Consider the following 114,112-nt stretch of genomic DNA (forward strand, 5'->3'; position numbering starts at 1 on the left):
AGGATCATCAACATTTCCAGTGTGCACGGACTCCGGGCGTCCGCGTTCAAGAGCGCCTACGTCAGCGCCAAACATGCCCTGGAAGGGCTGTCCAAGGTTGCCGCCCTGGAAGGCGGCCCCCACGGCGTCACCTCCAACTGCATCAGCCCCGCCTACGTGCGGACCCCGCTGGTCGAAGCGCAGATTGCGGACCAGGCCCGGATCCATTCCATCCCGGAGGATGAGGTTGTGGCCTCGGTGATGCTCACTGAGTCCGCCGTCAAGCGCCTGGTGGAACCCGGGGAAGTTGCGTCGCTTGCCGCCTGGCTTGCGGGGCCCGACGCCGGGATGGTCACCGGTGCTTCCTACCCCATGGACGGCGGGTGGAGCGCCGGATGACCACGGAGCCATTGGATGGCGCTTCCGACACACCGGCCGGAATCTGTAAGTTCGGGTAGAACCGCCGATATAGTCGAACAGCCGGCGCCCTTATCCCAAACCAAGGCCCGTCTTCCGGCCGCACTGATGGGCGCTAAGCAGACATGATCACTTTCGACAACGTCACCAAGGTCTATGACCGCAACTCCAGGCCTGCCCTGAACTCCGTGAACCTCGAGGTGGACCGCGGCGAGTTCGTATTCCTCGTCGGAGCTTCCGGATCGGGTAAATCCACTTTCATCCGGCTGATCCTCAAGGAGGAGCACGCGTCCCGCGGGACCGTGTACGTTGCCGGGTCGAACGTCGCCAAGATCCCGAGCTGGCGCGTGCCGCGCCTGCGCCGCGGCATCGGCGTCGTGTTCCAGGATTTCCGCCTGTTGCCAAACAAGACCGTCTTTGCCAACGTGGCGTTCGCCATGCAGGTGATCGGCCGCAGCCGCGCCGTCATCCGCGACTCAGTGCCCGAAGTCCTCAAGACCGTGGGGCTGGAGGGCAAGGACAACCGGCTGCCCCATGAGCTTTCCGGCGGTGAGCAGCAGCGCGTCGCAATTGCGCGCGCCATCGTCAACAAGCCGGGGATCCTCCTCGCCGACGAGCCCACCGGAAACCTGGACCCCACCACATCGCTTGGCATCATGAAGGTCCTGGACCGGATCAACCAGAACGGCACCACCGTGGTCATGGCCACGCACGACGACGACATCGTCAACGCGATGCGCAAGCGGGTGGTGGAGCTGCACCACGGCAAGATCGTGCGTGATGAACGCGAAGGCATCTACCTTGGCGCACCGCAGACCCAGCAGGGGAGCATTGTCCAGGCGGACACCGGGTCGGTGAACGGCGGCGCTGAAGCTGCCGGACCCAACGGCTCCGCGGGATCGGAGGCCTCGAAATGAGGCTGGCATTTGTTCTTGGCGAGATCGGGTCAGGCATCCGCAGGAACCTGTCCATGGTGGTCTCGGTCATTCTTGTGACGTTCGTGTCTTTGACCTTCGTTGGCGCGGCCGGGTTGCTCCAGCTGCAGATCGGCCAGATGAAGGGGTACTGGTATGACAAGGTGCAGGTTGCCGTCTTCCTGTGCGTTGATTCCTCCACCACTCCGTCCTGCGCTTCCGGCCCGGTAACTGATGAACAGCGCACGGCCATCGAAGAGCAGCTCGAATCACCGGCCTTTTCGCAGTATGTCGCCTCAGTGGCGTACGAAGACCAGACGACTGCGCTGAGCCACTTCCGGGATCAGTTCGCCAATTCGCCGCTGGTGGACTCGGTGACGGCCGACCAGCTGCCGGAGTCCTTCCGCGTTTCCCTGGTGGATCCGGAAAAATACGAGGTCATTAACGAAGCGTTTTCCTCGATGCCCGGAGTGGAAACCGTGAGTGACCAGCGCGAACTCCTGGAGAAGGTCTTCTCCTTTATGAACATGGCTTCATTGATTGCGCTGATAATTGCCGGCGTGATGCTGGTGTGCGCCATTCTGCTGATTGCCACCACTATCCGGCTGTCCGCCTTTAGCCGGCGCCGGGAAACAGGCATCATGCGCCTGGTCGGAGCGTCCAAGGCGGTGATCCAGCTGCCGTTCGTCCTGGAAGGCGTGATAGCCGCAGTCATCGGTGCCGTACTGGCATCGGGTACGCTGTGGGCAGTGGCTCACTTTTTCATCGGGGCCCTGGCCAAGGCCTATCCCGCAACCGCGTTTATCAGCGCCCAGCAGGTACTGGTGCTGAGCCCGGTCCTCTTGGTAGTTGGTGCCCTTTTGGCAGGCATTTCGTCTCTGCTGACCCTGCGCAGGTACCTAAAGGTTTAGAGTGTTGCAAAATCGTAAAAGAAAGCTGACAAACTCAATGGACGGTTCCATCAATGCTTAGCGCACCTTCACGGCAGCCGCTGAAGCCTGCCCTGCGCAAGACGACGATTGGCGTGGTTGCTTCGGCGATGCTCACGCTGACCCTTGCGTTCAGTGGAACCGCCGCCGCTGACGAACTCGACGACCGCAAAGCGGCCATCGAGAGCGAGCAGCAGAAGGTGCAGGAAACGTACGAGTACCTCGACGCTGAAACGAGCCGGAAAGTCGCTGAGCTGGCGATCTACCAGCAGCAGCTTCCCGGGGCGCAGCAGGCCCTGACCGATGCCGAGGGGCGGGTCTCCGCCGCTGCCGGAAAGGTCGCGGCACTGACCGACCGGGTGGCGCTGGCGCAGGAAACGCGCAACACCATCACGGCTCAGATTGAGCAGGACCAGGCTGCCATGGATGACACGCAGGCGGTGATCGGACAAATCGCTGCACAGGCCTACAAGAGCGGCGGAGTGCCCTCAAGTTTCTCGCTGATCCTGGGCGCCGAGGGAGCGGAAAGCCTCACCGACTCCATGGGATTGGCGGAGCAGGTCCTCCGGGGCCAGAACGCCGCCATGCAGGAGCTGTCCCAGCAAAGCGCCACCAACGTCAACTCCGAAGCCCGGCTTGCGGCCGTGGAGGAAGAGATTGCCAGCCTCAAGGAGCAGGCCGAGGCGGCCCTGATGCTGGAACAGGAGGCCCGCGACGCCGCGGCCGCTGAAAAAGCCAAGGTTGATTCCCTGATCGAGCAGACCGCCGCCGCCAACGCGGCGCTGGAAGCACGCAAGCCCGTCATCCAGGCACAGCTTGCATCGCTGGAAACAGCGAAAGCCAAGGCAACGGCCGATATTGCTGAACGCCAGCGCGCCCTCCTGGAGAAGGCACGCAAGGAAGAGGAAGCCCGGATCGCCGAGGCGAACCGCCGCGCCGCCGAAGAAGCGGCACGCAACAACCGGCCCACTCCGCCGCCGGAAGTGCCGGAAACAAAACCCACCAACCCCTCCGCTTTTGGCCTGAGCCTCCCCGTGCAGGCTCCCATCTCCTCCGGCTTCGGCTGGCGCGCCACCCCTCCGGGAAGCATCGACTTCTTCGGCACCGGCGGATACCTGCACTCGGGCATCGACTTCGCAGCCAGCTGTGGAACTCCCGTCTACGCTCCAACAGCGGGCGAGGTCTATCGCGCCGATCAGGGCCAGCCAGACGGCATGATCGGCACCGGCAACCGCGTGGTGCTCGACCACGGCGTCGTCGGCAACGCTGCCCTTGCGACCAACTACTATCACCTGACCAGCTTTGTGGTCTCCGTTGGCCAGTGGGTCAATGCGGGCCAGCTCATCGGTTACGTCGGGACCACCGGCAACTCCACCGGATGCCACCTCCACTTTGAGACGGTGCTGAACGGTGCCCTGGTTGACCCGATGGGCCTGCTGTAGGCCTACAATAGAGTTTTCCGTTCATCGAAAAGGAGTTGCACCGTGCCTAAAGAAAGTGGCCGTAAGGTAGTGGCCACCAACCGCAAGGCCCGGCACAATTACGAAATCCTCGACACCTATGAAGCCGGGATGGTTTTGATGGGCACCGAGGTGAAGTCGCTGCGTGAGGGCCGGGCGTCCCTGGTGGATGGTTTCGGCACGTTCTACAACGATGAACTCTGGCTCGAGGCGGCGTACATTCCCGAGTACCTCAACGGCAGCTGGACCAACCATTCCGCCCGCCGGCGCCGGAAGCTGCTGCTGCACCGGGAGCAGCTGGACAAGATCATGCAGAAGACCCGGGAATCCGGTTTCACCATTGTCCCCCTTCAGCTGTATTTCCTGGACGGACGGGCCAAAGTGGAGATCGCGGTGGCCCGGGGCAAGCGCGACTACGACAAGCGCCAGACCCTTCGGGAGAAGCAGGACAACCGGGAAGCCCTGCGGGACATGCGGGAGAAAAACCGGGGCGCCTGATGAGCGGCACCTTCTGGGCACTGCAGTCCGAGGAAGAAACCCCCGAGCATAAGGTCCGGACCCCGTTGTGGGCCTGGATTGTCACCATCATTGATGTGCTGATTGTGCTGTCGGTAATTCCTGTCGTCATCCTGGTGATTGTTCCTTTTTTCTTCGTTTATTACGTTTACCTGGCCTCCCTGCTGGTGTGGATTGCCCCGGCGCTGATTGCGGCCAACGTGGCCCTCTTTATCTGGGCCCTCCGGCGCAGGGCGGCAGGGAACGCGGCACTGAGCATCCTTGGAGTGTTCTTTGCCGTGATCTCCTGGGTGGTCCTGAAGCTGTGGGAAATGCCGATCATCATCTTCGGCATCCCTTTCTAACGGTCTGCCATGGCCCCGGCGCCGCGTCAGCTGCGCTCCTCCTTCCGGTGCCGGCGCGGCAGCCGGAGAGATGGGCTACAATTAATCAACCGGTCTGCGGATCGGCTGCGGTGTTTGAGCGGCTAAGGTGTCCGTGATGACAGCGGGTTTTGATAACTCAACAGGTAGAAGTACCAAGGGGATGACAGGTTTCGACGGTGTTAGTCGAGACAGGTGAAGCGGGCCGAGGATGCAGGGTTATCTCGTAAACGCTCCTTGCAAAACAATAAGTGCCGATTCAAAGCGCACTGACTTCGCTCTCGCTGCCTAAGCAGCGGGCATAGTCCGTCAGCCCGGGAATGCTCTCGTCCCGGATCCTGGCGTCATTTAGAGGGCCACTGCTGAACATGCTCGCCGTTGGCGTGTTCGGGACTCTTAAACGGCTGGGCCCGGATCAGCTGCTTGTCTGCATGACAGCTGGGGCCGAGAAAATCCACCGCAGACTGCGCCCGGAGAAGCCCTGACAACACGACATCGGACGGGGGTTCAATTCCCCCCATCTCCACACCTGAAGTAGGTTCCACCATGAAAAGCGGGAAAGTGTCCATGGACACTTTCCCGCTTTTTCTTTGCCCACCATGGGGTGCCCGGGAGTCCTTGGTCACACGCCCCCGGTTTTCGGCGCCAGCCCCCCGGGAGCGGGGGAGGACGGCCGGCAGGAATTGCTAGACTGGCAGAAGTCGGAAAACTGTTCGCAAGGCAGTGCATTCGGCTTCCGCTGTCGGCGGGTCCGTGGATACCGCCGCTCAGGCGCTGCGGCTCGGCAGCATCCGCCCGTACGCACTCCGTCCGGGCAAATGAGCTATAACCGGTCGAAAAGACCCTGTAGGAGACGCACCACTTTATGCAAAGCCTGGACCATGGAACACAATCCGAAGAACTCTGGAACCGCCGCTATGACGACAACGTCGCTGAAGTCAACCAGCTCTGTGACTCGCTCAAGGCGCTGAAGCCCGGCACCGAGGTACCCTACGTCGATCCGATGCATGACGTGGGAGACACCCGCATTGTGAGTCTGTTCTCCAACATTGGCACCGCCCACAAGTCCGGTTTCATCACGGCCGGCGACGACGACGCCATCGCCCGGCTTCTCGGCGTGCACTGGCAGGTGGGCCTGCGCCCGGAGTACGTCATGCCGTGGAACACTTACCCCTGGTTTGTCCCGGGCGAGCCCAACGGCAAGCTGACCAAGGAACAGATCCAGGAAGGCCTCAAGCCGCTGCTGCGCTTCCTTGCGCTGGTGCCGCGGGCCTCTGCGATCGTGGCCCACGGCACGGAAGCCCAGCGGTTGTGCGCTGCCTTCCTGAAGACGGAAAACCGGATGATCTACCGCCGCAGCTTCAAGATCTACAAGGCGCGTTCCGTTGACGGCCGGGCCTTTGGTGCCACTGCTGAGCGGCAGGAAGACGGACTGGCCACCATGCGCATCGCCTACAAGGACGCCATGGCCCGCACCGGACTGGCGCTTCCGGGTAACTAAGCACTTTCAAAAAAAGCAGGCGCCCCGCGGGATATGCGGGGCGCCTGCTTTTTTGGACCTGTGTTCAGCCCTCAGCGCTGGTTGAGCCGGACGGACGGTCAGCGGCGGGAACGTCCACGTAGCCGATGAAGCGGGTGCCGATGCCGTCGTATTCGCCGCGGATCAACCCGTCGGCCAGATCCGGCAGATCCGATACCGGATGGTCGGCGCAGGCCAGGAACGCGAACTCAGGCCACCACTTCTTGGGGCGGGCATTCTCGCGGTAACCGCAGACAACGCACTCCAGCTCCACCCAAACGGGCCGCTTTCCGGTGCGGTTGGCACGCGACTGGAGAAGCCACTGCGGCGGATTGGACTGCAAATCCGCAAGTTCCTCTTCGGTCAGTCGGGCAGGAATTCCGTGGCGGGAGGCCATTTCAACGGGGATATCTAGGGCAAGTGCAGCCTGGCGTCTGGTAATCATCCCCATCAACGATACGGGACCGGACGGATCCGCGGCGCCTCGCTGACGGGCCGGTGCTCCCAAGACCCGGTGCTCCCATGATGAAGGCCGGACCACCGTGGTGGCCCGGCCTTCACTGGAGTGCAACTGTCCCGGCGGAAACCGGAACGCCGCCGACCCATGGCGCTGAGAATTAGTCGGCGAATGCCTGGCGCAGGTTAGCTTCCTGCTCCTTGGAGAGATTGGTCGCGATGAGCTTGGCATCGGGGAAGCTGCTGCGGAAGGAGTCCAGGACCCGGTCCTCCACAGCGTCCGTGGACAGGACAAACAAGGCCGATGTTCCCGGAGTAACCTCAGCACGCACCTGCTTGATGAAGTTATCGTCAATGCCCACATCAACCATGGAAGCTGACAGGGCGCCCACCGCAGCACCCACCACCAGGCCGATCAGAGGGACAAAGAAGATCAGGCCGAACAACAGACCCCAGAACCCGCCGCCCAGGGCTCCGGCACCCACGAGATGATGCTCCTGGATGGTGCGCGGCTTCTTCTTATCCTGCGGCCAGGTGACTATGGCCGAATCCTGCACATTGATGAGGCCCTGCGACTGCAGGCTGGAGAGGGTTTCAGTTGCCTGCTCAGCGGCACCCGAATCCGGGAATTTCCATACGGTCAATGTTGCCATGGCATGTCTCCAAACGGTCGGGATCCAGAAAACGTCCACGCGGTGGGACCGATCTGGGAAAGTAGCGCCCACACTAATGACCGCTGGAAGTTCGTGACAAGGAAACGGCGGCACCGCGGCAGGACTGGCAGCGGCGCGGCCGGTGGCCCTGTCCGCCGGCAGGAAATCGACGTAAAATGCTCGGACCTGCGTGGGCAGGCAGCCGCGGCATGAGCCCGGTGGCCGGCGGGCTGAGCGAGAGGCGTGACCATGAGGGATCCCGATCGGCCGGCATGGTGGACCAACGCCGTTGTCTATCAAATCTATCCCCGCAGCTTCGCCGACAGCACCGGCAACGGCAGCGGGGACCTGGCCGGGATCTCGGCGAAGCTGGACTACCTCGCAGAGCTGGGGGTGGACGTGATCTGGCTGTCGCCGGTCCACGAGTCGCCGCAGTTCGACAACGGATACGACATCAGCAATTACCGCCGGATTGATTCCATGTACGGTTCCGAGGCTGACTTCGACACAATGCTCGACGGCATCCATGCCCGGGGCATGAAATTGATCATGGATTTGGTGGTGAACCACACCTCCAGCGAGCATGAGGGTTTCCGCAGGTCCGCTGCCAGCCGGGACAGCGAGGAACGGGATTCCTATTGGTGGCGGGATCCCCGCTCCGGGTTTGAGCCCGGGGAGCCTGGCGCCGAGCCCAATAACTGGGGTTCGCACTTTGGCGGCCCCGCATGGACCTACGATCCGGTGACGGAACAGTACTACCTGCACCTGTTCACTCCGCAGCAGCCGGACCTGAACTGGGAGAACCCGCGGGTCCGGTCCAGGGTTTACGCCATGATGAACTGGTGGTTGGACCGGGGAGTGGATGGATTCCGGATGGACGTCATCAACTTCATCTCCAAGGACCCGGCGCTGCCCGACGGCGTGGTGGAGCCCGGCGGCGTCTGGGGCGACGGTGCGCCGCACTTTACCTCCGGGCCGCGCATCCACGAGTTCCTGCAGGAGATGAGGCAGGCAGTGTTCGGGCACCGCAGAGGAGATTACCTGACGGTGGGGGAGACTCCGGGGGCCACCGTGGACCAGGCGGTGCTGTTCACGGATCCGCACCGCGGTGAACTGGACATGGTTTTCCAGTTCGAACACGTCAGCCTGGACCAGCGGCCCGGGAACAAGTGGGACCACCACAGCTTGGACCTGCGGGACCTGAAGACCAGCTGGAACCGCTGGCAGCGGGGGCTGGCGGAAACAGGATGGAACAGCCTGTACCTGGGCAACCACGACCAGCCGCGGCACGTGTCGCGGTTCGGCGACGACGGCGCGTACCGGTACGAATCCGCAACGCTGTGGGCCACCCTGCTGCACCTGCACCGTGGTACCCCCTACATTTTCCAGGGCGAGGAACTGGGGATGACCAACGCCGGTTTCACCTCGATTGAGGAGTACCGCGATGTGGAATCCCGCAACTTTTATGCGGACGCCCTCAACCGGGGAATCGACCCGGCGGCGGCGCTGAGTGCCCTGGCAGCCATGAGCCGGGACAACGCCCGGACACCCATGCAGTGGACTAACGGTCCCTACGCCGGTTTCACCTCCGGGACTCCCTGGATACCGGTGAACTCCAATTACCCCCACATCAACGCGGAAACGGACCGTGCTTCCGACCGTTCCATCTACCGCTACTACCAGGAACTGATTCGCCTCCGGCATGAATCGGCGGTCGTGGCACTCGGCGACTTCCATCTGCTCGACCCCGGGCATCCGGTGCTCTATGCGTTCCGCCGCAGCCGCGGGGACCAGCAGTTCCTCGTGAGCGCTAATGTGTCCGGCGAGGAGCTGGAACTTCCCGCGAATCTGGGGTCGGGGGACCTCATCCTGGGCAATTACGCCAATCCCGGAAGTCCGCATTGGCTGCGCCCCTGGGAAGCGCGGATCCTGGATATATCGACGTACGAGAACGGGTAGGCGGTTTCAGCGCCGGTTTCAGTACCCCGGGGGCTAATGTTGCTGCTGTGACAGAAGAAGATTACGCCCCGGCCCGCAACCACGCGCCGGCTGTTACCGGCGCTCCACGCAGGAAAGGGCCGGCCATCGCACGCCAGATACTGGCCTTTGCCCTGGAAACGGCGCTCCTTTTTGCGGTCGCCTACGGGGCGGTCACTGCCTTCCCGGGGTATGGAGTGCTTGCGGCGGCGGCGGCGCTGGCCGCCGGCGTGCTGCTCTGGGGAATGCTGATGGCACCCCGGGCCAGGAACCGGCTGCCCTGGCCCGCGCTGCCCCTGGTTGCAGCGGGTGCCTTCCTGGCCGGAGCAGGAACGCTGATGCTGAGCGGTCTGCCCTTGCCTGCGGTTCTCATGACTGTGGCCGCCGTCATCAACCTGGTGTGGGATCTGGCGTCCGGACACCCCGCCGTCGCTGCCCCGGCCCGGACCACAGGGCGGCGCTCAGCCAGGCGCTGAGGTACCAACTCCCTTACCGGGCGGTGAGCGACTGGGCAAACAGCGGACCCAACCCGGCAAAACCTGCCCGGCGGACAGCCTCCCGCTGCCGCTGCGCGCCGGTGCCGGCATCCAGGACATGCGCTACGCCGGCTCGGACATACCGGTAATCGCCGGAGTCCTCCAATGCGGGACGAATGTAGTCCAGCAGCGCATTGAGCTGGTTGGCCGCGGTGCGGCCCTGGTGTCCGCCCGCGGGGCCATGGTCCAGCAGGTTCCCTCCCAACCCGAACCGTGCAGCCTGCCACAGCCCGGCATCTAGAATCTCCGGATCGTCGAGGGCACCGGGGCTGTCCTCGGGATCGCTTCCTTCCTCAGCCAGCAGGGTTGTGACCAGTCCGCGGATCATCAGGGCCAGCAGGACGGTGTCCCTGGCTTCCAGCTGGGCGTCCGCCACCCGCACTTCCACCGTGGGGAAGGTGTTGGACAGACGGGCGATCCAGCCGATGTGCCCCGGGTCCAGCACCACATCGGTGGCTGTCAGGCGTGCGATCCTGGCGTCGTAGTCGGCGGCACTGCGGAAGTACGGGGCAAATCCCTGGACCGTCCAACGCCGGTAGTGGATGATCCGCCAGCTCGCGAACCGGCTGTCCCGTCCGTGCCAGTAGGGCGAGTTGGTGCTGAGGGCTCCCAGGGTGGACAGCCAGGGGCGCAGCCTGTTCAGCACCTGTACGCCCTGGTCCCGGCTGGGAACCGCGACGTGGACATGGGTTCCGTTCACATACTGTTCGTCGCCGACACCACCGGCCATTTCACCCATTTGGCGGTACCGCACGGTTTCGCTGACCACCGCCGGACCCTGCTCCGCCAGGGGAGCGGCGCCGGTCGGTGCGGCGGCCAGCCCGATATCCGCAGCCGCAGCAGCGAGGCGTTCGCGGAAGTCGAGCAGGGACGCCAGCGCTTCTTCCGGTTCGCTGCAGATGGGAGTGGTGCTCTCCACCTGACAGGCCAGGAACTCCGCATTGCTCGTGAAACTTTTGCCGTCTCCGGGGGTCATCGCGGCGATGACTTCTGCGGCGCGGGTGACGGGCGCCGCAGTCCGCGGATCCGTGAGCAGGAATTCTTCTTCGATACCGAAAGTGACCACGTAGTACCCCTGTTCCACAGCAGAGAGTCGGTTGGACCGGACCGGGAGCCCTTCAGGCCGGAGCCCCAGATTACATGCGCGGGGGCGGTGGGCGACAGGTAGCGGCCCAGGGGATGCGTACGGTGGCCGCCGCAGGAGTTATGGCCGTTGGACGCCCTCAGCACCTGCGTTTGCGCGAAGCATGCGCCAGGAGAGCGTGAGGTAAGGCAGTTCCAACGGTTCGCCGGGATGGTGTCCGAGGTGGTCAAAGAGATACCACGTCAGGTTGGCCAGTACCTTCCGGCGCACCGGTTCAGAGGCGGAGAGGTAATAGGACCGGGACTTCGCAAGCTCCATGAGGTCCTCCGGGGTCATGGGCTGCGACCAATGCGCGGTGTGCGGGGCATCGGGCACGAACTCCGGACCGACCACCGGACGGAAACCGGGCCGCAGGACATCGCCGGCGTGAATAATGCGCGAATATCGGTGCACCCAGGGAACACTGACATCGAGCTGGTTCCAAATGAGTCCGAGGATGCCGCCCGGCCGCAGGATCCGGGCGAGTTCGGTGCTCGCGGCGAGGGGATCGCACCAGTGCCACGCCTGTGCCACTGTGACGGCGTCCATGGACGATGACGGCAGTCCGGTGCTTTCGGCCGTTCCCACTACGGTTTCCACGCCGGGCAGCGACTGCTGCAGCTGGCGGAGCATGTCGGCGGAGGGATCGACGGCGGTGGCCCGGTATCCGGCGGAAACCAGTGGCCGGGTGTATTTGCCGGTGCCGGCTCCGACGTCGGCCACTTCCGCTCCGGGGGCCCCGGCAGGGCCCTCGATGCCGGTGAAGAGCCAGCGGACCGCCTCCTGCGGGTAACCGGGGCGGATGCGGTCATAGTGCTCCCCGCCTGCCTCGTAGCTGCGCGCCAGCTCGCGCCGCCGCACAGCCTCAAGCCGCGGGCCCGGTGTCGCTCCAGTCATTTTTAGAGCAGGTCGTCCAGGCCCGGGTTCAAACGGTTCAGCACCTCGCTGTGGAGAGCGCCGTTGGTGGCGAGGGCATTGCCGCCGAACGGTCCGTCCTCGCCTTCCAGCGATGTGAAGCGGCCGCCCGCTTCGGTGATGATCGGCACCAGGGCAGCCATGTCGTAGAGGTTCAGCTCAGGCTCGCAGGCAATGTCCACAGCGCCTTCGGCCACCATGCAGTAGGACCAAAAGTCGCCAAAGGCACGCGTGCGCCACACCGATTCGGTCAGGCCGATGAACTCGTCAAAGTTCCCGCGGTCCTTCCAGCCGCCAAGGCTGGAATAGGACAGTGAAGCATCGGACAGGTTGGAGACGTTGGAGACTTTCAACCGGGTGGCAGCGGCCAGGGAGCGCCCCATGTAGGCACCCGTGCCGGTGGCTGCCCACCAGCGCTTACCCAGGGCGGGTGCGCTGACGACGCCGAGGACGGGGACGCCGTCGTCCACCAGGGAAATCAGCGTGGCCCACACGGGAACGCCGCGGATGAAGTTCTTGGTGCCGTCGATGGGATCGATGACCCACCGGCGGGGACCGGAACCGGTGGAGCCGAATTCCTCGCCGAGGACGGCGTCGCGCGGCCGGGCGCGGGACAGCTGCCCGCGGATGGCGTCTTCCGCTGCCTTGTCCGCGTCGGTGACGGGGGTCAGGTCCGGCTTTGTTTCGACTTTCAGGTCCAGGGCCTTGAAGCGGGACATGGTCTGGTCGTCCACGGAGTCGGCCATGACATGGGCGAGTCGCAGGTCATCGTTGTAGTTCTGAGCGAACGGCATACTGTTCAACTTATCCTTATTCGGCGGACGCTGCCTGCGATTGGCCGGTTCAGGCCCCGGTGCGGCGTTGATTGGATGGGCCCGGAGGACTGCATCAGGGGAGCCGCGCGCCTCACTGCGCGCCCAGCTCCTTTGCCGAAGCGCGGTTCTCGGTGCGGGTGCCGGAGCCCAGCAGCCGGCGCAGCGACGCAAGCCGCGCAGGCCCCGCAGCGCCTGCCTGCCCGGACTCCACCCAGGGATCCAATCCGCAGTCCCGCGCCTGGTCATCGTGGCGGCAGCCCCGTTCGCAGGTTTCAGTGCCGGGCGCCAGATCGGGGAAGGCCTGCAGGATGCGGTCGGGGTCCACATGGGCCAGGCCAAAGGAGCGGATGCCCGGGGTATCGATGATCCAGCTCCCGGCCGGGGCGTCCAGGACCTTCAGTGCCAGCGCCGAGGATGAGGTGTGCCGGCCGCGGCCCGTAACGGCGTTGACGCCGCCGGTGGCCCGGTCGGAACCGGTCAGAGCATTCACCAGCGTGGACTTGCCAACGCCGGAGTGGCCCACCAGGACCGAGACCTTGCCCTCGAGATGGCCGTGCAGCTGCTCAACGGCGTCGCCCTGCAGCCGGGCCGACAGTCCGTCGTCGGAGCGGGCGTCGATGCCGGACGCATCGTCGGCCGCGGTGCGGCTGATGATGACGTCCAGATCCAGATGCTCATAGTTCGCCAGCAGCTCGGCGGGGTCCTTGATGTCGGCTTTGGTGATGCACAGCAGCGGAGAGATGCCGGCGTCGTAGGCGGCAACGAGCGCGCGGTCAATAAAACCGGTGCGCGGCTCCGGATTAGCGGCAGCCACCACAATGACCAGCTGGTCCGCATTGGCGACGACGGCGCGTTCCACCGGGTCGGTGTCATCGGCGCTGCGGCGCAGCAGCGTGCGGCGGTCCTGGATGCGGACCAGGCGGGCGAGAGTGTCGGGTCCGCCGGAGACGTCTCCGACGAGGGACACCAAGTCGCCCGCAACCACGGGGTTCCGCCGCAGCTCACGGGCCCGTGCGGCCGTCACGATACGCTCGGTGGGCGTGTCCTCGTCGACAACGGCCGTGTACCGGCCGCGGTCAACGGTGATGATGCGGCCGGTGACTGCCTCGTCATAGGCGGGCCGGTCCTTGGTGCGGGGGCGGGAGCCTTTTTTGTTGGGACGGATCCGAACATCCGATTCGTCCCAGCTGCCGGTGGAGCGCGGCATCAGCGAAGACTCCCTTCAGGCGAATCCCCTTCAGGAGCTGCGGGTGCCGGCTCCCCGGAACCGGCCGAGGCGGCCAGATCCTGCCACAGCTGCGGGAATTCGGGCAGCGTCTTGGCGGTGGTGCCAACGTCCTGGACCCGTACCCCCGGGACGGCCAGCCCAATCAGGGCACCGGCAGTTGCCATCCGGTGGTCAGCATAGGTTTCGAAGACACCGCCGTGCAGCGGCGCGGGGCGGATCACCAGGCCGTCGGACGTCTCTTCAGTGTCACCACCGAGCCGGTTGATTTCTGTTGTCAGCGCGGCAAGCCGGTCGGTTTCATGGCCGCGGAGGTGAGCGATGCCGGTGAGGGTGGAGGGGGAGTCCGCCAAGGCGCACAATGCGGCAACGGTGGGAGCGAGTTCGCTGGCGTCAGCCACCTCGGCTCCGGTGATGCGGCCGGTTCCGGTGACGGTCAGGGTCCCCCCGCTCAGGTCAACGCGGCCGCCGAGCTGCGGCAGGATCTGCCGCCAGCGGTCACCCACCTGCGCGGTGTGCTCCGGCCATCCGCTCATCCGCACCGTTCCACCTGCCACGAGTGCTGCGGCCAGGAAAGGGCCGGCGTTGGAGAGGTCCGGTTCGATGGTGACGTCAAAGGCCCGGATGGGGCCCGGTGCCACTTTCCACTCGTTGGGTACCGAGTCGTCCACGTGAACACCGGTTTCGCGCAGGACCTGCACCGTCATGGCGATGTGCTCGCGGCTTGGCACGCTGGAACCCACATGGACCAGGTGGAGGCCGTTGCGGAACCGTGCTCCCACCAGCAGCAGGGCTGAGACGAACTGGGAGGAGGCGCCTGCATCGATTTCCAGCCGTCCGCCCGGGACGTCTCCGGTGCCGCTCACGGTGAACGGAAGCGAGCCGGTGCCGTCGTCGTGCACTGTGACGCCCAGGCCCCGGAGCGCCGAGACGGTCGCGGACATGGGACGAAGGCGGGCGTGGGGATCGCCGTCGAAAGCTGTGGCCCCGTTCTTCAGGGCGGCCAGGGGCGGCACGAACCGCATGACAGTCCCCGCCAAACCGCAGTCAACCCTGGCCTCGGACGCACTCCCTGTTTCCATGGGGTGCACCTCCAGGTCAGGTCCGAAGGCGCCGTCGCCCTCGATCTCCCGAACATCCGCACCCAGCGCCCGCAGGGACGCGGTCATCAGGGCGGTGTCACGCGAATGAAGCGGTGCCCGCAGCCGGCTGGGTCCGTCGGCCAGCGCCGCGAGAACCAAATACCTGTTGGTGAGGGATTTGGAACCCGGGATGCGGACATCGGCGTTCAGGGGAGCGGAGGCCCGGGGAGCGGGCCAAAGGGCGGTTGCTGTCTGCGGTTCGGCGGGGAAAGACATCTGGCTAGGAACCCACAATGCCGGCGGCGGTGGTGCGGACGGTGCGGTTGGCCTTCTTCAGCTGCTTCGCTGCGTCCTTCTTGACGGCCCGGGACTTGCGTCCGGCGTCCTTGCCGAGCGAGGAAACACTGCGGCGTGTGTCATCGGCCAGGTGGCCGGCACGCCAGGCAAGCCCCGGGCGGCCGTTGGTGTCCACGGCGACCAGCAGGACAGCACCGATCAGCGAGAGGTTCTTCAACAGGGCCGCGCGGCGGGCCTTGCGCTCGTCCGGGGTGTCGGTATCGGCGTTCTTGTACTCAACAACCGCGTTCAGCACCGCGGTTCCCGCCAGCAGCGCACCGGATAGGCGGGGGAGCTTGCCCAGGGCCAGCAGTGCGCCGGCGCCCACCTGAGTGGCGCCGAGGACCTTGGCAACCAGCTGGGGGTTGCCGGTGACGGAAGACGCGGACGGAACCATGCCGCCAACACGGTTCAGGGTGGGACGCAGCTTCTCGGCTGTCTGGTCGGCATCCCGCAGGCGGTCAACCCCGGCTGCAATAAACCCGGTGGCGAGCAGCGGGCGGGCGAGCAAACGGACAACGGACATATTGACCTCCTGGTTGCTGTCCGGACTCGGAATAGCCGGGCAGAATACTCCTAGTTTGGCACTTTAACGCAGCCGGCACATCTTGGGCGGCCGGCGGGTTCCATAATGCAGCAGCGGAATAAGCCTCTTCACCCGGGCGTTGAGAAGACATACGGCATTTGCGCCAGCCAGGGTAATGCCGGTCCATGGACCCCTCAGGCCTGCCTTGGGAGTCCGCGAACCAGTGAGGAGACTAAATAGTGCCAGTTGCCTTGGTCATGCCGGCTCCTGCGGCTGCAGCCACAGGAGCCCCATCCGCAGTATCTTCAGTTCAGCTCAGAGTGGAGAGGGCTCCCCGCACCGTAGACTTGAACCTGATGAGAACTGATGCGCCGGAAGGCAGCCCCCAGGTGGAAGACTCCGAGCTGGATGTCGCTTCCGAATCGGAAGAGGCCCGCAAGATACGTTTCGAGCGTGATGCCATGCAGTACGTGGATCAGCTCTACTCCGCGGCCATGCGCATGGCCCGCAATCCCTCCGATGCCGAGGACCTGGTCCAGGAGGCCTATACCAAGGCGTTCTCCGCCTTTCACCAGTACCGGCCGGGGACCAACCTCAAAGCCTGGCTGTACCGCATCCTGACGAACACCTACATCAATCTGTACCGGAAGCGTCAGCGCGAGCCGCTGCAGGCTAATTCGGACGGGGTGGAGGACTGGCAGCTGGCCCGCGCGGCAGAGCACAGTTCCACCGGACTGCGTTCCGCTGAAGCGGTGGCGCTGGACCATCTTCCGGATTCGGATGTGAAGGATGCGCTGCAGTCCATCCCGGAGGAATTCCGTTTAGCGGTCTATTTCTCCGATGTGGAGGGATTTGCGTACAAAGAAATTTCCGAAATCATGAATACGCCTATCGGAACCGTCATGTCGCGCCTTCACCGGGGCCGCAAAATGCTCCGTGAACTGCTCGCTGAATATGCACATGAACGCGGTATCCGCGGCAAATCGGCTCCCGCCGCCGCCGGCGCTGGCCAGGACAAGAAACAGGGGAACACGTTATGAGCGATTGCGAAAGCCTGGGCGATTGCGAGGACGCCCGCATCGAACGGCTGTATGAATATTTGGACGGTGCGCTGTCACACAACGACATCGTGGAAATCCAGGAGCACCTGGACGGGTGCCCCGAATGCGCCGAGGAACATGATCTCGAGTGCGTCATCCGGTCAGTGGTCAAGCGCTCCTGCACGGAGGCGGCACCGGAAACGCTTAAGGCCAGCATCCTGGCCCGGATCAGCCAGATCCAGACCGCGGACCATTAGGGCTAAACCCGCAGAACAAAAGAACCCCCGGCAGCCGCGAGGCTCCGGGGGTTCTTTTGATGCGGCGATGGGCCACACGGCTTGGTCCAAGACTTACGTGTTGGGACGCTTACCGTGGTTGGCGCCGCCGCGCTTACGATCACGACGCTTGCGTGCACGCTTGCTCATAGCTGCCTCCTTCGTTTTTTGCTGAAAGTTCTGCCCTCCAGTGTCCCACAGGGTGAGCCCGACAACCTAAACCGGGATCCGAGGGACGCTGAGGGCTAGTCGGCGGAACTGCCGGCGGCCATGAGGGCGTTGCGCTGCTCCCGGCGCAATGCCTGCTCCGCCGGGTCCGGCACCGGCGCAGCGGCCAGCAGCCGGCGGGTGTAGGGGTCCTGCGGATACCTGAGCACCTGTTCCGTTGACCCCTGCTCCACCATTTTGCCCTTGTTCAGCACCGCAATGTGGCTCGCCAGGATTTCCACGACGGCCAGGTCGTGGCTGACAAAGAGGCAGGCAAAGCCGTACTGCTGCTGAAGGTCCTGAAGCAGGGCCAGCACCCGGGCCTGGACCGAGACATCCAGGGCCGACGTCGGCTCATCCGCCACCAGCAGCGACGGACGCAGGGACAGTGCCCGGGCGATACCGACCCGCTGGCGCTGTCCGCCCGAGAGCTCGTGCGGATAGCGGTTGCGGAAGTTCGTCGGCAGCTGGACATCATCCAGGAGAGCCTCGACGCGGCGGTCCAGATCTGCGCGGGACAGCTTCTCATGGAGGAACATCGGCTCACCGATCGATTCTCCGATGGACATGCGCGGATTCAGTGAAGCCGCGGGATCCTGGAACACGATGGCGAATTTCCGCCGCAGGGGGAGCATCTTCTTGGGGGAGAGGCCCGCGATGTTGGTTCCGTTGATGTCCACACTGCCGGCGCTGACCGGAAGCAGGCCCGTGACGGCACGGGCAATGGTTGACTTGCCTGATCCGGATTCCCCCACCAGGCCCATGACCTCGCCTGGGTTGATGACGAAGGAAACGTCGGAAACGGCCTTGAATCCCGGCTGGCGGAAACGGCCGGGGTATTCGATCGAAACGCCGGTGAGCTGCAGGGCGGGAACAACGCCTGCGTCAGGTGTGGCGAGGTCCGCCGACTCCCGGAGCACGGCCCGTGGAGCATCGGTGATCTGCAGGGACCCGTCGTCTTCCACCTCTACGGAAGAGAGGACACCGCCCACTTTGGAACCAAGGTGGGGCACGGCGGCCAGCAGCTGCCGGGTGTAGTCCTCGCGCGGATTGTTGAAGAGGTCGGCAACGGGGGCCGCCTCCACGATGCGCCCCTTCTCCATCACCACCACCTTGTCGGCAAGGTCAGCGACCACACCCATGTCGTGGGTGATCAGCATGACCGCACTGTTCAGGCGCCGATTCAGGTTGCGCAGCAGCTCCAGGACTTCGGCCTGCACCGTGACGTCCAGTGCGGTGGTGGGCTCATCTGCCACGAGCAGGATGGGGTCATTGGCGATGGCGATGGCGATCATGGCCCGCTGGCGCTGGCCGCCGGAGAACTGATGCGGATAGGAACCGTACCGCCGCTCCGGTTCGGGGATTTCCACCATTTTCAGCAGCTCGATGGCCCGTTCCCTCGCCTGGGCGGGTGACGCGTCGCTGTGCTGCTCGATGATTTCCTTGATCTGCTCACCCACCGTGAGCACGGGGTTAAGCGCCGTCATGGGCTCCTGGAAAATCATGGCAATGTCATTGCCGCGGATCTTGCGCAGGGCGGACTGCGGAGCTCCGATCAGCTCCTTGCCCTGCAGCTTGGCGCTGCCCGTGGAACGGCCGTTGCCCGGCAGCAGGCCCAGCAGGGCCATGGAGGACATGCTCTTGCCGGAACCGGACTCGCCCACGATGGCCAGGATTTCGCCGGGGTGCACAGTGAACGAGACATCCTCGGCCGCCATGATCCACTCGTTATCGACGCTGAATTCGACCCCGAGCCCCGATACTTCCAGGATCGGAGCCGTGGCGGCAGGCGACGTCACGTCGCTGTAGAGGGGTGCCGAGCTCATTACTTTTTCCTTGTCTGTCGGGGATCAAACGCATCCCGGAGTCCGTCACCAATGAAGTTCACGGTGAGGGCAATGGCGACGATAAAGATGCCGGGCCAGAAGAAGAGCCAGGGGCGTGTGGTCATGGCCGCACGGTTCTCATTAATGAGTTTGCCGAGCGATGTGTCCGGCGCCTGGACGCCCATCCCCAGGAAGCTCAGGGCTGTCTCCAGCAGGATGGCACTCGAAATGGCCAGCGTCGCTGACACAATGATGACGCCCACGGTGTTGGGCAGGATGTGCTTAAAGATGATGCGGCGGGAGCTTGCGCCAACTGATTTGGCTGCCTCGACAAATTCCTTTTCCCGCAGCGAGAGGAATTCACCCCGGACGATGCGTGCCAGCCCGGTCCAGGTCAGCAGCCCCAGGAAGACGGCGAAGACCAGGATGCCCTGCTTGGCCACGACGCTTGCCAGTACGGCAGCTACCACAAGCAGGGGAATGGTGATGATGACATCCGTGAAGCGCATCAGGACGGTTTCGGTGAATCCGCGGAAGTAACCGGCGAGGGCGCCGATGACAGTTCCCACGACAGTGCCCACTATGCCCACGATGAAGGCAATGGTCAGGGAGATTTGGGCCCCGCGCATCGTCATGGCGAAGTAGTCGCGGCCCAGGGTGTCCTGGCCGAAGGGATGGTTTCCCAACCCGGTCCAGGAGATGGTGGGTGACCCGCCGTCCTCTAGGGGCATTACCGAGGAGAAAGTGTGCGGCCACCAGCCGGGGATGCGGATGGGCCCTACGGAGAGCCCGATCGAGGTGAAGGCCAGCAGGACGATGAAGATCAGCCCGCTCAAGCCCACCAGTGCGCCCTTGTGTCGGAAGAACCGTTCCCGGACCAGCTGGCCCTGGCTCTTCGCGGCGGTGATTTCCGGATCCGCAGTCACTGCCCGGGTTGCGGGCGAGTCTGCGATGTCCGTTCTCTGGCTCTCCAGAGTCATGCTCGTCAGTTCCGGGCTGCTGCCCGTACTTCCGGACGGTATTTTCTCAGTCATGATCTCCGCCTATCAGTTCAGGCTAATGCGCGGGTCGAGGAACGCGTACGCGATGTCGGCCAGCATGTTGAAGGTCACCGCGGCCACGCCGGTTACCAGGAAGAACGCCATGATCACATTCGGATCGACGTTTGTGAGGCCCTCCGTGAACATCTTTCCCATTCCGCTCCAGCCAAACACCGCCTCGGTGATGACGGCGCCGCCGAGGACTCCGGCGAAGTCGAACGCCATGAGGGTGGTGATGGGGATCATGGCGTTGCGGAAGGCATGCTTCACTACCACGGTGCGCTCGCTCAGGCCCTTGGCCCGGGCCGTGCGGACGTAGTCCTGGTTCATGACCTCGAGCATGCTGGCTCGCGTGTATCGGGTATAGGTGGCGAACGAGATCAGCATGATGGCGATGGTGGGAAGCACCAGATACAGGGCATAGTCCAGGTTGATCTCCCAGAAGGTGCCCTGCAGGTTGGGAGTCGACGAACCCGTGGTCGGAATCGGACGGCCGCCGTTTTTGCGGGCCAGGGAGGGGTAAGCGCTGAGGAGGGCATCGATAAAGACGAAGAACCCGATGCTCAGGCCGATGACAGCCGTGATGTTCCGGGTCTGCTTGGCGTAGGGGCCGCCGACAAAATGACCGATGACCATGGACACGAGCAGCGTCAGGACCGCAAGGGCAACGATGACCAGCCAGTTCGGATCCTGCATCAGCGGCTGGGTCACCAGATACCCGATGTAGCCGATGGCTGCCGTGGCAAGCGCCGCGTACAGGATGCGGCGCCGGCGGAAGCCCGCCAGCATCGCCGTGATGCCCAGTGCCAGGCCGAAGGCTGTGATGAGCAGGCCCACCGGGCCCAAGCCGGGAGTTTTGAACCAGTTGGTGATGAGCAGCAGATAGAACGTGACCGCGGTGCCAACGGCAACAATGGCGAAGACACGCAAACGGCGCTGCCGGTCTCCGCCGAAGGCTACTGCCCCGACGATTCCGGCAATCAGCCCTACCCCGGCTATGCCCAGATACGACATTTGTGGATCTGCAAGCCAGGTGTTCAGGTCGATTGCCAGGTACTGCTTGAGCAGTGTGGAGAGCCAGAACAGCGGCATGGAGAAGAGGAGGAAAGCAATGAAGGTAATGGAGTAATCGAAGACGCTGTACTGGCGCAGTGCACTGATCAGGCCGACTGCGACGCCGAGGACGATGGCCACAAGGGTGGCAACAACGACAAGCCGGAAGGTGGAGCCGATGGCTGTCTGCAGCTGGTCGATGACGGGAGAGCCGGCGCGGTTCAGTCCCAGCGTGCACTCAGCGCCACCGGGAATAATGCAGCGGCCAACTTCCTGCAGCCACAGCAGATAACGGACCGCCACGGGCTGGTCCAGATGGAGCGCAGCAGTTCGCTGAGCGATGCGTGATTCGCGTTCGGCGCTTTGCAGTTCGATGAGATCAGCTAGGGGATCTCCCGAGTTGACTGCCAGGACGAACATCAGCACGGTGGCTGCGAGGAGGACAAAGAACGAGGTCACCGCTCTTTTAAGGATGAAGAAGAACACCGAAGGCTCCTATGGGGATGGTACGAAAAGCCGTTTCCGGCACAAAGCCGGGATGGGCAGACCAGTCAGTGGTCTGCCCATCCCGGTTTCTAGCCGTTATGGCACGATGCCTTGGTTAGGCCTTCTTGGTCCACTCGAAGGCGTTCCATGTCACGCCGCTCTGGGTGGGGTTGTACTCCACGTTCTCCATGCCGGAGTTGTGGGCAACAATGTCGGCCTGGGTGTAGAGAACGACGTTGTAGACGTCCTTGGCCAGTTCCTCTTCGAGCTGCTTCTTCAGCTCGAGAACCTTATCGGCCTCGGTGGTGCGGGCAACTTCGTCCCACAGTTCGTCGACCTTGTCGCTCTTGAACTTGCCGTAGTTCTGGACACCCTCGGAGTCGTAGATCGACTGCGCGCTGGCTACCAGGCCTGAACCGGCCCAGCCGAAGATTGCAGCATCCCAGGAGCCGAGCTCATCAAGCTTCTTGGTCCACTCGGCATCGGGGGTGGCAATGATGTTGAAGCCGGCCTGGTCGCAGGAATCCTTGATCAGGGCAGTGATATCGGCGCGCACCTGGCTTGCCGACGAGAACAGCATGCGGACGTCAACGGGCTCGGTCTTGCCGGCCTCTTCCATCAGCGACTTGGCGCCTTCGAGGTCAACCTCATCGTATTCACTGGCGGACGGGGCTGCTTCAAGAACTTCGTCGTATTCCGCCTGCGACTGCTGGAAGTCGCGCAGGTTCAGCACGGTGGCCTCCGGGTCGACCGGCTTGACGAACTTGTCCACGATGTCCTGGCGCGGAACGCACTTGGAGAAGGCCTGGCGGACCTTGAGGTCCTTGAACACGCCGTTTTCGGACTGGTCCAGGTCAATGTGGGTGAAGGTCATGCCCGTACCGGTGATCATGTTGACCGACTCACCGATCGCGGTGATCTGGTCCTTGGTGTCGCCGGTGGGGCCGGACGGTTCAATGACGTCCACGTCACCGTTCTGCAGCGCCTGGACGGCTTCGGTGTCATCAATGGTCTTGAAAACGATGCTCTCGGTGGCGCCCTCGCGGTTCTCGCCCCAGTAGTTCTCGTTCTTGGTCAGTGTGAGGTTTCCGCCGGCGGCATTGTCGAGCTTGTACGGACCGGAGGAGGGAATCAGTGCTGCATCGGGAAGCGAGGGAAGGCCCTCGGCGTAACCCCAGCCGGTGTTCCAGAAGTCAGCAACGGGCTTCAGTGCAGCGGTGTCGTTATCCTGGATCGCGGCGATGAGTGCCTCGCCGTCGTTTTCAACGCTCAGCCCGCCCTGCTCCGCGGCGATGTGGGCCGGCATGAGGGAGCCGATCATCAGGTTCTCCCAGTCAGCGTAGGGAGTCTCGTAGACGTACTCGAACTCCTTGGCGCCTGCTTCGCCCTCAGGCATGTTGAGGTATTCATAACCGTTGTTGGAGGAGGGCTCGAAGATTTCAGCTTCGCCCTCAACTACCTTGCCGGAGAATGCGGCCCAGTTCAGCAGGATGTCGTCGAAGTCGATCGGCGTGCCGTCGGACCAGACTGCGTCTTCGTTGATGGTGTACTTCACGGTCAGGGGATCGTCACTGACCTTTTCGAAGGTACCGAACTCCTCGTTGCGGATAACGCCGTCAGGGCTGTATTCCGAGAAGTTGCTGTGCACCAGGTTGTCCACGTACGTGTTGTACACGCTGTTGGACTTTGAGGTGCCGCCGTTGTAGAAGTCCGGGGCCTGGCTGATGGCTACGGAAATGGACGACGCGAGGTTGGCTGCCTCTTCTGTGGTGTCGCTGTCAGCGGTGTCTCCGCCTCCGGCTGAGCCGCAGGCGCCAAGGAAGAGGGCCCCCACGGAAAGTGCGGCAAGAGTTGCCGTGCGCTTTGTACGCATTCGTAGTCCTAACTGGTGATGAGTCGTCAGGAACCACCATTGGCGGCTCCCCCAAAGCGGCCGTGATGACCGCCACATGTTCCGAAAGACTAGCCACTATTTGTTTCCAGCGTGCTAACTGTTAGCGGATGTTAACCGATTGTTACCTGGCGCACAGTGGGGGAAATGTGCCGGAGGGCTGGACGGGCGCGTGCAAAAGGCCTTTAACCCGCTGCGGATCCCGGCATTCAATGCCGGGATCCGCAGATGTCAGGGGTGGTGCGTTGGTGCTGTTGGCAGGCGGGCCTGCTAATTCATGTCGGGCAGGTCAAGCCAGCGGTACCAGCCGCGGTGCAGGACCAGCCACGCCATCAGGCCATAACCGGCCTGCCCGGGCGTGCCGCCGTTGGACGCGAGGTCGGTGCGCCACTGCTCGTGGTTCAGCAGGGGCGTGAGGGTGTCCACGTACATGTGCTTGCGCCGTGTCGTCACGTCCCCGAAAGCGGCGGACAGGTCGGACAGACGGCGGTTCCGCTCGGCATCCAGCCCCGGCGGGGGACCGACGACAAAAACCTTGATGCTCATCTGTGCGGCGCCGTCGAGGATGTTGGCCAGGTTCAGGCGGCTGCGCGCCGTCGACAGGCCAAGGTCAAGGTCACGGTCCGACAGGCCGATAACGAGCCGGTTTTCACAGTGGTCGTCGAACCGGCGTCCCGCTTCCTGCAGCCAGCGGTTCGCCAGTGATTCGGTTCCCTCCTGGGGTGCCGCCAGTGTGTACGCCTGGACGCTCACGTTTTCGGGGGTGGTGCGGGCGAGTACGCGGCCCAGCCAGCCCAGGGCGCGCGGGTCGCCGTGCCCGGCCAGCAGCTCGTCCCCGACGGCTGCAAGCCTGATTTTGCGTTGTTCCACTAGTCACCTTCTCCGGTCACAAAAAACGGGGTGGGGCGCCAGCGGCGCCCCACCCCAAACTTAGCCTACTGACGTTCGAAGGCCTTCTTGACAAGAATGTCCTGCTCGACGGCGTGCCGCTTGGCTGAGCCGGTGGCGGTGGACGCCGACGCCGGACGCGAGACCAGGCGCAGCGGCCGGTCCAGCTGCGCCGGCAGGTTCAGGCCGATAAACGGCCACGGACCCTGGTTGGCCGGCTCATCCTGCGCCCAGACCACGTCGGCGTTGGGGTACTTGGAGACGGCGGCCTGGATATCCGCGACGGGCAGCGGGTAGAGCTGCTCCACGCGGACTATGGCCGTCTTCTCATCACCGGTCTTCTGGCGGTTGGCCAGCAGATCGTAGTACAGGCGCCCGGAGACCAGGAGCACGCGCTCGACGGCGTTTGCATCGAGCTCTGCGTGTTCCGGGATAACCGGCTGGAAGGACCCCTGCGTGAAGTCCTCCACCTGGGTGGCTGCGGCCTTCAGTCGAAGAAGCTGCTTCGGCGTGAAGATGATCAGCGGCTTGCGCGGACGGCTGTACGCCTGGCGGCGCAGCAGGTGGAAGTGCGAGGCACCCGTGGTGGGGTTGGCAACAATCATGTTGTCCTCGGCGCACATCTGCAGGAAGCGTTCGATCCGGGCGGACGAGTGGTCCGGTCCCTGGCCCTCGTAGCCGTGCGGCAGCATCAGCACCAGCGAGGAACGCTGGCCCCACTTCTGCTCGGCTGAGGAGATGAACTCATCGATGATGGTCTGGGCGCCGTTGACGAAGTCGCCGAACTGGGCTTCCCACAGCACGAGTGCGTCCGGGCGTTCCACCGAGTAGCCGTATTCGAAGCCCATGGCGGCGAATTCGGACAGCAGCGAATCGTAGATCCACAGCTTGGCCTGGTTCGGATCCAGCTCCGCGAGCGGGGTCCACTCGGCACCGGTGGCGCGGTCGTGGAACACGGCGTGGCGCTGGGTGAACGTGCCGCGGCGCGAGTCCTGGCCGGCAAGGCGTACGGGAACGCCTTCCATGACCAGTGATCCGAATGCTGCAATTTCCGCAAAGCCCCAGTCGATGCCGCCTTCGCGGGACATCTGCTCGCGCTTCTCCAGGAGTGCCTTGAGCTTCGGGTGGACGGTGAAGCCTTCAGGCACGGCCACGTGGGCCTTACCGATGTGGGCCAGCACCTCGGCGGAGATCGCCGTGGAAGCCGGAGACACAATGGTGGTGCCTTCCTGCTGGGACGCCGGGCGTTCCAGATCGGAGACAGCTTCGGTGTCCTTGGTGATAACCGGCAGGGGAGAGGTCTGTGCGGCATGCGTTTCCGCGAAGACACGCTCCAGGCGGCCCTGGTAGTCGCGCAGTGCCTGCTCGGCCTCTTCCTGGCTGATGTCGCCGCGTCCGATGAGGGACTCGGTGTACAGCTTGCGGACGGAGCGCTTGGCTTCGATCAGGCTGTACATCATCGGCTGCGTCATCGAGGGGTCGTCGCCCTCGTTGTGGCCGCGGCGGCGGTAGCAGACCATGTCGATGACAACGTCCTTGTTGAAGCGCTGACGGTAGTCGTAGGCCAGCTGCGCGATGCGCACGACCTGCTCCGGATCGTCACCGTTCACGTGGAAGATGGGTGCCTGGACCATCTTCGCGACGTCGGTGGAGTACACCGAGGAGCGCGAGGAGGTGGGCGACGTGGTGAAACCAACCTGGTTGTTGACCACGATGTGGATGGTTCCGCCGGTGCGGTAGCCGCGCAGCTGGGAGAGGTTCAGCGTTTCCGCCACCACGCCCTGACCGGCGAAGGCTGCGTCACCATGGATGAGGATCGGCAGGACGGGGAACTCGTCGCCCTTGTCCAACCGGTCCTGCTTGGCGCGCACGATGCCTTCGAGGACGGAGTCCCCGGCTTCAAGGTGCGAGGGGTTGGCGGCCAGGTAGACCTTGGTCTGGTTGCCGTTGTCCGAGGTGAACGTGCCCTCGGTGCCAAGGTGGTACTTGACGTCGCCGGAGCCCTGGACACTGCGCGGGTCCTGGGTTCCTTCGAACTCGCGGAAGACCTGGGCGTAGGTCTTGCCGGCAATGTTGGTCAGCACGTTCAGCCGGCCGCGGTGGGCCATGCCGATGCCAACCTCTTCGAGGCCGTCGTCGGCAGCACCGGAAATCACGGCATCCAGCAGCGGAATCAGGGATTCGCCGCCTTCCAGCGAGAAGCGCTTCTGGCCGACGAACTTGGTCTGCAGGAAGGTTTCGAAGGCCTCGGCCGCGTTGAGCTTGCTCAGGATCCGCAGCTGCTCTTCACGGGTGGGCTTGCTGTACTTGGTTTCCAGGCGCTCCTGGAACCACTCGCGTTCCTCGGGATCCTGGATGTGCATGTATTCGATGCCCGCGGTGCGGCAGTAGGCGTCACGGAGTACACCGAGGATCTTGCGCAGCTTAAGCATCGGCTTGCCGCCGAAGCCGCCGGTGGGCCATTCACGGTCCAGGTCCCACAGCGTCAGGCCGTGGTTCAGGATGTCCAGGTCCGCGTGGCGGCGCTGGACATATTCCAGCGGGTTGGTGTCCGCCATCAGGTGGCCGCGGACGCGGTAGGAGTGGATCAGCTGCTGGATGCGCGCAACCTTGTTGATCTGCTCTTCCGGGTTCACCTGGATGTCGGGGCTCCAGCGCACCGGCTCGTACGGAATCCGCAGCGACTCGAAGATGTCGTCGTAGAAGTTCTGCTCGCCGAGGAGCAGCTGGTGGATGATGCGCAGGAACTCGCCGCTGCCGGCACCCTGGATGACGCGGTGGTCATAGGTGGAGGTCAGGGTGATGATCTTGGAAATGGCGTTGCGGGCCAGGATCTTCTCGTTGGAGCCCTGGAACTCCGCCGGGTAGTCAAGGGCACCGGCACCGATGATGCACGCCTGGCCCTTGGACAGGCGGGGCACGGAGTGGACCGTGCCGATCCCGCCCGGGTTCGTCAGCGAAATGGTGGTGCCCTTGTAGTCGTCCGCCGTGAGCTTGCCGTTGCGGGCCTTCTTCACGAGTTCTTCATAGGCGTGCCAGAACTCCGAGAAGTTCAGCGTTTCGGCCTTCTTGATGTTCGGAACGACGAGCAGGCGCGTGCCGTCGGGCTTGGGCATGTCGATGGCCAGGCCGAAGTTTACGTGCGCGGGCTGAACGGCAACGGGCTTGCCGTCAACGACGTCGTAGTAAACATTCTGGGACGGGAACATGGCGGCTGCGCGGATGATGGCGTAACCGAGCAGGTGGGTGAAGGACACCTTGCCGCCGCGGGCGCGTTCCAGGTGGCTGTTGATGACGATGCGGTTATCGATCAGCAGCTTGGCCGGTACGGCTCGAACCGTGGTGGCGGTGGGGACGCTGAGGCTGAGGTCCATGTTGGTGGCGATGGCCTTGGCCGGGCCGCGCAGGACGTTGACCTTGTCTTCCTCCGAAGCAGCGCTGGCAGGCTGCGTCTTCGGCAGCTGGGCCGGAATCGGGGGAGTCTTGCTCTTCGGCGACTCGGTCTTTGCCTCGGCGGGCTTGGAATCCTTGGCCGCGGAGTTGGGGGCCGCTGCTTCCTTCGCTACCGGAGGCTTTCCGGACTGCTGGGTGGAAGCGGGTGATTCACCGGACGCCTTGGGCTTCGCAGCCTCGGCCTTGACGACGGGAAGCTGGCGGGTTGCCGGATTGGCGCCCAGTTCCGTGGGGGCCGCGGATCCGTTTCCGGCGGCGGTGTTGGAGCCCTGTGCTTCTTCATCCTTGAAGGAGTCGAAGATGCTCCACCACTTCTTGTCAACCGAGTTTTTGTCCTTCAGATACTGCTCGTACAGTTCATCGACAAGCCACTCGTTGCCGCCGAATTCTTCCGGCAGACGGTGGTTGGATTGGTCTGGCACTGTTAATACGCCTCTTCCATGAGTTGCCTTTTGCCCTGATTGGCACCATGTCTGAGGGCTTAAAGCCTCAAAGCTCTCTGGTGCGGCCCGGCCGGTGCGCAGTGACCGAGACTTCATGCCAGTCTAGTGACATTGCGGGACAACTGGCCAATTCCCGTTTGACATGCGTCACGTCACAGCGGCGATTGCCCGCCCGGCCGCGCAGGCCGCGAACGGCGCGCAGAGAAGGCCGGCACGATGGTGCGCCCCTGTGGCGGGGGAATTCCGAACCTGTAAACTGGAAAATCTTATGGACAGTTTCTCTAGGCGCCGGCCTGCAACCCGGTCCGCAGCTCCTGCGGACCGCTCGCACAGAGCCGGCCACGCCCGAACACAGACGCCCCGAACCACTCCCGCCGCATCGGAGCCTTCCAGACCGGCCTCGGCCGATCACCCTCCGCCTGCGCGCTGCCCCGATTCTCTTTCGGGGCCCGCACTGAAGCGCGTTGAACCGCGCTCCTCCCGCCCCACCGCGGCGGTGAGTCTTTAAGATGGAATGGCTTTATCTTGTTTTTGGCCTGGTGCTGATTCTCGGCACCGGCTTTTTTGTGGCCGTTGAGTTTTCACTGGTGGCGCTGGACCAGCCCACCGTGCGCCGCGCCGTGGAGAACGGCGACAAAGCGGCGGAGCCGCTGCTGCGCTGCCTGACGTCCCTATCGACCCAGCTTTCCAGCTGCCAGCTCGGCATAACCCTGACAACGCTGCTGACCGGTTTTGTCATGGAACCGTCGGTGGGCAGGCTGCTCAAGGCGCCGCTTGCCGGCATCGGACTTCCGGCGGTGGCCGTGGACTCCGTGTCCGTAGTGGCAGCCATGATCCTTGCCACCTTCCTGTCCATGCTGCTGGGGGAACTGATCCCCAAGAACATGTCCATTTCCCTGCCCTTCCGCATGGGGCGGGCACTCGCCCGGCCGCAGCTGGCCTTCACCGTGGTGTTCAAGCCGGCCATTCTGCTGTTGAACGGTTTTTCCAACAAGGTGCTGCACCTCTTCGGGCTCGAAGCCAAGGAAGAGGTCTCCGGCGCACGGACCCCGGCCGAGCTGTCCTCCATGGTCCGGCGGTCCGCCGAGATGGGAACCCTGGACCAGGGGACCGCAAACTTCCTGTCCCGCACCTTTTCCTTTGCGGAGCGGACGGCGGCCGACGTCATGACGCCCCGGATCCGTTTGGAAACCATCGACTCCGAGCAGTCGGTCGCGGACGTCATCGAAGCGGCCCGCCGCACCGGCTATTCACGCTTCCCCGTCCTGGGGGACTCTCCGGACGACATCCGCGGCGTGGTCCACGTCAAGAAGGCCGTTGCTGTGCCCCGCAGCCGGCGTGCCGACCTTCCGGCCGGAGCCATCATGAGCGAGGTCCTGCGTGTTCCGGAGACGGTGCACCTGGACAGCCTGCTCTCGGAACTGCGCGGAGCCAACCTCCAGCTCGCCGTCGTCCTGGACGAATGGGGCGGAACCGCCGGCGTCGCAACCCTGGAAGACCTGGTGGAGGAGATCGTCGGGGAAGTCTCGGACGAGCACGACAAGATCAAGCCGGGCGTCCTGCAGAGTGCTGCCGGTGCCTGGTATTTCCCGGGCATTATGCGTCCCGATGAAGTCTCCCGGCTGGTGCCTTTGCTGAGTATCCCGGATGAAGCGGGCTACGAAACGGTGGGCGGTTACATCATGGCCGAGCTCGGCCGGATTCCGCGCGCCGGTGACCGGGTGAACGTCGACGGCGGTGTGCTGGAAGTCGAGCGCATGGACGGCCGGCGCATTGACCGCGTCAGTTTTATCCCGCGGGATAACGACGACGACCCGGCGGCGGCGGATGAGAGCGCGCCGGCCTCGGAGGCGGAGTCGGCCGGGGACGCGGCCGTACGTCTTGCCGCCGAGAAGAAGTCGGCGCAGAAAAATGCGGCCGTCAAGGGGGAGCAGCGATGAGCGACGTCATGGGGATTTTCTGGCTGGTGGTGCTGCTCATTGGCAACGCCTTCTTCGTCGGCAGCGAGTTTGCCGTCATGTCCGCACGGCGCAGCCAGATTGAACCCCTGGCCGACGCCGGCTCCAAGCGGGCCAAGACCACCCTCTGGGCAATGGAACACGTGTCCCTGATGCTTGCCTGCGCGCAGCTGGGCATCACCGTGTGTTCGCTGCTGATTCTGTCGGTGGCCGAACCCGCGATCCATCACCTTCTGGCCGCCCCGCTCCAGGCCCTTGGCCTGCCGGTGGAGTTCGCCGACGGCGCCGGTTTCCTGGTGGCGCTGCTGATTGTCACCTTCCTGCACGTGACGTTTGGGGAGATGGTCCCGAAGAACATCTCGGTGTCCGTCGCGGACCGTGCCGCACTGCTGCTGGCACCGCCGCTGGTGATCATATCCCGCGTGGTGCGTCCGGTGATCTTTAGCCTCAACTGGCTGGCAAACCACGCGCTGCGGGCCATGGGCATCACCCCCAAGGACGAGGTGGCCTCGGCCTTCACGCTGGAGGAGATGCAGTCCATCGTGGAGGAATCCACCAAGCACGGCACGGTTGCCGATGATTCCGGCGTTATTTCGGGGGCACTGGAATTCTCCGGGCAGAGTGCGGGCACCGTCATGGTTCCGCTCGATGAGCTCGTGACACTGCGCACGGACACTACTCCCGCGGAGTTCGAAAAGGCCGTGGGGCGCACCGGGTTCTCCCGCTTTGTCCTGATGGATGAGCAGGGCAACCTGACCGGTTACATGCATTTGAAGGACATCATGGCCATCCCGGCCGATGCCTACGACCGGCCGCTGACCGAGAACAAGGTGCGCACCCTGGCCAATCTGCGCCTGGATGACGAGATTGAAGACGCGCTGGCCACCATGCAGCGCACCGGATCCCACCTGGCGCGTGTCCTGGGGTCGGACAACCAGACCCGCGGGGTGCTTTTCCTGGAAGACATCATTGAGCAGCTCGTGGGCGAGATCCGCGATGCCACGCAGGCGCAGGGATTCCGCCGTACCGGGGAAAGCTACACGGAGTAAGCCGATGAGGATCTGGACAGCAGCACCCCCGTCGCATATGCGAACGATTCGCGTTTAGGTTATGCTGATGGAGGTCCGCTCAGCGGAGCTCCATCAGCATCACTTCAAAAAGACCACTCTCAACGCCGGAACAGGGACACCAGAACTTATGCGACGTTTTTCCCTCCGCCTCGCCGGAGTACTCCTGGCCGGCGGTGCCCTTGCCCTGACTGGCTGCACGGGGGATTCAGGCACCAGCTCCAGCCCGGACTCCGCAACGGGGGACGGGACACTGGGGATCGTGACCTCCACGAACGTCTACGGCAACATCATGGAGACGGTGGGCGGTGACGCCGTCACCGTAACCGCGATCATTGACCGGCCCAGCCAGGACCCCCACTCCTACGAAGCCACGGCGCGGGACAAGCTGGCCGTCAGCGACGCGGATCTGGTGGTTCTGAACGGCGGCGGCTACGACACCTTCATGGAACAGCTCGTTGACGAAGCCGGCATCGACAGCGCCGACGTCCTCAACGCCGTGGAAATTTCCGGACTCGAAAACGACGCCGATGCTGACGCCCACGACGACGAGTCCCACGACGACGAATCCGGCGATCACGCCGGCAGCCATGACGGGCATTCCCACGGCTCCTTCAACGAACACGTGTGGTACAGCCCCGAAGCCATGGGACTTCTGGCCGAGGCGGCAGCGGAACGGCTGGCCACCCTGGATGCGGACAACGCCGAGCAGTTCCGGGCCAACGCCGCATCCTTCAACAGCGGCATCGAAGGGCTCACCGCCGACCTGGCCGAAGACAAGGCAGCGGCGGGCGGCCGCGACGTCGCCGTCACCGAGCCCGTGCCGGAGTACCTCTTCGAAGCCGCGGGCCTGCACAATGTCACCCCCGCAGCCTTTACCTCAGCCGTGGAGGAAGGCTCCGATGTTCCTCCGGCAGCGCTGAAGGAAATGCAGGAGCTGCTGAGCTCGCGTTCGGTCGCCTTCCTGGCATACAACACCCAAACCGCCTCGTCACAAACGGAGACCGTGCGGGCCACCGCGGAGGACGCCGGCATACCGGTTTTGGACTTCTCCGAAACCCTTCCCGAGGGCCAGGACTACCTGACCTGGATGGGGGCAAACGTGGCCGCTGTTGACGACGTGCTGCGGTGACCGGTCAAGTAGTACGGCTGCGGAACGCCGGACTGTCCTTCGGGCAGCGCACTCTATGGGACGGCCTGGACCTGGATATCAAGGCCGGGGAGTTCCTCGCCGTCCTGGGACCAAACGGTTCCGGCAAGACCAGCTTCCTCAAAGTCCTGCTGGGACTGCAGGAGCTGACGCACGGAACGGTGGAGATCAACGGGCACCCCGCCCGGCGCGGAAGCCGCGACATTGGCTACATTCCGCAGCAGAAGGCCTTCAGCCCGGGAACTCCACTCCGGGCCCGTGACCTGGTTGGCCTGGGCGTGGACGGCAACAAGTGGGGGCTGCGGCTGAACCGGGCCCCCGTGCGGCGGCGCGTGGAGAAGCTGCTGGAGCAGGTTGGCGCCACCCGGTATGCCGATGAGCCCGTGGGCCTGCTTTCGGGCGGCGAGGTGCAGCGCCTGCGTGCCGCCCAGGCGCTGGCCACGGATCCCGACCTGCTGTTGTGCGACGAGCCGCTGCTGTCCCTGGACCTGCACCACCAGCAGGCCATCAGCGCCCTGATCGACCGGCGCTGCCACGAAGAGGGCTCGGCCGTGGTGTTTGTGACCCATGAGATCAACCCCGTGATCGATTACGTGGACCGTGTCCTGTACCTGGCCGGAGGCACCTTCCGCACCGGAACGCCCTCGGAGGTGCTCCGCTCCGACGTCCTGTCCGAGATGTACGGCAGCCGGGTGGAAGTGCTCCGCAGCCACGGCCGCATTGTTGTCCTCGGCATCCCGGATGCCACCACCCACGTGCACGGAGAGAGCGAGGAAGAGCATGGACCTGCGTGATTTTTTCTCCGCTGTCTTCAATTTCAGCGATTACGGGCAGCTGCTGCCGCTTGTTGCCAATTCCCTGTGGGCTGCGGCGATCCTGGGGCTGGTGGGCGGGCTGATCGGCACCTTCGTGCTCATGCGCGACCTGGCCTTTGCGGTGCACGGGATTGCCGAACTGTCTTTTGCCGGTGCCGCCTTCGCACTGCTGATTGGTGCAAACGTGGTGTTCGGTTCCCTGATCGGATCCGTGGCCGCCGCAGTGCTGCTGGCGGTGATGGGGTTGAAGGCCCGCGACCGGAACTCGGTCACCGGCGTCATCATGCCCTTCGGGCTTGGCCTGGGCATCCTGTTCCTGGGGCTGTATGAAGGCCGCTCGGCCAACAAGTTCGGGCTCCTCACCGGACAGATCGTCGCCGTGGACACAGTGCAGCTGAACCTGCTCGCCGGCACGGCCGTCGTCGTCGTCGCCGGGCTTGTCCTGATCTGGCGTCCACTGACCTTTGCCAGCGCTGATCCCGAACTGGCCGAGGCCCGCGGAGTTCCGGTGCGCGTGCTGTCCATTGTCTTCATGGTCCTGCTGGGGCTCTCGGTGGCCCTGTCCATCCAGGTGGTTGGTGCCCTGCTGGTGCTTTCGCTGCTGATCACGCCGTCGGCGGCAGCGTTGCTGGTGACGTCTTCCCCGCGGCTTGTGGTGCTGCTCAGCGTGCTTTTTGCGGTGGCCTCGTCAGTGGGCGGCATCCTGCTGGCGCTCGGCGGACGGATCTCCATCAGCCCGTACGTCACCACTATTTCTTTCCTGATTTACGTGGTGTGCCGGCTAATCAAGCGCAGCCGCACCAGGGGACGGGTCCGGCAGGCTCAGCCGAAAACGGCATAGCCGGGGATTACGGACGCCGGCGCTGATTAGCGGCGGTCTAGGAGCTGCTGCACTCCGGGCACAGCCCAAAGATTTCCACCGTATGCGCCACATCGGTAAATCCGTACTGGGCGCCAAGACCGGCGGCCCACGCCTCGACGGCCGGTGCCTCGACCTCCACCGCCTTGCCGCAGTTGCGGCACACCAGGTGATGGTGGTGGTGTTCGACGGCGCAGCGGCGGTACAGTGCCTCGCCGTCACCGTTACGCAGCACGTCCACCTGGTTTTCCTCGGCCATGGACTGCAGGATGCGGTAGGTCGTGGCCAGGGATACGCTGTCTCCGCGCTCATGGAGCAGGCGGTACAGCTCCTGGGTGCTGATGAAGTCATCCAGCTCATCCAAGGTGCGGCCCACGGCCAGACGCTGCCGCGTTACCCGCTGCTCCGGGCTCCGCTTGGCGGGCTGGGATGTCTCGGATGACATGCTCACTCCTTGGAAACGGTGGTGCCTGGTGGAACGCAGCTTCCAGATTATCGCACCTGGCGCCCAACGGCTCCCCGGCGCACTGGCGCTGGGGCTGCGGCCCGCGGCACTCCGGCGCCTACGGATCCGGCCGGGGGAGCAGCGGGGTACTGTGACCCGTATGAAACTGACCAAGTACACCCATTCCTGTGTGCGCCTGGAGCGCGGCGGCAACGTTCTGGTGCTGGATCCCGGTTCGTTTTCCGAAGTCGAAGAAGCGCTGGACGGAGCGCACGCGGTCCTGATCACCCATGAACACGCGGATCATCTGGACCGGGACCGCGTCCTGGCCCAGCTCAGGGCGAATACGTCACTGGTGCTGTACGCACCGGCGGGACTGGCCGCAGACCTGCGTGCCGCTGCTGAGACCGGCGGCGGGGAGGGCGCCGGGGTTGCCGGCCGGATCCTCGAGGCGGAACCGGACAGCACCTTCTCCGTGGCGGGCTTCACCGTCCAGTCGTTCGGCGGGCAGCATGCCCTGATCCACCCGCTCGTGCCGCTGGTGGCCAACGTCGGCTATCTGATCGACGGAGCGCTGTACCATCCGGGGGACTCATTTGTGGTGCCGTACGGACTGAAGGTCAAGACCCTGCTGGTGCCGATCCATGCGCCGTGGTCCAAGGTGGGGGAAGTGATCGACTTCGTTATTGCGTGCGGTGCTGAGCGGGCGTACCCCATCCACGATGCCCTGCTGAACGAGCGCGGCCTGGGCGTAGCGGAGGGGCACGTCGAGCGGTTCGGGAACCTGTATGGCACCGTGTACCAGCACCTGTCCGCCGGTGATTCGGTGCACATATGAGCGGGCCCGTCATCGACGCCGCACAGCTGCAGGAGCTGCTCGCATCCGGTCAACCGGTGGTGCTGCTGGATGTGCGGTGGGCGCTGGGCAGCACCGACGGTCACAGGCAGTACCAGCGCGGACACATCCCCGGCGCCGTGTACGTGGATCTGGAAACCGAACTGGCCGCGCCGGCCGGCAAGGGAAGCGAGGGCCGGCATCCCCTGCCCGATCCGCAGGACTTTGCAGCAGCGGCCAGGCGCTGGGGAATCAACAGCGGTGACACGGTGGTGGCCTACGACGCCGTGGGCGGCACGTCGGCTGCGCGCGCATGGTGGCTGCTGCGGCACGCCGGGCTGGACTCCGTGTATCTGCTCGACGGCGGCGTTGTGGCCTGGCACCGGGAGGGGCTGGCGCTGGAAGGCGGCGTGGTGGAACCGCCGCCGGGCAACGTGGAGCTGTCGTGGGGAAAAATGCCGGTCCTTCAGATGTGGGACGTGCCCGCAGTGGTGGCCGGCGGGAAACTGCTCGACGCGCGGGCGAAGGAACGGTACCGCGGCGACCGCGAGCCGGTGGATCCGCTGGCGGGCCACATTCCCGGTGCGGTCAGCGCGCCGGCCGCCGACAACCTGACCGCCGAGGGTACGTTCCGGTCTCCGGAAGAACTCCGGGCATCCTTCGAGGCACTGGGAGTCCGGGCGGATCTGCCAATCGGCGTTTACTGCGGCTCCGGAGTTACCGCCGCCCATGACGTGGCCGCCCTGGAGCGGGCCGGATACCGGGCAGCCCTCTATCCGGGGTCCTGGTCCCAGTGGTCCGCAACCAAGGGTTCTCCGGTTGCGGTGGGGCAGAAACCCGGCGAATGGCCGGGGACCGGGCAAAGGGGATAGCGTCGTCTCATGATGAGAGGCCGTCCCGTACCCCCGCCCCTGCACCTGCAGGTGCCGTCCACCGATGCCCCGGCGCCCGGCCCGGCACCAGCCGCCGCCCATTCCCCAGAAGGAGCAACCATGCCCACCCTCTTCACCAGGATCATCAACGGCGAAATCCCCGGCCGCTTCGTGTGGAAGGACGATGACGTGGTGGCGTTCCTGAGCATTGGTCCGCTCAGCGACGGGCACACCCTGGTGGTGCCCAGGCAGGAGATCGACAAGTGGACCGACGCCCCGGCGGAACTGATGCGGAAGCTGACGTCGGTGGCGCAGGCCATCGGCCAGGCGCAGGTGGCCGCATTCGGCTCCGAACGTGCCGGGCTGAGCATTGCCGGATTCGAGGTGGACCATCTGCACCTGCACGTTTGGCCCGCGAACTCCCTGGCGGACTTCGACTTCAGCCGGGCGGAGTCCAATCCGGATCCCGAACGCATGGAAGCCAACGCCGAAAAGCTCCGGGATGCGCTGCGGTCCGCCGGACACGGTGCCTTCGTGCCGGAACAGTAACCGCCGGCGGGCCGCCCGCCCGCCCCGGCACTAAGCCGGGGCGAGCGCGGCGTTCAGGGCCGTGCGGATACGCTTCTCCGACACCGACCGCACGGTTCCCAGTTCCTGCGCGAAGAAGCTGACGCGCAGTTCCTCGATCATCCAGCGGACCTCGGTGAGCGCCGGCGGTGTTCCGGCGCCGGGCAGCAGGGCCGCCACGGCGTCGTCGTAGTCATCCTCCAGCGCCTGGACCACGGCCATTTGCTGTGCGTCGCGCTGGACGTTCGTGGGCAGCTTTTCCAGCCGCCGTTCAATCCCCGCCAGATACCGCGGCAGGTGCGTCAGCTGCGCGTAGCCGGTCCGGGCAACAAAGCCCGGGTACACCAGGGAGTCCAGCTGTGCGCGGATGTCGTTCAGGGCGCTGATCAGGGCCAGGGACTGCGTGCCCTTCAGCGCCTTGGTGATGCGGCGGGTGCTGGAGAGGATTTTCTCCACCGTGGCGGTCACGGTGAACACGGTGTCGATCAGCTCGGCCCGCACCTTTTCATACAGTTCGTCGAAGTCGGCGCGGGTCCAGGGCAGGGCCTCGGGAGTCAGCTTGTCCACGGCAGCCAGCGTGCAGTCCTCGATCAGGGCGGCGACGGAACCATGCGGATTCTGGCTGAAGGTGAGTTTTTCGGCATTGCTCAGATGCTCCAGGACGTACTTGGCCGGGCTGGGTACGCGGAGCACCAGCAGCCGAATGACGCCGCCGCGCATGGCGGCGGCCTGCTCGCCGGCACTCTGGAACATCCGCAGTCCCGCGGTTTTGCTTTCATCCACGAGGGCGGGGTAGCCGGTGACCATGTGTCCGGCGACCAGCCGCTGCACCTGCCTGTCGATGGTTCCCACGGACCACTCGGTCAGCCCGGTCTGTTCGGCCAGCGACGGCCCGGATGCGGGCGCACGGCCCGAATCCGCGCCGGCCACCGCAGCGTTACCTGGGGACCCCTTGCCCTTCCGCCCGGCTTTGGGCGTCACGGTTTTGGGGGTGGCCCCAAGCGAGTCGGCAATGGCGCGGCGGGTGGCCGGAGCCAGGGACTCCTGCAGCGCGGCCAGGTCCTTGCCCTCGTCCAGGACCTTGCCGGATCCGTCCACCACGCAGAAGCTCATGCGCAGGTGCTCGGGAACGGCGTCCCAGTTCCAGGAGCCGGGCGGAATGATGTGTCCCTTGAGCCGGCGCAGGGCCAGTTCCAGGGATGGCTCCAGGGCGTCCCGGGTGGGGTCGAAATCAGCGGCCAGCGCCGCCGCGGCGGCCCGGGCCACGTCGGGCGCGGGGATGAAGTTCTTCCGGACCGCCTTGGGCAGCGACTTGATCAGCGCGGTGATCAGCTCGGCCCGCAGGCCCGGTATCTGCCATTTGAACGGTTCCGGGTCCAGTTGGTTCAGGAACAGCACGGGCACCTCGACGCTCACGCCGTCGCCCGCTCCCGCTACCCCCGGGGAGAATTCGTAGGTCAGGGGCAGCTCGAAGTCGCCGTAGACGAAGGCCTTGGGGAAGTCATTCTCGTCCAGTCCCGCGGCGTCGTCGGTGCGCAGGGCATCGGGGTCGAAGTCCAGCAGGGCCGGATTCTCGTGCCGTGCGCTCTTCCACCACTTGTCGAAGTGCCGTTCGGAAACGACGTCCCTGCCAACGCGCTCGTCGTAGAACTCAAACAGGGTTTCGTCGTCCACCCGCAGGCCGCGGCGGCGGACCCGGTTCTCCAGTTCCTCCACTTCGGCCAGCAGGGCCTGGTTGCGGTGGAAGAACTTGTGGTGGGTGCGCCAGTCGCCCTCAACGAGGGCATGGCGGATGAACATTTCCCGGGACAGCTCCGGGTCCACCCGGCCGTAATTGATGCTGCGCTGCGGAATGACCGGAACGCCGTACAGCGTGACCTTCTCATAGGCCATCACCGAACCGCGGCTCTTGGACCAGTGCGGTTCGCTGTAGCTGCGCTTGATCAGGTGCGGAGCCACCTCCTCCACCCACAGCGGATCGAACTTCGCCGCCACGCGCGCCCAGAGCCGGGACGTTTCCACCAGTTCAGCGGCCATGACCCAGTCCGGGGTCTTCTTGAACAGGGCGGAGCCGGGGAAAACGGCGAACCGGGTTCCGCGGGCGCCTGCGTACTCCCGCTTGCGCTGGTCATACAGGCCGATGTGGCTGAGCAGGCCCGACAGCAGGCTCATGTGGATCTCTTTGTCGCGGCCCACCGGATCCACCGGGTCCGGACTGAGGGTGATGCCCAGCGGCTTGGCGATCTGCCGCAGCTGGGCAAACAGGTCCTGCCACTCCCTGATGCGCACGTAGTTCAGGAACTCGTTTTTACAGAGCCGGCGGAACGCGGAGGAGGAGAGTTCCTTCTGCTTGTCCTGCAGGTAGCGCCACAGGTTGAGGTAGCCGGTGAAATCCGAATTCTCGTCCACGAACCGCTTGTGCATCTCCGCGGCCTTCTGGGCCCGGGCGGCGTCGTCCTTTGACGGGCGTTCCCTCGGATCCTGAATGGTCAGGGCAGCGGTGAGCACCATCACTTCCTTGGCGCAGCCGCGGGCACCGGCTTCCACGATCATCCGGCCCAGGCGGGGATCCACGGGCAGCTGCGACAGCTTGCGGCCCACGGGGGTGATGCCGCCGGACGTCTCCAGCGCGCCGAGCTCCTTGAGCAGGGTGGCGCCGTCATTGATGGCCTTGGAATCCGGGGGCTGGACAAACGGGAAGTCCGCGACGTCCTTGGGCCCCTTGGCCACGCCCATGGCCGCCATCTGCAGGATGACGGCGGCCAGGTTGGTGCGCAGGATTTCCGGGTCGGTGTATTCGGGCCGCGCCTGGAAGTCCTCTTCGGAGTACAGGCGGATGGCGATGCCGTCGGAAACGCGGCCGCAGCGGCCCGAGCGCTGGTTGGCCGAGGCCTGGGAAATACGTTCGATGGGCAGGCGCTGGACCTTGGTGCGGTGCGAGTAGCGGGAAATGCGCGCCGTTCCGGTATCGATCACGTACTTGATGCCGGGAACGGTCAGCGATGTCTCGGCAACGTTGGTGGCCAGGATGATGCGGCGGTGCTTGCCGGGATGGAAGACCTTGTGCTGGTCCGCCAGGGACAGCCGGGCGAACAGGGGCAGGACTTCGGTGCCCTGCAGCCGGGGGACCCGCTGGACCGAGGAGCGCAGGGCATCGGCGGCGTCACGGATCTCGCGTTCTCCGGAGAAGAAAATCAGGATGTCGCCGGGGGCCTCGCGGGAGAGTTCCTCCACGGCGTCGCACACCGCGTCCACCGGGTCGCGGTCCTCCTCCAGCTCATCGTCGGAGTCCTCCTCGCCGGAGCCGCCGCCGGCGGGCTGGTTCAAGGGCCGGTACCGGATTTCCACGGGGAAGGTTCGACCCGAAACCTCGATGATGGGCGCCGGTTTGCCGTTGGCCGCGAAGTGCTCGGCGAAACGTCCGGGATCGATGGTCGCGGAGGTGATGATGACCTTCAAATCCGGCCGCTCCGGCAACAGCCGGCGCAGGTAGCCCAGGATGAAGTCGATGTTCAGGCTTCGCTCGTGCGCCTCATCGATGATGATGGTGCTGTATTTTTTCAGCTTGCGGTCATGCTGGATTTCGGCCAGCAGGATGCCGTCGGTCATCAGCTTGACCTTGGTCGAGCGGCTGGTTTCACCGGTGAAGCGCACCTGGTAGCCCACCTCGGCGCCCAGCTCGACGTCGAGCTCCTCCGCGATGCGCTCTGCCACCGTGCGGGCGGCAAGCCGGCGCGGCTGGGTGTGTCCGATCAGCCCTTTTTCCGCCAGCCCCAGCTCCAGGCACATTTTCGGAATCTGCGTGGTTTTACCGGAGCCGGTTTCGCCCGCGATGATCGTCACCTGGTTGGCGGCGATGGCCGCCATGATGTCTTCGCGGCGTTCTGAAACGGGCAGGAGCGCGGGGTAGGAAATAGTCAGTGCCATGATTGCTCCCAGTCTAGTGGCTGGAACCGGCAGCCGGGCCTGATTTCGCCGAGGGCCGGGCATCAGCGGCGCGCTGGAGCAGGGCGGCTGCGGAGCGGGCGCGTTCACGCATCTCCGCCGGGGCCAGGATCTCGAATTCCAGGCCCAGCCCGGCCAGGCGCATCAGCGGCATATCCAGCGAATCCCACCCGCCGCGCAGGATCGTATGGTCCGGCCCGTCCTCTTCCAGAGTGGCGGCCTCCGGTGGAATCCGCTCCTGGAGTTCACCGAGCGGCACGGCAAGCCGCAGCACGACGTCGTACCGGTACGGGAAGCGCGTAATCGAGTCCTGGACATAGGCGGCCATGTCCTTTGCGGGCAGGGGCCGGGGAAAGAACCGCTCGCGCACAGCGGGGATGCTTTGGCAGCGGTCCATGCGGAAGGTGCGCCAGTCCTGCCGTTCCAAGTCCCAGGCCGCCAGGTACCAGCGGCGGCCGGTGCTGACCAGCTTGTAGGGTTCCACCAGCCGGCGGCCGGGCGCGGCACCGGCCGCGGTGTAGCGGAAGGAAACCACCCGCTGTTCCGCGATGGCACCCGACAGGGCTGTCAGGGTCTGCGGATCAACGCTGGCGGCGTTGCCGGCGAGCACGCTGACGGATAGCCGCAGGGCGGAGAATTTGGGCCGCAGCCGCCCGGGCAGGACCTGCTCCAGCTTGGCCAGGGCACGGACCGATGCCTCGCCGATGCCGGCAACCGGCCCCGTGGCAACGGCAGCCAGTCCGAGGGCGACGGCGAGCGCCTCGTCGTCGTCCAGCAGCAGCGGCGGAAGCTGGGCACCGGATCCGAGCTGGTAGCCGCCTGCGATCCCCGGGGATGCGGAGATCGGGTAGCCGAGGCTGCGCAGTTTGCTGATGTCGCGGCGGACCGTGCGCTCGGTCACGGTCATCCGGTCAGCCAGTGCGGCACCGGTCCACTCGCGCCGCATCTGCAGCAGCGACAGCAGGTGCAGCAGGCGCGCTGAGGTTTCCAACATGGACACCAAGGTACTCCTGCCTCAGGACAGAAGCTGTCCGCATACCTCCTTAGTCTGGCTTCGGGGGCACATTCAACACAGGCTCAGGCTGGAATGAGCGGCACAACGAAGGGCGGGAGCAGGGATGGAACGGGATGCGGAAGCGGCAGCGGAGGCTGCGGGACTGGCCGGGCCGAAGGGCGGACTGAACGTCCCGGCCGCGCTCGCAGACCAACTGCGGTGGCACTGGGAGAACCAGGCCCGTCCGCGGCTGGAGGGGCTGAGCGACGAGGAGTACTTCTGGGAGCCTGTCCGCGGGTGCTGGAGCGTGCGGCCCCGGGGAACGGGGACGGCGTCGATCCAGGCGGGTTCGGGAAATTTCACCATCGACTTTGAGTATCCGGAACCGGTGCCTGCTCCCTTCACCACGATTGCGTGGCGGCTTGGACACCTCCTGGTGGGGGTGTTGGGAGTCCGGAACGCCGCGCACTTTGGCGGCCCGGAGGTTAGCTACGCGGACTTCGACTATCCCGGCACCGCCGCCGGGGCGCTGGAGTTGCTGGATCAGTACTACGGGACGTGGATCCATTCCATCTCCGGCCTGGACGAAGCGGCGCTCGCCGCTCCGGTGGGCGAGTCCGAGGGGCCCTGGGCGGCGGAGCCGATGGCCACCCTGGTGCTGCACATTAACCGCGAGATGATCCATCACCTGGCCGAGACCGCGCTGTTGCGCGATCTCTACGCCCACCGGCAGCGGTAGCCGGGCGGGGACCGGTGTCGTCCCAGGCATAGTGCGAGGGGAGCGGAGGAAGATGGCCGTTGCCGTCACGCCGCACAGCAATGACCGTTGCCGTGGACAGCAGAAGGAGGAAGGAGAAGCCAGCAACCAGAAGGAGGAAAGTAACCATGTGTCCATGGTCGGCGGCGCATCCACAAAGAATAAGTGGCAGAAAGGACCATTACCGTCAAGATACTGCCATGCTGGTCCCCATGCTCAGATCCGTAGCCCTGATAGTGCTCGACGGCGCCGCGCCGTTCGAGCTCAGCGTGATCGCCGAGGTCTTCGGGATCAACCGTTCGGACCGCGGGACCGGAGTCCCGGCCTTCGACTTCCGGATCTGCACCCCGGTGCCCGGGACAGTGCAGACCAAGACCGGATTCAGCATCAACATCGACACCGGGCTGGAAGCTGCCGCCGACGCGGACCTGGTGGTCGTGGCGCCGGTCGGAGATCACTGTCCGCCGCGGACGGGGGCGCCTTCCGAAGTGCTGGGCACCCTCCGGGATGCCGCGCTGCGGGGCGCCTGGGTGATGAGTATCTGCTCGGGAGCGTTTGTGCTTGCCGAAGCCGGGCTGCTGGACGGCCGCCGGGCAACCACGCACTGGATGTACTCCGCTGAACTGGCCGCAGCCTATCCCGCCGTCCGTGTGAACGAGGACGTGCTGTACGTGCAGGACGGAAAAATCATCACCAGTGCCGGCACCGCAGCAGGCATCGACGCCGCTTTGCATCTGGTGCGCCTGGAACTCGGGGCCAAAGCCGCCGCCGCCATTGCCCGGGACATGGTGGTTCCCCCGCACCGCGAAGGCGGGCAGGCGCAGTACATCGACAGGGCAGTGCCTGAGCTGGCCTGCGGGACCCTGGGCCCCGTCCTGGAGTGGGTGGGGGAGCATCTGGCCGAGGAGCACACGGTCAAGGAGATGGCCGGCCGGGCCGCCATGTCCCCGCGCACCTTCGCCCGCCGGTTCCGGGCCGAAACCGGCACGACTCCCGCCGCCTGGATCACTGCCCAGCGGGTCCTCCGGGCGCAGGAGCTGCTCGAAGACACCGATCTCAGCGTGGAGGAGGTGGCGGGGATCAGCGGTTTCGGGCAGCCGGAACTGCTGCGCCACCATTTCCACCGCAGTGTGGGAACCAGTCCGGCGGCCTACCGCAGGACGTTCCGCGGCACGAACCCGCGCCCTGCCGAAGCGGGGCGGGGGTGAGGAGAAAGCTCCGGAAAGGTTGCACCCGTTGCGTACGTACCGTCCGGTCGGTACGCTCGGCGGACAGCGTGATCCAGCTACTCAAGGGAGAGACATGACCGAGGTTCCGGCACCACCTGTTCAGCGCACCGCCGTCGTTACGGGAGCGGGACGCGGCATCGGCGCCGCCGTTGCCGCCCGGCTCGCGGCTGACGGCCACCGCGTGGCCGTCCTTGACCTCCGCGAAGAAGACACCGCGGGCACGGTTGAGGCCATCAACAACTCGGGCGGCAAGGCGGTGGGGGTGGGTGCTGATGTGTCCGACGCCGACGCCGTTGACGCCGCCGTGGCCCGCATCACCGAAGAGCTCGGCGCACCCACGATCCTCGTCAATAACGCCGGCATCCTGCGGGACAACCTGCTGTTCAAGATGACCGAGACGGACTGGGATGCGGTCATGGGCGTCCACCTGCGCGGAGCATTTCTGATGAGCCGCGCCGTGCAGGTCCACCAGGTGCGGGAAAAATGGGGGCGGATCGTCAACCTGTCCAGCACCTCCGCGCTGGGCAACCGGGGGCAGGCCAACTATTCCGCGGCCAAGGCCGGGCTGCAGGGCTTCACCAAAACCCTGGCCATCGAACTGGGCCGGTACAACGTGACGGTCAACGCCATTGCGCCGGGCCTGATCGAAACCGACATGACCCGGTCCACGGCGGAACGGATGGGTGTTGCCTACGAAGATTTCATGGCGCGCGCAGCCGCTGACATTCCGGTGGGACGGACGGGAAAGCCCGCCGACATCGCGGCGGCGGCATCATTTTTTGTCCGGGAAGAAGCATCCTTCGTCTCCGGACAGGTGCTCTATGTCGCCGGCGGACCGAGAGGCTGACAATGGCACACTTTACTTCCGTGGAGGAGCTGGAGTCCGCCGTCGGGCAGCGGGAAACCAGCGAATGGATCACCATCGACCAGGAACGCATCAGCCGGTTCGCCGACGCCACCGACGACCACCAGTGGATCCACCTCGACCCGGAGCGTGCTGCCGCGGGGCCCTTCGGAACCACCATTGCCCACGGTTTCCTGGTCCTGTCGCTGCTGCCGGCGCTGACGGCCGGACGGCTGAGCGTGGACGGAGCGGTCATGGGCATCAACTACGGGCTGGACCATGTGCGGTTTCCCCATCCGGTTCCAGTCAATGGCCGGGTGCGTGCGGTGTCCGAACTGGCAAAGGTTGAAACCACCCGCCAGGGCATCCGAATCGTCACGGGAATCACCATTGAGCTGGAGGGGGCGGACAAGCCGTCCGTCGTCGCTGAATGGATCACCCTGTATGTCCTGGGCTGAGCGCTGATGACCCAATGAGCGAAGGGTCCCCATGAACAAGGGGACCCCATGAAAAAAGGGACCTGCCCGTCCACCACGGGCAGGTCCCTTTCTTCATGTTCCGGCGACCGCATGCGGCCGCCGGTGCCTACTGCGGAATGCCGTTTTCCGGCATGGCGGGACGTTCCTCGGTGTAGGGGCTGACCGAGTCGCCTTCCACCGCATACGGAGTTCCGGTGTAGGACTGCACGCCGCCGGAGACGAGAGTGATCATTCCTCCCGTGTAACCGGCATGGCTGTCAGCACTGAAGCCCAGCGGGACGTGCCCGTTGCCTTTGACGTTGCCCGATTCCAGGGCTTCCAGCAGGGAATCCCGCGTCGGGTTCTCGCCGGCTTCATGCAGCGCCTCAACAAAGAGGTAACCAAGGGACATCCCGAAGATCGTATTGCCGTCAAACGCCGCCCCCGGGTTGTACTCCTCGTTGATTTCCTTGAACTTTTCCGTCCATTCGTCCGCTTCGTCGGAGTAGGCCGGAAGGTAATTGGCGCTGATGAACCCTTCCAGGAGCTTGTCCGTGTTTTCGCCAAGGTAGCTCGACAGGGTGTTGTAGTCGCCGCCCGCTGATGACGCCGCCCACTTCGGGAAGTAGCCAAGCTTGGCGGCGGTTCCGATGGCCTGGGCGCTGAAGCCGTTGATCGAGGCCAGGAAGTTCACCTCGCAGCCGGCCGCCTGCATGGCGCTGATCTGGGCTGCAACGTCAGTGTTGGCGGTGGAATACACCTGTGAACTGGCAAGCCCGTCACTGCCCAGCGCCGCTTCGAGTCCGGTCTTGAAGTCCGCCCCAAAATCGTCGTCCTGTCCAAACAAGCAATAGGTGGCGTCAGGGAATTCCTCCTGCACGTAGGTGGCCAGGACCTTGGACTCGGTGTCGTAGTCCTGCATAAAGCCGTAGGTGTAGGGGTACTCCTCCGGCTGGTTCCAGGTGGGGCTCCCGGAGGCGACAAAGAGGTCCGGAACCTCGTTGTCGTTCAGGAAATCCAGCACCGAGCTGTGCGGGGGAGTGCCCAGTCCGCCGAGGATCGCGAACACTTCGTCCTGGAGCACCAGCTCCCGCACCACGCTTTGCGTGTTGGCCGGGTTATAGCCGTCGTCCTTGACGCTGTACTCAATGCTGCGGCCATGGACTCCGCCGTTGTCATTGACGTAGTCGAAATAGGCCTTCGTTGCCGGCGATATGGACGAGTATCCGGAGGCAGCCGGTCCCGTCAACGGCTGGTGGGTGCCCACCGTGACGGTGGTGTCGGTAATCCCGGGGACGTCTTCAGCGGCTGCCGGTTCGCCGTCTCCGGAGGAACCGCAGGCTCCCAGGACGAGGGCCGCCGTGACTGCGGCGGCAAGGACTGAGTACTTGGAACTGGTCATGGCTGGCCTTTCGTAGTGGTGAGTTGCGGTTGCAGGGGAAGCGTTGAGGGTGCCGGAGCGGCGGTGGGGTGCCTGCCGCGGACCCGGCGTGCCGCGGTGGACAGCAGTCCCTGGATGCCGCGCGGAGCGAGCAGGATCACCAGGACGAGGATGGTGCCGAACACCGCGATGGCCAGGTTTCCGTCCAGCCGCTGTGCGGCGTCGGCGGACACCGGAAGGTCTGCGGTGAAGGAATTGATGGAGTGGGGCAGGAACACCATGATCAGGGCACCCCATACGGCGCCGGTGAGGGAACCGATGCCGCCGATGACGGCCGCCATCAGCAGGTACAGGGACAGGACCAGGGAGTACGCTCCGGGACTGGCGCTTTGGGTGATGTAGGCGAGGAGCCCGCCGCCCAACCCGGCAGCGGCCGCGCTGACGGTGAAGGAGATGATCTTGGTCCGGGCCACGTTCACTCCGGACAGCGCTGCGGCCGCATCATTGTCCCGCACGGCCCGCAGCTGGCGGCCGAAGCGTCCGCGCAGCAGGTTGTTCAGCACGGCCATGACGGCGACGGCGCAGAGGATGGCCAGCCAGGACTGCCACTGTTCGTTGCTGACGATGCCACGGAGGGCTGCCGGACGCTTTTCCACCGTGATCCACAGTCCCTGGTCGCCGCCGAGCACTCCGGAGAACGTGCTGGTGACCGCGGGAATGGCCACGACAAGTGCGAGCGTGAAGCCGGCGAGGTACGGGCCGTGCAGCCGTCCCGCGGCGCAGCCGATGATCAGCCCCAGCACTGCGGCTCCCAGGACAGCCGCGGCAAGCGGGGCCAGCAGAAGGACCGGACCTTCGATTCCTGACTCCGCCATGGCGTTGGCGCAGAGTGCGTAGCTGTAGGCGCCGCCGGCCATCAGCGCCGCCTGCCCGAGCGAAAGCTGCCCGCCGCTGCCGGTGAGCACGGTCAGCCCGGCAACCGCGCACAGGTAGGCGCACACGGTGGCCAGCTGGTAGGACACAAAAGGTTCGAGCCCGAAGGTCAGGCCGATCAGGGCTGCCGCGGCTGCGGCGGCCAGCAGCAGGGATTTGAGCGGATTCATACCGTGCGCTCCTTCGTCAGGGAAAACAGTCCGGCGGGGCGCAGGAGCAGCACCGCCAGGAGAAGGACCAGCACTGCGATGGGGGCCAGCGTGGCGCCGAGGTAGCCGCTGACCCAGCTGAGCACCACTCCCACCGCCAGGCCGCCGGCAACGGCGCCGCCGGCGGAGTCCAGGCCGCCCACCACGGCCACCGTGAACGCATACACAAACACGGTGTCCACGGCGTGCGGATTCAAACCGAGCTCGGTGGGAATGATCAGCAGGGCGGCCAGGGCGCCCACGGCCGAGGACAGCGCCCAGCCCAGTGTCAGCATGCGGGAGGACCGCACTCCCAGCAGCCGTGCCAGATCGGGGGCGAAGGCGGCGGCGCGCAGCCGAAGTCCCAGGGACGTCTTGGTGAAAAGCAGCGCCAGCCCGCCGACAATCACGGCGATACACGCGAAGATGAACAGGTCGTAGGGGGAAACGGCGCTGATGCCTCCGACGGAAAGCGGGGACGTGCTGAAGGGCGTGGACATGGCCCGGTAGCCGTTGCCGAAGATCATGCCCAGGATCGCCTGGATCACCAGGAGCAGTCCGAGGCCGGCTATGACGGAATTCAGCGGGGACGTGTTTCCCACGAAGCGCATCACGGTCCGCTCCACGAGGGCGCCCAGGAGCAGGCCCGCGGCGACGGCGGAGGCCAGTCCCAGCCAGTAGCTGCCGGTGGCGCTGGTGACGGTGAAGGCCACGTAGGTGGTGGCCACAGCCATGGCTCCCTGGGCGAAGTTCACAATGCGGGCAGCGCGCCAGATAATGACCAGCGACAGCGCAAAAGCTGCCAGCACGGCTCCGCGGGCGAGGCCGTCAACGGTGAGGAAGAGAAATCTGTCCATCAGAACCCCAAGTAGGTGTGGCGGAGATCGGTGTCCGCGGCCAGGTCGGCGGCGGGGCGGGAGGCAACTATGTTGCCCAGGCTGAGGACGACGCCGTCATCGGCAACGGCGAGGGCACTGCGGACGTTTTGCTCAATCAGCAGGACCGTCAGTCCGGTGTCGTCGCGCAGTCCGCGCAGCAGCCCCAGGATCTGGGCGGTGATGCGCGGAGCCAGGCCCAGCGAGGGTTCATCCAGGAGGAGCAGCCGCGGGTCTGCCATCAGCGCCCGGCCCAGGGCCAGCATTTGGCGCTCGCCGCCGGACAGCTGGTGGCCTGCGGCGCGGCGGCGGCGGTCCAGCGGTTCGAAGAGTTCGTACATCCGTGTGAGCAGGGCCGCTGCGGCAGCGCGGTCCCGGCGCCATAGTCCGCCGAGGCGCAGGTTCTCATCGACGGTGAGTTCGGTAATGACTCCGCGTCCTTCCGGGACCAGGGCAATGCCGCGGCGCACCATGTCCTCAACCCTGACGCCGGCAAGGTCCGATCCGTCGAAGCGGATGCTGCCGCCCGTGGGCCGCAGCTGGCCGACGACGGTGCGCAGCAGCGTGGTTTTGCCGGCACCGTTTGCCCCGACGACGGCGGTTATGCTGCCGGCCTCCACGGTGAGGCTGATGCCGTGCAGAACGGGGACGGGTCCGTAACCGGCGCTCACGTCGTCCAGGACCAGGAGGGCGCTCATACCGGCTCCACCCCCAGGTAGGCGTCGGTGACGGCTGGATTGGCTCCGATCTCCGCGGGTGTGCCCTCGGCGATCAGCTTGCCGAAGTCCAGGACCGCGATGCGCTCGCAGACACTCATGACCAGGTCAACGTGGTGCTCCACGAGCACCACGGAGCAGCCCGTGGCGCCAATGGTGCGGATGATTTCCGCCAGCTCATCAATGTCTTCGTGAGCGAGCCCGCCGGCGGGTTCGTCCAGCAGCAGCAGGCGGGGTGATCCCGCCAGGGCGCGTGCCAGAGCCACCTTCTTGCGGACCCCGTACGGCAGGGTGTCCGGCAGTGCTGCGGCGTGGCCGGCTATGCCCAGTCCGTCCAGGGCTTGGAGGGCGCGGTTGCGAAGCTGTGCTTCCCCGCGCCGGGAACGGGGCAGCGCCAGTCCGTCCGCCAATGCGCCGTGGCGGGCGGTGCCTTCCAGCCCGAGCAGAACGTTTTCCAGAACCGTGAGGCCGGAAAACAGTCCCAGGCCCTGGAGGGTGCGGGAAACGCCGTGGTGGATGAGGCGGTGGGGGCTGGGCCGGAAGGCCGCGCCGTCGAGCTCCAGAGAACCGGAGGCCGGAGTGTTGAAGCCGCACACAACGTTGAAAAGAGTGGTTTTGCCCGCCCCGTTGGGGCCGATGATGCCAACCACGGCCCCTGCCGGGACGGCGAAGGTCACCGCATCCAGGGCGGTGAGACCGCCGAACTTCACGCTGATGCCGCGGAAGTACAGCCGGGGGATCGGAACCGACTGGTCGGTATGTTGCACTGCCATAAGGACTCCGTTGTCTCGTTAATGGTTGCCGTGCTGGTGCTCGTGAATCGTTGTTTTGCGGAAATCGTGGACGTCCTGCCGAACAGGCGGGCGCAGCGGCTACAGGGCCAGCACCACCCGCCCTGCGGTCAGTCCATCGCCGAGGCGCTGCACGGCTCCGGGCGCCTCGGCAAACGGAACGGTTTCAGTGACCAGCGGACGGACCAGGCCCTTGTCCGCCAAAAGAGTGAGTTGCTCGTGAACCTCTTTCACCAGTTCCGGCGCACGCTTGGTGTAGAGCGCCCAGTGCAGGCCCAGCAGGGAGTAGTTCTTGACGAGCGCATGGTTCATGCGTGCGCTCTGCAGGGTTCCGGCGGCAAAGCCAACCACCACGATCCGGCCTTCGAAGGCGATGCAGCGGGTGGAGCGGTCAAAGGTTTCTCCGCCCACGGGATCGTAGATGACGTCGGCGCCGCGTCCCCCGGTGGCCGTGTTGACTACCTCCACGAAGTCCTCGGTGGTGCGGTTCACCACGATGTCGGCGCCCGCCTCTTCGGCGACCCGGCGTTTGGCTTCATTGCCAACCACGCCGATCACCCTGGCGCCGGCGGCCTTGCCCAGCTGCACGGCCGCCGTGCCAACACCGCCGGCGGCGGCATGCACCAGCAGTGTCTCTCCGGGGGCGATCCGCGCCCGGCGGTGAAGGCCGAAGTACCCGGTCTGGTAACCGATGCACAGGGCCGCGGCCTCGGCGTCGGACAGGGATTCCGGGGCCGGGAAGACAGCTGCCGCGGGAACCTGCACCTGCTCGGCCATCACGCCAAGATGCGAGGCAATCACGCGGTCACCGAGCGAAATCCCCGTGACGCCGTCGCCGATTGCCGTAACGGTGCCGCACAGCTCAATGCCCGGGATGAAGGGCAGCGCCGGTTTTTCCTGGTACAGGCCGCGGCAGAGCAGCACATCCGGGAAATTCAGGGCGACGGCGCGGGTGGCCAGCACCACCGTGCCCGGCATGGCCTCGGGTGCGGGCAGTTCGGCCAGGTGAAGGGCATCGCGCGGTTCGGCGAGGGTGGTGACGTTCCAGGCTTTCATTCGGATGATCCTTCGGGTAGGGCGGGCCGCAGGCCGGCAAGGTACAGATCAGTCAGTTGCTTCGCGACCTGGTGCTTCGTCAGCGGCCCGGAGGGCTGGTACCAGAACGAGAGGTAGTGCGGGTTGGCGAAAAAGTTGGCCACGAGGACGGCCGTCGGGATGTCGGTGCGGAAGATGCCCTCTTCGCGGCCGCGGGCGATCAGTGCGCCGAAGACCTCGTTGTAGCGGCGGCGGCGGTCCTTCACGGCTTCCATCCGGTCGGGACTGAGCATGTGCTGGGACCGGAAGAATACGGTGCCTTCACGAATCCAATCGATCGAGGTGACGATGACGTCTTCGCAGACCAGCCGGACGGTCTGCTCCACGGGCAGGCCGCGGGCCGTGATTTCGGTGAGGTTGTGGTGCTGCAGGGTGAGGATCCGGTCGTAGATGTCGAAGAGCAGATCATCCTTGGAATTGAAGTAGTGGTACAGGGCGCCCTTGGTGACGCCGGCGGCATCGACGATCTGCTGCACGCTGGTCCTGGCGTAGCCTTGGCTGGAAAAGAGCTCCACGGAAACGCGGGCCAGTTCTTCCTTGATGTTCATGGTCTTCATGCGGGTGTTCCGTGTTTCTCGTGGAGTCTCGTGCCGGAATGCCGCCGGGTGAACCCGGGAACCGACCGGTTGGTATGTAGGGATCACCATACCGTCACAATGCCCGATGTCCGCAAGGGTTTGGCGAAAGAATTCCCGCGGCTTCGGTATGGAAGGATGACCCTGCCGTGTCTTGCCGCCCCCCCCCCCGCGGTGCGCGTGCTGGTAGCGTCCCGTTGCAATCGGTGCGTCAAGCTGCCCGGGGACGAATGCTTTGACGGGGGAACCGATGGTGGGGCCGGCCGGGGCCCGGGCAAAAGAAAACACCCCGGTCCGAAGACCGGGGTGCTGTCACTTGATATGGTGCCCTCGATAGGATTCGAACCTACGGCCTGTTGCTCCGGAGGCAACCGCTCTATCCCCTGAGCTACGAGGGCAAGGACGCCGGTAAACCGGCAGGTCCTGTGGGACTCAAGAAGCTTAGCAGGTCCGGCGCGCCGTGTGAAAACGTCCCCGGATCATGCCGCGGAACGGGCGGTGTGGACGCCCCCGGGTCAGAGGCCCCCGGGCCAGAGGCCCTCGGGCCCCTCAGTAGCCCAGGAAGGCATCCGTCCGGACCGGGCGGCCGCCGGCGCGGCGGACCGCGGCACGGGCGGCAGCCACGGCGGCGGGGGATCCGGAAACGTATCCGGCGCGCCGCGAAATGTCCGGCACTGCGGAGGCCAGGGCTTCCGCGTCCGGGAGGCCGGGGCCAAGATACGTCCAGCCGCTGATCTGCGGGTCGGTGGGCGTGCAGACCAGGACACGGATGCCCAAACGGTGCAGTTCAGCCGCGTAGGCCAGCTCATCCACCGAAGCGGCGGCATACACGAGGACGACGTCGCGCTCCACAGTCCCGGGACCTCTCCCGTCACCACCGGCAGCCAGCGAGCGCAGCTGGCTCATGAAGGGGGTGATGCCCACGCCGGAGGCGATCAGCAGCAGCGGGACCGTGCGGTCCCGGGGAAGCAGGAAGTCTCCGGCCACTGACGTCGCGGACACCACGGCGCCGGGCTTGAGCTTCAGCAGGGCGGTCTTGAACGAACTTGCCGGTTCGGCGGCCCGCAGCCCCACGGCAACCGTGGCGGAATCCTGCGGAGCCGTGGTGAGGCTGAAGATCCGCCGGGTTCCCCGCGCGTCGGCCGTGCCGTGCGGGATGCTCAGTTCCACATACTGGCCGGGCTGGAAACGCAGCGGACGGGTCGGTTCAAACACCAGTTCGCGCGCGGTGGGGGTCAATGCGCGGTTCTCCCGCAGCCGCAGCCGGATCCCCGTGCGCGGAGCCAGGGCAAAGGCCAGCACATTGCCGGCCAGCAGGGCCAGCTCGGGGGACATGAAGACCGGGCCGGCGCTCAGCGGCACGGCGAACAGGACGCCGACGACGCCGGCCTCCAGCAGGCGCTGCCAGCGCCGCGGGGGCAGGGTCAGCGGCTCGGACAGCATGAAGCCGGCAAAAAACACCACCGGGTAGGAAGCAAGTAGGATTCCCAGCGCCGTCGGAAGGGCCTCCCCGGCCATCACCATCCGCACGGTAATGATGACGCCGGCGGCGAGCAGGAACACTGCGGCCATCGGCAGCAGCCGGTTCCGGTACAGGATGACCGCAGCCGCCGGGAGCACGGCCACGAGCATCAGCGGCGCCGCCACCCACCACACGGCGGCACCCAGGCCGGTCAGCGCCAGGACCGCAGCACCCAGGGCTGCGGGATTAAAGATGTGCCGGCCGCGCCAAACCAGCAGGTACTTGGACACGGTGGCGGCACCGGCGGCCAGTGCCACGGTAAGCAGAGCGGATCCCTCGGTGCTGGGCCACAGCAGGAAATAGAGCAGCAGCCCGGTGATGAGCGAAGAATCCGTCTGCGGCCGGGTGCGGAAAAGCAGCCCCATGACGCGGCTGGCGACAAGGGCGGAGACGACGGCGGTGGCTGCGGTTGCCGCCAGCTCGGACGGGGTGAAGGCGAGCGCCCCGGCGAAGGAAAGCACAAATGACCAGGCGGTGACGGCCAGCAGCAGGATCACCGTCAGCCGGTACATCGTCCAGCGGCCGGTGAAGGCGTCCAGCCGGCGGGTAACCGGCGCGGGCAGGGAAAGACTCATGAAAACAGGACTCCAGCCATGGCATCTGAGAAGGTGGCCCGGCCGTCCGAGAACATCCGCACGTAGTCAAACGCGAATTCCTCGGCCAGCCGGGCAGGATCAGTGAAAAATAAGGCGGTGGCCAGCCCGTCCGCCGTCATGGCGTCAGCGGCCAGCACCCAGGTGGCGGCCACCCGCTGGACCGGCCGGCCGGTGGAGGCATCCAGGATATGGTGCAGTCCGTCGCCCCAGGTTCGCCGGTTTCCCGCGGACGCGCACATTGCACGGTCCTGCAGCGGCACAATGCCAATGGCCCGCGTGGTGTCATACGGATGCTCCAGCGCAACCCGCAGGCTGGCAGCGCCTGCGTGCCGCAGGTCCGAACCGGCGTCCACCGTGAGCTCCCGGTGACCGGCGGAGTGCAGCAGCTCGAAGACCAGGTCCACCAGCTGGCCCTTGCCGGCGGCGCCGATGTCCAGGGTCGCCGGAATCGTGGTGTTCAGCTGCACCCTGCCGCCGGTGCTTTCCCAGGACACGGCCGCGGCCCAGTCCGGTGCCGGCACCGGCCCGGAGCCGGCAAAGGAATAGGCGGCGTCGTACCCGAGCTTTTCCAGGGAATGCCCCACCAGGGGATTAACGGCCCCGCCGGATAACCGGTGCAGGCTGTCGAACAGGGACAGCAGCGGTGCCGCTGAGGGCGGCAGATCCACGGTTCCGGCCTCCCGGGTCAGTGCGGTGATGACCGAATCGGAGCGGAACCTTGAATAAGTGCGGTCATAGTCCTCAACGAGGTCCGCCACGGCGGCCCGGACCGGTGCGGCAAGCGGTTCAGCCGTGGTGATGGTCCACGCGGTGCCGATGGCATCGAATCTCGTCTCCGGCATGGCGCGGCAGTTTAGTTCGCGGCTTCGGAGCGGATGGTGTCCAGGGCCTTGTTGAAACCGGAACTGGTAAGGGATGAACCGCCCACCTTGTCCACGTCCAGCTCGTCGAGGTTTTTGCCGACCACCTGCTCCTGCACCTTGGAGGTGAAGTCGCGCTGGTGCATCTTCGAGGTGGGATGGTTGCCGGAGGTTTCGACCTGAAGCTCCGTGACCACGCTGTCCTTGAGGGTCAGCGTGACGTCCACCTCCTCGGTCTGGTTCGACGGCGGGGTGTAGCTGCCCTGGGCCGAGTACTCGCCGTCGGCGTAGGCGCCGGCCGCGGCACCGTCCTGGGGTGCGGCGCTTTGGGGTGCGGCACTCTGGGGTGCAGCCGTGGCCGCGGCGGAGGACTCCTGCGCGGCGGGTGCCTCATCGGCGGCCGGTCCGGCGCAGGCGGTGGAAGCCAGGGTCAGGGACGCGGCGGTGAACAGCAGTGTCTTGCGGGTGTGGTTCATTTCTCTCCTGGAGATGGGGGCAGCAGGCAGACCGGAGGAAGCCCGGTGAGGTGTCCCTATCCATTACAACGTATTCAGCGCAACGCTGCCTGTGAGCAGGTGCGCGGGGGACGGCACAGCGGACGGCACCGCGGACGGCGCGGGGGACGCTGTGGGGGACGCCGCGGGGGACGTCACAGTTCGCGGAACCGCAGGTGAGACGAGGCTATGCTTAACCGGTGACTCCTGAAGAACTTTCCTCCGCCGTAACTGCCTGCCTCCAAGACGCCATCGATGCCGGTGATTTCAGCATCGACGTGCCCCGGGAGGTGCGCGTGGAGCGGCCGAAGAACCGGGACCACGGTGACTGGGCCACCAACATCGCCCTGCAGCTGTCCAAGCAGGCCGGCATGAACCCGCGCCAGTTCGCGGAGATCCTCAAGGGCCGCCTCGAGAAAATCGACGGCGTGGCCAAGGTGGACATTGCCGGTCCCGGCTTCCTGAACATCACCCTCGACGCCGGTGCCGCCGGCGAGCTGGTCAAGACGATTGTCGACGCCGGACCGGAGTACGGCACCTCGGAGATCCTCAAGGGAACCCGGATCAACCTCGAGTTTGTCTCGGCCAACCCCACCGGACCGATCCACCTGGGTGGAACCCGCTGGGCCGCCGTCGGCGACGCCCTGGCCCGGATCTTCGAATCGCAGGGCGCCGAGGTGACCCGCGAGTACTACTTCAATGACCACGGTGCGCAGATCGACCGTTTTGCCCGTTCCCTGCTGGCCTCCGCGAAGGGCGAAGCCGCTCCCGAGGACGGCTACGCCGGCGCCTACATCGAGGACATCGCCAACCGCGTGCTGGCAGCGGAGCCGAACATCATGGAGCTGCCCGACGCCGAGGCGCAGGAACGCTTCCGCGCGGTGGGCGTTGACTTCATGTTCACGGACATCAAGGAATCCCTGCACAACTTCGGCGTGGACTTCGACGTCTTCTTCCACGAAGATTCCCTCCACGAAAACGGCCAGGTGGACAAGCTCCTGGAACAGCTCAAGGGCTCCAAGAACCTGTACGAGAAGGACGGCGCCTGGTGGCTGAACTCCACCGAGTTCGGCGACGACAAGGACCGCGTGGTCATCAAGTCCGACGGCAAGGCCGCCTACATCGCCGGTGACATTGCCTACATCCAGAACAAGCGCGACCGCGGCTTCGACCTGAACTTCTACATGCTGGGCGCCGACCACCACGGCTACGTTGTCCGCCTGAAGGCCGCTGCCGCAGCGCTGGGCCACGACCCGGCCTGCGTTGAGGTGCTGATTGGCCAGATGGTCAACCTGGTCAAGGACGGCAAGCCCGTGCGCATGTCCAAGCGTGCCGGCACCGTGGTGACCCTGGAGGACCTGGTGGACGCGGTGGGCGTTGACGCCGCCCGCTACACGCTGGCCCGCTTCTCCGCGGACTCCAACATCGACGTCGACCTTGACCTGCTGACCAAGCGCAGCAACGAGAACCCGGTGTTCTACGTCCAGTACGCCCATGCCCGCACCTACGCCCTGGCCCGCAATGCCGAAGCCGCCGGTGTGGATGACTCAGCATTTGACGCGTCCCTGCTGACGCACCCGACCGAGGGCGAGCTGCTCGCCGCACTGGGACAGTTCCCCGGCGTCGTCGCGCAGGCCAGCGCGTTCCGCGAACCGCACCGCGTGGCCCGGCACCTGGAAGTCATCGCCGGCACCTACCACCGCTGGTACGACGCCTGCCGCATCGCCCCCCAGGGCGACGAGGAGATCACCGACGTCAACCGCACGCGCCTGTGGCTGAACCTTGCCGCCCGGACGGTCCTGGCCAACGGCCTGGACCTGCTGGGAGTTTCCGCTCCGGAACGGATGTAATCAATGACTGTTTCCCCCCTCGCCCCCGGCTGGCTCAGCTACCCGGCGGACGCGAATGCCCTGCGCCCGCAGATGTGGGCGCGCGACGTGACCCGGAACGACGGCGGCGAACTGGAAATTGCCGGTGTTTCAGTCTCCGCGCTGGCGAAGGAGTTCGGCACGCCGCTGTTCGTGGTGTCCGAGGCTGACTTCCGGGCCCGTGCCCGGGACTTCAAGGATTCCTTCGACGCCGCGTTTGCCGACCTCTGCGGGGGAGTGGATGTCTACTACGCCGGTAAGGCCTTCCTGTGCACCGAAGTGGCCCGCTGGGTGGCCTCCGAGGGACTGCGCCTGGACACCTGCTCCGGCGGGGAACTGGCGGTGGCCCGCCGGGCCGGCATTCCGGGTGCGGCCTTGGGGCTGCACGGTAACAACAAGTCGGACGCGGAGCTGACCCGTGCCCTGGACATGGGGCTGGGCCGGATTGTCGTGGACAGCCTGGCCGAACTCCAGCGGCTCGGCGCCCTGGCGGCATCGCGCGGCGAGCAGGCCAACGTCATGCTGCGGCTGACCCCGGGCGTGCACGCCTCCACCCACGAGTTCATTGCCACCGCGCATGAGGACCAGAAGTTCGGGCTGTCCATGGCACCGGACCCCGAAGCCGGGGACAGGTCGCCGGCGGAAACCGCAGTGGCTGCCGCCCTGGCACACGAAGGCATCCGCCTGCTCGGGCTGCACTGCCACATCGGCTCCCAGATCTTCGAGGCTGAGGGCTTTGAGCTCGCAGCGCAGCGGCTGCTGGGTTTCCTGGCGGAGATCAAGGCGGTGCACGGCGTCGAGCTGCCCGAGCTGGACCTTGGCGGCGGTTACGGGATTGCCTACACCGAGGCCGACGCCCCGCGCCCGCCGGCCGAGATTGCCAAGGCGATGGCCGCCGTCGTCGGCTCCACCTGCGCGGAGCTTGGACTGGCCGTGCCGCGGATTTCCATCGAACCCGGCCGCGCCATTGCCGGCCCCACCACCTTCACCCTGTACCGCACCGGAACGATCAAAACCGTGCGCGTGGACACTGACGGCGGCGGAACCTCCGAACGCCGGTACGTTTCGGTGGACGGCGGGATGAGCGACAACGCCCGTCCGGTGCTTTACGACGCCGATTATTCGGCCGTGCTCGCATCGCGTGCGTCCGAAGATGACGCGGTTATGTCGCGCGTGGTTGGCAAACACTGCGAGAGCGGGGACATAGTGGTTCGGGACGTCTACCTGCCGGCGGACACCTCCGACGGCGATCTGTTGGCCGTTCCCGGCACCGGTGCGTACTGCTGGGCGCTGGCCAGCAACTACAACTACATTGCCCGGCCGCCCGTCGTCGCCGTCCGGGACGGCGCTGCCCGGCTGATTATCCGCGGCGAAACCGAAGACGATCTGCTGGCCCGGGACGTTTATGCCTCCCACCAGCCCGAAACGCCAGAGGAGTAGGCACCATATGAAGACCCTGAAAGTTGCCCTGCTGGGATGCGGAAACGTTGGCTCCCAGGTTGCCCGGATCCTTCTCGACGACGCCGAAGACCTGGCCTCGCGCACCGGAGCCCGGCTGGAGCTGACCGGCATCGCAGTCCGTAACCCCGACGCTCCCCGCGACGTTGACCTGCCGAAGGAACTGTTCACCACCGACGCCGAAAAGCTGGCGGAGAACGCTGACATCGTCATTGAGCTGATGGGTGGCATGGAACCGGCCCGCACGCTGATGCTCCACGCCATCGGCCACGGCGCGTCGGTGGTCACCGGCAACAAGGCCCTGCTGGCCGCCGACGGCGCCGCGCTGTTCCAGAAGGCGGACGCCGCCGGCGTCCGGCTGGCCTACGAAGCCGCCGTGGCCGGAGCCATCCCGATCCTGCGCCCCATCCGGGACAGCCTCTCGGGTGACCGCATTACCCGCGTGCTGGGAATCGTCAACGGCACCACCAACTACATCCTGGACGCCATGGACACCACCGGGGCGCAGTTCGCCGACGCCCTGGCCGAAGCCCAGCGCCTGGGCTACGCCGAAGCCGATCCCACCGCCGACGTCGAGGGCCACGACGCCGCCGCCAAGGGCGCCATCCTCGCGTCGCTGGCCTTCCACACCAATTTTGACCTGGCCAACGTTTCCTGCGAGGGAATCTCCGCGGTCACCGCCGGCGACATAGCCGCCGCGAAAGACGCCGGGTTTGTCATCAAGCTGCTGGCCATTGCGGAAAAGCTGGAGAACGACGGCGAACCGGGCGTCAGCGTCCGCGTGCACCCGACGCTGCTGCCGCGCACCCATCCGCTGGCCGCGGTCCACGGCGCGTTCAACGCCGTGTTCGTGGAGGCGGAAAACGCCGGAGAGCTGATGTTCTACGGCCAGGGCGCGGGCGGTGCGCCCACCGCCTCCGCCGTGATGGGCGACGTCGTCAGCACCGCCCGCCGGCTGGTGCTTGGCGGTCCGCTGGGCGCCGAGACGCCCACCGGACACGTTCCGGCCCTGCCGTTCGAGAAGGTGACCACCAGCTACAGCATTGGCCTGGAGGTCACCGACCAGCCGGGCGTGCTGGCCGCCGTGGCCCGGGTGTTCGCCGAAAACGGCGTCTCCATCGAAACCATGCGCCAAACCATCCACAGCGACGGCGCCGGAACAGCCGCGGAACTGCGCTTTGTCACGCACCGCGCGTCCGAAGCCGCGCTGGCAGCAACCGTCGAGGCCATCAAGGGCCTGGACGTCATCAATTCCGTCACATCCGTCCTGCGGGTAGAAGGGGTCTAATACCGTGGCTCACCAATGGCGCGGCGTCATCCGCGAATACGCCAACCGTCTTCCCGTTACCGACAGCACCGAGATCATCACCCTGGGTGAGGGCGGCACGCCCCTGGTCAAGGCCAAGGCCCTGTCCGAACTCACCGGCTGCGAGGTGTACCTCAAGGTCGAAGGCATGAACCCCACCGGCTCCTTCAAGGACCGAGGCATGACGATGGCCATGACCGCCGCCGTAGAATCCGGGGCCAAGGCCGTGGTCTGCGCGTCCACCGGCAACACCTCCGCCTCCGCCGCCGCGTATGCAACTCAGGCCGGCATCACCTGCGCCGTGCTGGTGCCGGACGGCAAGATCTCCATGGGAAAGCTCAGCCAGGCCATCGCCCACGGCGCCGAGCTGCTGCAGGTCAACGGCAACTTCGACAACTGCCTGGACGTGGCCCGCAAACTGGCCGAGGCCTACCCGGTGTTCCTGGTGAACTCAGTGAACCCCGCCCGCATCGAGGGCCAGAAGACCGCAGCCTTCGAAGTGGTTGACGCGCTTGGCGATGCCCCGGACCTGCACCTGCTGCCGGTGGGGAACGCCGGAAACATCACCGCATACTGGAAGGGCTACAAGGAATACGCCGCTCCCTACACGAACATCGCCGGCGAGGAACTGGCACCGGTGGCCACAAAGACTCCCACCATGTGGGGCTTCCAAGCCGAAGGCGCATCGCCGCTGGTGAAGGGCCACCCGGTGACGGACCCGGACACCATTGCCACCGCCATCCGGATCGGCAACCCCGCATCCTGGGACCAGGCCATCGCAGCCCGCGATGAGTCCGGCGGCCTCATCGAAGCCGTCACGGACACCGAAATCCTCGAGGCGCACCGCTGGCTGTCCTCCCGCGAGGGCGTTTTTGTGGAGCCAGCCTCCGCCGCAGGCGTGGCCGGGCTGCTGAAAAAGCATGCCGCCGGTGACGTCCCGGCCGGCAAGAGGATCGTTATTACGGTCACCGGCCACGGGTTGAAGGACCCGCAGTGGGCGCTGCGCACCGCCGACGGTTCAGACGTGGAGCCCACCAAGGTGGAGTTCGACGTCGTATCCGTTGCCGCAGCGCTGGGCCTGGAAGCACAGGCCGCGGGTTAGGCCGACATGCAGGTGAGTGATTCCGCGGCACCGTCCCGCACCATGGTGGCGCCGGGCCAGGACGTGACCGTCCGGGTCCCGGCCACCAGCGCCAATCTCGGCCCGGGCTTTGACAGCCTGGGGCTTGCGGTGGGCCTGTACGACACCGTGCGCGTCCGGACCTCCGGCGAGCCCGGAACCGTGGTCCGCATGAGCGGCGAAGGCGCCGCGACGCTGCCCACCGACGGGACCCACCTGGTGGCCCGCACGGTCCGGCTGACCGTCGAGGCCGCCGGGTATTCCCTGCAGGGCCTGAGCCTTGATGCGGACAACGTGATTCCGCACGGTCGCGGCCTGGGCTCCTCAGCCTCGGCCATCGTGTCCGGTGTCCTGGCCGGCAACGCCCTGCTGCCGTCCGAACACCGGCTGGACGCCGCAGGGCTGCTGGACTTGTGCTCCCGGTTGGAGGGGCATCCGGACAACGTTGCACCAGCGCTGGCCGGGGGACTGGCCATCTCCTGGGAGGAAGACGGCGTTTTCCGTTCCGTTTCCGCCCCCGTGCACCCGGACATCATTCCCGTGGCGGCGGTTCCCGCCAACGAGTTGTCCACGGAAAGCGCCCGCGGACTGCTTCCGGCACAGGTGCCGCATCCGGCGGCCGCGGCCAACGCGGGCCGGGCGGCACTGCTGATCCATGCCCTCGCCGCCGAGCCATCCCTCCTGCCGGCGGGCACCGTCGATTTCCTGCACCAGGAGTACCGGGCACCGGCCATGCGCGCCAGCGCCGCGCTGATGGCACATCTGCGGGCCGGCGGGCTGGCTGCGGTCATCTCGGGAGCCGGTCCCACCGTCATGGCCCTGGCCCACGGAGTGGATCAGGCGTGCCGGGCCGAAGAGCTGATCGCCGAGCATCTTGCGGCCGCGGGAACCGCGGAATTTTGGCGTGTTCTGCGGCTGAGTGTGGACCGAGATGGTGCTAGAGTGGAAGAGCACCAGCGGTACTAACCGTCTTGTGTTCCCCGCACCCAGGTTGTGCTTTCGCATCCAGGCCGTCCGTTTCTGGACCGCCCTGAAGAATTGTTGAAAACTCGTTGCCGAGGGCATAGTGTCCAAACACCGTGTCGGAAACTCTTGTTCAACTGCGGAGATGCAATTCTCGGTGCAGCCTTCCGGGTACTGCCAAGAAACGGCCAGTCCCCTTGAATGCCGCATAGTTCGGCAGCGAAGCTGACCAAACTCCTGTGGATTTCTTTCCAAAGGCACCTTATGTAGATTCGCCGATTCCCGGCTCTTACCGGCAATAGGCGAACCCTGACCCCCATGTCTGACCATAGGGGGATCAGGGCCAAATCATCCGCGGCCGGCACTGCGCCGGACCGCCCGACGAGGGGGAAGGATCCTTCGTGACAGACACCACTGACCTGACAACAGGTGTGGACTCAGCTAACGCCGGAACAAACGGCGAAGCCACTTCAAAAAGCTCCGGTCTTGCGGGCCTCAAGCTCGCGCAGCTGCAGGCGCTTGCCGGCCAGCTGGGCATCACCGGCGGGTCCCGCATGCGCAAGGGAGATCTCGTAACGGCAATCTCCAACCACCAGCGGGGCGGCGCAGTTGCCGACCGCCCGGTTCGCGGTGCGAAGACCGAGGCTGCCCAGAGTGACGGAGCCAAGGCCGGCACCGAGCGCGCAGCCGCTCCGGTTGCCGCCGCTGAGGCACCCGCCGCCGAGCAGTCCGCTCCCGAGCGTCCCGCCCGGACCCGCAACCGCAACCGCCGCGCGGCCAGTGACGGAGTCGTCACCACACCCGCCGCGGAAGCGCCAGTTCAGGCCCCCGCCGAGACACCGGCCGTCCAGGCCGATGCTCCCCGCGAGGAAACCCCACGCGAAGACAACCAGCGCGAGCGCGGCAACCGCCGTTCACGCAGCCGCCGTGCTGACAGCGAAGCCTCCGACAACGGCCGCGACGCACGCCAGGACCGCGACGCACGCCAGGACCGCGACGCCCGCCAGGATAAGGCAGAGCAGAACAACAAGGCAGAGCAGAACAACAAGGCCGAGCAGAACGGCAAGGTTGAGCAGAACACCGAGTCCGCGCCGTCGAACGCGCCGGAGTCCGGGACGGCAGAGCGCCCGTCCGAGGACCGCAGCCGGGAGAACACCCGCAGCGAGCGCGAGAACAACCGCGACCGCGACAACAGGCGCGAGAACACCCGCGGCGACCGCGAGAACAACCGCGACAACACCCGCGGCGACCGCGAGAACAACCGCGACGACAGCGAAGAAAACGGCCGCGGACGCAACCGCCGCAACCGGAACCGGAACGACCGTAATGACCGCGGCGACCGCAATGACCGCAGCGACCGGAATGACCGCAGCGACCGCAATGACCGGTTCCGCGACCGCAACGAGCGCCGCCGCAACCGCAACCAGAACCCGGACGTGGACGACGTCGAGGTCACCGAAGATGACGTCCTGCTGCCCGTAGCCGGCATCCTGGACGTCCTCGAGAACTACGCGTTTGTCCGCACCTCGGGTTACCTGCCGGGACCGAACGACGTCTACGTGTCCCTGGCCCAGGTCAAGAAGTACAACCTGCGCAAGGGCGACGCCGTTGTCGGCGCCATCCGCGCACCCCGCGAAGGCGAGAGCCAGGGCGGAAACCAGCGCCAGAAGTTCAACGCGCTGGTCCGCCTGACCACGGTCAACGGCAAGCCCGCCGAGGACAACAAGGACCGCGTGGAGTTCTCCAAGCTGGTTCCGCTGTACCCCTCCGAGCGCCTGCGCCTGGAGACGTCCGCCAAGGTCATCGGCCCCCGTGTCATTGACCTGGTGGCTCCGATCGGCAAGGGCCAGCGCGGCCTCATCGTCTCGCCGCCCAAGGCCGGCAAGACGCTGATCCTGCAGGCCATTGCCAACGCGATCACGATCAACAATCCTGAGGTCCACCTCATGATGGTCCTCGTGGACGAGCGCCCCGAAGAAGTCACGGACATGCAGCGCACGGTCAAGGGCGAGGTTATTGCCTCCACCTTCGACCGTCCCGCCGATGACCACACCACGGTGGCCGAACTGGCCATCGAGCGTGCCAAGCGCCTCGTGGAAATGGGGAACGACGTCGTTGTCCTCCTGGACTCCATGACCCGCCTGGGCCGTGCCTACAACCTGGCCGCTCCGGCGTCGGGCCGTATCCTCTCCGGTGGTGTGGACTCGTCCGCGCTGTACCCGCCCAAGCGTTTCTTCGGTGCTGCCCGCAACATCGAAAACGGCGGCTCGCTCACCATCCTGGCCACGGCCCTGGTGGAGACCGGGTCCAAGATGGACGAGGTCATCTTCGAGGAGTTCAAGGGCACCGGCAACATGGAACTGCGCCTGTCCCGCAACCTCGCGGACAAGCGCATCTTCCCGGCCGTGGACGTCAACGCGTCCGGTACCCGCCGCGAAGAGAACCTGCTCTCGCCCGACGAGGTCAAGATCATGTGGAAGCTGCGCCGCGTGCTCTCCGGCCTGGACACCCAGCAGGCGCTGGAGCTGCTCACCGGAAAGATCCGTGAGACGCAGTCCAACGTTGAGTTCCTGATGCAGGTCCAGCAGACCACCCTGGGCACCAAGGACAACTAGCTGCCTTACCGAGCCGCTCATGCTCCGGCCCCTCCGCATCCGCGGAGGCGCCGGAGCCTGGGCGGTTTGGCAGTTAACGCGCGCACCTGAGTAAAGTTTTTTGAAGGTCCTCCCGAATTCCGGGCCAGGTCCACCGTCGAAAGAGGAACTAGAGAACATGTTTGAGTCCATACAGGGTCTGTTGGATGAGCACGAGGAGCTGCAGCTGCGGCTTTCCGATCCGGCAGTGCACGCGGACCAGGGCCTGGCCCGCCGGCTTGGCCGGCGCTACGCCGAACTCAGCCGCATCGTGGACGCCTACAACAAGTGGCACGCCCTCGAGGACGATCTTGCGGCCGCTTCCGAAATGGCGGCGGAGGACCCGGAGTTCGCAGCCGAGGTTCCGGTGCTGAAGGAGGCCCTCGACGAGGCGCAGGAAAAGCTGCGGCGCCTGCTGATCCCGCGGGATCCCAACGACGGCCGTGACGTCATCATCGAGGTCAAGGGCGGTGAAGGCGGCGACGAGGCGGCCCTGTTCGCCGGTGACCTGCTGCGCATGTACACCCGTTACGCCGAGCACCGCGGCTGGAAGACGGAGATCATCACCTCCACCGAGTCGGACCTGGGCGGCTACAAGGACGTGTCCATGGCCATCAAGGGCAACTCCAACGACCCCGCCGAAGGCGTTTACGCCCGCCTGAAGTACGAAGGCGGAGTGCACCGCGTGCAGCGCGTTCCCGTGACGGAGTCCCAGGGCCGCATCCACACTTCGGCCGCGGGCGTGCTGGTCCTGCCGGAAGTGGACGAGCCCGAGGAAGTGGAAATCAGCCAGAACGACCTGAAGATCGATGTCTACCGGTCCTCGGGCCCGGGCGGCCAGTCGGTGAACACCACGGACTCCGCAGTGCGCATCACCCACCTGCCCACCGGCATTGTGGTGGCCATGCAGAACGAGAAGTCGCAGCTGCAGAACCGTGAAGCCGCCATGCGCGTGCTGCGCTCACGCATCCTCGCGCACGAGCAGGAAAAGATCGACGCCGCCAACTCGGACATCCGCAAGTCGCAGATCCGCACCATGGACCGCTCCGAGCGCATCCGCACCTACAACTACCCGGAAAACCGGATTGTGGACCACCGCACCGGATATAAGGCCTACAACCTGGACACCGTCATGAACGGCGACCTTGAAGCCGTGGTGCAGGCCGCCATCGAGATGGACGAGCAGGCCCGCCTGGACGCCATTGGTGACGAGAACTAACGTCTGGTGATGGAATCCACCACACTGGCGGCGGCCCTGCGCGAGGCCGCCGCCATCCTGGCCGGGGCCGGCGTTCCCACACCCGCGGTTGACGCCGAGCTGCTGGCGGCCCACCTGCTGGGAGTCTCCCGCGGCCGGGTCAAGGCCCTGGCGTTCACTGACGCACCGGTGCCGCCCGGCTACGGGGAACTCGTCGCCGAGCGTGCGGCCCGCATTCCGCTGCAGCACCTGACCGGCACTGCGTCCTTCCGCTACCTGGAACTGCAGGTGGGCCCGGGCGTCTTTGTGCCCCGTCCCGAGACCGAAACGGTGGCGCAGCTGGCCATCGACGCCGCCCGCCGGTTTGAGGCGGACGGCACCGCGCGGGTTAAGGTTGTGGACCTGGGGACCGGATCAGGGGCGATTGCCGCCGCCCTGGCCACCGAGGTTCCCGAAGCCGAGGTCCACGCCGTGGAACTGAGCCCGCTGGCGCTGGCCTGGGCACGGCGGAACCTGGACCCGCTCGGAGTGCACCTGATGCACGGGGACCTGCGCACGGCACTGGCGGACGCCAACGGAACGTTTGACGTGGTGGTATCCAACCCGCCCTATGTCCCCGAGGATGCCGTCCCCAACGAACCGGAGGCCGCGGTGCATGATCCGGCCATGGCCCTGTACGGCGGAGGCCGGGACGGACTGGAACTGCCGCTTGCCGCAGCCCGGACCGCTGCGCGGCTGCTGCACACCGCCGGCTACTTCGTCATGGAGCACGCCGAGGTGCAGGCCGAGCGGATCGCGGCGCTGCTCGCCGAAGAGCCGTGCTGGCAGGACGTTGCAACCCACACAGATCTTAACGGCCGGCCGCGGGCAACCTCCGCGGTGCGCACGGCACATCCCCCCTACGACAAAGGACAGATTCAGGCGTGACTACCACCTATGACTGCACGGAACCGGACGGCCTGAGCGAGGGCCTGGCAAAAGCGCATCAGGCCATCAGTGCCAAGCAGTGCGTGGTGCTGCCCACCGACACCGTTTACGGCATTGGGGCCGACGCCTTTTCACCGCAGGCAGTGGCCACCCTGCTCGCTGCCAAGGGCCGCGGCCGGTCGATGCCGCCTCCCGTGCTGATTCCCCGGATGCAGACCATGGATGGGTTGGCCGTGGACATTTCCGCTGATGCCCGGGCCCTGGCCGAGGCGTTCTGGCCGGGTGGACTGACACTGATCTTCCACTCCCAGCCGTCCCTGACCTGGGACCTGGGGGATACCCTGGGCACCGTGGCGCTGCGGATGCCCGATGACCGCATCGCCTTGGATCTGCTGGCGCTGACCGGACCGATGGCGGTTTCCTCGGCCAACCGCACCGGAAACCCCGCGGCCCAGACCGCCGCCGAGGCGCGGGAACAGCTGGCCGAATCCGTGGAGGTCTACCTCGAAGCCGGAGCAAGGCCGGAACAAGGCGCGGACGGGGTCCCCTCGACCATCGTTGACGCCACATCGGACATCCTGCGGGTGGTCCGCCTGGGCGCCATCAGCCTGGAGCAGCTGCAGGCCGTTGTCCCCGGAGTCCAGGGACCGGACGAAAGCTAGCGGCCGGCCGGTTCCCGGACCCGCTGGGAGCGCAGGACTTCCTGCACCCGGGGTTCGGGAACGTTGCCGGTGGACTCGGCCCAGCCCGGCTCCTGCCGCTGTCCGAACCACATCATTTCCAGCCGGCGCAGGGGTCCATGCAGCCGTTCGCCGGCCAGGGACGAGAGCCGGTAACCGCACCACAGCGCGCTGCGACACAGCCACGCGGGCAGGCGGACCGGCCTGCGCCCGCCCGCGGCTTCCAGCACTCCCGCCACGGTGGAGCGTTCCCACGGCTGCAGCACGACGGCGGGAACCCCGCCGTCGTGCTGCCCCACCGTGATGATGAACTGCACCAGCGAGTCCACGGAACTGACCGGCGACGGAGCCGACCCGGCTCCGGCCACCGAGGACAGTGGTGACGCCGCGAGCCGGGCGAGCGTGGCCGTGGTGGGCCTGCCCGGCCCCTGAACCGAGGTGGCCCGGATGGTCACGGCACTGCATTCCCCGCCGGCACGGGCAGCCAGCGCGCGTTCGCCGAGGGCCTTGGACCGCGAATAGGCGGAAAACGGCTGCACATAGCTTGTTTCGTCGAGGAACGGGCGGTGGCCCTGGACGGCGGCGCTGCTCAGGTGCACAAACCGCCGCAGCCCGGCATCATCCGCCGCATCGGCAATCAGCACCGGCAGCAGGGAGTTGGCGCCGCGCAGGTCGGGAGAATCCGTTCCGCCCGGTGTGGCAAGGCCGGCCGCGTTGATGACCACCTCGGCGCCGGCGAAGGCGGCAGCCAGGCTGGAGCGGACCCCGGCAAGCGCTGCGGCCTCGGCCAGGATCCCGGCGGGGTCACCGGCGGATGACTGCAGCCGCGGCGCGGGGACAGCCTTGACCGTGATTCCGGCCGCCGTCAGGCCCGAACAGACCCGCCCGCCGATAAAGCCGGTGGAACCCAGCACCACCCAGACCGGGGGTCGGGGAGTGGGGGACTGAAGATCCGGGGTTTCCTGCGGGGACGGGAGGTGCTGCGTCAAACCTGGTTCCGATCGTGGTGGGAAGTGTCCTTCAGCGGCTGGATGGGCTGCCAGGACGTGTCGTGCATGATGCGCCGGCTTTCGCGCCAGCCGCGCCACAGGCTGCCCACACCGGAAATGCGGTGTTCCACGGCGATGAGCCGCAGGACCTCCTTGGCGGCCGTCAGCGCGGTGCCCAGGGCAAACCCGGCGCGGTGGTATCTGCCGTGCGCCAGGAGGTACTGGGCGGTATGGCCGCGGTTGCGCATGGAGTAAAAGCGGCTGAGGTCGCTCGAGTCGTTGAGGTGGCGGATGCCAAGGTCAATCTGCTTCTGCGGGCGGACCTTCTGGAGCACAAAATCATTGACATACGTGACGTCGGTCAGCTGCGATGCAAGCCACCCGTAGATCTCGTCGTCACCGTTGATGAAGTAGCGTGCGTCCGGCAGCCCCATCCGGCGGACCAGGTCCGCGGAGATCAGCATGCCCTCGAAGCAGCCCACGTTGGTGGAAAAAACCGGGGAATCCCGGAAAACGTTGCCGCGGATGGGGATGTGGATGCCCAGGAACGGCAGGAAGCGGTGCTGCCAGAAGAACGGGTTGCCGGCGTCGTCCAGCCGCCGCCCGTGAATGCACTCATACGTTCCGGTCCACTTGGCCAGGGCCGCGGCGGCACCGGGGAGAATGACGACGTCGTCGTCCATCACCCACAGCCAGGAGGCGCCCTCGGCGATGGCGCGCTCCACTCCGGCCGCAAACCCGCCGGCGCCGCCGGCATTGACGGTCAGGCGCAGGTTGACCACCGGCACGGCCAGCCGTGCCGCAGTGTCAGTGATGGCTTCCTGCGTGTCGTCGGTGCTGGCGTTGTCCACGACGATGATCCGTTCCGGTGCCGGATCCATGGTGGCCACCGAGTCCAGCAGGCCCCGCAGGTAGCGGGAGCGGTTGAACGTGGTGATGACGAGTGTCAGCGCGGGGTTGTCCGTCCTCATCAGAACCCAAAGTCCGACGGCGGGCCGAACCGGCCGCGCATGCCGGAGGCGTAGGCGCGCAGCCAGGAGGCAAAGCCGCGCGGGTCACGGGTTTTGGCAAAGTGGACCGGGTAACCCACGGCGTCGGCGGCGAAGGAACGCAGGCGCTTGTATTTCCAGGTCAGGTGGCCGCGGTTGCGGTAAAAGTAGAACTGTTTGAAGGCATTTTCCGGAACCAGCACATGCAGCCGTTCCCCCGCCACCTGCTGGACCTCGCCCCAGGCCGCCGGATGGGTCAGGGCAACGGAGGTGACGGTGCCGAAGCGCACGCCGGCCCGGCGCAGGCGGATCATGAAGTCGGTTTCATCACCGCGGATGAAAAGCCGCAGATCCGGCAGCCCGACGCGGAAGAACACGTCGGCGCGGATCAGGGCGCCGTTGAAAAAGTGCCCGACGCCGGGGATGAAGCCCAGCTTCTCCACCTCGGCGCGGTCATGGGTCAGCTTGCCGTTCAGTCGGAAATGGAAGGAGAGCGTGTCCGGATGCCCGGGGGCGACCACCAGCGGCAGGACCACATCCATGTTTTGTTCCCGGGCGGCCTCCAGCAGCGCTGCCAGGCAGGTCGGATCCTCGGGGTGGGCGTCGTCGTCCATGATCCAGATCCAGTCCGCGCCGGAGGCCAGGGCCGAAAGGATGGCCAGCGAGAAACCGCCCGCACCGCCCAGATTGGTCTTGGAGCGGATGTAGGTGACGGGCGCCGCGGACGACTCAGCGATATCCTGAACCGGAGTGTTCCCTGAATCCACCAAGGAAACTGACGTAATGTTGCCGGTCTGGGCAGCCAAGGAGCCCAGAAGCACTGCAACGTCATCGGGACGGTCGAAGGTTACTGCTGCTACGGCCACTGAGTCCGGCAAAATGATCCTTTCGAGGCAACCCGGATGAGCGGCACAAGCCGAACGGAGAAGGGTGTGCAGTTAGAATGCTGATGAGTTTCCAGTCTATTACACCGGATTCTTCTGAACTGTGTTGCAACCACCGAGAAGAGAACCGGGGAACTACCCGTTGAGGATTATGAGGCAGACAAGCACTGACGAGCGCGGTCCTTCGCGCGACGAAAAACCTGCGCTGTGGCTGTGGTCCCAGTACATTCTGGATTCGCTGGCCTGGATCGTGGCCATAGTCCTGGCGCTGGTTCTTCGCTACGAGCTCACAGTGGACCAGATCAACCCCGGCGGTGTAGCGGTCTTCTGCGGGGCCGCGGTGCTGGTGCAGCTGATCGTTGGATATTCCTTCGCGCTGTACCGCGGAAGGTACAGCTTCGGAAGTTTCCACGAGATGCGCCTCCTGGCGATCGTCACCCTGGTGGTGGCAGCCATCCTCGTCATGGTCAGCGCACTCTTCGGACTGACCATCGACATTCCCCGCAGCACCGGAATGATCGCCTTCCCGTTTGCCTGCCTGTTCATGGCCGCCATGCGCTACCTCAAGCGGATGTATGTCGAAGGCAAGGCCCGCCCGGGCGACCAGGCGCAGCGCACCCTGGTGTACGGCGCCGGTTTCCTGGGCAGCTCGCTGGTCACCCGCATGATGAAGGACCCAGAGTCTCCGTACTACCCGGTGGGGCTGATCGACGACGATGCGGCCAAGAAGCACCTGCGCCTGGCCACCGTGCCGGTGCTGGGCAGGCTGGATGACCTCCGTGAAATTGTCCAGCGCACCCGCGCCACCGTCCTGGTGATCGCCATCGCCGACGTCGAGGCCCGCCAGGTGCGCGAAGTCACCGACCACGCCAACGGACTGAACCTGAGGGTGCTGGTCCTGCCCCCGCTGAAGGACATGCTGAGCAAGGGCGCTGCAGCCGGCCTGACCGACTTCCGCGAAGTGGCGGTGGAGGACCTCATTGGCCGGCGCCCCGTGGACATCCATGTGGAGGAAGTGGCCGGGTACCTGACCGGGCGCAAGGTGCTGGTCACCGGTGCCGGCGGTTCCATCGGCTCCGAACTGTGCCGGCAGATCACCGCCTTCGATCCCGCCGAGCTGATCATGGTGGACCGGGATGAGACCGGACTGCAGCTGACGCAGCTGTCCATCACCGGCCATGGCCTGCTCAACGGCAAGGACACCGTCCTGGCGGACATTCGGGACTCCGCAGCCCTGGAGGAAATTTTCGCTGACCGGCGGCCCGACGTCGTTTTCCATGCCGCCGCACTCAAGCATGTTTCGCTCCTGGAGCAGTACCCGCAGGAGGCCTGGAAGACCAACGTGCTGGGAACCGCGAACGTCCTGCGCGCCGCCAAGAAGGCCAACGTCAAGTACTTCGTGAACATCTCCACCGACAAGGCGGCCAACCCCACCACGGTGCTGGGACACTCCAAGCGCGTAGCCGAGAAGCTCACCGCGTGGATGGCCGGAAGCACCGGCGAACGCTACGTCTCGGTGCGGTTCGGCAACGTCATTGGCAGCCGCGGATCCATGCTGCCGCTGTTCACCGAGCAGATCCGCCAGGGCGGCCCGCTCACCGTGACGGACCCGGAAGTAACCCGCTTCTTCATGACCATCCCCGAGGCCTGCCAGCTGGTGATCCAGGCCGGTGCCATTGGCCGCGGCGGCGAAGTGCTGATCCTGGACATGGGGGAGCCGGTCAAAATCCTCGACGTTGCGCGGCGCATGATCGACATGTCCGGCAAGGACATCGAGATTGTCTTCACCGGCCTGCGGCAGGGCGAAAAACTGCACGAGATCCTGGTGGGCACGGGCGAAGACGATTCACGGCCGCTGCACCCGAAGATCTCCCACACGGCAGTGGACGAGCTCAACCCCTCGGACCTGCGGTTCGAGGACTGGCTGAAAAAATGCGGCGTGGATTCCCACGGCGGGCTGCTGCCCCCGGTCACCGGGATTGGTGATGTCCGCGCTCCCGCCGCCGGCACCGGGGGAGCGGCCAACAGCGGCCATGCCGACCTGCGCCCGCTCAGCGGCGGCGCCGCGGAACGGCGGACGGGCTGATGCTGCTGGCCCTGTGCACGGGTGCGGCGTTCCTGGCGAGCCTGCTGCTGCCGTTCGGATTCATTCCCCTGCTGCGCCGGCTCGGCGTCCTGGACATACCGAATGAGCGGTCATCCCACACCAAGGTGGTGATCCGCGGCGTTGGCGTGACCATCGCCGCCGGCGTCCTTCTGGGGCTCGCGCTGTCCCTGCTGACCGGACTGGTTGCAGTGGACCGGTCCATCGTGCTCATCCTGGCCGTGCTGATCGCTGCGGCGTCGCTGCTGGGCTGGATCGAGGATTTCCGGGGACTCTCCGTCCGGGTCCGGGCCGGCCTCCAGCTCCTCCTGGGAATCCTGGGCACCGCAGCCCTGGTCTGGACCATGGAGCAGAGCTACTGGTGGGTTCCGGTGGGGGCGCTTGCCATCGCCGGGTACATCAACGTGGCCAACTTCATGGACGGCGTCAACGGCATTTCCGGACTGCACGGCATGGCCGTGGGAATCCTGTATACGGTGGGCGGCGTGCTCGGCGACCAGGCCTGGATGACAGCCGCCGGTGCAGTCACCGCCGCCGCCTTTGCCGCCTTCCTGCCATGGAACCTGGGCCGCGGTTCGGTGTTCATGGGCGACGTCGGCAGCTATCTGCTCGGCGCGTCGGTGTCCGGTATTGCCGTGGCTGCCTTCCTGGCCGGCGTCAATGTGGAGTACCTGCTCTTCCCGGTCCTCATCTACCTGGCCGACACCTTCTCCACGCTCCTGATGCGCGTCAGCCGCGGTGAGCGCTGGTACGCCGCACACCGGCAGCACGTGTACCAGCGCCTGACCGATGCGGGACTGAGTCATCTGCAGTCAGCTGCCGTGGTCACCCTGTGCACCGTCCTCACCGGCGCGGCCGGCATCGTCGTCGCCGAAGCCGGCGCTGCGCCCAAGGTCGCCGTGACACTCTTCGCACTGGCCGTGGTGGTGCTTTACCTGCTTTCGCCGCGTATCTTTCGGCGGCAGCGCACGAGTGTGTGAGCCTGCGTGACGTGCCCGGCGGGCGCCCACTTCTATGTGCTGTAGAATTTGTACCGTCGCGGATTCCCGCGCCGCCGCTCCCACCCGCCCCGGCCCGAAGGATGTTCCAAAAGTTATGAGCCCCGCAGACGGTGCCCAGACTGGACGTCCCGTTGCCGTATCCGGACCCACCTCCAACCCTTGGCTCGCCATCTTCGGCACGTCAATGAAGTGGACGGGCCTCCTGGTTGGCGTCCTCGGAGTGGCAGCCCTGATCGCTGCCGGCACCCCGGCCCTGTTCAGCGTGCTGTTCGGCTGGGCGCTAATCATCGCCTTCAGCGGTGTCAGCCTCCTGATCGTCCACGTGGTGGGCCGCGACAATCCGCACGGCGCCATGGCCATGTTTGCCTTGATTTACATCGTCAAGGTGGTGGTGCTCGCCGTGGTGCTGCTGATGATCGGAAAGCCCGCATGGCTCGACGGTACGTGGTTCCTCACCGCCGCCGTGGCAACCGTTGTGGTGTGGCAGGCCGCGGAAATCCGCGGCTTCTCCCGGATCCGATTCCAGCTGTACGACGACGGCCCCGGGGAAACACCGCCGGCGGCACACGCGGAACCATTAGCAAAAGGGGAAAAGGATGTCTGAAAAGCCTGGCTTCGACACCGAGTCCACTTACGACTCCGGCATGCGCGTCTTCAGCTACATCATTGGCGGGATCGTCGCCTGGGGTTTGGTAGGGTGGTTTTTGGACAATCTGTTCGAAACTCAGTGGTTGGTGCTCATCGGTATTCTCTTCGGAGCTGCCGCCGGATTCTACCTGACCAAAGTGCACGGCCTGACCGGAAGCAAACCTGCGAAAGCCAGCGTCGGCCATCCAGCCCACGACCGTGAAGAAGCCGAACAGTAATGCCACAGATTTTAGACCGGGCAACTAGCTTTGCCCCGACACACACGCCCGATGAAGGACACAGCAGAGAGGAAACGCGTTGATCGCGCTTGCACTCCCGGCCACTAATGAAGGTGGATTCGTTCCGCCGGCCATTGACGAAATGCACCTCCCTGAGATTTTCCCGTGGGGCGCCGAGTACGGAACCGGTGTTGGCAAGCAGATGCTGCTGGTCTTCATCTCGGTCATCATCATCGCCGTGTTCTTTATCCTCGCTTCCCGCAAGGGGAAGCTTGTGCCGGGGCGGCTGCAGTTCCTGGGCGAATTCGGTTACGGCTTTGTCCGTAACGGCATCGCCAAGGACGTGATTGGCGAGAAGGACTTCCTCAAGTTTGTTCCTTTCCTCTTCGCGCTGTTCTTCTTCATCATCGTCAACAACATTTACGGAGCCATTCCGTTTATCCAGTTGCCGAGCTTCTCCCATCCGGGCGGAGCCTACCTGCTGGCCGCGATCGTCTACTTCACGTGGATCGGTATCGGCATCAAGAAGCACGGTATGAAGTACTTCGTGATTGCCACCGTTCCTTCGGGCGTGCCGTGGTACATCCTTCCGGTTTTGGTACCGATCGAAATAATCTCCAACTTCCTGGTCCGGCCGATCACGCACAGCCTGCGTCTGTTCGCCACCATGATGTCCGGACACCTGATCATCATGCTCGCCGGCGCCGGCATTGAATACCTCCTGGTCCTCCAGGACAACATCCTGCTCCAGGCCTCTTCAGTGCTGGTGCTGGGCGGCGGTATCGCCATGTACATGCTTGAAGCGCTGATCATGGTGCTCCAGGCCTACGTTTTCACCCTGCTGACCGCCATTTACATCCAGGGCGCGCTGGCGGACGATCACTAAGCTTCCCTTCCGGGAACCCAAGCTTCCCTTCGGGGAAACCCCAAGCAACCTGCCCTCAGGGCATCTTGAAAGGAAAAATGAACATGGAAATCACGGGTAGCCTCAACGCAATCGGCTATGGCCTCTCCGCTATCGGCGGCGCCATCGGCGTGGGCCTTGTCTTCTTCGCCTACATCAGCGGCGTTGCACGCCAGCCGGAGGCACAGCGCGTCCTCCAGCCGATCGCCTTCCTGGGTCTGGCACTGACCGAAGCACTCGCTATTCTTGGTCTGGTTCTCGCGTTTATTCTTGGCTAATCCCAGCCGACCGACCAACCAAGCAGATAGGACGGGTGAATTATGGATCAGGTAGTTCTGTTGGCAGCCTCTGAAGGCACCAACCCCCTGATTCCCAACGTCTGGGAAATCCTGGTGACGGGAGTCAGTTTCGCCATACTGATGTTCATCGTCGTCAAGTTTGTGGTTCCCGCCTTCGAGAAGACGTACGCGGAGCGCACGGAAGCCATCGAAGGCAACATTGCCAAGGCCGAGGCCGCCCAGGCCGAGGCCAGCGCAGCGCTGGACGAATACAAGGCGCAGCTTTCCGATGCCCGCGCCGAAGCCAACGCCATCCGTGAAGAGGCACGCGCCGAAGGCGCTCAGATCCTCGCGGACCTGAAGGCCAAGGCAGCTTCCGAGTCCGCTCGGATCACTGAGCAGGCACACGTGCAGATCGCTGCAGAGCGGCAGGCGGCTGTCACGTCGCTCCGCGCTGAAGTGGGCACGCTGGCAACTGAGCTGGCTGGACGCATCATCGGCGAAACGCTCGAGGATGACGCCCGCGCTGCACGCGTGGTTGACCGTTTCCTTGGGGAACTGGAAAACGAGAACGCAGGTGCAGCTAGGTAATGGCAGGAGTATCGAGCGAATCACTCGCCGTGGCACATGAGCAGCTGGAAGCCAAGCTTCCGCTTGCTTCGCTGTCACTGGCAGAGGAACTCTTTGGAATCCTGGGCGTCCTCGACAGCAGCGCCGGTATCCGGCGCGCGCTGACCGATCCCGCCCGTCAAAGCGATGCCAAGGCGGCGCTGGTTTCACAGCTGGTACGCGGCAAGGTTTCGGCTCAGGCCGAGACCATTGTGGCGGATCTGGTCTCCTCGCGTTGGCGGTCTCCGCGTGACTTGGGTGATGCGCTCGAGGAACTGGCTGCCACTGTTGTTTCAGCAACGGCAGAAAACAGGGGATCGGGCCTTGCCGGTCTCGACTCCCTGGAAGATGACCTCATCCGGTTCAACCGGGCGGTAGCTTCCAGCCACGAGCTGCAGCGGGCACTGTCGGAGCCACAGGCATCGCCTGAGGCAAAGATCGCCCTGGCCGAGAAGCTGGTGCCCGGGGCAAGCCCCGAAGCACTGGTCCTCATCCGCCAGGCAGTCACGCATCCGCGTGGCCTGAAGCCCAGTGCCCTTGTGGCACGCTTCCTGGAGCTCGTCGCCGGGCGCCAGAAGCGCTGGATCGCCGAGGTTCGGGCCGCCCGTCCGTTGACCCAAGAGCAGCTTTCGCGTCTGCAGTCCTCTCTTAATGGACTCTACGGCCGTGAGTTGAAGATCAACGCCGACGTTGACCCGTCACTGATCGGCGGCGTGCGGATCGCAGTGGGGGACGAGATACTGGATTCATCAGTAGTTTCCCGTCTGTCCGACCTCCGTCGGAAGCTCGCGGTCTAACCGTCCCCCGGGACGGCAGGGACCAGTTCAAGATCATTTGAGAATTAATCACGGTCATCGGCACCAAGCGATGATCACAACACAGGAGAGCAGGGACTGCAGATGGCCGAATTGACCATCAACGCCGACGACGTCCGTAATGCGTTGAACGAATTTGCGGCGTCCTACGAACCCGGAAACGCAGAGCGCGTCGAAGTTGGCCGCGTAACTACCGCCAGCGACGGCATTGCCCGTGTGGAGGGCCTGCCCTCCGTCATGGCAAACGAGCTGCTTCGGTTCGAGGACGGCACACTGGGCCTCGCCCAGAACCTTGACACCCGCGAAATCGGTGTCGTTGTACTCGGCGATTTCGCCGGGATCGAAGAAGGCCAGGAAGTTCACCGCACCGGTGAAGTCCTGTCCGTACCTGTCGGGGACAACTTCCTCGGACGGGTTGTTGACCCGCTGGGCGAGCCGATGGATGACCTCGGCCCGATCGAGGCTGAGGGACGCCGTGCACTGGAACTCCAGGCGCCGGGCGTAACCCAGCGTAAGTCGGTCCACGAACCGCTCCAGACCGGACTCAAGGCCATCGACGCCATGATTCCGATCGGCCGCGGCCAGCGCCAGCTGATCATTGGTGACCGCAAGACGGGTAAGACCGCCATTGCCGTTGACGCCATCCTTAACCAGAAGGCCAACTGGGAATCCGGCGACGTCCAGAAGCAGGTGCGCTGCATTTACGTAGCCATCGGCCAGAAGGCGTCCACGGTTGCTGAAATCAAGCGGACCCTCGAAGACCGCGGCGCAATGGAGTACACCACCATTGTTGCTTCGCCGGCGTCGGACCCCGCAGGCTTCAAGTACTTGGCTCCCTACGCCGGTTCGGCCATTGGCCAGCACTGGATGTACGGCGGCAAGCACGTCCTGATCATCTTTGATGACCTGTCGAAGCAGGCTGAAGCCTACCGCGCCGTATCCCTGCTGCTCCGGCGCCCGCCGGGCCGCGAAGCATACCCGGGCGACGTGTTCTACTTGCACTCCCGCCTGCTGGAACGCTGCGCGAAGCTGTCCGATGACCTCGGCGCCGGTTCGATGACGGGCCTGCCCATCATCGAGACCAAGGCCAACGACGTCTCGGCCTACATCCCGACCAACGTCATCTCCATCACCGACGGTCAGATCTTCCTGCAGTCGGACCTCTTCAACGCCAACCAGCGCCCCGCCGTCGACGTCGGTATTTCCGTGTCGCGCGTCGGTGGTGCCGCTCAGCAGAAGGCCATGAAGAAGGTCTCCGGTACGTTGAAGCTGGAACTGGCCCAGTACCGCGACATGCAGGCATTCTCCATGTTCGCTTCGGACCTGGACGCAGCCACCCGTCAGCAGCTCACCCGCGGTGCGCGCCTGATGGAACTCCTCAAGCAGGGTCAGTACGCTCCGTACCCCGTTGAAGAGCAGGTTGTTTCCATCTGGGCCGGCACCAACGGCTACTTGGACGATGTTCCCGTGGAAGATGTGCTCCGCTTTGAAGGCGAGTTCATCGACCACCTGAAGCACAGCACTTCGGTGCTGACCACCCTGGCGCAGACGGGCAAGCTTGAGGATTCCACTGTGGATGAACTCAAGAAGCGCGTAGTCGCGTTCAAGGAAGGGTTCTTCGGCGAAGGCGACAACCACATGGTTGCTGCCGGCCACGAAGAGCACTCCGCCCTGGGCGAAGACGCTGTTGACCAGGAAAAGATCGTCAAGCAGAAGCGCTAACGCCTTTGTAGTTCCGCGTCCGGGCCCCTCAGGGATCCGGACGCGGAACCCTAGGCCTTTGCCTTAGCCCCTAGTAGAACGCTAGGAACTGAAAGGAAAAGTATGGGAGCCCAAATTCGGGTCTACCGTCAGAAGATCGCTTCGACGACGTCGATGCAGAAGATCTTCAAGGCGATGGAGCTGATTGCTGCCTCTCGCATTGGAAAGGCACGCACCCGTGTGGCTGCGTCATTGCCGTACTCCAATGCGATCACCCGTGCCGTTTCTGCTGTGGCGTCCCAGTCGGAAATCGACCACCCGCTGACTACCGAGCCGGAGAACATCCGCCGGGCAGCCATGGTGATCCTGACCTCCGACCGTGGTCTTGCTGGTTCGTATTCCGCCAGTGTGCTTAAGCAAAGCGAATCCTTGGCCGAACTGCTCCGTGAAGAGGGCAAAGAGGTCAAGACCTACCTGGTGGGACGTAAGGCGCAGGCGTACTACGACTTCCGTGACCGCGAATCTGCGCGTGTCTGGACCGGAAATACCGATGCACCGGACTTTGAAACCGCCCGCGAAATCGGCCGGGCCCTTCTTGATGACTTCAACACCGACTACGAAGACGGCGGCGTGGACGAGATCCACATTGTCTACACGCGCTTCAAGTCAATGGTTGTCCAGGAACCCACGGTGATCCGCCTGCTTCCGCTGGAGGTGGTGGAGGAAGAAGCGAAGTCCGAGACTGAGCTGCTGCCTCTCTACGAATACGAGCCCGAGCCCGAAAAGGTTCTTGACGCACTGCTGCCGCGCTACATCGAGTCGCGCATTTTCGCAGCCATGCTTCAGGCAGCCGCTTCCGAGCTTGCCGCCCGCCAGCGCGCAATGAAGTCCGCCGGGGACAACGCCAGCGACCTTATTAAGAAGTACACGCGACTTCGCAATAACGCCCGCCAGGCCGAGATCACCCAGGAACTGTCCGAGATTGTGGCCGGTGCCGACGCGCTCAGCGCGTCCTAGCTCCAGCACGATTCCAGGCGTAGTTCCACCAGAAGCAAACTTAGTCCACACGCCATCTAACTGAGTGAAGTGAGAGAGATGACTGCCCAAACTGTCGAGCACGGATCTGATTCCGTAGCCTCGGGTGCCACCGGCCGTATCGCCCGTGTCATCGGCCCGGTTGTCGACGTCGAATTCCCGGCTGACGCAATCCCCACCATCTACAACGCGCTGACCACCGAGCTGACGCTCAACGGTGAGACCCGCACCATTACGTTCGAAACGTCCCAGCACCTCGGCGACAACCTCGTGCGCGCCATCTCCATGCAGGCCACCGACGGCCTGGTCCGCGGCGCAGCCGTCAAGGACACCGGCGCACCGATCTCCGTCCCCGTTGGCGACGGCGTCAAGGGCCACATCTTCAACGTCCTGGGCAAGCCCCTGGATGTTACCGAGGATGAGCTCGAAATCACCGAGCGCTGGCCCATCCACCGCAAGGCTCCGAACTTTGCGGACCTCGAAGGTTCCACCGAGATGCTGGAAACCGGCATCAAGGTCATCGACCTTCTCACCCCGTACATCAAGGGTGGAAAGATTGGCCTGTTCGGCGGCGCCGGTGTCGGCAAGACCGTCCTGATCCAGGAAATGATCACCCGTGTTGCCCGCAACTTCGGTGGTACCTCGGTCTTCGCCGGTGTTGGCGAGCGTACCCGTGAGGGCAACGACCTCTGGGTAGAAATGGAAGAGGCAGGCGTCCTGAAGGACACCGCCCTAGTGTTCGGCCAGATGGATGAGCCGCCGGGAACGCGTCTTCGCGTGGCCCTGTCCGGCCTGACCATGGCGGAGTACTTCCGCGATGTGCAGAACCAGGACGTGCTGCTCTTCATCGACAACATCTTCCGCTTCACGCAGGCAGGTTCCGAAGTTTCAACGCTTCTGGGCCGCATGCCGTCCGCCGTGGGTTACCAGCCGAACCTGGCTGACGAGATGGGTCTCCTGCAGGAGCGCATCACGTCCACCAAGGGTCACTCGATCACGTCCATGCAGGCCATTTACGTGCCTGCTGATGACTACACCGACCCGGCCCCGGCCACCACGTTCGCGCACTTGGACGCCACCACGGAACTTTCCCGTGAAATCGCATCCCGCGGCCTGTACCCGGCCGTTGACCCGCTGACCTCCACGTCGCGCATCCTTGACCCGCAGTACGTGGGCCAGGAGCACTACGACACGGCTGTCCGCGTCAAGCAGATCCTCCAGAAGAACAAGGAACTGCAGGACATCATCGCCATCCTCGGCATTGACGAGCTCGGCGAAGAGGACAAGATCGTCGTGGCACGTGCGCGCCGCATCCAGCAGTTCCTGTCCCAGAACACCTACACCGCCAAGCAGTTCACCGGCGTCGAGGGCTCCACGGTTACCATCAAGGAAACCATTGAGGGCTTCAAGGCCATCTGCGACGGCGACGTGGACCACATTGCCGAGCAGGCCTTCTTCAACGTCGGCAGCATGGACGATGTCATGGCCAACTGGGCGAAGATCCAAGAGCAGACCGGGAAGTAAGCCCCATGGCGAACACTGCTGAACTCGAAGTTGAGATTGTCGCAGCGGACCACTTCGTGTGGTCCGGCGCGGCAAAGATGGTCAAGGCGCGCACGTCCGAGGGTGACGTCGGGATTCTTCCCGGCCACACCCCGCTGCTGGCCATCCTGGCTGAAGGCGAAATGGCCATCGAGCCGGTCTCCGGCGCCCGCTTCACGGTGAACGTTGACGGCGGATTCTTCTCCGTTGACAGCAACCGCGTGGTGATTGTCGCTGACAATGCTCAGATGAACGACGCAGCCAACGCTGGGACTCGCTGACCCTTCCCAATGAGCAGCTCCTATGTGTTCATTGCGCTGGCAGGGCTGCTGTGCCTGCTGCTGCTGGCAGTAGTCCTGTTCGGGGTGCGCCGCAGCCAGCTGCGGCGCACCCTCGGTACTTTCGACGCCTCCATTTGCCTCCCGCCCGGCGGGTGGCAGATGGGGGTTTGTCGTTATACGGATACCCATTTGGAGTGGCTGCGCCTCATATCGCTCAGCCCCCGCCCGCCCCACCGGTTCCTGCGCAGCTCCCTGGAAATTGGCAGCTGGCGCCAGCCCACCGAAGCTGAGCGCGCCCGCGTCCAGCCCGGCGCCATTATTGTGACGCTCAAGTATGAAAACCGCGATGTCCTGATGGCCATGAACTACGACGTCTACACCGGTCTCTCGTCCTGGCTCGAAGCCGGCCCCGTTATCGGCATCGGCACCTGGCGCTGACGCCGCCCCGGCCGCCCGTCCGCCGGCCATCCGTCATCCACCCTCGTGTCATCCAACCTAGTATTGAGGGATGGAAGACGTCATAGTTGTTACCGGCCCGTCCACGCTCAACGGAGCGGTCAGCGTACCCGGAGCTAAAAACAGTGTCCTCAAACTGATGGCCGCCACGCTGCTGGCCCGGGGACGCTCCACCATCACCAACGTTCCCAACATCCAGGATGTCTGGATCATGGCCGAGCTGCTGCGCCGGCTTGGCTGCGACGTGGATTACGACGTCGAGGCGGCCTCCGTCTCCGTTGACGTTCCGGATTTGCCGGGGCACCAGGCTGACTATGACCTTGTGCGCGCCATGCGCGCCTCCATCTCCGTCCTCGGCCCGCTGGTGGCCCGCTGCCGCCAGGCGGAAGTGGCGCTGCCCGGCGGCGACGCCATCGGTTCCCGCGGCCTGGACATGCACCGTGCAGGCCTGGAACTGATGGGAACCACCATCACCATCGATCACGGTTATCTTGTTGCCTCAGTGCCGGACGGCCTGGTCGGAGCACGCCACCTGCTGGACTTTCCCTCCGTCGGCGCCACCGAGAACCTGATGATGGCGGCCACGCTGGCGGCCGGAACCACCGTTATCGATAACGCCGCGCGCGAACCGGAAATCACCGACATAGCCGAGATGCTCAACGAAATGGGTGCCAGGATCTCCGGGATCGGCACCAACACCCTCGTCATCGAGGGCGTGGAGGCGCTGCAGCCCGTGGTCCACCGGGTGGTCCCGGACCGCATTGTTGCCGGCACCTGGGCATTTGCCGCAGCGATCACCGGCGGCTGCATCGAGGTGCGCGACGCCGACGCCTCGGCTCTGGCCGTGGTGCTGGACAAACTCACCCAGGCAGGCTGCACGGTGACCGTGGGGGAGAACAGCTTCACCGTCAAGGGCCCCGAGCGGCCCGAGCCGATCAACGTCTCCACCCTTCCCTATCCCGGGTTCCCCACCGATCTGCAGCCCTTCGTGGTTGCCCTGAACGCGGTATCCACCGGATCGGGCATGGTGACCGAGAACGTCTTCGAAGCCCGGTGGGGGTTCACGTCCGAACTGGCGCGGTTGGGCGCGGGGATCCGGCTGGACGGGCATCACGCCCTGATCCAGGGAGTGCCCCGGCTGTCCGGTGCCCCGGTGGAGGCCAACGACATCCGCGCCGGAGCAGCCCTCGTTATTGCCGGGCTTGCCGCCGACGGCACCACCGAGGTGCGCGGCGTGGACCATATTGACCGCGGCTATGAGCGCTTTATGGAAAATCTTCGCGGGCTGGGTGCGCGGGTGATCCGCCGGCGGAGCTGATGCGCGCCGGGGTCCCGCGGGATGCCGGCAGGCCCGTTAAAAGAGGAAGTCCCCGGCGATACTGCCGGGGACTTCCTCATTGTCCGGGAAATTCCGGACCAAGAGTGGGTGCGGTGAAGCTTAGAGCGCGGTGACGCCGGTTGCCTGGGGGCCCTTGGCGCCCTGGCCGATTTCGAACTCAACACGCTGGTTCTCGTCGAGGGTCTTGAATCCACCGGTCTGAATTTCAGAGTAGTGAACAAAGACGTCGCCGTCGGAATCGTCGGGAGTGATGAAGCCGAAGCCCTTTTCAGCGTTAAACCATTTGACGGTACCCTGTGCCATTTTGTTTCTCCTCATAAGTGGAACTTCCGGCCGCCACACCCCGCGGCGGCCTATTGTTACTGAAACGGGAAGGCTCAAGTTCCTTGCCATTCAGCAGTTCCTTGAGGAGCTTCACGCTCGCAACGGTCTTGCGAGCATGAATAACACCTACACAAAGACTGGTTATAGGATTACACACGCCCAATGGCTGGTCAACGAATTTGATGAAAAACTTTCCAAGTATTTGCGGTGCCGCTGAACCGCCTCTCGGTGCGGTCCGGGAAGTCCCATAACGGAAACGAAACCAATAACCGTCCGGGACTTCCGGCGGCACTTAGCCCGGCTAAATCCCCGGGGTCGGAACAGGACCTAGAACAGCCGGGATGCTGAATCGTCAACGCCGCGCATGGCGTCGTAATCAAGGGTGAGGCAATCAATGCCGCGGTCATTGGCGAGCACGCGGGCCTGCGGCTTGATCTGCTGCGCCGCGAAAACGCCCCGGACCGGAGCCAGCAGCGGATCGCGGTTGAGCAGCTCGAGGTACCGGGTCAGCTGTTCCACGCCGTCGATGTCCCCGCGGCGCTTGAGTTCAACGGCAACGGTGGCGCCGGACGCATCCCTGGCCAGGATGTCCACCGGACCAATGGCTGTCATGTACTCACGGCGGATCAGCGTGAAGCCGTCGCCGAGCTTGGTGATCTGTTCGGCCAGGAGGCGCTGCAAATCAGCCTCGACCCCGTCCTTGATCAGCCCCGGGTCCACGCCCAGGTCATGGGACGTTTCCGAGAACCGCTCGTAGATGCTGATCACGAGCTTGTCATCGGTCTTGGCGCTTTGGACGTTCCAGGTTTCGATGACGCCGGTTTCGGCGTCGTCGTCCTCCGGTTCGGTGATGCGCAGGGTGGCCGGAGGGCTCATCCAGTTCAGGGGTTTGTAGGAGCCGCCGTCGGAATGGATCAGGACGGAGCCGTCGGCTTTGACCATCAGCAGACGGACGGCTAGCGGAAGATGGGCACGGAGGCGGCCGATGTAGTCAACAGAGCAGCGGGCAATTACTAAACGCACAGTTGCACTTTACCGGCTCCGCTGCGGCAAAATGACTTATATGCCCCGTTCCAACCGTCCCCGCCGCCCGCCCGGCGCAGCCAACGCCAACCTGGGCCGCAGTGCCCGCAGCAAGTGGGCAACCCCCGCGGCCGAGCTGGATCTGGAGCGGACCCGGGCCGGTATTCCGCAGCGGGAAAGCGCGTCCGACGGCGAATGGTCGGTGCGGCAGATCACTGCCCGCAACGCGGCCAAAGACTATAAATGCCCGGGGTGCGGAATGGTGATCCCTCCGGGCGTGCCGCACCTGGTGGTGTGGCAGGAGGATTCCCTGCTGGGACGGGACACCGCCGTTGCGGACCGCCGGCACTGGCACGAACGGTGCTGGCGCACCCGCAGGACCGGCGGCGGCCGCCTGGGGCGCCGCTAACGCTGGTCCTGGCGGGAAATAAACACTTCCTTGAGCAGCAGCAGCACTGCGGCGGCGGTCGGAATCGCTATCAGCGCACCAAGCACGCCCAGGAGGCTGCCGCCGGCGATAACGGCGATGACGGCCACGGCTCCCGGCACGGCAACGGCCCGCTGCATGATGCGCGGGGACACGAAGTACGCCTCGAACTGCAGGTAGGCAACGTAGAACAGGGCAAAGACCACAGCCGTCTGCCAGCTGACGGTCAGCGCCACCAGTGATACGAGGATGAGGGCAATCGGCGGGCCCACCAGCGGAATGAAGGCCAGCAGCGCCACCACGAAGGCCAGCAGCACGGAGAACGGCACGCCCGTGATGGTCATGACCACAAAGGCGTAGGTGGCGTCCAGCAGGGCCACCAGCCCCTGCCCGATGACGTAGTTGCCGACGCTGCTGGTGATTTCCTCGGACAGGGCCTCTACCCGCCGGCGCCGGCTCCGCGGAGCCAACCGGTAGGCCCACATCTTCATGGAGGGCAGGGAAGCAAGGAAGTACAGCGTCAGGACCAGGATGATCAGCGCGCCGAAGAGGCCGTTGGCAATCACCGTGCCCACGGACAGCACACCGCCGAAGACGCCGCCCAGGGCGTCGGCGTTGGTGAAGAATTTGTTGACTTCCTCTTCGATCCGCTCCCGCACGTGGAACTGTTCCTCGATGCTGACGAAGAAATCGGATTCCAGGAACGTGTTGACGTAGCCGGGCGCCTTGGTGATGATCTCCGACGTCTGGCGGACGATCGTGGGAATCAGGGTGGCAAAAAACCCGATCACGACGCCTGCCAGCCCGAGCACGGTGATGGCTATCCCCGCCGGCCGCGGAATGCGCCTGGCACCGAGCCAGCGCACCACGGGGTCCAGGCCCAGGGCAATGAACAGCGCAGCGCCGATCCACACCAGGAGTTCGCCGACGTTGGTCAGGATGAAGAACCCCAGCAGCGCAAAGCCCACGCCCACGGCAAACATGAAACCGAAATGGATGGGGGCGCCCGTGCCGCGGGTGGAGCTGTCCGGGGTGTTGTCGGGCTGTTCTCCGGCGGGAGGGATGTCGACGGCGGACGCGCCGGCGGTGCTGACCTCCGGAGGGAACTCGAACCGGCGCCGCGGCCGGGCCCCGGGTACGCCGTGCGGAACTGCCTGCCGGAGCAGCCCGGACGCGGCCGCAAGGAATCCCTGTCGCGGCGTGCCCTGAGTCGGCGTGCCCTGGGGCGGCGACGGTTCCTTCGCCGGCTGAGGAGCCTCACGTGGCTCGTCGGCCGGCTGGTCCTGGTTCTCGCCCATTTTTTGCATGTCTCCTGTATGTAGCGAACGCCCGGGATAGGAAGCGCCAGATTATCAGCCGCGGTGTGCCGGGAGGCTTGTCCTGCTCCCGCAGGGGTGCCGGAATGTGCCGGTTCGGGGGATTTCGTTACCATTGGGTTATAAACCCATTGACCGGCCCTTAGCTAAGAGGCTCCACGTCCCGTTTTTGCCTGCCTACAGGTGAGCGATGTACCGAGACTGAAGATAGGTAGCTTGTGCGAAACAAAATTGCAGTTCCGCTGATCGTGATCGGAGTGCTCCTGATGCTCGTCGGCATCGGGCAGCGCACCTTCTGGGCTCCGCCCGGGACCGTCACCGCCGAAGCGCCGGCCGCCGATCAGCAGGCACCGCTGACGGTCATCGGTACGGATGTCCTGACCGCTCACCCCGACGGCGTGGAACTCACGGTTTCCGGGGACGGGCCGTTCCTGATGGCCGTGGGCCGCGCTGACGACGTGGACGCCTGGGTGGGGGACGCCACCGTGCTGCGGGTCGCCGCGGACGGCGATAACGTGGCCACCGAGGTCACCGAGGGCACACCCACCGTCCCGAATCCCGCCGGATCCGACCTGTGGGTCTCCGAGCAGGAAGTCGACGGCGAAACAACCTCCACCTGGGAAGCCCCCGGCGCGGGGGAGTGGGAGATCCTGCTGGCCACTGACGGAACTGCTCCCGCCCCGGCCGATGTTTCGGTCACCTACGCCAATGACGAGTCCACGCCGTTTGCCGTGCCGCTGATCGTCGGAGGCGCGCTGGTTGCCGTTCTCGGCCTCGCGCTGGCCTTCGTGGCCGGGCGCGGCAACACCGGACGGCGCTCCGGAGGCGGGGGAACGTCCACCGGGGGTCCCGCCCGCGGCACCGCCGAGGCTGCGCCTGCCGCCGCCGGCACCACCACGCTGCCCGCGGCTGACACCGCACCGGCCGCCGGTCAAAAGCCCGGCAGTTCCGGAACATCCACTCCGGGAACTTCAGCTTTCGGCATCATTCCGGCCCTGCGCCGCCGGGGACCCGCCGCCGCCTTCGGCACGGCGCTCGTCACCGCCCTGGCACTGGGCACGGGACCGGCCCTGGCCGCACTGCCGATGACCGCCGCTCCCACGGCCGGCGCGAATGAAGCCACGCCGCCCGTCGTGCTGGACTCGCAGCTGGAACGGATTCTTGCCGACGTGGCCGCCACGGTCCAGACGGCGGATGCCGCCAAGGACGCGGCGCTGCTGACTGAACGCGCAGGCGGTGCCGCGGCAACACTGCGCAAGGCCTCCTACGCCACCGCTGCCAAGGTGCCCACGTATGCCGCACCGGAGCCGGTGTCCGCGGAGCCGCTCAAGACGGACCTGATCATGGGTGGAACTGAATTCCCGCGCAGCGTGGTTGCGGTAACCCAGGGCCCGGAGAACGAGGTTCCCCAGGCCCTGCTGCTGGTGCAGAAGACAGCACGCGAGAACTACAAGCTGATGTCCTCCATCCGGATGCTGCCCGGCACCACCTTCCCGGCCCGTCCGGCCGCCGGAGACGGCGTGAATCCCGCCCCCGCGGATTCCGCGGACGGCCTGACGACTTCCCCGCAGGCCGCGGTGGAAGCGCTGGCTGATGCGCTGACCAACCCGGACGGCGAGAACAAGGACACCTTCTCGGCGAACACCTTTGCCGAAGCGGTGACGAAGTTCCAGTCGGACGTGACGTCGAGCCCGGACAACGAGTTCGCCAACATCACCTTTAACCACGCCCCGGTCCCCGCCGACACGAACGCCCTGCGCACTGCCGACGGCGGCGCCATTGTGTTCGGCTACATGGACAGCAGCTACACCAGTGTTCCCAAGGAAGCCGGCGATTCCATCAACCTGGAGGGCACCGTCTACCAGACGCTGACCGGCGAGGTGAGCACCGAAGCCGGTATTGAGGTCAAGTACGGCGAAGGCGTCATGCTGTACGTTCCGCCGGCCGGCAGCGCCGACCAGATCCAGGTCATCGGCGCCGTCCAGGAACTGCTGTCAGCCACCCTGAAATAGCCCTGCCCTCCATCAGGGGAAACCGGGTTGCCGGTGACCCGAGACTGCGTAATAAGGTGAAGCCATGAGCACTCCGAACCACCGTCCCGCACCGGCCCCCTCCGCAATGAACCTGCGCGGCGCCGTCGACCTCTCCGGCCTGAAGGCCAGGGCCACGGCGCCTCCCGCCGCGGCAGCCCAGGCGCCGGGGCAGGCCGGCCAGCCCGCAGCCAGCCCCTACATCGTTGAGGTGACGGAGCAGACCTTCCCCCAGCTGGTTCAGCTGTCCGAGCAGGTCCCGGTCATCATCGACATGTACTCGGCGCGCAGCCCGGAGTCCGTCCAGGTGAGCTCAGTGCTGAAGAGCATTGTCACCGAGCATGACGGCAAGCTGCTGCTGGGGCGGGTGGATGCCGAGGCGTTTCCGCAGATCGCCCAGGCATTCCAGGCCGTGGCGGTCCCCACGGTGGCCGCGGTCCTGAAGGGCCAGCCGGTGCCGCTCTTTGACCGGGCGGTTCCGGAGGAGCAGATCCGTGCCCTGGTGGCAGAACTGCTGCAGGTGGCCGCTGCCAACGGCGTTTCCGGAACCTTGAATGAAGGCGGCGCAGGGGAGTCCGCGGAGGAGGCGCCGCTTCCGCCGCTGCACCAGGAAGCCTATGACGCCATTGTGGCCGGGGACTACGACGGCGCTGCCGCCGCCTACCGCAAGGCGCTGGCCGAGCAGCCCGCGGACGCGGAAGCCAAAGCCGGGCTCGCCCAGGTGGAGCTGATGGCCCGGCTGAAGGACGCCGATGCGGAGAAGCTGCGCACGGAAGCGGCGCAGAACCCCGACGACGTCGACGCCCAGCTGGCCGTCGCTGACCTGGACATTTCCGGCGGGCACGTCGAGGACGCGTTCACCCGTGTGGTTCGGCTGATAGCCCGTGTCTTTGGTGATGACCGGGAGAAGGCACGGCTGCGCCTGCTTGACCTGTTCGAGGTGGTGGGCACCACCGATCCGCGGGTCACCAAGGCACGCTCGGCCCTCGCCCGGGCACTTTTCTAGGCGGCCCGGCATGAGTCCGACTCCGTCTTTTCCCGGCCTCTTTGATCCCCTGTCGCTGCGGGGCCTGGAGCTTTCCCACCGCGGCTGGGTTGCGGCCATGTGCCAGTACTCCGCCGACGCCGACGCCGCGCCGGGTGTTCCCCATGACTGGCACCTGATGCACCTGGGATCCTTCGCCGCCGGGGGAGCGGCACTGATCATCACCGAAGCAACGGCCGTCAGCCCCGAGGGACGGATCAGTCCGCAGGACACCGGGATCTATACGCCGGAGCACACCGAAGCCTGGCGCCGCATCACTGACTTCGTCCACCGTTACGGGACCGCCGGGGCCAAGATTGGCGTGCAGCTGGCCCATGCCGGCCGCAAGGCGTCCACCTATGCTCCTTTTGCGGAGGGCCGCGGCAGCGTTGCGCCGTCCGACGGCGGATGGCCCACTGTCGGCCCCACGAACGATGCCTTCGGCCGCTACGCCGCACCCCGGGCGCTGGACGAAGCAGGCATCCGCCAGGTCATTTCCGATTTTGCGCAGGCTGCCCAGCGGTCCGTCGACGCCGGTTTTGACACGATCGAAATCCACGCGGCGCACGGTTACCTCCTGCACCAGTTCCTGACCCCGCTGGTGAACACCCGCACCGACGGATGGGGCGGCTCCGAGGAGGCCCGCAACCGTCTGACGCTCGAAGTTGTCGACGCCGTGCGGGCGGTCATTCCGGACTCCATGCCCCTGCTCCTGCGCATCTCCGCCACTGACTGGATGGATGGCGGCCTCGATGAGCACACCTCTGCGCGGCTTGCCGCAGCGGCGTACGCCCGCGGCGTGGACCTGGTGGACGTATCCACCGGCGGAGCCGTGCCCGATGCGCGCATCCCCGTGGCCCCGGGATACCAAACGGGGTTCGCCGAACACATCCGGACGCAAACCGGTGTTCCCACTGCCGCCGTCGGCCTGATCAGCACGGCCGCCGAGGCGGAGGAGGTCCTCCGCACCGGGCGCGCCGATGCCGTTCTGATTGCCCGGGCCGCGCTGCGGGATCCGCACTGGTGGATGCATGCGGCCGAAGAGCTTGACGCCAAACTCCCGTGGGCACCGCAGTATGAACGGGCGCGGCCGGCCTAGTTCCCGAGGCGGGTTTTCCGCGCCCAGCCGCGGTGTGGCGGCAGGGGATTCTGGTCCTTGCGGCTGATCACGCCCCGGGGCGCTGAAGGGTACTTTTGGAGCATGACGAAAGTGGTGCTGACATGACCGACTCCGCGTTTCCTGAAACTCCGGCCGTTCCGGCTGCTCCCGCGCTGGCCGTCCGCGGCCTCGGCAAGCGCTTCGGCGAGAAGATTGCCGTCAACGGGATCAGCCTGGACGTCCCCGCCGGTTCCTTCTACGGGCTGGTCGGGCCCAACGGAGCGGGTAAGACCACCCTGCTGTCCATGGCCACCGGCCTGCTGCGCCCCGAGCACGGACAGGTGTGGGTGCACGGGACCGATGTTTGGGCCGAACCGCTCAAGGCCAAGCGGCTCATGGGCGTGCTGCCGGACGGGGTCCGGCTCTTCGACCGGCTCACCGGCGAGCAGCTGGTCACCTATTCCGGCCTGCTGCGCGGCATGGACCGCGAGACAGTCACCGGGCGCGTGAAGGATCTTCTCGAGGCCATGGACCTGACCAATGATGCCGGCACCCTTGTGGTGGACTACTCCGCCGGCATGACCAAAAAAATCGCCCTCGCCTCGGCCCTGATCCACGCGCCCCGGCTGCTGGTGCTGGACGAGCCCTTTGAGGCCGTGGACCCCGTTTCCGCCGCAAACATCCGCGACATCCTCTCGGGCTACGTGGCATCCGGCGGCACGGTGATCGTTTCAAGCCACGTCATGGACCTGGTCCAGCGCATGTGTGACCACGTTGCCGTGGTCTCCGGCGGCAACCTCCTCGCCGCCGGCACCGTGGACGAGGTCCGCGGCGGAGAAACCCTGGAAGAGCGTTTTGTCCAGCTGGTGGGCGGACGCACCCACTCGGAGGGCCTGCCATGGTTGCGGACCTCCTAAGGCTCAAGCTTCTCCTGCTGCGCAACTCCCTGCGCCGCAGCCCCTGGCAGATTGTGGGGCTTGCCTTTGGTGCGCTCTACGGCCTGGGCATGCTCGGCCTGCTGTTTGTGGGACTGTTCTTCCTGAGCATCGATGACCCGGAGCTGGCCCGGACCGTCACCGTCCTCGCCGGCGCTGCGGCCGTGCTGGGATGGGCGCTGATACCCATTCTGGCCACAGGCGTGGACCTGACCCTGGACCCGGCGCGCTTCGTCACCTTCGCCGTCCCCCTGCCCAAGCTCCTGGCCGGCCTGGCACTGGGCGGACTCATTGGCATCCCCGGTCTGATGACGCTGCTGGCGGCACTGGGTTCGGCCGCTGTCTGGTGGCGGAACCCGGCGGCGCTGGCCGCCGGCGTGGTGTCCGCGCTCATCGCGGTGTTCACCTGCTTCATCGCAGCCCGGGTCATGGTCGCCGCAAGCACCTCGCTGTCCTCTTCGCGCCGGTTCAAGGACATCTCCGGCCTGGTGGCGATCATCCCCCTGATGCTGCTGGGTCCGATTATCGCCGGCATCAGTTCGGGCATCAGCAGTGCGCAGGACTACCTTCCCTCACTGGCCCGCACACTGTCCTGGACTCCGCTGGGCGCGGCGTGGGCGGTGCCCGGCGACGTGGCCCTGGACCAGCCGGGAGCGGCCGCCGCCAAACTGGCCATCGCCGTCGTCTTCCTGGCCGTGCTGGTCTGGGCGTGGAAAGTGCTGCTGGTGCGGGCGCTGGTCACTCCGCCGCACAACGCCGGCCCGCGGCGCAAGGGCGGGAAGCTGGGGTTCTTTGCCCTCTTCCCCGCAACGCCCACCGGTGCAGTGGCTGCCCGGTCGCTGACTTACTGGATCCGGGACCCGCGCTATGGCGCGTCCCTGCTGATCATCCCGCTGCTGCTGGTCCTCATGGTGTTCCTCGGGACCCAGGACGGCAGCGGCCCAACGGTGCTGCTGTTCGCGGGACCGCTGCTGGGCTTCCTGCTCGCCTTTGGCATCTCCGCTGATGTCTCGTATGACAACACGGCCTTTGCCCTGCACATCAGCACCGGTGTTTCCGGTGCTGCCGACCGGGCCGGACGCGTGATCGCCTGCGGCGTTTTTGCGCTCCCGGTGACGGTCCTGGCCGCGGTGGTGCCATGCCTGGTGCTGGGGGAGGAGGACCTGATCCCGGTCATTCTCGGGGTGTCCCTGGCCATCCTGCTGGGTGGGTTCGGTCTCTCCGCCGTCGTATCGGCACGGTACACCTACAACGTTCCGCTGCCGGGGGAGAACGCGTTCAAGACTCCGCCCGGTTCCGGCGGACGGACCATGCTGGTGCAGGGGCTGGGCATGCTGGCGCAGATAGTGATTGTGCTTCCCGTGCTGGCCCTGGCGCTTGTGGCGCTGCTGAATGACAACCCGCTCTGGGACTGGCTGACCCTGATTGTCGGCGTGGTGCTGGGAGCCGGGCTGCTGGCGGCCGGGATCCGGATCGGCGGACGGTGGCTGGACCGCCGGGCTCCGGAATTGCTGGCTGCCGTGTCGGTGCACAAATGACGTGCGGGCCGGTCAGTCGACCGGTCCCGGGAACCCCCGGGTACTAAGATGGAAACCATGAGTCTGCCTCCCGATCCTTTCGAAAATGACCCTGCCCGCCGTTTGGACGACGGCGGCGGTTCCACCGCCGTCATCGAGCGCGAAGAGCAGCGCGAGTACACAGAACCCGGCGACAGCGAGCGGTTTGCCCATTACGTCCGCAAGGAAAAGATCATGGAGTCGGCGCTGTCCGGCGAGCCGGTCATCGCCCTGTGCGGCAAGGTGTGGACCCCGGGACGGGACCCGAAGAAGTTCCCTGTCTGCCCCACCTGCAAGGAGATTTACGACGGCTTAAGCGCACCGAAGGACGGCGGGAAGTAATTTCCGCGCGTCCATGAGCGGTTCATCCGCAAAGCCGCGTTCCGCCGGCCCGCTGTCCCCGGAGTACCGTGCCCTTACGCTGGGCATCCTGGCGATCATTACCTGCTCGGCCTTTGAAGCCATGGCAGTAACGACGGCGATGCCGGTGGTGGCGGAGGAGCTGTCCGCGGGTGCCGGTTACGGACTGGCGTTCTCGATGTTCCTCACCGCCTCGCTGCTGGGCACCGTCGTGGCCGGCAGCCGGTGTGACGTCCAGGGGCCGCTGCCGTCGCTTGCCGCCGGCATGGCCCTGATGACCGCGGGCCTGGTGCTTTCCGCCCTGGCCGGCGAGTTTTGGATTGTCACGGCGGGCCGGGCGGTGTCCGGGCTTGGCGGCGGGGCCATGATCGTGGCGGTGTACGTGATTATCGGTGAGATCTACCCCTCTGCGCTCCAGCCCGTGCTTTTTGGCTGGCTCGCCGCCGCCTGGATCCTGCCGTCCATGGTGGGACCCCTCGCTGCCGGGCTGCTGGCTCAATACGTGAGCTGGCGGTGGGTCTTCGCCGCTGTGATTCCCATCGTGCTGGTTGCCGGGCTTACGGTGTGGCCGCGGGTTAGTTCCCTTGGTCCGCCGGACAACCCCGCCCTCGACAAAGCCCTGGGTCGGCGGCGGGCGGTATGGGGCAGCGTGCTGGCCGCCGCCGTCTTCGTCGCCCAGTGGGCGGGGAATGAAGCCGCCGATGCGCCGTCGGCGCCGGTGCCGCTCTGGACCGCTGCCGCCGTGGCTGCCCTGACGGCCGGAGTTGCGCTGGGACGGCTGCTGCCTCCGGGGACGCTCCGTTTGGCCCGCGGACTGCCAAGCGTCATCGCCACGCGGGGACTGCTCAGCGCCGGATTTGTGGCCGCTGAAGCTTTCCTGCCGCTCATGGTCCTTGCCACGCACGGTGTGGACCCGGCCACTGCCGGACTGGCACTGACCGCAGGAGCGGTAGGCTGGGCTGTGGGTTCCTTCCTGCAGGCACGTGCCGGCGGGCGCCGCCACCGTCTCCTGGTGATTGGCGCGTCCATGCTGGCCGCGGCAGTGGGAGGAATTGGGCTGCTAGCCTCGCCGTCGGTCCCCTTTTGGGTCATCGTGGCGGTGTGGACCTTCGCGGGAGCAGCCATGGGCCTGGCCCTCTCCAGCACCTCAGTGATGGTGCTGGCACTGTCCACTTCCGCGGACCGGGGACGCAATTCCGCGTCCCTCCAAATTTCCGACCAGGTCGGAGCCGTTGCGGGAACCACCGTGGCAGGGATTCTCTTCGCCCTGCTGCAGAACCCCGCCGCTTCCGGACAGACCGGCGTCTTCAGCGTCATGTGGCTTGTCCTGGCCGTCTTTGCGTGCCTGGGGATCGTCTCCGGTGCCCGCAGTGCAATAGTTACCCCGAACACAGGAAAGGTGCCGTTCACAGCGTGAGCCCCGACACCCTCTTCGGCGGACCGGCCCTGCCGCCCGCCTATCCGGAACGAGCCGCATGGGGCACCGCCCCCAAGCTGCGCCAGTGGCAGGCTGAAGCCCTCGAAAAGTTCTTCGCCAATGACGCGGATGACTTCCTTGCCGTCGCCACCCCCGGCGCCGGCAAAACCACCTTCGCCCTGCGGGTGGCCACCGAACTGGTGGACCGCGGGATCGTCAAGCGGATTACCGTCGTGGCCCCCACAGACCACCTCAAGCGCCAGTGGGCCGACGCCGCCGCCAAGGTTGGCCTGGCCCTGGACCCCAATTTCAAGAACGCCGACGGCCGGCACGGCGACGGCTTCATTGGCGTGGCCGTCACCTACGCGCAGGTGGCCTCCAAGCCCATGCTGCACCGGGCCAAGACGGAAGCGGCCCGCACCCTGGTTATCCTCGATGAGATCCACCACGGCGGCGACGCCCTGTCCTGGGGTGACGGCATCCGGGAAGCCTTCGAACCGGCGGTCAAGCGGCTGTCGCTGACCGGTACGCCGTTCCGCTCGGACACCGCAGCCATTCCGTTCGTGGAGTACGAGGCGGACAGGGACGGTATCCGCCGCTCCAAGGCCGACTACACCTACGGCTACGGCGAGGCGCTGCGGGACCACGTGGTCCGCCCGGTCATGTTCATGGCCTACTCCGGGCAGATGCGCTGGCGCACCAGCGCCGGAGACGAAATGGCGGCGTCCCTCGGCGAGGCCGCGGTCACCAAGGACATCACGGCCCAGGCATGGCGGACGGCGCTGAATCCCACCGGCGAATGGATTCCGGCCGTGCTGGCCGCCGCCGACCGCCGGCTGTCCGAGGTCCGGCGCGCCGTGCCCGACGCCGGCGGGCTGGTTATTGCCACGGACCACGACGACGCCCGCGCCTACGCCGGCACGCTGAAAAAGATCACCGGGCAGTCCCCAACGGTGATTCTCTCCGATGACGCGAAGGCCTCGGACAAGATTGACGAGTTCTCCGCGGGGGACCAGCGGTGGATGGTTGCCGTGCGCATGGTGTCCGAAGGCGTGGACGTACCGCGCCTGGCGGTGGGGGTCTATGCCACGTCCACCGCAACCCCGCTGTTTTTTGCCCAGGCAGTGGGCCGGTTCGTGCGTGCCCGCAAGCGCGGGGAGACGGCGTCGGTCTTCCTGCCCTCGGTGCCGAACCTGATGGCCCTGGCCAACCAGTTGGAAATGGAACGCGACCACGCCCTGGACCGGCCGGACAACCACCTCGAAGAGGAGGGTTTCGGTCTGGAGGACAGCCTCATGGAGGCTGCCAACCGGGAGGAAAAAGCCTCCGATTCGCTGACCAAGCAGAAGTTCGAGGCCCTGGAGTCCCAGGCGTCCTTTGACCGGGTGCTGTTTGACGGCGGCGAGTTTGGCACCGGCGGCGCGCTGGGCAGCGAGGAGGAACAGGATTTCCTGGGTATTCCCGGGCTGCTGGACGCTGACCAGATGGGTGTGCTGCTGCGCCAGCGCCAGCATGACCAGCTGTCCCGCCGCGGCCGGAAGGCACCGGCGGCCGCCCCGGAGCCGGAGCCGTCCGTCATGGACCACCGCAGGCTGACCGAGCTGCGCGGCGAGCTGGCGAAGAACGTCTCAGCCTGGTCGGCGCGCTCCGGCATGCCGCACGGCGTGGTGCACAGCGAGCTGCGCCGGATCTGCGGGGGACCGCCGGTGGCGCAGGCCAATGAGGAACAGTTGAACAAGCGGCTGAAGAAGCTGCAGGACTGGTTTATCGGCCGCAAATAGCAGGTCTCTCCCGGCTTCGGCCCTTCACCGCCCACCCTTCACGCGAAATGGCGGAAACTGCACTTCCCAGCGCTGGGAACTGCAGTTTCCGCCATTTCGATGTGGGCCAGGGGGGGCGGGCAGGAGGGAAAAGGTGCCCTACAGGTCCAGCAGCTCCACGCCGGCGTCTTCCAGCTCGGCCAGCGCGGCCCTGGTTCCGGCGCGGTCGATGCCGCGGCACAGGTCCGGGATGACAAACGTGTCATAGCCGGCGGCAATGGCGTCCAGGGCTGTGGCACGGACACAGTAGTCGGCGGCCAGGCCCACGATCACCACTTCCTCGACGTCGTTCTCGCGCAGCCAGTCGTCCAGACTGACGGTCTCGGCCGGGTCCGGCGGCACAGCCGCGGCGTCCAGGTCACCGGTGGGAACCTCGTCTTCCGGGGCGAGCACGCCTTCGAAGCCGGAGTACGCCGCTTCATACTGTCCCTTGCGGAAGAAGGCATCGATGTGTTCGGTGTCCAGGTCCGGGTGCAGGCTGGCGCCGGTGCTTCCGGCCACGCAGTGCACCGGCCAGGAGTCCTTGTAGTCCGGGGTTTCGGAGAAGTGGGACCCGGGCTCAATGTGCCAGTCCTGCGTAGCGGCCACGACGTCGTAACGTCCCAGGGTCGATTCGATGTAGTCGGTGATTTCCGACGCTGTGTCGGTGCCGCCGGGAACAGCGAGGGATCCTCCTTCGCAGAAGTCGTTCTGGACATCGACAACAATAAGGGCGCGCGTCATTCTCACTCCTCGTATTCGGTGGGTATGGCCGGTTCTCCGCGCTGCAGGCGGTTAACCGAAGTCGGCAGTTCCGCCAGGGAATCGGTGTGCCTCTTGGCGGCCCGGTCCACGGCAGCGGCTCCGGTCCAGCCGGGAAGGATTTCGCCGTCGGCCACAAACTGCTCCAGCAGCGGGCGGTCGTTGCCGTCGTCGAGCGGGCGGTGGCCGATGCCGATAACTTCGGCGGTGGCCGTGCCGCGCTCATCCAGCCGGCGCAGCGCGTACTTGCGCCCGCCGCGGGAAGCCTTGTTCTTGGCGGCCTTGGCCACCGAAACAAACTCGTGGTTGTCGTCTTCGCGGCTGACCAGTTTGTACACCAGGCCGGCCGTCGGTGCGCCGGATCCGGTCACCAGGGATGTCCCCACACCGTACGCGTCCACCGGGGCGGAGGCCAGAGCCGCAATGGCGTATTCGTCCAGATCCGAGGTCACCATGATCCGGGTGTCCGTGTTGCCCAGCTCGTCCAGCAGTCCGCGCACCCACTTGGCCTGGGCCACGAGGTCCCCGGAATCCAGCCGGACCCCGCCCAGCTCCCGGCCCGCGGCGGCGACGGCGTTGCGGACGCCCTGCTCGACGTCGTACGTGTCCACCAGCAGGGAAGTGCCGGCTCCGAGGGAACCGATCTGCGCTTCGAAGGCGTCAGTCTCGCTGTCATGCAGGAGGGTGAAGGAATGGGCGGCGGTGCCCACGGTCTTCAGGCCGTAGCGGCGCCCGGCCTCCAGGTTCGAGGTCGAGTCGAAGCCGGCGATCATCGCCGCGCGGGCCGCTGCCACCGCCGATTCCTCGTGCGTGCGGCGCGAACCCATTTCCACGCAGGGCCGCCCGCCGGCGGCGGTGACCATCCGGGACGCCGCGGAGGCGATGGCGCTGTCATGGTTCAGGACCGACAGCAGGAGCGTCTCCAGGATGCAGGCCTCGGCGAAGCTGGATTCCACGGTCAGGATCGGCGAATGGGGGAAATAGGCCTCGCCTTCCGCGTAACCGAAGATGTTTCCGGAGAACCGGAAGTCAGCGAGCCACTTCAGCGTGGGCGCGTCCACCACCGAGGTGTTCTCGAGGAACGCAAGCTGGTCGTCGTCGAACCGGAAAGCGGCCAGGGCTTCGAGGATCCGGCCGGTGCCGGCCACCACCCCGTACCGGCGTCCGTCCGGCAGCCGGCGGCCGAAAACCTCAAAGACGGAGCGGCGGGAAGCGGTGCCCGAGTGCAGGGCAGCCTGCAGCATGGTCAGCTCATAATGGTCTGTATACAGGGCGGCATTGGGCTGGCGCCAAGCGTTGGTGCTGTTCACAGTCAAAACTCTATCCCCCGTTCGCTTATTGAGTAGAAGGCTGACTCCGGCGGTTCGGCTACCGGGCCCACCCTACAATTGGAGTCATGACTTTGAGCACTGCGCCCGGAACCGACACCCTCGAGCGCGCTGACACGGAGTCGCTGGTCAGCAGTGACGTGCCCTGGGTGGTGATTGTCTGGAATGACCCGGTCAATCTCATGAGCTACGTCAGCTATGTGTTCCGCAGCTACTTCGGTTACTCCGAGGCCAAAGCGAACCGGCTGATGATGGAAGTCCATGAACAGGGGAAATCCGTGGTGGCAACCGGATCCCGTGAATCCGCCGAGCGGGACACCGTGGCCATGCACTCCTTTGGACTGTGGGCCACGTTCCAAAAAACCGACGAGCCCTGACCCGTACCGCGGGCAGCCTCTCGCCAGCGGCACCCCCCCCTGCACCAGGGGCACCCCGCACCAGCGGCAACAGCAGCAGGACAGCCCGGCATCTGCCGGCGGATAGGACAACACGTGGCAAGCGGATTCAAAACCACCCGCAAGGGAATCACTGCATCATTGGACGCGGGGGAGCGGGAGCTGCTGCGCAGCCTCTTTAATGACGTGCTGGGCATGCTGGAACCGGATACCCCGGCGGACGCCGATCCGCTCGCTGCCATGGTGGGTTTGGACACCACCGCCAGTGTCCCGTCCGACTCCGCGCTGCACCGCCTGCTGCCCAACGGAGTGCAGGGGGACGACGCCGAAGCCCTGGAATTCCGCCGCCTCACCGAGCGCTCGCTGCGGGAAAGCAAGACCGGCGCACTGCGTGCCGCGGCCCTGTTGCTGGAGTCCAAACCGCTGCTGCTCAATGCCGAGCAGGCCCAGTATTTTGCCCGCGCCCTCAACGATGTCCGGCTTGTCCTTGCCGACCGGGTGGGGCTGGAAACCGACGAGGACGCCGAGCGGCTGCACGGCATCACTGACCCTTCCCAGGCGCAGGACGTGGACGGCTACCTGGCCCTGGTGTACAACTTTGTCACCTGGCTGCAGGAGACCCTGATGCAGGCCATGAACCGCTCCCTGCTGTGACCAAGCGCACGCCCCGATGAGTTCGCAGCGGGGAACCGGGGGACTATTCTCGATACATTATGAGCTCTGACCCGGAAAGTTCCTCGCTGATGACGGAGCCGCTGCAGGACGCACCGCGCAAGCAGGCGCCTGAACGCACCATCGCGCCGCAGCACAGCGGACTGCCGCACGGAAACAACGCGGACGCGCCCATCGGCATCTTCGACTCCGGGGTTGGCGGCCTGACGGTTGCGCGGGCAGTGATTGACCAGCTGCCCAATGAGTCCATTCTTTACGTGGGCGACACCGCCCGGGGACCCTACGGTCCGCTCCCCATCGCCGAAGTGCGGGCCAACGCCCTGGGCGTCATGGATGAACTGGTGGATTCCGGCGTCAAGCTCTTGGTCATCGCCTGCAACACGGCGTCGGCCGCCGTGCTCCGCGACGCCCGGGAACGCTACACCCGCCGCTACGGCATCCCGGTCATCGAGGTCATCCAGCCGGCTGTCCGCCGCGCCGTTGCGGCCACCCGGTCCGGGCGGGTCGGCGTGATCGGCACGGAGGCCACCGTGGGCTCGCGTGCCTACAATGACACCTTCGCCGCGGCGCCGCACCTGCAGATCGCATCCGTGGCCTGCCCCGCCTTTGTGGATTACGTCGAAGCCGGGGTCACCGCCGGGCCGGATCTGCTGGCCACTGCCGAGGAATACCTGGCACCGCTGAAAGCCCAGGACGTGGACACCGTGGTGCTCGGATGCACCCACTATCCACTGCTGACCGGCGTGATCTCCTATGTGATGGGCGACGGCGTAACGCTGGTGTCCAGCGCCGAGGAAACAGCCAAGGACGTGTACCGTGCGCTGATCTCCCATGATCTGCAGCGCACCGCGGCCACCGCACCGGACTACCGGTTCCTGGCCACGGGGGACTCCGCGTCCTTTGAACTGCTGGCCCGGCGTTTCCTCGGACCCGAGGTCCTGAGCGTTGAGCACGTGGACAACGTGGCAGCCCACTATCCCACCGGAAGCCTGGCCCGGATCACCCCGGCCATGGCTGCGGCGGACCGCTTCACCCGCACCGGACCCAGCCCCATCCATGACGAGAACGGAAGGCCGCCCGGCGCCCTTCGGAACGGCACCGAATGAAACTGACCATCGTGGGCTGCAGCGGATCCTTCCCCGGCCCGGCGTCGCCCGCCTCCTGTTACCTCGTCACCGCCAACGACGGCGTCCGTGACTGGCGCATCCTGCTGGACCTGGGCAACGGCTCACTGGGCGCGCTGCAGCGCTACATGGACCTGCGCGACATCGACGCCGTCCTCCTGACGCACCTTCATCCGGACCACTGCATGGATCTGTGCGGGCTGCACGTGGCGGTGCACTGGGACCCGGCCGGATGGAACCGTGACCGGATCAAGGTCTGGGGACCGAAGGACACCGCGGACCGGATGGCCACCGCGTACGGTCTGCCCACGGATCCGGGGATGCACGAGGACTTTGAGTTCATGAGCTGGAACAGCCGCCAGCCGGTCAGCATCGGACCGTTCACCGTCACGCCCTACCCGGTGCGGCATCCAGCGGACGAGGCCTACGCGCTGCGGGTCGAGGCGAAGTGCGCCGGCCCGGACGGCAGCACGGCGCTGCACACCCTGGCCTATTCCGGAGACACCGACTCCTGCAGCGGATTGGAGGAGGCCGCCCGCGACAGCGATGTCTTCCTTTGCGAAGCAGCCTTCCACGAGGGCCGCGACGACGCGATTGACGGTGTGCACCTGACCGGGAAGCGGGCCGGCGCCGCCGCCTCCGCCGTCAACGCCCGCCGGCTGCTCCTGACCCACCTGCCGGTGTGGAACGATGCCAACGCCTCAGTGGCGGAAGCCCGGGAAACGTATGCCGGTGACCTGGCGGTGGCCGTGGCCGGCGTTTCCTATGAGGTTGGCAGTCCGTTCACGGCTCCGCTGGCTGTGGACTCCCGGATCCAGCCCGCCGGCTAACGGGAGCCCGGCCGATAGACTGGGCGCATGACTACCGCTGCAAACAGCCCCTCTTCCTCAACGCCTGCCGCCGGTTCCGCCGTCGTGCGCTCCGACGGCCGCACGCCCGACCAGCTGCGCAGCATCACCATCACCCGCGGATGGTCCAAGCAGGCCGAAGGATCCGCGCTGATCGAGTTCGGCAATACGCGCGTGCTGTGCACCGCATCGCTCACCCCCGGCGTCCCGCGCTGGCTCAAGGGCGAAGGCAAGGGCTGGGTCACCGCCGAATACGCGATGCTGCCCCGCGCCACCAACACCCGCAACGACCGCGAATCGGTCAAGGGCAAGCTCGGTGGGCGCACGCACGAGATCTCCCGGCTGATCGGCCGCTCGCTGCGCTCCATCATCGACACCAAGGCCCTGGGCGAAAACACCATCGTCCTGGACTGCGACGTGCTGCAGGCGGACGGGGGCACCCGCACCGCCGCCATCACCGGCGCCTACGTGGCGCTGGCGGACGCCCTGGCCTGGGCCAAGGACAACAAGCTCATTGCCCGCAACGCCCAGCCCCTGCTGGACACGGTGGCTGCAATCAGCGTTGGCATTATTGACGGCGTTCCCATGCTGGACCTGCCGTATGTGGAGGACGTCCGCGCCGAAACCGACATGAACGTGGTGGTCACCGGCTCCGGGAAGTTCGTGGAGGTCCAGGGCACCGCCGAGGGCGCTCCCTTTGACCGGGACGAGCTCAACGCCCTGCTGGACCTGGCACTGCTCGGCACCTCCGAGCTGGCTGAAATCCAGCGCCGCACGCTGGGTGAAAGCGCGTGACCCAGATCCCCGCGGGAGCCCGGCTGGTCCTGGCCACCCGCAACCAGGGCAAGCTGCGGGAACTGCGCGAACTGCTGCGCGGACGCATCGAGGGGCTCGACGTCGATACCCAGGTGATCGACGCGGCGGCCGCCGGCGTGCCTGACGTGCCCGAAACCGGAGTGACGTTCGAAGAGAACTCCCTCCTCAAGGCCCGCGCCGTGGCCGACGCAACCGGCCTTGCCGCCATCGCAGACGACTCCGGCCTGGCCGTGGACGTCCTGGGCGGAGCCCCGGGCATCTTCTCCGCGCGCTGGGCCGGCCGGCACGGGGACGACGCCGCGAACCTTGACCTGCTGCTGGCCCAGCTCGCTGACATTCCGGCAGCGCACCGGGGCGCCGCCTTTGTGTGCGCTGCGACACTGGCGCTGCCCGGCGGCAAAGCAGTGGTGGAACGCGCCGAGCTGCGTGGGACGCTTCTCACAGAACGCCGCGGAGAGGGCGGCTTCGGTTATGACCCCGTGCTCCGGCCGGACGGTCTGGACCGCAGCACCGCTGAGCTGGCGCCGGAGGAGAAAAACGCCATCAGCCACCGCGGACAGGCGTTCCGCGCCCTGCTTCCGGCCATCGTGGACGCCCTGGCCTAACCGTTTCCTTCGGCCGCGAAAAAACCACTGGAGAAGCGGCGGGTGGCCGGCCGGAAAACGGCCGGCCACCCGCCGCTTTTGCCGCTGCCGGCAGTGTCGGGTTTCCGCCCGGGACCGTTCTTAGGGCAGAATTGGGGGCAATATGACTACACAGATTCTTGCCTCAGTTGCCACCGCCAGTACCGACGGATCGGCGCTGGGAGGGATCGCGGAGTGGGCCGTCAACATTATGGAGGCCATCGGAGCCCCCGGTGCAGGCCTGGCCATTGCCCTCGAAAACCTCTTTCCGCCGCTGCCCAGCGAGGTAATCCTGCCGCTGGCCGGGTTCGCCGCCAGCCAGGGAAACTTCTCTCTCCCCGCGGCGCTCATCTGGACCACCCTGGGCTCGGTGCTGGGTGCGTGGGTGCTCTACGGCATTGGCGCGTGGCTGGGGCGGGACCGGATGCGTGCCCTCGTGTCCCGGGTTCCCCTGGTCGACATCGAAGACGTGGACAAGGTGGAGGCCTGGTTTGACCGCCACGGCTACAAGGCAGTCTTTTTTGGCCGGATGATCCCCATTTTCCGCAGCCTCATTTCCATTCCCGCCGGCATCGAGCGGATGCCCATCTGGAAGTTCCTGGCACTGACGACGGCGGGAAGCCTGATCTGGAACTCCATTTTCGTTTTCGCGGGCTATTACCTCGGTGAGAGCTGGCACATCGTCGAGGAATACGCCGGGGTCTTCCAAAAGATCGTCATTGCCGCGGTGGTAGTTGCCGCCGTCTGGTACATCGTCAGCAAGGTCCGCTCGCACCGGCGGAAAAAGGCCGCGGGCCCGGTTGAGCCGGTGGAGCCGGCCGAGGGCGAGTAGCTCCCGCATCTCTGTTTGACCCGTCTGCAGCCTGCATCATCGTTTAAGGAACCGAACACCGCGTGGGAATTGAATTCACGGCCATCGACTTTGAAACGGCCAACGGATTCCGCGGTTCGCCCTGCTCGGTGGGACTGGTGAAGGTCCGGGACGGCGCCGTCGCCGAGGAAGCATCCTGGCTGATGCGCCCGCCGGAGGGACACGATTTCTTTGACCGGCGCAACATCCGCATCCACGGCATTGAAGCGGACATGGTTGCGGGAGCTCCCCGCTTTGGTGACCTGTTCCCCGAGATCGGCGCATTTATTGGCGCGGATCTGCTGGTGGCCCACAACGCCGCCTTTGACATGGGCGTGATCCGCTCGGCGCTGGAAGTGTCCGGTCTGCCCGGACCGGCCTATGACTACACCTGCTCCGTGGTGCACTCCCGCCGCACCTACAGCCTGCTCTCGCACTCCCTGCCCTTTGCCGCCGAGGCGGCAGGGGTACCGCTGCAGAACCACCACGACGCCGTCGAGGATGCCCGCGCCTGCGCCGGGATCATGCTCGACATTGTCCGGCGCAGCGGCGCCGCGGATATGGCCGGGTTTTTCGCCCTTCAGGGGATGGTGCCGTCCCGGCTCGAAGCGTACATTCCCGGCGTCGACCCCCTCTCCAAGGCGACCCGCGCAGCGCTGGAGCGGGGCACCGGATCGGAAGCCAAGGCAGCAGCAACCGGATGGACCGGCTGGCCCTCCGAGGGCGAAAACCCGCCGCCCAACCCGCTGGCCGATTCCAGCCATCCACTCTTCGGCCACACCGTGGTGTTCAGCGGAAACCTCGCAATGTCCCGGCAGCACGCCAAGAACTTTGCCGCTGACCTCGGGGCCCGCCCGGCCTCCAGCGTCACCCGCGCCACCACCATGCTTGTCATGGGCGACGGCTTCGAATCCGGAGACCTGCGCAACGGCGTCCTGACCGGCAAGGCCCGCCGGGTGCTGGACCTGCACGGCAGGGGCCAGCGCATCGAAGTTCTCTCGGAGGGGGAGTTCCTGCAGATGCTCGGCGGAACGTGGCAGGCCGGGGTGCAGTAACAGGCGAAGTAAGGTGCGGTGAGGGGACCGCAGGCGGAGCGCCGGTCAGGGCGGTTATGCGCCGGTCGCGGCTGCGAACTGCCGCGCCAGTTCCCCGATGACTTCCCGGCCTTCCAACGCGTCCAGCCAAGCGGCGGGCAATGCCGCGGCGCCGTGAAGGGTGCCCACGATATTGCCGGTGATGGAGCCGGTGGAGTCGCTGTCGCCGTCATGATTAACCGCCAACGCCACCGCGGCCCGGAAATGATCTTCCGGCGTCCCCTCGCCCGACGTCGCCAGGGCGGCGTAGACGCCGATGGCGAGGGCTTCTTCGGCCACCCAGCCTTCGCCCAGGGCCGCCGTGAGTTCCGCCGGCCGGACGGGACCTTTGGCGGCCAGCGCGACGGCGTCGGCCAGGCGTGCGGCAAGCTCGGCAACGCCGCTTTCACGGGCCCGGACCACAGCCGCTTCGGCGGCGTCCTGCAGCGAGGCTTCCGGGTCCAGCAGGTCATGGATCAGGACGCTGAACACTGCGGCGCTGTGCAGGGCTGAGGGGTGCCCGTGCGTCAGTGCGGCGGCGTCGCGGCTGAGGCCGTACACCATTTCCGGCTCGACATAGGGCAGCAGGCCGAAGGGGGCGGAGCGCATTACCGTTCCGCAGCCCTTCGAATCGGGGTTCACGGGGCGGAACGTGGTTCCCATGTCCGGCCCGGACAACCCGGACAGGCAGGCGTTGCCGGGAGCCCGGCGGTGATGCAGCACTTCCTGCGCGTCGATCCACCGCAGCGGCGGTGCCGGGGCGGCGGGGTCCAGCGCCACGCCCTGGGTCTTCAGCCAGCGCAGATACGCCAGCCAAATGCACGCCGTTTCATCGGCGCCCACGCCCTGGTTGGCCCACTCAAGGGCCTCGAGCAGCCCGTCGAGCGTGTAGAGGGTCATCTGCGTGTCATCGGAAAAGGGGACGGGCGCGGCGAGGGCCGCGAAGTCGCGCAGCCCGTCCGGGCCATAGGCGGCGCGGATCTCGGCCATCCCGGAAAACTCGACGGCGTACCCCAGTGCATCTCCCAGGGCACCGCCCAGCAGGGCGCCGAACACTTTTCCTGCTTGTCCCTGCAGGGGAAGATGAAAGGAGGACCCGCCGCCTGTCATGGCAGAAGAATCGGTCCGGGGCTGGTTTTCGGGGTTAGAGCTCACCGGTCCAGCATATCCAGCCTCGCACGCCGGGCGGGTCTTCAGTATCCTCCCAGCAGGAGATGGCAAGCTGGGTGAGTTTGCCCGGCGCGTGAGCAACTGCTTCGGGCCCGCGGAGGGCTTACCGCCATGGAAGCCCGATGTGCCACAACACCTAGGAAGAGGACACTTTTTGCCAATGAATGCCGAGCCCAACTCAACAGACGGCGCACGGGCAGTGCACCCTGCCGCCGGAACAGCGCCGCGGAAGCGTCTGCACAGCTACGGACTGCCGGCGCGCGCCGCCGCGGAGGCAGTGGGCGCGTTCCTCCTGGTCTTTGTTGGCGTCGGTCTTGCCTTCTTCAGTGCCACGGGCAGCGTCTCCTCTCCGCTGGGAGTGGGCCTGGGCGCTGCGGCAGCCATGGTGGCCTTTGGGTACGTCTCCGGCGGCCACTTCAACCCGGCCATCAGTGTTGCCAGCGCCGCAGCCGGACGCACCGAGTGGAAGGCCCTGCCGGTCTACATCGTGTCCCAGCTCATCGGCGCGGTCCTGGCCGTTGGAATCCTGTGGGTGGTCATCCAGGGCGTTCCCGAACTTGCTGAAACCCGCATGGTCTTCGCTGCCCTGGCCAACGGCTACGGCGAGCAGTCCGGCGCCGGCTTCCCGCTGGCCAGCGCGCTGCTGACGGAAGTTATCGGTGCCGTGCTGCTCACCGCCGTCTTCCTCGGTGCCACGTCCGGGCGCAGGCCGCTCGCTGGCGCCGCCTTTGCCGTGGGCGTGACCTACGCGGTCCTGCTGACGTTCCTGGCGCCGATTACCGGCGGCTCGCTCAACCCGGCCCGCTCCACTGCGGTTGCCCTCTTCGCCGAGGCTGCGGCGCTGGAACAGCTCTGGCTGTTCTGGGCGGCTCCCGTGCTGGGTGCGCTGATCACCGGACTGATTTACCGCAGCATCGATATGACCGCTGCCGACTCGGCTGAGCCGGATGCCGACGATGATGACGACTTTGATGTTGACGCCGAGGATTCCGCCGTCCACGCCGAAGCCGGAACGGCTTCTGACAGGGGAGCAACAGCCGCAGCGGCCCCAGCACCCACAACCGGAACCGGCACCGCGCATACCGGCGCGTCAGGCCGCGGCAGCGATGCCCGGAACGACGACGAAGCGCGCGGTTTCTTCGACGGGGACCAGGACACCGACGGCGGCAAGCCCGCCGGCAGGTCCTAACCGCCGCAAGGTCCTAACCGCCGCTCCGCGACACGCCCGCTTCCTGATGCAACCACCACCGCATCAGGGGGTGGGCGTTCTCATGCCCCTGGTGTCCGGGGAGTGTCGGTGCCGGGAGGTAGCTTTGGAGTATGCGAATACTGCACACCTCCGACTGGCATTTGGGACGCTCCTTCCACGGTGTGGGGATGCTGGGCGCCCAGCAGCAGTTCATTGACCGGCTGGTGGACACCGTCTGCGAAGAGCGGGTGGATGCCGTGCTCATCGCCGGAGATGTCTACGACCGCGCCCTGCCGGGCGTCGACGTCGTCCGCCTGCTGGATTCGGCGCTGGAGCGGATCACCGCAGCCGGGGCCAAGGTTATCCTGTCCAGCGGCAACCACGACTCCGCGGCCCGGCTGGGTTTCGGCAGCCGCATCTTTGAACGCGGCGGTGTGTACCTGAGGACCCGGATCAGCGAAATCGACGAGCCGGTCCTGCTCGAAACGGGCGGCAGCCCGGTGGCCGTGTACGGCATTCCCTATCTGGAGCCCCGGCTTGCCGCTCCCGAGCTTGGCGTCGAGACCCCGCAGCACGCCGCCGTCGTGGCTGAAGCCATCCGCCGGATCACCGCTGACGTGAAGCGCCGTGCTGACGCCGGCGAGCCCGTGCAGCCCGTGGCCATGGCCCACGTTTTTGCCAGCGGGGGCATCACCTCGGACAGCGAACGGGACCTCACCGTGGGGGGAGTGGGCGCTGTTCCACTGGACCTCTTCGACGGCTTCACCTACACCGCGCTGGGCCATCTGCACGGACGGCAGGAACTCAGTCCCTCCGTGCGGTACAGCGGATCCCCGCTGCCGTACTCCTTCTCCGAGGCGCGCCAGCAAAAAGGCGGGCTGCTGGTGGACTTCGACGGCGGCGGCCTGGTGTCGGTGGAACCCGTCGTCTGGCCGGCGCCCCGGCGCCTTGCCGTCCTCCGGGGCACCCTGGCCGAGCTGCTGGCGGACCCCGCGCTTGCCGACGCCGAAACCGCTTACTGCCAGGTGACGCTGACTGATGACGAGCGCCCCGCCAAAGCCATGGACAGCGTGCGCAGCCGTTTCCCCGACACCCTCGTCCTGACTTTCGAGCCGGCCTCCGGGCCGAGAGCCTCCGGCCAGACCTACAGTCAGCGGCTGGCCAAGGCCACTGATGACCTGGAGATCTGCTGCGGGTTCCTGGACCATGTGCGCTCCAGGCAGGCCGATGAGCAGGAGAAGCAGCTCTTCGCCGAAGTCCTGTCCAAGGTGCAGTCCACGGAGGCGGCACAGTGAGGATTCACCGCCTGGAAATCCAGGCCTTCGGACCCTTTGCCGGCCGCGAGGTCATCGACTTCGACGAGCTGGGTGCCCATGGTCTGTTCCTGCTGAACGGGCCGACGGGCGCCGGCAAGACCAGCATTCTTGATGCCATTTGTTATGCCCTGTACGGCGGAGTGCCCGGTGCCCGGCAAACGGCCAAGCGGCTGCGCAGCGACCACGCCGCACCGGATACGGCCCCCGAGGTGCTGCTGGAATTCAGTTCCGGTGACCGCCGCCTGGAGGTGGTGCGCAATCCGGCCTGGGACCGCCCGGCCAAACGCGGCACCGGAAAAACAGTGCTTGAGCAGGCACACACCACCCTGCGCGAATTCTCCCAGGGGGAATGGGTCACAAAATCGGCGCGCAACGATGAAGCCGGCGCCGAGATCCAAGCCCTCATGGGCATGGACAAGGAACAGTTCACCCGGGTGGTCATGCTGCCCCAGGGCGACTTTGCGGCGTTCCTGAGGGCCGATGCCAAAACCAGGGCGGACCTGCTGCAAAAACTCTTCGGCACCACCCGGTTCGAAGAGATCGAGGACCAGCTCAAGGAAGACCTCGCCGCTGCAACCCGGCAACTGCAGGATGCCCGCGCCGAAGCGGAGCATGTGCTGCGCCGGGCACGGGATGAGATGCAGCGCTGGCCGGCCGATGCCGAAGTGAACGGTGACAGGGCCACAGCGGGATCCGGTAACGACGCTTCGGTCGCCGGTGACGCCGACGCAGACGCCGGCGCGGCCGACGACGCCGGCAATGCCGGAGCCGCCGGAGCCGCCGGGACCGATATGGCCGCAGTGGAGGAGTTCCGCCGCATGCTGGCGGTACGGACCGCCGCTGCTCGGGAAGAACACGAGGTCCTTGCCGCTGCCCTGGTCGACGCGGAAGCTGCCCGGCAGGACCTCGAGCACCGCCGCGCCCGCGGGATCGCCCGGCAGCAGCTTGAGCGCGACGAGCAGGACCATGAGCGCCGGAACCCGGAGATCGCACCCCTGCGCGTTGCGCTGGCCCGCCACGAGCAGGCCGAGGCGCTGAGCGGTTACCTCCGGGCTGTTGACGCAGCCGCAGCCAAGCTCCGGCTCCGCGAAGAGGCGGCCCAACAGGCGCGGTCACATCTGGCGGCCCATTCCCGGGCCGCCGTGTACGGTTTGGCATCCGGCCCGGACGAGAAGACTGACGGAGGAACGGACGGCGACGCGGAGAACAGCGCTGACGACGCCGCGGCCGCCTCGGCCCTGGCTGCAGCGGACACCCGCCTCACCACTGAGCTCGGTGCCGCAGAAGCCGCCCTCGCGGAGGAAAAACGCATCAGCGACCTTGAGGAGGAGCTTTCCGGCGCTGCCGAACGGGCTGAAAGCCGGCGGGCAGCCGCTGCCGCAGCCCGTGCCGCCGCGGCTTCGCTCCGGTCCGAGGAAGCTGACCTGACCCGGGAACTGGAGTCCCTCAGGGAGCGGGCCTCACGGCGGGAATCAGCGGCGGATGACCTGGAGCGGGCCCGCGCCCTGACCCGGGCCATCTGTGAGCACACACGTGCCGCCCGGGAAGCGGAAACCGCGGCGGCCCTCGCGGTTGAGCTGCGCGGAAACTACCAGGACCGGCGCCAGGAGTGGCAGGACAAACTGCAGCGCCGGCTGGACCAGGCCGCCGCGGAACTGGCCGGACGGCTGGAAAGCGGACAATGCTGCCCCGTGTGCGGCAGCGTTGAACACCCCGCCCCGGCGGTCCTCCCCGACGGCGAGAGCGCCGTGACCCGGCAGGATGAGGAGCATGCCCGGCAGCTGACGGATGCGGCCGAGCAGGAGTTCGAAGCTGCCCGGACGCAGGCGGAAGCCGCCGGCCGCAAGGTGGCGGAACTGCGGATCCAGGGCGGGGACGGTGATCCGGCGGCGGCCCAGGCAGCGGAAGCAGCAGCTGCCGCGGCCCTGGACAAGGCAGCAGCCGCTTCCCTGGAACTGGAGGCAGCGCTGCAACGCTGCACCGAAGTGTCCGCCGAACTGGAGCAGCTGGCCGGGGAGGAATCCGCGGCGCTGGTCGCGGCCGCCCAGGCGGATGAACAGCACGTGGCGGCGCAGCGGCAGATAGCCGATCTCAGCGGGCGGGTTGAGGCCGCCCGGAACGGATTTGCGTCCCTTGCCGAGCGGGTTGAATGCATCACCGAACTGCGCGCATTGGTGGCTGCGGCGCGCCGCACCCTGGCGGACCGGAAGTCAGCGGAGGAAACCGCAGCGGAAGCCGGCCAGGACCTCGCCGCCAAGCTGGCGGACTCGGAATTCGAGACCGTGGAGGCGCTGCGGGATGCCCTGCTGGACCCTGAGACGGCCGCCGCCCACAAGCTGGCCGTGACCGCGTATGACCAGGAGGGACAGCGGCTGATGCTGCGCCGCGAAGGCGAGGACTCCGCGGCGGCCCTGGACGGACACGGTGAACCGCTTCCCGTCCCGGATGAGGAGGATCTGGTGATGGCGTCCGATGCAGCGTCCGAAGCCCGGAGACGGCTGACCAAGTGTTCGGTGGACCTGGGGCTGATGGAAGCCTCCGCTGAAGCGCTGCAGGCCTACGGCAGGGAGCTGGCTGAGGCGTCCGAGCGCATTCGTCCTTTGGAGGAGCGCTATGAACTGCTGCGCTCGGTCACTGACACGGCGCGGGGCCTCGGTGAGAACGGCTACAAAATGACGCTGAGCACCTATGTGCTCGCGGCGCGTTTGGAGCAGGTCGCAGCGGCGGCAACGGAACGGCTCTCGGCAATGACGGGCGGCCGGTATGCCCTGGTGCACAGTGATTCCACCTCCGGCAACAAGAAGGCCGGTCTGGGCCTGCATGTGACCGACGCGTGGACCGGCCAGCATCGTGACACCTCCACGCTCTCGGGCGGCGAAGGCTTCATGGCGTCGCTGGCCTTGGCACTGGGTCTGGCCGACGTCGTCCAGCAGGAGGCCGGCGGGGTCAGCATCGAGACACTCTTTGTTGACGAGGGATTCGGAAGCCTCGATGACACCTCGCTGGAGCAGGTGATGGACGCCCTGGAAGGCCTCCGCGACGGCGGCCGGGTGGTCGGACTCGTCAGCCATGTCGCAGAAATGAAGCAGCGCATCGGAGCGCAGCTGCAAATTACCAAGGGCCGCAACGGCTCCACGGTGCGCTTCTCCGCCGGCACCCCCGTGGGCGTGTAATCCACAGCCCGCGCCGGGGCAGCTGCTGACCCGGCGCAAGTTGTCCCGGAACGTCCCGCCGGCCCGCCCGCCGAGGGTAAAGTGGAAGGGTAGCCGGGTCGGGCGCATCGGGAGGGGGGACGATGCGCGCTGAAACATGTCTGGAACCGCATGAGCAATTTGCCCTCCGCCCCTTCATCTTCCCGGAGCCCGTCTCCGGACACCCCTGAGCCGCGTGAATCCAAGGCCCCTGTACCCGCGCCGGCTGAACCCGCGCCGGGTGAATCTGCGCCGGCTGAATCCGTGCCGGCGGATCCCGCCGGGAGCCCGGAAGCCACCACGGGCCGGTATGCGAGGATCTTCACGCTCGCCGGCCGCGGCTTTGTTCCCATCGCCTTCCTGGCCCGCCTGCCCCTGGCCATGCTGACCGTCGGAGCACTGACCCTGGTCACCAGCGTCACCGGATCCTATGCCACCGGCGGTTTGGCAGCCGGCGCCGTCGGAATCGGTTCGGCCCTGGGCGCGCCCGTCCTGGGATTCGTGGCGGACCGGATCGGCCAGCGCCCCGTGCTGCTGACCGCCGCCGTCGTGAACCCGCTGGCCATTGCGCTGACCCTGTACATGGCGTTCCTGCTGCCTGACGCGTCCAGTCCCGTCGCCGCCCTGGCCGCAGCCTTCCTGATGGGAGCCACCTGCCCCCAAGTGGGCCCGCTGGCCCGCGTGCGGTGGATGGCGATGACCGAACGGAAGCGCTCCGCGGACTCCGCCGGCAGCCGCGACCTCGATACCGCCATGTCCTACGAGGGTACGGCCGACGAGCTCAGCTTTGTGCTCGGCCCCGCCCTGGTCGGTCTGTTGGCTGCCGCCGTCGCACCGTGGCTACCGCTGGCCATTGCCGCGGTGCTGACGCTGAGCATGGTCAGCGCGTTCGCCGTGCATCCCACAGTCCGTTCGGTCGTCCCGGCGCGGGCGGCACGGGCAGCCAAAGCAGCCAGTGATTCCGCCGCCGAAAAATCGGGCACGCCGGCCGAACCGGTGGCCGCCCAGCCCCGCGCTGACTGGCTGCTGATCGCGCTTCCCGTCCTCGGCATGGTGGCCATGGGCACGTTCTTCGGCGGAACACAGACGAGCCTCACCGCTTTTGGCGGTCTCTTCAACGTTTCTTCCGCCGCCGGCCTGCTGTACGCGGTGATGGGCATCAGCTCGGCCGCAGCGGCTCTGTCCGTGGCTTTCTGGCCGGAGCGTTTCACCGCTTCCGCCCGTTGGATGGTGTCAGCAGCCGCGATGGCTGCCTTCTCGGTGCTTCTGCTCTTCCCGGCAGACATTCCCACCATGCTGGTGGCACTCTTCGTCCTCGGAATTCCCGTGGGCCCCACCATGGTTAGCATCTTCGGGATTGGCGCCGTGGTTGCTCCCCGGCACCTGATGGGCACGGTCATGACCATGCTCGCCAGCGGAGTGGTCACTGGAACCGCCATTGGTGCCGCGCTGGCCGGACGGCTGGGGGACAGTTCCGGGCATCAGGCTGCGTTCCTGGTGCCCGTGGGTGCCGCCGTCGTGCTGCTGATTCTCAGCCTGTGTGTCCGGTGGGCAGTAGCCTCCCGCCTGCGGCGAAAGTAGGAGACACCGGCCGGGGACCAGACTGGCCGGCTGTCGGGGCGGCCCTCAGTTGCCTTAGTATCGAATCAAGCGCCGGAGTTTTCGGCGGAGCCGCAGCGGATGAGGAGACCCACCATGGGCAGCGAACAGAACGCCAACAAGGACCACTCCAAGGACGGCGAAAACACAACGGGACCCGAGGGAACCATTCCTGACACCAAGGATGGCGTCGCCGCAGCGTCCACCGATGAAGCGTCGAACTTCGAGCCCGAAGAAGATCAGGAGTCCGCAGAGGGCGGATCCAAGTAGCAGGCTCAATCTGAAGCAGGACGCTTCGACACAAGCTGCAAGACAGAAACCCGGACCGGGGATTCCCGGTCCGGGCTTCTATGTTGTCCAGTGAACGTTGTTCAGTGAACGGTGCGCTGCGTGGTTGTCCGCGGCTGCCCGGCGGAGCTAGCCCAGGCTGGGGGCGTGGGTGGGCGGCAGCGGGATGTAGATGTTGCCCGTTGTGATCCCGCCGGTGACCATGTCATCCGCCGCCGAATCAGGACCGTCAGCCGTCAGCGCCGGAACCTCGGCCTCCATGCCCAGTGAACGCAGCGCCGCCGCGGCGTCGTGCGCATCGGGCCGGGCGTCGACGGTTCTGGCGGTCATTGAGCGCAGCAGTTCCACCCACTCGGAACCCAGGTCCCCCGGGATCTCGGGGTCACGGACCAGGCGGGCGACGGCGGACTCAACGATCGGACCCGGGAAGGCCTTCTCTCCGGTGAGGC

General features: G+C 66.0%; 106 protein-coding genes, 1 tRNA gene and 1 other RNA gene (2 of these 108 only partly in view). 69 read left to right on the forward strand and 39 right to left on the reverse strand.

Annotation, left to right across the window (positions count from 1 at the left end; genetic code table 11):
- The 8 genes from AAE021_RS02685 to AAE021_RS02720 all read left to right on the forward strand — a co-directional run.
- Positions 1-378 carry the end of an SDR family oxidoreductase gene (locus AAE021_RS02685; RefSeq protein WP_342024126.1) on the forward strand. The gene continues 390 nt to the left of window position 1, outside the view, so only the last 378 of its 768 coding nucleotides appear in the window; the start codon falls outside the window, past its left edge; it ends in the stop codon at positions 376-378.
- A 143-nt stretch (positions 379-521) separates the two neighbouring features.
- Positions 522-1,313, forward strand: a complete 792-nt coding sequence (ftsE, locus tag AAE021_RS02690) for a cell division ATP-binding protein FtsE (protein WP_342024127.1) — start codon at positions 522-524, stop codon at positions 1,311-1,313.
- Complete coding sequence (gene ftsX / locus AAE021_RS02695; RefSeq protein WP_342024128.1) at positions 1,310-2,221, forward strand: permease-like cell division protein FtsX; 912 nt, start codon at positions 1,310-1,312, stop codon at positions 2,219-2,221. Before ftsE ends, ftsX begins: the two co-directional genes overlap by 4 nt.
- A 53-nt stretch (positions 2,222-2,274) precedes the next feature.
- Complete coding sequence (locus AAE021_RS02700) at positions 2,275-3,681, forward strand: peptidoglycan DD-metalloendopeptidase family protein (protein ID WP_342024129.1); 1,407 nt, start codon at positions 2,275-2,277, stop codon at positions 3,679-3,681.
- A 42-nt stretch (positions 3,682-3,723) separates the two neighbouring features.
- Complete coding sequence (smpB, locus tag AAE021_RS02705; RefSeq protein ID WP_104052511.1) at positions 3,724-4,197, forward strand: SsrA-binding protein SmpB; 474 nt, start codon at positions 3,724-3,726, stop codon at positions 4,195-4,197.
- A complete protein-coding gene (locus AAE021_RS02710; RefSeq protein ID WP_342024130.1) occupies positions 4,197-4,559 on the forward strand; it encodes a hypothetical protein in 363 nt (120 codons plus the stop codon). The genes smpB and AAE021_RS02710 overlap by 1 nt, the downstream gene beginning before the upstream one ends.
- Positions 4,560-4,736: 177 nt before the next feature.
- Positions 4,737-5,106, forward strand: a transfer-messenger RNA (tmRNA) gene (gene ssrA / locus AAE021_RS02715).
- A gap of 336 nt (positions 5,107-5,442) precedes the next feature.
- Positions 5,443-6,078, forward strand: coding sequence for a uracil-DNA glycosylase (locus tag AAE021_RS02720; RefSeq protein WP_342024131.1), 636 nt, complete (start codon positions 5,443-5,445; stop codon positions 6,076-6,078).
- Between the two features lie 64 nt (positions 6,079-6,142).
- Here AAE021_RS02720 and AAE021_RS02725 read toward each other — a convergent pair whose 3' ends face one another.
- Complete coding sequence (locus AAE021_RS02725) at positions 6,143-6,541, reverse strand: hypothetical protein (protein WP_342024132.1); 399 nt, start codon at positions 6,539-6,541, stop codon at positions 6,143-6,145.
- Positions 6,542-6,713: 172 nt separating this feature from the next.
- Positions 6,714-7,205 (reverse strand): DUF1269 domain-containing protein, encoded by a 492-nt coding sequence (locus AAE021_RS02730; protein ID WP_342024133.1) that lies wholly within the window; start codon positions 7,203-7,205, stop codon positions 6,714-6,716.
- Between the two features lie 249 nt (positions 7,206-7,454).
- On the opposite strand from AAE021_RS02730, the gene AAE021_RS02735 reads away from it, so the two are divergent.
- Both AAE021_RS02735 and AAE021_RS02740 read left to right on the forward strand, forming a co-directional pair.
- A complete protein-coding gene (locus tag AAE021_RS02735; protein ID WP_342024134.1) occupies positions 7,455-9,164 on the forward strand; it encodes an alpha-glucosidase in 1,710 nt (569 codons plus the stop codon).
- 47 nt (positions 9,165-9,211) lie between these two features.
- The gene (locus AAE021_RS02740; RefSeq protein ID WP_342024135.1) at positions 9,212-9,658 is read left to right on the forward strand and encodes a DUF2568 domain-containing protein; all 447 of its coding nucleotides are present in this window, start codon (positions 9,212-9,214) and stop codon (positions 9,656-9,658) included.
- A gap of 13 nt (positions 9,659-9,671) precedes the next feature.
- Here the strand turns inward: AAE021_RS02740 and AAE021_RS02745 are convergent, their stop codons facing one another.
- The 6 genes from AAE021_RS02745 to AAE021_RS02770 all read right to left on the reverse strand — a co-directional run bounded on the left by AAE021_RS02745 (position 9,672) and on the right by AAE021_RS02770 (position 15,740).
- A complete protein-coding gene (locus tag AAE021_RS02745; RefSeq protein ID WP_342024136.1) occupies positions 9,672-10,802 on the reverse strand; it encodes a glutamate--cysteine ligase in 1,131 nt (376 codons plus the stop codon).
- Positions 10,803-10,922: 120 nt separating this feature from the next.
- Positions 10,923-11,738, reverse strand: coding sequence for a class I SAM-dependent methyltransferase (locus AAE021_RS02750; protein ID WP_342024137.1), 816 nt, complete (start codon positions 11,736-11,738; stop codon positions 10,923-10,925).
- A gap of 2 nt (positions 11,739-11,740) precedes the next feature.
- Complete coding sequence (gene hisN / locus AAE021_RS02755; protein WP_342024138.1) at positions 11,741-12,550, reverse strand: histidinol-phosphatase; 810 nt, start codon at positions 12,548-12,550, stop codon at positions 11,741-11,743.
- Positions 12,551-12,662: 112 nt separating this feature from the next.
- A complete protein-coding gene (rsgA, locus tag AAE021_RS02760) occupies positions 12,663-13,778 on the reverse strand; it encodes a ribosome small subunit-dependent GTPase A (RefSeq protein ID WP_342024139.1) in 1,116 nt (371 codons plus the stop codon).
- On the reverse strand, positions 13,778-15,154 hold the full coding sequence (gene aroA, locus AAE021_RS02765; RefSeq protein ID WP_342024140.1) for a 3-phosphoshikimate 1-carboxyvinyltransferase: 1,377 nt from the start codon (positions 15,152-15,154) through the stop codon (positions 13,778-13,780). Before aroA ends, rsgA begins: the two co-directional genes overlap by 1 nt.
- A 4-nt stretch (positions 15,155-15,158) precedes the next feature.
- The gene (locus tag AAE021_RS02770) at positions 15,159-15,740 is read right to left on the reverse strand and encodes a DoxX family protein (protein ID WP_342024141.1); all 582 of its coding nucleotides are present in this window, start codon (positions 15,738-15,740) and stop codon (positions 15,159-15,161) included.
- A 356-nt stretch (positions 15,741-16,096) separates the two neighbouring features.
- On the opposite strand from AAE021_RS02770, the gene AAE021_RS02775 reads away from it, so the two are divergent.
- Positions 16,097-16,780 (forward strand): sigma-70 family RNA polymerase sigma factor, encoded by a 684-nt coding sequence (locus tag AAE021_RS02775; RefSeq protein WP_342024142.1) that lies wholly within the window; start codon positions 16,097-16,099, stop codon positions 16,778-16,780.
- Positions 16,777-17,037: a mycothiol system anti-sigma-R factor gene (gene rsrA / locus AAE021_RS02780; RefSeq protein ID WP_342024143.1), complete on the forward strand. Its 261-nt coding sequence runs from the start codon at positions 16,777-16,779 to the stop codon at positions 17,035-17,037. The genes AAE021_RS02775 and rsrA overlap by 4 nt, the downstream gene beginning before the upstream one ends.
- A 93-nt stretch (positions 17,038-17,130) precedes the next feature.
- Here rsrA and AAE021_RS18065 read toward each other — a convergent pair whose 3' ends face one another.
- The 7 genes from AAE021_RS18065 to AAE021_RS02810 all read right to left on the reverse strand — a co-directional run bounded on the left by AAE021_RS18065 (position 17,131) and on the right by AAE021_RS02810 (position 28,321).
- Positions 17,131-17,205, reverse strand: coding sequence for a 50S ribosomal protein bL37 (locus AAE021_RS18065; protein ID WP_369299106.1), 75 nt, complete (start codon positions 17,203-17,205; stop codon positions 17,131-17,133).
- 95 nt (positions 17,206-17,300) lie between these two features.
- Positions 17,301-19,088 (reverse strand): ABC transporter ATP-binding protein, encoded by a 1,788-nt coding sequence (locus AAE021_RS02785; RefSeq protein ID WP_342024144.1) that lies wholly within the window; start codon positions 19,086-19,088, stop codon positions 17,301-17,303.
- Complete coding sequence (locus AAE021_RS02790) at positions 19,088-20,122, reverse strand: ABC transporter permease (RefSeq protein WP_342024145.1); 1,035 nt, start codon at positions 20,120-20,122, stop codon at positions 19,088-19,090. The genes AAE021_RS02785 and AAE021_RS02790 overlap by 1 nt, the downstream gene beginning before the upstream one ends.
- 12 nt (positions 20,123-20,134) lie before the next feature.
- The gene (locus tag AAE021_RS02795) at positions 20,135-21,640 is read right to left on the reverse strand and encodes an ABC transporter permease (protein WP_342024146.1); all 1,506 of its coding nucleotides are present in this window, start codon (positions 21,638-21,640) and stop codon (positions 20,135-20,137) included.
- A 142-nt stretch (positions 21,641-21,782) separates the two neighbouring features.
- Complete coding sequence (locus AAE021_RS02800) at positions 21,783-23,540, reverse strand: ABC transporter family substrate-binding protein (protein ID WP_342024147.1); 1,758 nt, start codon at positions 23,538-23,540, stop codon at positions 21,783-21,785.
- Positions 23,541-23,828: 288 nt separating this feature from the next.
- Positions 23,829-24,428 (reverse strand): GDSL-type esterase/lipase family protein, encoded by a 600-nt coding sequence (locus AAE021_RS02805; RefSeq protein ID WP_342024148.1) that lies wholly within the window; start codon positions 24,426-24,428, stop codon positions 23,829-23,831.
- A gap of 65 nt (positions 24,429-24,493) precedes the next feature.
- Positions 24,494-28,321: a multifunctional oxoglutarate decarboxylase/oxoglutarate dehydrogenase thiamine pyrophosphate-binding subunit/dihydrolipoyllysine-residue succinyltransferase subunit gene (locus AAE021_RS02810; RefSeq protein ID WP_342024149.1), complete on the reverse strand. Its 3,828-nt coding sequence runs from the start codon at positions 28,319-28,321 to the stop codon at positions 24,494-24,496.
- 530 nt (positions 28,322-28,851) lie between these two features.
- Between AAE021_RS02810 and AAE021_RS02815 the strand changes: the two genes are divergently transcribed.
- The 5 genes from AAE021_RS02815 (at position 28,852) to AAE021_RS02835 (ending at position 34,173) form a co-directional block, all read left to right on the forward strand.
- Positions 28,852-30,282, forward strand: coding sequence for a hemolysin family protein (locus AAE021_RS02815; protein ID WP_342024150.1), 1,431 nt, complete (start codon positions 28,852-28,854; stop codon positions 30,280-30,282).
- Positions 30,279-31,349, forward strand: coding sequence for a hemolysin family protein (locus tag AAE021_RS02820; RefSeq protein ID WP_342024151.1), 1,071 nt, complete (start codon positions 30,279-30,281; stop codon positions 31,347-31,349). The genes AAE021_RS02815 and AAE021_RS02820 overlap by 4 nt, the downstream gene beginning before the upstream one ends.
- A gap of 148 nt (positions 31,350-31,497) precedes the next feature.
- Complete coding sequence (locus tag AAE021_RS02825; RefSeq protein WP_342024152.1) at positions 31,498-32,499, forward strand: metal ABC transporter solute-binding protein, Zn/Mn family; 1,002 nt, start codon at positions 31,498-31,500, stop codon at positions 32,497-32,499.
- Positions 32,496-33,311, forward strand: a complete 816-nt coding sequence (locus AAE021_RS02830) for a metal ABC transporter ATP-binding protein (RefSeq protein WP_342024153.1) — start codon at positions 32,496-32,498, stop codon at positions 33,309-33,311. Before AAE021_RS02825 ends, AAE021_RS02830 begins: the two co-directional genes overlap by 4 nt.
- A complete protein-coding gene (locus tag AAE021_RS02835) occupies positions 33,298-34,173 on the forward strand; it encodes a metal ABC transporter permease (protein ID WP_342024154.1) in 876 nt (291 codons plus the stop codon). The genes AAE021_RS02830 and AAE021_RS02835 overlap by 14 nt, the downstream gene beginning before the upstream one ends.
- 37 nt (positions 34,174-34,210) lie before the next feature.
- On the opposite strand, the gene AAE021_RS02840 is transcribed toward AAE021_RS02835, so the two are convergent.
- Entirely contained in the window at positions 34,211-34,636 is a 426-nt protein-coding gene (locus AAE021_RS02840; protein ID WP_342024155.1) for a Fur family transcriptional regulator, read from the reverse strand.
- Positions 34,637-34,796: 160 nt separating this feature from the next.
- Here AAE021_RS02840 and AAE021_RS02845 point away from each other — a divergent pair, with 160 nt between their 5' ends.
- From AAE021_RS02845 to AAE021_RS02855, 3 genes are all read left to right on the forward strand, one after another.
- Positions 34,797-35,474 (forward strand): MBL fold metallo-hydrolase, encoded by a 678-nt coding sequence (locus tag AAE021_RS02845; protein WP_342024156.1) that lies wholly within the window; start codon positions 34,797-34,799, stop codon positions 35,472-35,474.
- Entirely contained in the window at positions 35,471-36,343 is an 873-nt protein-coding gene (locus AAE021_RS02850; protein ID WP_342024157.1) for a sulfurtransferase, read from the forward strand. Before AAE021_RS02845 ends, AAE021_RS02850 begins: the two co-directional genes overlap by 4 nt.
- A gap of 120 nt (positions 36,344-36,463) precedes the next feature.
- A complete protein-coding gene (locus AAE021_RS02855) occupies positions 36,464-36,892 on the forward strand; it encodes an HIT family protein (protein WP_342024158.1) in 429 nt (142 codons plus the stop codon).
- Positions 36,893-36,922: 30 nt separating this feature from the next.
- On the opposite strand, the gene hrpA is transcribed toward AAE021_RS02855, so the two are convergent.
- Entirely contained in the window at positions 36,923-40,837 is a 3,915-nt protein-coding gene (hrpA, locus tag AAE021_RS02860) for an ATP-dependent RNA helicase HrpA (RefSeq protein WP_342024159.1), read from the reverse strand.
- A gap of 13 nt (positions 40,838-40,850) precedes the next feature.
- On the reverse strand, positions 40,851-41,849 hold the full coding sequence (locus AAE021_RS02865) for a YafY family protein (protein ID WP_342024160.1): 999 nt from the start codon (positions 41,847-41,849) through the stop codon (positions 40,851-40,853).
- Positions 41,850-41,973: 124 nt separating this feature from the next.
- Between AAE021_RS02865 and AAE021_RS02870 the strand changes: the two genes are divergently transcribed.
- From AAE021_RS02870 to AAE021_RS02885, 4 genes are all read left to right on the forward strand, one after another.
- Entirely contained in the window at positions 41,974-42,588 is a 615-nt protein-coding gene (locus AAE021_RS02870) for a DinB family protein (RefSeq protein ID WP_342024161.1), read from the forward strand.
- A gap of 230 nt (positions 42,589-42,818) precedes the next feature.
- The gene (locus AAE021_RS02875; RefSeq protein ID WP_342024162.1) at positions 42,819-43,814 is read left to right on the forward strand and encodes a GlxA family transcriptional regulator; all 996 of its coding nucleotides are present in this window, start codon (positions 42,819-42,821) and stop codon (positions 43,812-43,814) included.
- Between the two features lie 94 nt (positions 43,815-43,908).
- A complete protein-coding gene (fabG, locus tag AAE021_RS02880; RefSeq protein WP_342024163.1) occupies positions 43,909-44,682 on the forward strand; it encodes a 3-oxoacyl-ACP reductase FabG in 774 nt (257 codons plus the stop codon).
- Between the two features lie 2 nt (positions 44,683-44,684).
- A complete protein-coding gene (locus tag AAE021_RS02885) occupies positions 44,685-45,137 on the forward strand; it encodes a MaoC family dehydratase (protein WP_342024165.1) in 453 nt (150 codons plus the stop codon).
- 127 nt (positions 45,138-45,264) lie between these two features.
- Here AAE021_RS02885 and AAE021_RS02890 read toward each other — a convergent pair whose 3' ends face one another.
- From AAE021_RS02890 to AAE021_RS02940, 11 genes are all read right to left on the reverse strand, one after another.
- Positions 45,265-46,539 carry an ABC transporter substrate-binding protein gene (locus AAE021_RS02890; protein WP_342024166.1) on the reverse strand — a complete coding sequence of 425 codons (1,275 nt, stop codon included), beginning with the start codon at positions 46,537-46,539 and terminating at the stop codon, positions 45,265-45,267.
- Positions 46,536-47,621 (reverse strand): branched-chain amino acid ABC transporter permease, encoded by a 1,086-nt coding sequence (locus tag AAE021_RS02895; protein WP_342024167.1) that lies wholly within the window; start codon positions 47,619-47,621, stop codon positions 46,536-46,538. Before AAE021_RS02895 ends, AAE021_RS02890 begins: the two co-directional genes overlap by 4 nt.
- Complete coding sequence (locus tag AAE021_RS02900; protein WP_342024168.1) at positions 47,618-48,496, reverse strand: branched-chain amino acid ABC transporter permease; 879 nt, start codon at positions 48,494-48,496, stop codon at positions 47,618-47,620. The genes AAE021_RS02895 and AAE021_RS02900 overlap by 4 nt, the downstream gene beginning before the upstream one ends.
- Positions 48,496-49,212, reverse strand: a complete 717-nt coding sequence (locus AAE021_RS02905; protein ID WP_342024169.1) for an ABC transporter ATP-binding protein — start codon at positions 49,210-49,212, stop codon at positions 48,496-48,498. Before AAE021_RS02905 ends, AAE021_RS02900 begins: the two co-directional genes overlap by 1 nt.
- Entirely contained in the window at positions 49,209-50,003 is a 795-nt protein-coding gene (locus AAE021_RS02910) for an ABC transporter ATP-binding protein (RefSeq protein ID WP_342024170.1), read from the reverse strand. Before AAE021_RS02910 ends, AAE021_RS02905 begins: the two co-directional genes overlap by 4 nt.
- A 99-nt stretch (positions 50,004-50,102) precedes the next feature.
- Positions 50,103-51,077 (reverse strand): NADPH:quinone oxidoreductase family protein, encoded by a 975-nt coding sequence (locus AAE021_RS02915; protein ID WP_342024171.1) that lies wholly within the window; start codon positions 51,075-51,077, stop codon positions 50,103-50,105.
- Positions 51,074-51,673 (reverse strand): TetR/AcrR family transcriptional regulator, encoded by a 600-nt coding sequence (locus AAE021_RS02920; RefSeq protein WP_342024173.1) that lies wholly within the window; start codon positions 51,671-51,673, stop codon positions 51,074-51,076. Before AAE021_RS02920 ends, AAE021_RS02915 begins: the two co-directional genes overlap by 4 nt.
- A 340-nt stretch (positions 51,674-52,013) precedes the next feature.
- Positions 52,014-52,089: transfer RNA gene (locus AAE021_RS02925), tRNA-Arg, on the reverse strand.
- Between the two features lie 151 nt (positions 52,090-52,240).
- The gene (locus AAE021_RS02930) at positions 52,241-53,788 is read right to left on the reverse strand and encodes an oxidoreductase (protein ID WP_342024174.1); all 1,548 of its coding nucleotides are present in this window, start codon (positions 53,786-53,788) and stop codon (positions 52,241-52,243) included.
- Entirely contained in the window at positions 53,785-54,651 is an 867-nt protein-coding gene (locus AAE021_RS02935) for an FAD:protein FMN transferase (RefSeq protein ID WP_342024175.1), read from the reverse strand. Before AAE021_RS02935 ends, AAE021_RS02930 begins: the two co-directional genes overlap by 4 nt.
- Positions 54,652-54,662: 11 nt before the next feature.
- On the reverse strand, positions 54,663-55,145 hold the full coding sequence (locus AAE021_RS02940; RefSeq protein WP_342024176.1) for an FMN-binding protein: 483 nt from the start codon (positions 55,143-55,145) through the stop codon (positions 54,663-54,665).
- A 218-nt stretch (positions 55,146-55,363) separates the two neighbouring features.
- Here AAE021_RS02940 and argS point away from each other — a divergent pair, with 218 nt between their 5' ends.
- The 9 genes from argS to AAE021_RS02985 all read left to right on the forward strand — a co-directional run bounded on the left by argS (position 55,364) and on the right by AAE021_RS02985 (position 67,298).
- The gene (argS, locus tag AAE021_RS02945; protein WP_342024177.1) at positions 55,364-57,013 is read left to right on the forward strand and encodes an arginine--tRNA ligase; all 1,650 of its coding nucleotides are present in this window, start codon (positions 55,364-55,366) and stop codon (positions 57,011-57,013) included.
- Positions 57,014-57,016: 3 nt separating this feature from the next.
- Positions 57,017-58,471 carry a diaminopimelate decarboxylase gene (gene lysA, locus AAE021_RS02950; RefSeq protein ID WP_342024178.1) on the forward strand — a complete coding sequence of 485 codons (1,455 nt, stop codon included), beginning with the start codon at positions 57,017-57,019 and terminating at the stop codon, positions 58,469-58,471.
- Positions 58,472-58,478: 7 nt separating this feature from the next.
- A complete protein-coding gene (locus AAE021_RS02955) occupies positions 58,479-59,777 on the forward strand; it encodes a homoserine dehydrogenase (RefSeq protein WP_342024179.1) in 1,299 nt (432 codons plus the stop codon).
- A 4-nt stretch (positions 59,778-59,781) separates the two neighbouring features.
- On the forward strand, positions 59,782-60,897 hold the full coding sequence (gene thrC, locus AAE021_RS02960; RefSeq protein WP_342024180.1) for a threonine synthase: 1,116 nt from the start codon (positions 59,782-59,784) through the stop codon (positions 60,895-60,897).
- 6 nt (positions 60,898-60,903) lie between these two features.
- On the forward strand, positions 60,904-61,881 hold the full coding sequence (gene thrB / locus AAE021_RS02965; protein WP_425362438.1) for a homoserine kinase: 978 nt from the start codon (positions 60,904-60,906) through the stop codon (positions 61,879-61,881).
- 398 nt (positions 61,882-62,279) lie between these two features.
- The gene (gene rho / locus AAE021_RS02970; RefSeq protein ID WP_342024181.1) at positions 62,280-64,493 is read left to right on the forward strand and encodes a transcription termination factor Rho; all 2,214 of its coding nucleotides are present in this window, start codon (positions 62,280-62,282) and stop codon (positions 64,491-64,493) included.
- A gap of 157 nt (positions 64,494-64,650) precedes the next feature.
- Positions 64,651-65,730 carry a peptide chain release factor 1 gene (gene prfA, locus AAE021_RS02975; RefSeq protein WP_342024182.1) on the forward strand — a complete coding sequence of 360 codons (1,080 nt, stop codon included), beginning with the start codon at positions 64,651-64,653 and terminating at the stop codon, positions 65,728-65,730.
- A 9-nt stretch (positions 65,731-65,739) separates the two neighbouring features.
- Positions 65,740-66,636 (forward strand): peptide chain release factor N(5)-glutamine methyltransferase, encoded by an 897-nt coding sequence (gene prmC, locus AAE021_RS02980; RefSeq protein ID WP_342024183.1) that lies wholly within the window; start codon positions 65,740-65,742, stop codon positions 66,634-66,636.
- Complete coding sequence (locus tag AAE021_RS02985; protein ID WP_425362439.1) at positions 66,633-67,298, forward strand: L-threonylcarbamoyladenylate synthase; 666 nt, start codon at positions 66,633-66,635, stop codon at positions 67,296-67,298. Before prmC ends, AAE021_RS02985 begins: the two co-directional genes overlap by 4 nt.
- Here AAE021_RS02985 and AAE021_RS02990 read toward each other — a convergent pair.
- Genes AAE021_RS02990 through AAE021_RS03000 form a run of 3 tightly spaced genes read right to left on the reverse strand, consistent with a single transcriptional unit; the run spans position 67,295 to position 70,172 of the window.
- Positions 67,295-68,305: an NAD-dependent epimerase/dehydratase family protein gene (locus AAE021_RS02990; protein WP_342024184.1), complete on the reverse strand. Its 1,011-nt coding sequence runs from the start codon at positions 68,303-68,305 to the stop codon at positions 67,295-67,297. The genes AAE021_RS02985 and AAE021_RS02990 overlap by 4 nt on opposite strands.
- Positions 68,302-69,276 carry a glycosyltransferase gene (locus AAE021_RS02995; protein ID WP_342024185.1) on the reverse strand — a complete coding sequence of 325 codons (975 nt, stop codon included), beginning with the start codon at positions 69,274-69,276 and terminating at the stop codon, positions 68,302-68,304. The genes AAE021_RS02990 and AAE021_RS02995 overlap by 4 nt, the downstream gene beginning before the upstream one ends.
- Positions 69,276-70,172: a glycosyltransferase family 2 protein gene (locus AAE021_RS03000; RefSeq protein ID WP_342024186.1), complete on the reverse strand. Its 897-nt coding sequence runs from the start codon at positions 70,170-70,172 to the stop codon at positions 69,276-69,278. Before AAE021_RS03000 ends, AAE021_RS02995 begins: the two co-directional genes overlap by 1 nt.
- Positions 70,173-70,329: 157 nt before the next feature.
- On the opposite strand from AAE021_RS03000, the gene AAE021_RS03005 reads away from it, so the two are divergent.
- From AAE021_RS03005 to murA, 14 genes are all read left to right on the forward strand, one after another.
- A complete protein-coding gene (locus AAE021_RS03005; protein WP_342024187.1) occupies positions 70,330-72,264 on the forward strand; it encodes a nucleoside-diphosphate sugar epimerase/dehydratase in 1,935 nt (644 codons plus the stop codon).
- Entirely contained in the window at positions 72,264-73,262 is a 999-nt protein-coding gene (locus AAE021_RS03010) for a UDP-phosphate glycosyltransferase (protein ID WP_342024188.1), read from the forward strand. Before AAE021_RS03005 ends, AAE021_RS03010 begins: the two co-directional genes overlap by 1 nt.
- Before the next feature lie 115 nt (positions 73,263-73,377).
- Positions 73,378-73,887, forward strand: a complete 510-nt coding sequence (locus AAE021_RS03015) for a hypothetical protein (RefSeq protein WP_342024189.1) — start codon at positions 73,378-73,380, stop codon at positions 73,885-73,887.
- The gene (locus tag AAE021_RS03020) at positions 73,880-74,149 is read left to right on the forward strand and encodes an AtpZ/AtpI family protein (RefSeq protein WP_342024190.1); all 270 of its coding nucleotides are present in this window, start codon (positions 73,880-73,882) and stop codon (positions 74,147-74,149) included. Before AAE021_RS03015 ends, AAE021_RS03020 begins: the two co-directional genes overlap by 8 nt.
- Positions 74,150-74,228: 79 nt before the next feature.
- Positions 74,229-75,035: a F0F1 ATP synthase subunit A gene (gene atpB, locus AAE021_RS03025; protein WP_342024191.1), complete on the forward strand. Its 807-nt coding sequence runs from the start codon at positions 74,229-74,231 to the stop codon at positions 75,033-75,035.
- A gap of 83 nt (positions 75,036-75,118) precedes the next feature.
- A complete protein-coding gene (locus AAE021_RS03030) occupies positions 75,119-75,331 on the forward strand; it encodes a F0F1 ATP synthase subunit C (RefSeq protein ID WP_342024192.1) in 213 nt (70 codons plus the stop codon).
- 42 nt (positions 75,332-75,373) lie between these two features.
- Positions 75,374-75,922, forward strand: a complete 549-nt coding sequence (locus AAE021_RS03035) for a F0F1 ATP synthase subunit B (protein ID WP_342024193.1) — start codon at positions 75,374-75,376, stop codon at positions 75,920-75,922.
- On the forward strand, positions 75,922-76,737 hold the full coding sequence (locus AAE021_RS03040) for a F0F1 ATP synthase subunit delta (RefSeq protein WP_342024194.1): 816 nt from the start codon (positions 75,922-75,924) through the stop codon (positions 76,735-76,737). The genes AAE021_RS03035 and AAE021_RS03040 overlap by 1 nt, the downstream gene beginning before the upstream one ends.
- A gap of 102 nt (positions 76,738-76,839) precedes the next feature.
- Positions 76,840-78,477: a F0F1 ATP synthase subunit alpha gene (gene atpA / locus AAE021_RS03045; protein ID WP_342024195.1), complete on the forward strand. Its 1,638-nt coding sequence runs from the start codon at positions 76,840-76,842 to the stop codon at positions 78,475-78,477.
- Between the two features lie 102 nt (positions 78,478-78,579).
- Positions 78,580-79,473: a F0F1 ATP synthase subunit gamma gene (locus tag AAE021_RS03050; RefSeq protein WP_342024196.1), complete on the forward strand. Its 894-nt coding sequence runs from the start codon at positions 78,580-78,582 to the stop codon at positions 79,471-79,473.
- Between the two features lie 78 nt (positions 79,474-79,551).
- Positions 79,552-81,015, forward strand: a complete 1,464-nt coding sequence (gene atpD / locus AAE021_RS03055; protein WP_342024197.1) for a F0F1 ATP synthase subunit beta — start codon at positions 79,552-79,554, stop codon at positions 81,013-81,015.
- 5 nt (positions 81,016-81,020) lie between these two features.
- Positions 81,021-81,314: a F0F1 ATP synthase subunit epsilon gene (locus AAE021_RS03060; RefSeq protein ID WP_104052449.1), complete on the forward strand. Its 294-nt coding sequence runs from the start codon at positions 81,021-81,023 to the stop codon at positions 81,312-81,314.
- 9 nt (positions 81,315-81,323) lie between these two features.
- Positions 81,324-81,752, forward strand: coding sequence for a DUF2550 domain-containing protein (locus tag AAE021_RS03065; RefSeq protein WP_342024198.1), 429 nt, complete (start codon positions 81,324-81,326; stop codon positions 81,750-81,752).
- Positions 81,753-81,822: 70 nt separating this feature from the next.
- The gene (gene murA, locus AAE021_RS03070) at positions 81,823-83,088 is read left to right on the forward strand and encodes a UDP-N-acetylglucosamine 1-carboxyvinyltransferase (protein ID WP_342024199.1); all 1,266 of its coding nucleotides are present in this window, start codon (positions 81,823-81,825) and stop codon (positions 83,086-83,088) included.
- A gap of 120 nt (positions 83,089-83,208) precedes the next feature.
- Here the strand turns inward: murA and AAE021_RS03075 are convergent, their stop codons facing one another.
- Both AAE021_RS03075 and nucS read right to left on the reverse strand, forming a co-directional pair.
- Positions 83,209-83,412 carry a cold-shock protein gene (locus AAE021_RS03075; protein WP_104101230.1) on the reverse strand — a complete coding sequence of 68 codons (204 nt, stop codon included), beginning with the start codon at positions 83,410-83,412 and terminating at the stop codon, positions 83,209-83,211.
- Positions 83,413-83,760: 348 nt separating this feature from the next.
- Entirely contained in the window at positions 83,761-84,456 is a 696-nt protein-coding gene (gene nucS, locus AAE021_RS03080; protein ID WP_152219221.1) for an endonuclease NucS, read from the reverse strand.
- Between the two features lie 40 nt (positions 84,457-84,496).
- Here nucS and AAE021_RS03085 point away from each other — a divergent pair, with 40 nt between their 5' ends.
- Positions 84,497-84,865, forward strand: a complete 369-nt coding sequence (locus tag AAE021_RS03085; protein WP_342024200.1) for a hypothetical protein — start codon at positions 84,497-84,499, stop codon at positions 84,863-84,865.
- Here the strand turns inward: AAE021_RS03085 and AAE021_RS03090 are convergent.
- Positions 84,862-86,181, reverse strand: a complete 1,320-nt coding sequence (locus AAE021_RS03090) for an AI-2E family transporter (protein WP_342024201.1) — start codon at positions 86,179-86,181, stop codon at positions 84,862-84,864. The genes AAE021_RS03085 and AAE021_RS03090 overlap by 4 nt on opposite strands.
- A gap of 236 nt (positions 86,182-86,417) precedes the next feature.
- Between AAE021_RS03090 and AAE021_RS03095 the strand changes: the two genes are divergently transcribed.
- The 8 genes from AAE021_RS03095 (at position 86,418) to AAE021_RS03130 (ending at position 96,401) form a co-directional block, all read left to right on the forward strand.
- A complete protein-coding gene (locus AAE021_RS03095; RefSeq protein WP_342024202.1) occupies positions 86,418-88,211 on the forward strand; it encodes a hypothetical protein in 1,794 nt (597 codons plus the stop codon).
- Between the two features lie 64 nt (positions 88,212-88,275).
- On the forward strand, positions 88,276-89,235 hold the full coding sequence (locus AAE021_RS03100) for a tetratricopeptide repeat protein (protein ID WP_342024203.1): 960 nt from the start codon (positions 88,276-88,278) through the stop codon (positions 89,233-89,235).
- A 10-nt stretch (positions 89,236-89,245) separates the two neighbouring features.
- A complete protein-coding gene (locus tag AAE021_RS03105; RefSeq protein ID WP_342024204.1) occupies positions 89,246-90,352 on the forward strand; it encodes an NADH:flavin oxidoreductase/NADH oxidase in 1,107 nt (368 codons plus the stop codon).
- A gap of 122 nt (positions 90,353-90,474) precedes the next feature.
- Positions 90,475-91,269: an ABC transporter ATP-binding protein gene (locus AAE021_RS03110; RefSeq protein ID WP_342024205.1), complete on the forward strand. Its 795-nt coding sequence runs from the start codon at positions 90,475-90,477 to the stop codon at positions 91,267-91,269.
- Positions 91,251-92,825 (forward strand): transporter, encoded by a 1,575-nt coding sequence (locus AAE021_RS03115; protein ID WP_342024206.1) that lies wholly within the window; start codon positions 91,251-91,253, stop codon positions 92,823-92,825. Before AAE021_RS03110 ends, AAE021_RS03115 begins: the two co-directional genes overlap by 19 nt.
- 57 nt (positions 92,826-92,882) lie before the next feature.
- Entirely contained in the window at positions 92,883-93,185 is a 303-nt protein-coding gene (locus tag AAE021_RS03120; RefSeq protein ID WP_376934657.1) for a DUF3039 domain-containing protein, read from the forward strand.
- A 13-nt stretch (positions 93,186-93,198) separates the two neighbouring features.
- Positions 93,199-94,620: an MFS transporter gene (locus tag AAE021_RS03125; RefSeq protein ID WP_342024207.1), complete on the forward strand. Its 1,422-nt coding sequence runs from the start codon at positions 93,199-93,201 to the stop codon at positions 94,618-94,620.
- On the forward strand, positions 94,617-96,401 hold the full coding sequence (locus AAE021_RS03130) for a DEAD/DEAH box helicase (RefSeq protein ID WP_342024208.1): 1,785 nt from the start codon (positions 94,617-94,619) through the stop codon (positions 96,399-96,401). The genes AAE021_RS03125 and AAE021_RS03130 overlap by 4 nt, the downstream gene beginning before the upstream one ends.
- A 138-nt stretch (positions 96,402-96,539) precedes the next feature.
- Here the strand turns inward: AAE021_RS03130 and AAE021_RS03135 are convergent, their stop codons facing one another.
- Positions 96,540-97,163, reverse strand: a complete 624-nt coding sequence (locus AAE021_RS03135; protein ID WP_342024209.1) for a nicotinamidase — start codon at positions 97,161-97,163, stop codon at positions 96,540-96,542.
- A gap of 2 nt (positions 97,164-97,165) precedes the next feature.
- Positions 97,166-98,497, reverse strand: a complete 1,332-nt coding sequence (locus AAE021_RS03140; RefSeq protein WP_425362440.1) for a nicotinate phosphoribosyltransferase — start codon at positions 98,495-98,497, stop codon at positions 97,166-97,168.
- 80 nt (positions 98,498-98,577) lie between these two features.
- Here AAE021_RS03140 and clpS point away from each other — a divergent pair, with 80 nt between their 5' ends.
- From clpS to AAE021_RS03180, 8 genes are all read left to right on the forward strand, one after another.
- Entirely contained in the window at positions 98,578-98,886 is a 309-nt protein-coding gene (clpS, locus tag AAE021_RS03145) for an ATP-dependent Clp protease adapter ClpS (RefSeq protein ID WP_342024211.1), read from the forward strand.
- A 114-nt stretch (positions 98,887-99,000) separates the two neighbouring features.
- Positions 99,001-99,558 (forward strand): DUF2017 domain-containing protein, encoded by a 558-nt coding sequence (locus tag AAE021_RS03150; RefSeq protein WP_342024212.1) that lies wholly within the window; start codon positions 99,001-99,003, stop codon positions 99,556-99,558.
- A gap of 59 nt (positions 99,559-99,617) precedes the next feature.
- On the forward strand, positions 99,618-100,682 hold the full coding sequence (murI, locus tag AAE021_RS03155) for a glutamate racemase (protein WP_342024213.1): 1,065 nt from the start codon (positions 99,618-99,620) through the stop codon (positions 100,680-100,682).
- Positions 100,679-101,530: an MBL fold metallo-hydrolase gene (locus AAE021_RS03160; protein ID WP_342024214.1), complete on the forward strand. Its 852-nt coding sequence runs from the start codon at positions 100,679-100,681 to the stop codon at positions 101,528-101,530. The genes murI and AAE021_RS03160 overlap by 4 nt, the downstream gene beginning before the upstream one ends.
- Positions 101,531-101,557: 27 nt before the next feature.
- A complete protein-coding gene (gene rph, locus AAE021_RS03165; protein ID WP_341393674.1) occupies positions 101,558-102,343 on the forward strand; it encodes a ribonuclease PH in 786 nt (261 codons plus the stop codon).
- Positions 102,340-102,969, forward strand: coding sequence for an RdgB/HAM1 family non-canonical purine NTP pyrophosphatase (gene rdgB, locus AAE021_RS03170; RefSeq protein WP_342024215.1), 630 nt, complete (start codon positions 102,340-102,342; stop codon positions 102,967-102,969). Before rph ends, rdgB begins: the two co-directional genes overlap by 4 nt.
- A 142-nt stretch (positions 102,970-103,111) precedes the next feature.
- Positions 103,112-103,819 carry a DedA family protein gene (locus tag AAE021_RS03175; RefSeq protein ID WP_342024216.1) on the forward strand — a complete coding sequence of 236 codons (708 nt, stop codon included), beginning with the start codon at positions 103,112-103,114 and terminating at the stop codon, positions 103,817-103,819.
- Positions 103,820-103,881: 62 nt separating this feature from the next.
- Positions 103,882-104,892 carry an exonuclease domain-containing protein gene (locus tag AAE021_RS03180; RefSeq protein ID WP_342024217.1) on the forward strand — a complete coding sequence of 337 codons (1,011 nt, stop codon included), beginning with the start codon at positions 103,882-103,884 and terminating at the stop codon, positions 104,890-104,892.
- A 54-nt stretch (positions 104,893-104,946) separates the two neighbouring features.
- On the opposite strand, the gene AAE021_RS03185 is transcribed toward AAE021_RS03180, so the two are convergent.
- Positions 104,947-106,020 (reverse strand): ADP-ribosylglycohydrolase family protein, encoded by a 1,074-nt coding sequence (locus tag AAE021_RS03185; protein ID WP_342025292.1) that lies wholly within the window; start codon positions 106,018-106,020, stop codon positions 104,947-104,949.
- Between the two features lie 220 nt (positions 106,021-106,240).
- Here AAE021_RS03185 and AAE021_RS03190 point away from each other — a divergent pair, with 220 nt between their 5' ends.
- From AAE021_RS03190 to AAE021_RS03210, 5 genes are all read left to right on the forward strand, one after another.
- Positions 106,241-107,269 (forward strand): MIP/aquaporin family protein, encoded by a 1,029-nt coding sequence (locus AAE021_RS03190; RefSeq protein ID WP_342024218.1) that lies wholly within the window; start codon positions 106,241-106,243, stop codon positions 107,267-107,269.
- A gap of 131 nt (positions 107,270-107,400) precedes the next feature.
- Positions 107,401-108,564 (forward strand): exonuclease SbcCD subunit D, encoded by a 1,164-nt coding sequence (locus AAE021_RS03195; RefSeq protein WP_342024219.1) that lies wholly within the window; start codon positions 107,401-107,403, stop codon positions 108,562-108,564.
- Complete coding sequence (locus AAE021_RS03200; protein WP_342024220.1) at positions 108,561-111,758, forward strand: SMC family ATPase; 3,198 nt, start codon at positions 108,561-108,563, stop codon at positions 111,756-111,758. The genes AAE021_RS03195 and AAE021_RS03200 overlap by 4 nt, the downstream gene beginning before the upstream one ends.
- Positions 111,759-111,908: 150 nt before the next feature.
- Positions 111,909-113,357, forward strand: a complete 1,449-nt coding sequence (locus AAE021_RS03205; RefSeq protein ID WP_342024221.1) for an MFS transporter — start codon at positions 111,909-111,911, stop codon at positions 113,355-113,357.
- 114 nt (positions 113,358-113,471) lie between these two features.
- Positions 113,472-113,645 (forward strand): hypothetical protein, encoded by a 174-nt coding sequence (locus AAE021_RS03210; protein WP_342024222.1) that lies wholly within the window; start codon positions 113,472-113,474, stop codon positions 113,643-113,645.
- 147 nt (positions 113,646-113,792) lie between these two features.
- Here AAE021_RS03210 and AAE021_RS03215 read toward each other — a convergent pair whose 3' ends face one another.
- Positions 113,793-114,112, reverse strand: the 3' end of a protein-coding gene (locus tag AAE021_RS03215; RefSeq protein WP_342024223.1) for a serine/threonine-protein kinase. The gene runs 628 nt beyond the window's last position; the window shows 320 of its 948 coding nt (coding positions 629-948); its start codon lies off the right edge, out of view; the stop codon is at positions 113,793-113,795.

Source organism: Arthrobacter citreus, assembly GCF_038405225.1.
In the GTDB taxonomy this organism is placed as follows: domain Bacteria; phylum Actinomycetota; class Actinomycetes; order Actinomycetales; family Micrococcaceae; genus Arthrobacter_B; species Arthrobacter_B citreus_A.

Bases quoted from the DNA above. Each gene is read 5' to 3' on its own strand.
- ftsE (WP_342024127.1), top strand. From the start codon at position 522: ATGATCACTTTCGACAACGTCACCAAGGTCTATGACCGCAACTCCAGG.
- ftsX (WP_342024128.1), top strand. From the start codon at position 1,310: ATGAGGCTGGCATTTGTTCTTGGCGAGATCGGGTCAGGCATCCGCAGG.
- AAE021_RS02700 (WP_342024129.1), top strand. From the start codon at position 2,275: ATGCTTAGCGCACCTTCACGGCAGCCGCTGAAGCCTGCCCTGCGCAAG.
- AAE021_RS02710 (WP_342024130.1), top strand. From the start codon at position 4,197: ATGAGCGGCACCTTCTGGGCACTGCAGTCCGAGGAAGAAACCCCCGAG.
- AAE021_RS02720 (WP_342024131.1), top strand. From the start codon at position 5,443: ATGCAAAGCCTGGACCATGGAACACAATCCGAAGAACTCTGGAACCGC.
- AAE021_RS02725 (WP_342024132.1), bottom strand. From the start codon at position 6,541: ATGATTACCAGACGCCAGGCTGCACTTGCCCTAGATATCCCCGTTGAA.
- AAE021_RS02730 (WP_342024133.1), bottom strand. From the start codon at position 7,205: ATGGCAACATTGACCGTATGGAAATTCCCGGATTCGGGTGCCGCTGAG.
- AAE021_RS02735 (WP_342024134.1), top strand. From the start codon at position 7,455: ATGAGGGATCCCGATCGGCCGGCATGGTGGACCAACGCCGTTGTCTAT.
- AAE021_RS02750 (WP_342024137.1), bottom strand. From the start codon at position 11,738: ATGACTGGAGCGACACCGGGCCCGCGGCTTGAGGCTGTGCGGCGGCGC.
- hisN (WP_342024138.1), bottom strand. From the start codon at position 12,550: ATGCCGTTCGCTCAGAACTACAACGATGACCTGCGACTCGCCCATGTC.
- rsgA (WP_342024139.1), bottom strand. From the start codon at position 13,778: ATGCCGCGCTCCACCGGCAGCTGGGACGAATCGGATGTTCGGATCCGT.
- aroA (WP_342024140.1), bottom strand. From the start codon at position 15,154: ATGTCTTTCCCCGCCGAACCGCAGACAGCAACCGCCCTTTGGCCCGCT.
- AAE021_RS02770 (WP_342024141.1), bottom strand. From the start codon at position 15,740: ATGTCCGTTGTCCGTTTGCTCGCCCGCCCGCTGCTCGCCACCGGGTTT.
- AAE021_RS02775 (WP_342024142.1), top strand. From the start codon at position 16,097: ATGAGAACTGATGCGCCGGAAGGCAGCCCCCAGGTGGAAGACTCCGAG.
- rsrA (WP_342024143.1), top strand. From the start codon at position 16,777: ATGAGCGATTGCGAAAGCCTGGGCGATTGCGAGGACGCCCGCATCGAA.
- AAE021_RS02785 (WP_342024144.1), bottom strand. From the start codon at position 19,088: ATGAGCTCGGCACCCCTCTACAGCGACGTGACGTCGCCTGCCGCCACG.
- AAE021_RS02790 (WP_342024145.1), bottom strand. From the start codon at position 20,122: ATGACTGAGAAAATACCGTCCGGAAGTACGGGCAGCAGCCCGGAACTG.
- AAE021_RS02800 (WP_342024147.1), bottom strand. From the start codon at position 23,540: ATGCGTACAAAGCGCACGGCAACTCTTGCCGCACTTTCCGTGGGGGCC.
- AAE021_RS02815 (WP_342024150.1), top strand. From the start codon at position 28,852: ATGGAATGGCTTTATCTTGTTTTTGGCCTGGTGCTGATTCTCGGCACC.
- AAE021_RS02820 (WP_342024151.1), top strand. From the start codon at position 30,279: ATGAGCGACGTCATGGGGATTTTCTGGCTGGTGGTGCTGCTCATTGGC.
- AAE021_RS02825 (WP_342024152.1), top strand. From the start codon at position 31,498: ATGCGACGTTTTTCCCTCCGCCTCGCCGGAGTACTCCTGGCCGGCGGT.
- AAE021_RS02835 (WP_342024154.1), top strand. From the start codon at position 33,298: ATGGACCTGCGTGATTTTTTCTCCGCTGTCTTCAATTTCAGCGATTAC.
- AAE021_RS02840 (WP_342024155.1), bottom strand. From the start codon at position 34,636: ATGTCATCCGAGACATCCCAGCCCGCCAAGCGGAGCCCGGAGCAGCGG.
- AAE021_RS02845 (WP_342024156.1), top strand. From the start codon at position 34,797: ATGAAACTGACCAAGTACACCCATTCCTGTGTGCGCCTGGAGCGCGGC.
- AAE021_RS02850 (WP_342024157.1), top strand. From the start codon at position 35,471: ATGAGCGGGCCCGTCATCGACGCCGCACAGCTGCAGGAGCTGCTCGCA.
- AAE021_RS02855 (WP_342024158.1), top strand. From the start codon at position 36,464: ATGCCCACCCTCTTCACCAGGATCATCAACGGCGAAATCCCCGGCCGC.
- hrpA (WP_342024159.1), bottom strand. From the start codon at position 40,837: ATGGCACTGACTATTTCCTACCCCGCGCTCCTGCCCGTTTCAGAACGC.
- AAE021_RS02865 (WP_342024160.1), bottom strand. From the start codon at position 41,849: ATGTTGGAAACCTCAGCGCGCCTGCTGCACCTGCTGTCGCTGCTGCAG.
- AAE021_RS02870 (WP_342024161.1), top strand. From the start codon at position 41,974: ATGGAACGGGATGCGGAAGCGGCAGCGGAGGCTGCGGGACTGGCCGGG.
- AAE021_RS02875 (WP_342024162.1), top strand. From the start codon at position 42,819: ATGCTCAGATCCGTAGCCCTGATAGTGCTCGACGGCGCCGCGCCGTTC.
- fabG (WP_342024163.1), top strand. From the start codon at position 43,909: ATGACCGAGGTTCCGGCACCACCTGTTCAGCGCACCGCCGTCGTTACG.
- AAE021_RS02885 (WP_342024165.1), top strand. From the start codon at position 44,685: ATGGCACACTTTACTTCCGTGGAGGAGCTGGAGTCCGCCGTCGGGCAG.
- AAE021_RS02890 (WP_342024166.1), bottom strand. From the start codon at position 46,539: ATGACCAGTTCCAAGTACTCAGTCCTTGCCGCCGCAGTCACGGCGGCC.
- AAE021_RS02895 (WP_342024167.1), bottom strand. From the start codon at position 47,621: ATGAATCCGCTCAAATCCCTGCTGCTGGCCGCCGCAGCCGCGGCAGCC.
- AAE021_RS02900 (WP_342024168.1), bottom strand. From the start codon at position 48,496: ATGGACAGATTTCTCTTCCTCACCGTTGACGGCCTCGCCCGCGGAGCC.
- AAE021_RS02905 (WP_342024169.1), bottom strand. From the start codon at position 49,212: ATGAGCGCCCTCCTGGTCCTGGACGACGTGAGCGCCGGTTACGGACCC.
- AAE021_RS02910 (WP_342024170.1), bottom strand. From the start codon at position 50,003: ATGGCAGTGCAACATACCGACCAGTCGGTTCCGATCCCCCGGCTGTAC.
- AAE021_RS02915 (WP_342024171.1), bottom strand. From the start codon at position 51,077: ATGAAAGCCTGGAACGTCACCACCCTCGCCGAACCGCGCGATGCCCTT.
- AAE021_RS02920 (WP_342024173.1), bottom strand. From the start codon at position 51,673: ATGAAGACCATGAACATCAAGGAAGAACTGGCCCGCGTTTCCGTGGAG.
- AAE021_RS02930 (WP_342024174.1), bottom strand. From the start codon at position 53,788: ATGAGTCTTTCCCTGCCCGCGCCGGTTACCCGCCGGCTGGACGCCTTC.
- AAE021_RS02935 (WP_342024175.1), bottom strand. From the start codon at position 54,651: ATGCCGGAGACGAGATTCGATGCCATCGGCACCGCGTGGACCATCACC.
- AAE021_RS02940 (WP_342024176.1), bottom strand. From the start codon at position 55,145: ATGAACCACACCCGCAAGACACTGCTGTTCACCGCCGCGTCCCTGACC.
- lysA (WP_342024178.1), top strand. From the start codon at position 57,017: ATGACTGTTTCCCCCCTCGCCCCCGGCTGGCTCAGCTACCCGGCGGAC.
- AAE021_RS02955 (WP_342024179.1), top strand. From the start codon at position 58,479: ATGAAGACCCTGAAAGTTGCCCTGCTGGGATGCGGAAACGTTGGCTCC.
- thrB (WP_425362438.1), top strand. From the start codon at position 60,904: ATGCAGGTGAGTGATTCCGCGGCACCGTCCCGCACCATGGTGGCGCCG.
- prfA (WP_342024182.1), top strand. From the start codon at position 64,651: ATGTTTGAGTCCATACAGGGTCTGTTGGATGAGCACGAGGAGCTGCAG.
- prmC (WP_342024183.1), top strand. From the start codon at position 65,740: ATGGAATCCACCACACTGGCGGCGGCCCTGCGCGAGGCCGCCGCCATC.
- AAE021_RS02995 (WP_342024185.1), bottom strand. From the start codon at position 69,276: ATGAGGACGGACAACCCCGCGCTGACACTCGTCATCACCACGTTCAAC.
- AAE021_RS03005 (WP_342024187.1), top strand. From the start codon at position 70,330: ATGAGGCAGACAAGCACTGACGAGCGCGGTCCTTCGCGCGACGAAAAA.
- AAE021_RS03010 (WP_342024188.1), top strand. From the start codon at position 72,264: ATGCTGCTGGCCCTGTGCACGGGTGCGGCGTTCCTGGCGAGCCTGCTG.
- AAE021_RS03015 (WP_342024189.1), top strand. From the start codon at position 73,378: ATGAGCCCCGCAGACGGTGCCCAGACTGGACGTCCCGTTGCCGTATCC.
- AAE021_RS03020 (WP_342024190.1), top strand. From the start codon at position 73,880: ATGTCTGAAAAGCCTGGCTTCGACACCGAGTCCACTTACGACTCCGGC.
- AAE021_RS03030 (WP_342024192.1), top strand. From the start codon at position 75,119: ATGGAAATCACGGGTAGCCTCAACGCAATCGGCTATGGCCTCTCCGCT.
- AAE021_RS03035 (WP_342024193.1), top strand. From the start codon at position 75,374: ATGGATCAGGTAGTTCTGTTGGCAGCCTCTGAAGGCACCAACCCCCTG.
- AAE021_RS03040 (WP_342024194.1), top strand. From the start codon at position 75,922: ATGGCAGGAGTATCGAGCGAATCACTCGCCGTGGCACATGAGCAGCTG.
- atpA (WP_342024195.1), top strand. From the start codon at position 76,840: ATGGCCGAATTGACCATCAACGCCGACGACGTCCGTAATGCGTTGAAC.
- AAE021_RS03050 (WP_342024196.1), top strand. From the start codon at position 78,580: ATGGGAGCCCAAATTCGGGTCTACCGTCAGAAGATCGCTTCGACGACG.
- atpD (WP_342024197.1), top strand. From the start codon at position 79,552: ATGACTGCCCAAACTGTCGAGCACGGATCTGATTCCGTAGCCTCGGGT.
- AAE021_RS03060 (WP_104052449.1), top strand. From the start codon at position 81,021: ATGGCGAACACTGCTGAACTCGAAGTTGAGATTGTCGCAGCGGACCAC.
- AAE021_RS03065 (WP_342024198.1), top strand. From the start codon at position 81,324: ATGAGCAGCTCCTATGTGTTCATTGCGCTGGCAGGGCTGCTGTGCCTG.
- murA (WP_342024199.1), top strand. From the start codon at position 81,823: ATGGAAGACGTCATAGTTGTTACCGGCCCGTCCACGCTCAACGGAGCG.
- AAE021_RS03075 (WP_104101230.1), bottom strand. From the start codon at position 83,412: ATGGCACAGGGTACCGTCAAATGGTTTAACGCTGAAAAGGGCTTCGGC.
- AAE021_RS03085 (WP_342024200.1), top strand. From the start codon at position 84,497: ATGCCCCGTTCCAACCGTCCCCGCCGCCCGCCCGGCGCAGCCAACGCC.
- AAE021_RS03090 (WP_342024201.1), bottom strand. From the start codon at position 86,181: ATGGGCGAGAACCAGGACCAGCCGGCCGACGAGCCACGTGAGGCTCCT.
- AAE021_RS03100 (WP_342024203.1), top strand. From the start codon at position 88,276: ATGAGCACTCCGAACCACCGTCCCGCACCGGCCCCCTCCGCAATGAAC.
- AAE021_RS03105 (WP_342024204.1), top strand. From the start codon at position 89,246: ATGAGTCCGACTCCGTCTTTTCCCGGCCTCTTTGATCCCCTGTCGCTG.
- AAE021_RS03110 (WP_342024205.1), top strand. From the start codon at position 90,475: ATGACCGACTCCGCGTTTCCTGAAACTCCGGCCGTTCCGGCTGCTCCC.
- AAE021_RS03115 (WP_342024206.1), top strand. From the start codon at position 91,251: ATGGTTGCGGACCTCCTAAGGCTCAAGCTTCTCCTGCTGCGCAACTCC.
- AAE021_RS03120 (WP_376934657.1), top strand. From the start codon at position 92,883: ATGAGTCTGCCTCCCGATCCTTTCGAAAATGACCCTGCCCGCCGTTTG.
- AAE021_RS03125 (WP_342024207.1), top strand. From the start codon at position 93,199: ATGAGCGGTTCATCCGCAAAGCCGCGTTCCGCCGGCCCGCTGTCCCCG.
- AAE021_RS03135 (WP_342024209.1), bottom strand. From the start codon at position 97,163: ATGACGCGCGCCCTTATTGTTGTCGATGTCCAGAACGACTTCTGCGAA.
- clpS (WP_342024211.1), top strand. From the start codon at position 98,578: ATGACTTTGAGCACTGCGCCCGGAACCGACACCCTCGAGCGCGCTGAC.
- murI (WP_342024213.1), top strand. From the start codon at position 99,618: ATGAGCTCTGACCCGGAAAGTTCCTCGCTGATGACGGAGCCGCTGCAG.
- AAE021_RS03160 (WP_342024214.1), top strand. From the start codon at position 100,679: ATGAAACTGACCATCGTGGGCTGCAGCGGATCCTTCCCCGGCCCGGCG.
- rph (WP_341393674.1), top strand. From the start codon at position 101,558: ATGACTACCGCTGCAAACAGCCCCTCTTCCTCAACGCCTGCCGCCGGT.
- AAE021_RS03175 (WP_342024216.1), top strand. From the start codon at position 103,112: ATGACTACACAGATTCTTGCCTCAGTTGCCACCGCCAGTACCGACGGA.
- AAE021_RS03185 (WP_342025292.1), bottom strand. From the start codon at position 106,020: ATGACAGGCGGCGGGTCCTCCTTTCATCTTCCCCTGCAGGGACAAGCA.
- AAE021_RS03190 (WP_342024218.1), top strand. From the start codon at position 106,241: ATGAATGCCGAGCCCAACTCAACAGACGGCGCACGGGCAGTGCACCCT.
- AAE021_RS03195 (WP_342024219.1), top strand. From the start codon at position 107,401: ATGCGAATACTGCACACCTCCGACTGGCATTTGGGACGCTCCTTCCAC.
- AAE021_RS03205 (WP_342024221.1), top strand. From the start codon at position 111,909: ATGAGCAATTTGCCCTCCGCCCCTTCATCTTCCCGGAGCCCGTCTCCG.
- AAE021_RS03210 (WP_342024222.1), top strand. From the start codon at position 113,472: ATGGGCAGCGAACAGAACGCCAACAAGGACCACTCCAAGGACGGCGAA.